Consider the following 114,948-nt stretch of genomic DNA (forward strand, 5'->3'; position numbering starts at 1 on the left):
AGCGCGGGTCGATCGGCTGGCCGCGCATCGCCGCGACGAGGTCGCGGCACAGCACCGGCGACAGGTGGAAGCCGTCGCGCTTGGTCCCGCCGAGTATCCACAGGTCCCGCACGCTGGTTTCGCCGAACAGCGGATACAGGTCGGACGTCGTCGGCCGCCAGCCGACGTTGACGTTGACCAGGTTCGCGCGCGAGAAGCGGGTGTTGATCTGGTCCATCGCGGATTTCAGCAGCGTGTACGCGCTGCCGGCGTGGCCGTGCTCGTGCGGCACCGGGCTGATGTAGTTGCTGGCGCCGACGAGGGTCCGGTCCGGCCCGTACGGCGCCGAATACACGCCGCACGCGAGGCCGCGGTTGGTCGTGCGCACGCAGTGCGTGTGCACGTTCTCGGCGCTCTGCAGCTCGACCGACATGCCGATGCCGTAGAACATCCGCTGCACCGGCAGCTCGGGCAGGCTCGCCTGCAGCACGCGCGTCAGGTTGGCGCCGTTGCTGAGGATGAAGCGGTCGGCGCCGAGCACGCTGCCGTCGGACAGCCGCGCCGCGACGACGCGCCCGCCGGCGGTGTCGAGCCGCTCGACTTCGGCGTCGATGAAGCGCACGTTGCCGACCTGCGCGACGGACGCCGTCAGCGCGTCGAGAAACTGCTTCGGATTGGCCCAGCCTTCACGCTTCAGGAACACCGCCTTCAGCGCGCGATAGCGCGGGTCGGGGTGATAGTTCGGGATGCCTGACGGATCGATCGCCTCGCAGGGCTCCTCGAATTCCCGGCAGAACCGCTGCATCGCCGCGAAGTTCTCGTCGTCGAGCGCGTCGGTCGCCGCGTTGTTCAGCACGAAGGTGCCGAAGCCGTGCGCGACCGCGCGCTCCGGCGTGCAGATTTCGGCGAACACGGCGGGCCACGCCGCCGTCGCCGCGCGGCTCAGTTCGAACTTGAAGCGGTCGATCGGCGTGCCGAGCGAGTCGCCTTCCAGCTCGGTGAAGGAGTTCAGCATCGCCGCCGCCGCGCGCGTCGCCGAGCCGGGCCGATGCGCGTGGCCGACGATGACGAGCTCGACGCCCGGGTCGGCCTGCTGCCATGCGCGGGCCGTCATCAGGCCGAGAATGCCGTTGCCGAGGATTGCGATCTTCATTTGCGTGCGCCTCCGCCTTCGGGGAACGACAGGTAGCAGAGCGACGGATACGCCGCCGCCTTGTGGATCTGGTGCGGGCGATTGCCGAGCAGGTCGCGCAGGTAATGGATGCCTTCGGCCGGCAACTGGCCGCCGCGGGTGAGCTGCCAGAACGCGACGACGCCGCCGGGCACCAGCCGCTCCATCACCGCTTCGAACGCATGCCGGGTCGGCTCGATCACGTTCAGGTCGAACCACGCGAGCGCGACCATCTCGCCGGGATGCGCTTCGTCGAACGCCGCCAGCGTGTCGCGGCAGTCGCCTTCCCACACGCGGTGCTTGTCATGCACGTGCCCCATCGCGTTGTTGCGCTCGTGCAGGTTCAGCAGCTTGCGCAGCAGGTCGGCGTACTCGCCGGACAGCGAGTACGTGCCGTCGGAGAACAGCTTGCGGTCGCGCGCGTCGCTCTCGGCAAAGCCCGTGTAGCCCGTGAACGTATCGAATGCGTGAATGCGGCGCTGGAAGTTCAGCGGCTCGAGAATCGCGCGGAAGTTCTCGCACAGCACGGCGGTCTGCCCGCGCCACGTGCCCATGTCGAGGATCGCGCCCGGCAGCGGCACGATCCGCTGGTACACCTCGAACGTCGCCAGGATGCGCGCGAGCAGCGAGCCGCGCACGAACAGGCCGAGCGAGCGTTCCAGTTCCTCGCGCGTCGCAGGATAGGTCTGCATCAGGTCGAACAGTTCGCGGCGCGCCGCGAGCTGATCGCCGTCTGCGTTGGTGATGATCGCTGATTCGTGCATACACAAGGCTCCAGGCACAAAGGGTGAGACCGGACGAACGCGTGAGCGCTGCGCGGGCATCTGGATGCACGGCCGTCCGCATGTCGCAAGTCGGACATCTTTCTACGATCAAGTCTATCGGCCGCCCGTCAGGATCGAATGTCGGATTAGCGGCCCATTTCACCCCGCATTTCGATGGATGCGCGGTGTTCGGCGAGGATTTCGGCGGGCTTGCAGTCGCGGGAAATGCGACCAATTCCGGCACCTGATCGCCGGATTGGAACGCGCTGCGCGCGGAGAGAATTCGGACACGTCGGGGACTGTCCGTGCGCGGCGCCGCACGTCCGCAAGCCCGTTACCAGCGTGAACAGACCCTAGCAGGACGACAGATCTCATGATGCCCATTTCCCCCGCCACCGCCACGATCGAACACGCGCTGGCGCACCATCAGGCCGACCGCCTCGAAGAGGCCGAGACGCTGTACCGGCAGATCCTCGACACCGATCCCCGGCACGCGGACGCGCTCCACCTCCTCGGCCTGATCGGCCATCAGTACGGGCGCTATCAGGAGGCGTCCAGCCTGATCATGGCGGCGATCGAGGTCAAGCCCGAGGCGATCTACTACTACAACCTCGGCAACGTGATGCAGGCGGACAACCGCCATGCCGCCGCCGCCGAGTGCTTCCGCCTCGCGACCGAGCTGCGGCCCGACTACGTCGACGCGTACAACAACCTCGGCAACGCGCAGCGGCTCGCCGGCGACGCCCGCGCGGCCGTCGATTCGTTCTGCAAGGCCATCTCGCTGAACGCGGACAACGCCAAGGCCTACAACAACCTTGCGAACGCACTGTTCGACGTGAACGAGATTCCGGCCGCGCTCGAGGCATACCGGCACGCGATCGCGCTGCAACCCGAACTGCCGGAGCCGCGCAGCAACCTGCTGTTCGCGAGCCACTACGGCGACGCGTTCGACCATGACGCGTATCTCGCCGAGGCCGCACGCTACGACGAACTCGTCACGCGCCGCGCGAAGCCGTGGACGGACTGGCTCGTCGACCTGACCGCGCGCGTCGGGCGGCCGCTCAAGGTCGGCATCGTGTCGGGCGACCTGAAGTCGCACCCGGTCGGCTATTTCATCGAGAGCATGCTGAAGCATCTCGACGCGAACCGGGTCGAGATGCATGCGTACCCGACGCGCGACGTCGAGGACGACGTCACGGCCCGCATCAAGCCGACTTTCTCGACGTGGACCTGCGTCGCCGGCCTGAGCGACGAGGCGGCGGCCGCGCGGATCCGCGCGGACCGCATCGACGTCCTGCTCGACGCATCGGGCCACACGATCTACAACCGCCTGCCGCTGTTCGCGTGGAAGCCGGCGCCGCTGCAGGCGAGCTGGCCCGGCTACTTCGCGAGCACGGGCGTGCGCGCGATCGACTACGTGATCGGCGATCGCCACGTGCTGCCGCCCGCCGAGGCCGCGCATTTCACCGAGCGGCCGTGGCATCTGCCGGACAGCTATCTGTGCTTCACGCCGCCGGCCGATGCGATCGACGTCGGCGCGTTGCCGATGCTCGCGAACGGCCATCCGACTTTCGGCTATTTCGGCAAGCTCGCGAAGATCACCGATCGCGTCGTCGCGGTCTGGTCGCGCGTGTTGCAGGCGGTCGCGGGCGCGAAGCTGTTCGTGAAGGCGGAGCATCTCGACGATCCGCGCGAACAGCAGGCGCTCGCCGCGCGCTTCGCGGCGCACGGCATCGATGCGTCGCGCCTGATCCTCGAAGGCCGCTCGCCGCGCGCCGAGTACCTGGCCGCGTACCGGCGCGTCGACCTGATGCTGAGCCCGTTCCCGTACCCGGGCGGCACGACGACCGCCGAAGCGCTGTGGATGGGCGTGCCCGTGCTGTGCTGGCGCGGCGACCGGTTCCTGTCGCACATCGCCGAGAGCCTGCTGCATGCGGCGCGGCTGCCCGAGTGGATCGCTGACGACGACGACGCGTACGTCGCGAAGGCCGTCGCGCAGACGGCCAAGCCGGCCGAGCTGGCGGTGCTGCGCACGACGCTGCGCGCGCAGGTGCTCGCGTCGCCGCTGTGCGATGCGCCCCGCTTCGCCCGCAATTTCGAGGACGCGCTGCACGCGATGTGGGCGCGCCACGTCGAAGCCGCGCCGGAAGCGTCCGCGTGAACGGCGCATCGGTCCTGATCACCGGAGGCGCCGGCTTTCTCGGTTCGCATCTGTGCGAGCGCCTCGTGACGGCCGGCGACGACGTGCTGTGCGTCGACAACTTCCACACCGGCAGCAAGCGGAACATCGCACACCTGATCGGCCGCGTGAATTTCGAGGTGATCCGTCACGACGTGTGGCTGCCGCTGTACGTCGAGGCGGACCGCGTGTTCAACATGGCGTGCCCCGCGAGCCCGGTCCATTACCAGAGCGACCCGGTGTCGACGGTGAAGACGGCCGTGCTCGGTGCGATCAACATGCTCGGCCTCGCGAAGCGGTGCGGCGCGCGCATCCTGCAGGCCTCGACGAGCGAGGTCTACGGCGACGCGCAGCAGCATCCGCAGCAGGAGAGCTACTGGGGCAACGTCAATCCCAACGGGCCGCGCGCGTGCTACGACGAAGGCAAGCGCTGCGCGGAAACGCTGTTCATGGACTATCACCGCCAGTACGGCGTCGACATCCGCGTGGTGCGGATCTTCAACACCTACGGCCCGCGCATGCACGCGGCCGACGGCCGCGTCGTGTCGAACTTCGTCACGCAGGCGCTGCGCGGCGAGCCGATCACGCTGTACGGCGACGGCAGGCAGACGCGCTCGTTCTGCTACGTCGACGATCTCGTCGAAGGGCTCGTGCGGATGATGGACCAGGACGACGACACCGGGCCGATGAACCTCGGCAATCCGAGCGAGATCACGATCCGCGAGCTGGCCGAATGCGTGCTGCGCCTGACCGGCTCGAAGAGCCGCATCGAATTCCGGCCGCTGCCGACCGACGATCCGCACCAGCGCAGGCCCGACATCGGCCGCGCGCGCCAGCGGCTCGACTGGCAGCCGGGCGTCCAACTCGAGGACGGCCTGAAGGAAACGATCGCCTACTTCCGCAACCTGGTGAAAGCATGAGTCTCACACTGATCGACGCCGCCTGCCCCGTCTGCGCGCACGCGGTCGCCGCGCCGTTCTTCGATGCCGGCGCCTGCACGCTGGCGACGCTCGCGTGGCCGGATTCTGCCGAAAGCGCGCGCGCGCTGCCGCGCCATGCGCTCGAGTTCGTGCAATGCCCGCGCTGCTCGCACGTGTGGAATCACCGCTTCCGTTACGACGCGATTCCGTACCAGAGCAATCCGAACCGCATGTTCAACAACGGCGGCATCTGGAAGGGGCATCTGGCGGCCACGCGCGACCTGCTGCTCGGCAACCTGTGCGCCGCGCCGACGGTCGTCGAGATCGGCTGCGGCGAAGCGCATTTCGTGCGCGGCCTCGCGCAGGCGAGCGACGGCGGGCGCTTCATCGGCTTCGATCCGAACGCGAGCGTCGGCACCGGCAACGGCATCGAGTTCCACGCGCGCCTGTTCGAACCGCTCGCCGACATGGCGGCGTTCAAGCCCGACGCGATCGTGATCCGCCACGTGCTCGAACACCTGACCGAGCCGGCGAAGCTCGTCGAGCAGCTCGCGTGGGGCGCGGCGAGCCAGCCGAACCCGTGCTGGCTGTTCGCGGAGGTGCCGTGCATCGACCGCGTGTTCGAGACCGAGCGGCTTGCGGATTTCTTCTACGAGCACGTGTCGCAGTTCACGACCGAATCGTTCCGCGCGCTGATGGCGCGCGCCGGCGAGATCGTCACGCTCGCGCACGGCTACGACGGCGAAGTCGTCTACGCGCTGGTCCGGCTCGGCGTGCCGGCGCCCGTGCGCGCGCGCGCCGGCGCGGCGGCGGGCTTCGCGGCCCGCACGGTCGAGCATCGCGCGGGCATCGCGCAACAGCTCGCCGAGCTGGCGACGTCGGGCCGGCGGGTCGCGATCTGGGGCGGCACCGGCAAGGCGGCGGCGTTCATCCATTACTTCGACGCCGACGCGGGCCGCTTCCCGCTCGTCGTCGATTCCGATCCCGACAAGGTCGGCACCTACGTGCCGGGCACCGGGCAGCAGATCGTGTTCCGCGACGCGCTGAAAACCGAGCCGGCCGACGTCATCATCATCCCGACCCAGTGGCGCGCGCGCGACATCGTCGCCGAGATGTCCCGCGAAGGGATCGCGGCGTCGGCCGTGATGATCGAGCACGGCGGCAGCCTGATCGATTTCGGACGCGACCCGCATCCGTATTGAGCCGGGCAGACGAGATGGACGGAACCGCACAGGCATTGCAGGCGGCGCTCGCGCATCATCAGGCGGGGCGCCTCGCCGAAGCGAAGGCGCTGTACGACGCGATTCTCACCGCGCAGCCGGGCCAGCCGGACGCGCTGCATTTCCTCGGGCTGCTCGCGTGCCAGCTCAAGCAGTACGACGCGGGGATCGCGTTGATGCAGCAATCGCTCGTCGAGCGGCCGGACGCGTCGTACTTCAACAACCTCGGCAACATGCTGCGCGAATGCGGCCGGCTCGACGACGCGATCGCGCACTACCGCCGCGCGGTGGCGCTGCGTCCGGACTATCCGGAGGCGCACAACAACCTCGGCAATGCGCTGCGCGATGCGCGCGACCCGGCGGCCGCGATGGCGAGCTGCGCGCGCGCGATCGAGCTGCGTCCCGGCTACGCGCAGGCGTACAACAACCTCGGCAACGCGCTGCATGACCTGGGCGAGCACGCAGCGGCGGCCGCGAGCTACGGCAAGGCGGTCGCGCACGACCCGCAGTACGCGCAGGCGTACAACAATCTCGGCAACGCGCTGCGCGCGCAGGACAAGCTCGACGCGGCGGCCGACGCCTATCGCCGCGCGCTCGCGCTGCAGCCCGGCCTGCACGTCGCGCGTCACGGCCTCGGCCTCGTGCAATGGTCGCAGGGCGCACTGGACGAAGCCGTGAGCACGTTGCGGATCGCGGCCGAAAGCGGCGATGCGAGCGTCCACAACAATCTCGCCGGCCTGCTGCGCGACACCGGCGACCTCGACGGCGCCGCCGCGCACTTTGGCCGGGCGATCGAACTGGACGCGTCGATGGCGGTCGCGCACGCGAACCTCAGCGGCGTGCGCCGCCGGCAGATGCGCTACGCGGAAGCGCTCGCGCACGCGCAGGACGCGATCCGGCTCGCGCCGGACCTCGGCGACGCGCACAACAACGCGGGCAACGCCTATCACGGGCTGGCGCAACTCGACGCGGCGCAGGCCGCCTATCGCACGGCCGTCGCACTGAATCCGGCGGACGCCGGCGCGTGCCACAACCTGTCGGTCGTGCTGCTCAAGCTGAACCGGCTCGACGAGGCGCTCGCGTATTGCCGGCGTGCGCTGGACGCCGGCGCGCCGAGCGCATCGATGTACGTCAATCTCGGCGACATCCTGCGCGCGCAGGGCAACGTCGACGCGGCGGTCCCCGCGTATCGCGACGCGCTTGCACGGATGCGCGACGACGCCGACGACGGCGCGGCCGAAGTGCTGGGCCGGCTGCTGTTCAGCGCGGCGGCGTCCGCGTGCGTGAGCCCCGCCGACTACCTGGACGATGCGCGGCGCTACGGCCGGCACCTGGCCGCGCGTTCGACGCGCTACGTGCACGATCCGCGCGCGCGGGCCGCGCGCGCGCAAGGGCGGCCGCTGCGCGTCGGCTTCGTGTCGGGCGACCTGCGCCAGCACCCGGTCGGCATCTTCCTGGAAAGCGTGCTCGCGCACCTCGATCGCACGCGCATCGACCTGCGCGTCTATGTGACGTCGGACGAGGAGGACGCGATCACCGCGCGGCTGAAGCCGCATGCGGGAGGCTGGCGCTCGATCGCCGGGCGCGCCCCGGACGCGGCCGCGCGGATGATTCACGACGACGGGATCGACGTCCTCGTCGACCTCGCGGGCCACACGCAGGACAGCGGGCTCGCCGTGTTCGGCTGGAAGCCCGCGCCGGTGCAGGCGAGCTGGCTCGGCTTCTTCGCGTCGACCGGCTGCGACGCGATCGACTACTTCATCGGCGATGCCTGCACGCTGCCGGACGCCGAGGCGCATCACTTCGTCGAGAAGCCGTGGCGGCTGCCGGACAGCTGGCTGTGCTTCACGCCGCCGGCGTACGACGTCGCGGTCGGCCCGCTGCCGATGGCGGCGCGCGGCCATCCGACATTCGGCTGCTTCGGCAAGCTCGTGAAGATCGGCGACGACGTCGTGCGCGTGTGGTCGCGGCTGCTCCATGAACTGCCGGCGGCGCGGCTGCTGCTCAAGGCGCAGGAGCTCGACCGCGCGAGCGTGCGCGACGCGACGATCGCGCGCTTCGCGCGGCACGGCATCGACGCGGCCCGGCTCGAATTCGAGGGCGCGACGCCGCGCGCCGACTATTTCGCCGCGTACAACCGCATCGACGTCGCGCTGAGCCCGTTCCCGTACCCGGGCGGCACGACCACGGCCGAAGCGCTGTGGATGGGCGTGCCGGTGCTCGGCGTGAAGGGCAGCCGGTTCGTCACGCACATCTGCGAGAGCGTGCTGCACGCGGCGGGGATGGGCGACTGGATCGCGGACGACGAGGACGCCTATCTCGCGAAGGCGATCGACGCGGTGCGCGACCGCGAGCGGCTCGCGGCGCTGCGCGCCGGGCTGCGCGAACGGCTGCTCGCGTCGCCGCTGTGCGACGCGCGCCGGTTCGCGGCGCATCTCGAAGCGGCGTTCCTCGGCATGTGGCAACGCTATACGGACACGGCTAACGAAGCATGAACGATATTCACGACACTCTGCAGTCCGCGCTCGCGCATCATCAGGCGGGACGTCTCGCGGAAGCGAAGACGCTGTACGACGCGATTCTCACCGCGCAGCCGGGCCAGCCGGACGCGCTGCATTTCCTCGGGCTGCTCGCGTGCCAGCTCAAGCAGTACGACGCGGGGATCGCGTTGATGCAGCAATCGCTCGTCGAGCGGCCGGACGCGTCGTACTTCAACAACCTCGCCAACATGCTGCGCGAATGCGGTCGGCTCGACGACGCGATCGCGCACTACCGCCGCGCGGTGGCGCTGCGTCCGGACTATCCGGAGGCGCACAACAACCTCGGCAACGCGCTGCGCGATGCGCGCGATCCGGCGGCCGCGATGGCGAGCTGCGCGCGCGCGATCGAGCTGCGTCCCGGCTATGCGCAGGCGTACAACAACCTCGGCAATGCGCTGCATGACCTGGGCGAGCACGAAGCGGCGGCCGCGAGCTACGGCAAGGCGGTCGCGCACGACCCGCAGTACGCGCAGGCGTACAACAATCTCGGCAACGCGCTGCGCGCGCAGGACAAGCTCGACGCGGCGGCCGACGCCTATCGCCGCGCGCTCGCGCTGCAGCCCGGATTTCGCGTCGCGCACCAGGGGCTGAGCGCGACGCTGATCGCGGCCGGCGATCCGCACGGGGCGGTCGAGCATGCGCGCGCGGGGCTCGATCCGCACGACGCGGACGCGCACTACGTGCTCGGCAAACTGCTGCGCGGCATGAACGATTTCGACAACGCGCGCAAGCTGTTCGAGCAGGCGGTCGCGATCGACCCGGCGCATGCGCAGGCTTGGGCGCGGCTCGGCGAAGTGCGCGGCCAGCAGGGCGAATACGAGCAGTCGGTGCAGCAGTGCCGGCGCGCGATCGAGCTCGATCCCGAACTGGCCGACGCGTACAACTTCCTCGGCCTCGCGTATCACAACCTCGACCGGATGGCCGCCGCGGAGCTGAGCCACCGGCACGCGATCGACCTGAACCCCGACGATGCCGACGCGCATCACAACCTCGCCGCCGCGCTGTTCCGGCTCGACAAGCTCGACGAGGCGATGAAGCATTACGAGATCGCGCGGGAACTCGGCGTCGATCCCGTGAAGATCCAGCTGACGCTCGGCGACATCCTGTGGGCGAAGCGCGATTTCGCCGGCGCGATGGACGCGTTCCGCGTGGCGATCGAGCACGACCCGTATCGCGCGTACGCGCGGCTGATGTTCAACATGTCGAGCTCGCCGGCGTTCACGCCGGACGAGTGGGTCGCGGAAGCGCGCCGCTACGGCGAATATCTCGCGCGCGACGCCGTCCCGTTCGTGCACGACCGCGCAGCGCGCGTCGCGCAGGCGCGGGGGCGGCCGCTGCGCGTCGGCTTCGTGTCGGGCGACCTGCGCCAGCACCCGGTCGGCATCTTCCTGGAAAGCGTGCTCGCGCGGCTCGACCGGTCGCGCATCGAGCCGCATGCGTACGTGACCTTCGTCGTCGAGGACGAGGTGACCGCGCGGCTCAAGCCCGGCTTCGCGAGCTGGACGAAGCTGACCTGCATGAGCCGCGAGCAGGCCGCGCAGGTGATCCACGACGACGGCATCGACATCCTGATCGACATGGCCGGCCACACCAACTGGAGCGGCGTGCCGATCTTCGGGCACAAGCCCGCGCCGGTGCAGGCGAGCTGGCTCGGCTTCTTCGCGACGACGGGCTGCGGCGCGATCGACTATTTCATCGGCGATGCGCATACGTTGCCGGCTGACGAGGCGCACCACTTCGTCGAGAAGCCGTGGCGGCTGCCGGACAGCTACCTGTGCTTCACGCCGCCGCCGTACGACGTCGAGGTCGGCCCGCTGCCGATGGCGGCGGGCGGCGGCGTCACGTTCGGCTGCTTCGGCAAGCTGACCAAGATCAGCGACGACGTCGTCGCGCTGTGGTCGCGCATCCTGCATGCGCTGCCGGACGCGCGCCTGCTGCTGAAGGCGTTCGAGCTGGGCACCGGCGACCTGAACCAGGCGACGCTCGATCGTTTCGCCCGGCACGGCATCGGCGCGGACCGGCTGATCCTCGAGGGCGGCTCGCCGCGCGCGGAATACTTCGGCGCGTACAACCGCATCGACATCGCGCTCAGCCCGTTCCCGTACCCGGGCGGCACGACCACGGCCGAAGCGCTGTGGATGGGCGTGCCGGTGATCGGGATGAAGGGCAGCCGGTTCGTCACGCACATCTGCGAAAGCCTGCTGCACGCGGCGGGCATGGGCGACTGGATCGCGGCCGACGAAGCGGCGTACCTCGCGAAGGCGGTCGCGTTCGCGCGCGACCGCGACCGGCTGGCGACGCTGCGCGCCACGCTGCGCGAGCGCACGCTGGCGTCGCCACTGTGCGATGCGGCGCGCTTTGCGCGCAACCTCGAGGATGCGCTGCACGGCATGTGGGACGTCTACGCGAAGGGTGAGGCGAGCGCCGGGGACGCGCGATGAGCGACATCGCCCGGCAGCTGGACGCGGCGCTCGCGCATCATCAGGCCGGCCGCCTGGCCGACGCGTGCGCGTTGTACGAAGCGATTCGCCGCAGCGAGCCCGACCAGCCCGACGCGACGCATTTCCTCGGCCTGCTCGCGTGCCAGCTCGGCCAGTTTCCCGCCGGCATCGCATTGATGGAGCGGTCGATCGTGCTGCGCGCCGATCCGGTCTACCTGAACAATTTCGGCAACATGCTGCGCGCGCACGGCCGGCTCGACGACGCGATCGCGTCCTACCGGCGCGCGGTCGCGCTGAAGCCCGACTACGCGGAGGCGCACAGCAACCTCGGCAATGCGCTGCGCGACGCGGGCGATCCGCACGCCGCGATGCTGAGCTGCGCGCAGGCGCTCGCGTTGCGCCCCGATTACGCGCAGGCGTTCAACAACCTCGGCAACGCGCTGCGCGACCAGGACGAGCTCGACGCCGCCGCGCGCGCATACGACAAGGCGATCGCGCTCGAGCCCGCCTATGCGGACGCGCACTACAACCGCGGCAACGTGTTTCGCGCGCAAGGCCGGCTCGACGACGCGGTGCGCTGCTACCGGCGCGCGGTCGAGCTGCAGCCGGACCTGCACCAGGCGCATCTCGGCCTCGGGAGCCTGCTGTTCGAGCGCGACGAACTCGAGCCCGCGATCGAGAGCCTGACGCGCGCGTCGCAGGGCGGCAGCGTCGAAGCCCTTCTCAACCTCGCCGCCGCCTTCGACCGCGCGGGCGATCTCGAGCGCGCCGCGGCGAGCCTGCGGCGCGCGATCGCCGCGGCGCCCGACCGCGCCGAGCTGCATCACCATCTGGCGCAGGTGCTGGTGCGGCAGGGCAAGCGGCCGGAAGCGCTCGAAAGCTGCCGGATCGCGCTCGCGCTGCCGGGCCAGACCGCGCACATGCACGCCGTGTCCGCGGAAATTCTCTGTACGCTGTGGCACTTCGAGGCCGGGCTCGCGAGCTACGATCGCGCGCTCGAGCTCGATCCGTCCTATGCCGGCGCGCACTCGGGCCGCCTGTTCTACCAGGCCAGCATCGAGCGCTGCCCGCCCGCGCAACTGCTCGACCATGCGATGCAATTCGGCGCGCGGATGGCGGAACGGGCGTCACCGCGGCGGCACGCGCCGCGCGCGGCCGGCGGGCGGACGCTGCGCGTCGGCCTCGTGTCCGGCGACCTGCGCTCGCATCCGGTCACGGTGTTCCTGCTCGGCGTGGCGGCGGCGCTCGATCCGTCGAAGGTCGTGCTCGCCGCGTACGCGACGCAGTCGCGCGAGGACGCCACGACGGCCGCGCTGAAGCGGCACTGCGTGGTCTGGCGCGACATCACCGCGCTCGACGACGAGGCCGCGGCGGACCTGATCGCGCGCGACGGCATCGACGTCCTGATCGACCTGAGCGGCCACACGTCGCTGAACCGCCTGCCGCTGTTCGCGTGGAAGCCCGCGCCGGTGCAGGCGACCTGGCTCGGCTATTTCGCGACGACCGGCATCGCCGAGATCGACTACATCATCGGCGACCGCCACGTGCTGCCGGCCGGCGAGGAGGCGCATTTCGTCGAGCGGCCGTGGCGCCTGCCGGACAGCTATCTGTGCTTTACGCCGCCGCAGCAGCCGCTTGCTGTCGGACCGCTGCCGGCTGCCGGCAGCGGGAGCGTGACGTTCGGCAGCCTCAACAACGCGAACAAGCTCGGCGACGCGGTGATCGCGCTGTGGGCCCGCGTGCTGCATGCGGTGCCGGGCTCGCGCCTGCTGCTCAAATCGCCGCAGCTCGACGAGGCGGCGCTGCGCGTGAGCCTGGCCGCACGGTTCGCCGCGCACGGCATCACCGCGGAGCGCCTGCCGATGCGCGGCGGCTCGGCGCGGCTCGCGCACCTGAGCGCGTTCAACGACATCGATATCGCGCTCGACCCGTTCCCGTATCCGGGCGGCACGACGAGCCTGGAAGGGCTGTGGATGGGCGTGCCGCTGGTCACGCGGCGCGGCGAGCGGTTCCTGTCGCACATCGGCGAGAGCATCCTGCATACGCTCGACATGCCGGAATGGATTGCGCAGGACGACGACGATTATGTCGCGAAGGCGGCTGCATTCGCGAGCGACCTGCCGCGGCTCGCGGCGGTGCGCGCGGGGCTGCGCGAGCGCCTGCTGAGTTCGCCGCTGTGCGACGCGGCGCGCTTTGCGCGTCATCTGGAAACGGCGTTCGCGCAGATGGTCGACGCGGCCGTCGAACGCGCGGAGCGGGAGCCGGCGGCGCGCGGGTAAGGGGGCGGTGCGGCGTGCATGGGCGCGCCGCGCCGGCCGTTGCTTCCTGCGATGAACAAAAAAAAGCCGCATTGAAGCGGCTCGACGGTACGGCAACGGCGGTCCGCTCGACTGGCGGCGTCTTGTGGTTCGAAAGGCGCGGCGCACGAGGCGCCGGGCCGGTCACAGCATGCCGGTCGTCTGGTACAGGCTCGCGGCCTTGATCCGGTCGCGGGACTGCGCAAATTCCGCGCTCAGGCGGTTCCGGTCCGCATGGGCCTGCTCCGTGATCGACGCGTCGATCGCCATGATCTGCCGGAGCAGGTCCAGCGCGTCCGGCGTCTGGTCGCTGGACAGGCCCATCAGCAGCGGCGAGCGTTCGTCGGCGAGGGCGGCGACGCGCACCCAGTCGCGCGCGTCGGTCGCCGACTGCATGGCGCGGGTCAGGTCGAGGGCGCGGGACAGGGTGTCGGTCGTCATGGTTCGGCTCCGAGGGGGCGGGGCAGCGGACGCTTACTTGTTGGTGGCGAGCGCGCCGGCACTGTTCGTGCCGCCGAACAGCTGCGTCAGGTACTGCGAGTTGCTGTTCATCGTCGCCATCAGCGTGTTGAGCGCGGTGAATTGCGCGTTGTACTGTTTCGTCAGCTGGGCCGCGTAGTTCGACAGCTGGGTCTGCTGGCTCGTCAGGTTCGCCACGTCCGCGTTGATCGCCTTGGTGCGCTGGTCGATCAGGCCGTTCGCCTGCGTATAGCCGGTGATCAGCGAATTGAGCGTCTTGCCGATGCCGTTGGTCGTGTTGAAGATCGCCGACACCGCCGAGCTGTTCGACGTGAGGGCCGTGGTCAGGGCGGCGGTGTCGACCTTCAGCGAACCGTCGGCGTTCAGGTTGATGCCGACGGAGGCGAGCGAATAGGTCTTGCCGCCCGTCGTGACGCCGCTGCTGAGCGCCGTCGCGAGCGTGTTCTGGATCGAGGTCAGCGTCGAGTCGCCGAGCAGCGGGCCGGCGTTCGACGTCGTCGGATCGTAGGACGACAGCTGTTTCGCGGTGGTCACGAAGCTGCTGTACGCGTTCGCGAAGTTGTTGATCGCGGTCGTCATCGCGGACGTGTCCTGCGACAGCGTGATCGTCTGCGGCGTGTTGAGCGCGAGGGTGCCCGGCGCCAGGGTCAGCGTGACGCCCGTCAGCGCGCCCGACACGCTGTTCGACGCGCTCGTGACCGGCGTGCCGTCGATCGTCAGCTTCGCGTCGGCGGCCGGCGTGGTCGTCGCATAGCCCGACGTCAGTTTCGAATTGACGCCCGTGCCCGTGATCGCGATGGTATTGGCTGCGCCGGTCTGGTTCGACTGCAGCACGAGGTGCTGGCCGTCCGAGCCCGTGACGACCGACGCGGTGACGCCGGGATTGCCCGACGCGGAGTTGATCGACGACGCGATGTCGGACAGCGCCGCGCCGGCCGACACGTTGACGTTGAACGCGGGGTTGCTGCCGTACGTGATGCTCAGCGAGCCGGCCGAGATCGTATCCGACGACGTGAGGCCGGCCGACGTCAGCTTGTTGGCGGTCGCGAACTGCGAGACATTGACCTGGTACGACCCCGCCACGGCGCCGGCGCCGCTCTTGATCGTCGTCGTGATGCCGGTGCCGCTCGCCGTCGCGGCGAGGCTCGAGAGCGTGCTGCCGTTCGACAGGCCGGTGATCGCGGTCTGCAGCGCGGACAGGGCGGACTTCAGCTGGCCGATCGCTGTCAGTTGGGTGTTGTCGGTGGTCAGCTTGCCATTGAGGATGGCCGCTTGTCCTGCCGTCTTCGACTGAACCATCGTCGTCACGAGCGAATTGACGTCGAGCGTCGAATTGGTCGAGCCGCTGATGAGCGATTGCCCGGCCTGGGCCAGGATGCTGCTGATATCCGCGTTGCTGACGGGGGTGGTAGTGGCCATGCCGTTGCTCCGGTCGTCCGCGCAATCTCGCGCGATGCGGCGGATCGCCGCGATTCAATGCAAAGAGGGAGGCGCGCCTCCCTGGAGAATTCGGGTCGGGGGTTTTCCGGCGGCGCCACCGTGCATGTGCATGGCGGCGCCGCCGGACCCGAAGGCGGGCGGGCGCGTGGCCCGCCGCGCGTGCCTGGCTATTAGCCGAGGAGCTTCAGGACTTGCTGCGGCATCGAGTTCGCTTGCGCCAGAACCGAGATGCCTGCTTGCTGCAGCACTTGCGCCTTGCTCAGGTTCGCCGTTTCCGTCGCGAAGTCCGCGTCGGTGATCTGCGAGCGAGCAGCGCTCATGTTGGTTGCCTGGGTCTGCGTCGTCGAGATCGCAGCCTGGAACGTGTTCTGTGCTGCACCCAGCTGTGCCTGGAACGTGTTGACCTGCTTCAGTGCCGCGTCGATCGACGTGAGTGCCGACTGTGCTGCCGTCTGGTCGCTGACGCTCAGGGCGTTCACGTTCATGCCCGAGCTGTTCCACACCGTTGCGCCGAAGTTGACGGCGACGGTCTGGTTCGCTGCCGCGCCGATCTGGAACGTGACGTTGCCGGCCGCGCTCAGGATGGTCTGGCTGTTGAACGTCGTTTGCGTTGCGACACGGTCGATTTCGCCGAGACGCGTCGTCACTTCAGCCTGCAGGTTTGCGCGAGCGCCCGAATCCAGCGAGCCGTCGCCCGATTGCTGTGCCAGCACGCGGATACGCTGCAGGTTGTCGATCGTCGATTGCAGCGCGCCGTTGGCGGTCTGGATCATCGAGATGCCGTTGTTCGCGTTTGCCACGCCTTGCGTCAGCGCGTTGATCGCTGCCGTTTGCGACGTCGAGATCGCGAGGCCTGCTGCGTCGTCTGCCGCGCTGTTGATGCGCTTGCCCGACGACAGGCGGGTGATTGCCTGCGACAGGGCGTTTTGCGTGCCCGACAGGTTCGTCTGCGTCGACAGCGACAGGATGTTGGTATTGATGTTCAGCATTTGCTTCCTCGTTTTGGAAAACGCCTGTGTGAGGCAGGTTTTCAATCTCGGCGTTGCGCTTATCGCGAGTTGCGCTGGCCGCCTTTCCTGGTTGACGGCGGCACCCGGCGAAAACTTTAGAGGGTTCCTCAAGGAAATTCGGGACGGAAAGATCGGGCGGCCCCGCGAATCTCGGTCAACCCTCGGCCAGCACAAGGCCGGCGGGCGCGCCGGACGGTTCCGGCGGCTGGCCCGCAAACCGCCCGTCCGGCCGCGGCCGTCGAGGGACCGCCGCCGGGATCGCGAAAAGGGTGGTTTTGTCTGTGATTCCCTGCTATGATGGCGGGCTGAATTGAGATTTCTGTCAAGCCTCTGCCGTTTTCGGCGCGTCTGCTGGCAGTCAAACGCGGCGCTGCACGCGGCTTGTGAAGCGTACTCGCGGTGCTTTCCGCCTCTCTTTTCCGGCCTCCGAGGCCGTATTTCCGCTCGTTTCGCCTGTTTGTGGGGACGCTCGGATGGCCGGTGCGTGGCGCTTGGCCGCTACGTTTTTGACCGTTTAAGCAATTTAGGAACGACATGACGACGATTCTTCTGAAAGAAAACGAGCCGTTCGAAGTGGCGATTCGCCGCTTTCGCCGTGCTATCGAAAAAAATGGCCTGATCGCTGAACTGCGCGAGCGCCAGTCCTACGAAAAGCCGACCGCAGTCCGCAAGCGCAAGAAGGCAGCAGCCGTCAAGCGCCTGCACAAGCGCCTGCGCAGCCAGATGCTGCCGAAGAAGCTCCACTAAGAGCGTCTGTCGGTTCGCCGCGAAACGGCGGAGCGTGCTTCGAAAGAAGCCGCTCCGCCGTTTTGCTTTTGGGGCGGCGCCCAGGCGGGCGCGGCGCGGGCGCAAGCCCGTGCCGCGCCGCCGCCGTCAGAAGTCGATCCGGGCGCTCAGGCTCACCGTGCGCGGGTCGCCCGGCTTCACGTAGTCCGCGTACTGGTATTCCCAGTAACGACGGTTCAGCACGTTGTCGATCGACGCGCGCAGCGTCACGTCGTGGCGGCCGATCCGCGTCAGGTAACGCGCGCCCGCATTGACGACGAGAAAGCCCGGGGCGTCGAGGCCGCCGGCCGCGCGCAGCGGCGTCGCGCCGGTGAATTTCGCATCGATGCCGAGCGTCAGCCCCGGCACGCCGGGCACCGCATAGCCGATGTCGCCGGCGAGCACGAAACGCGGCGCGCCCGCGACGCGGTTGCCGTTGTTGCCGATCCCGTTCGCGTACCACGCGTCGAGCAGCATCAGGTCGAGCCCCGCGTTCCATTGCCGGCCGAGCTGCGCGGTCGCGCCGAGCTCGAGCCCCTGGAACACCGCTTCGCCATCCTGAACATAGACGTTCGCGGCGTTCGCGTACTCCGCCATGCGCTCGATGCGGAACAACGCGGCCGTCGCGCTCCAGCGCGCGTGCTCGCTCTTGATCCCCAGTTCGTACTGCTTGCTGCGCAGCGGCTTGAGCACCTGGCCGGCGTTCGCGTAGACGTCGTTCACGCGGCTGCCGGGCTCGAGCGATTCGGCGTAGCTCGCGTACGCGGTGGTCGTCGGCGCGAGCTTGAACATCACCGCGAACGTCGGCGTCACTACGCCGTTCTGGGCGTAGCCGGGATTCGTGCCGCCGGTGGGCTTGAACGAGGTCTGCGCGTAGTTCATGTAGCGCACGCCGGCGAGCACCGACCAGCGCGCCGTGAGCTGCACGGTGTCGCTCGCGAACAGCGATTTCTGCACGATCTCGCTCGTGCGGTACTGGACGAAGCCGTGCGGGCTGTCGTAGCGGTACGGGTTCGGCGCATACAGGTTGCCGGCGCCGAGCGGCACGAACACGCTGTTCGCCGAATAGTCGTTCGCCTGCTTCTGCCACGACGCGCCGATCACGATCTGGTGGCTGAACGCTCCCGTGCGTACCTTGCCCTCGACCATCGCGCGCCACTGGCTGAAGCGGTGATCTTCCATCCCGACGTAGCGGCTGTCGGTGTAGTTGCCGGCCGCATCCTGCAGGTACAGCGTGCTTTCGTTGCGGCGGCGCGTCGCCTTGCTGTAGCTGTACGCGACGTCGAGCTGCCAGTCGGGCGCGAGCTGGTACTGCAGCCCGGCCGTATAGAGCTGCAGGTTCGTGTTCAGGTACTGATCCCTGCCGCCGAGGTTCGTCGTGCCGCCGCTGATCGTCGCGGGCAGCACGCCGCCTGGATAGCTGCCGGTGAAGATCGACGGCGTCTGGCCCGTCGTGCGGCGATCCTGGTACAGCGCGCCGACATTCACCGACAGGTCGCGCGTCAGGTTCGCCTGCAGCGCGAGCGATACGCTGTCGCGGCGGATGTTGCCGTCGTTGTACGTCCGGCCTTCCTCGTGCGTCGCGTTCAGCCGCGCGCCGAACCTGCCGTCCGGCCCGAAGCGCTGGCCGAGATCGACGTGCTCGGTCCACACGTTGGTGCTCCGGTAGCCGACGTCGACGCTGCGCACGGGTTCGGCGCCCGGCTGCTTCGTCACGTAGTTGACGACGCCGCCGGGCGTCACGAAGCCGTACAGGAAACCGCCGAGCCCCTTCAGCAGCTCGACGCGATCGAGCTGCTCGTACGGCATCGTGATCCCGTACGTGACGAACGGCAGCCCGTCGATCTTGTAGCCGTTCTGCCAGTCGAGCTGCATGCCGCGCACGGTCATGTAGCTGGCCCACGCGCTGTACGCGCCGCTGTTGTCGGACACCGATGCGTCGTTCGCGAACACGTCGCCGAGCTTGTACGGCTGGCGTGCCTCGAGTTCCTCCGACGTGACGATCGTCGTCGAGAACGGTGTGTCGAGCTGCCGCAGGCTGCCGAGCGCGCCGCCCGAGATTTCGTCGCGCAGGTGCTGCGGCGAGTCGTGCGCGGCCGTGACGTTGACGGCCGGCAGCGTGGCCGCATCGGCGGCCGCCTCCCCGGCATGCGCGTGCGATGCGGCGGCGAACGCGAGGACGGCGGCGAGCCGCAGCGGATGGGATGCGGGACGGGCGCGAGGCAAGGTCATGATGTCGATTTCGTGAATGATAGTGCGAATGATTCGCATTCGTATAAAATGTCGCGAATCGTATCAAATGCGGTCGAGTGCACGTCAAATCCATGCCGAGGAAAAGGGCATTCGCCGTCTCGCCTCGCTGACTTGCCTCGTTGCCCTGCCGCGCGACGCGGGCAGCGTGCCCGACAGCCCGACTTCCACGAAAAACCGATGATCTGCCCGACTCCTTGCCGGCTCGACCGGCGTCCTTTCCGCGCGCCGGCCGCTTTCATCAGCGGGTACGCGCGATGACCGCGTTCCTGCGGCCCTGGCTGGTGCGGCTGCACCGCTGGCTTGGTCTCGCCACCGCGCTGTTCCTGTTCGTCGCGGGGCTGACCGGCGCACTGATCGCGTGGGATCACGAGCTCGACGCGTGGCTGAATCCGGTGTTCTACGACGCGCGCAGCGGCGGCGCGCCGCTTTCGCCGCTTTCGCCGCTCGAACTCGCGAACCGCATCGAGGCCGCCGACCCGCGTGTGCAGGTGACCTATCTGCCGCTCGGCGTCGAGCCGGGGCGCACGCTCGTGGTCGGCGTGCAGCCGCGCATCGACCGCGCGACCGGCCAGCCGTATGCGCTCGAGTTCAGCCAGATCGCCGTCGATCCCGCGACCGGCGCGGTGCAGGGGCGCCGCGAATGGGGCGCGCTGTCGCTTGCGCGGCTCGACCTGATGCCGTTCATCTACCGGCTGCATTACACGCTGCACCTGCCCGTGCGCGGCGGGATCGATCTCGGCACGTGGCTGATGGGGCTCGTCGGGATCGCGTGGTGCGTCGACAGCGTGATCGCGCTGTGGCTCGCGTTCCCCAGCCTGAAAAGCTGGCGCAAGTCGTTCGCGTTCCGCGTGCGGCGCGGCGGTTATCCGCTGGTGTTCGACCTGCACCGCTCGGGCGGCGTGTGGGTGTGGGGGCTGCTCGCCGTCGTGGCCGTCACGTCGGTGTCGATGAACCTCGGCAATGAGGTCGTGAGGCCGCTCGTCACGCGCCTGTCGCCGCTCGCCGAGACGCCGTACACGAATCCCGAACACTTCCCGCCCGCGCCGGCCGGCAGCGCGCCGCTCTCACGCGAGCGGATCGTCGCGATCGCCCGCGACGCGGCGCGCGGCGACGGCATCGCCGCACCGGCCGGCGGGCTGTTCTTCGCGCCGGCGATGAACGTCTATGCAATCGGGTATTTCACGCCCGGCAACGATCACGGCGACGTCGGGCTCGGCAACGCGTGGCTGTGCTGGGATGCGGCCACCGGCCGTCGGGTCGCCGCGGTCGTGCCCGGGCGCGGCTCGGCCGGCGATCTGTTCATGCAGGCGCAGTTTCCGCTGCACTCGGGGCGGATCGCCGGCATGGCGGGGCGCGTGCTCGTCAGCGCACTGGGCGTGATGATCGCGATGCTGAGCGTGACGGGCATCTGCATCTGGGTGAAGAAGCGCATGGCGCGCGCCCGCGCGGCGGGCGGCGGGCGGCGGCTGCGCCGCGTCTCGTGAGGTGAGTGGTGCGGTGAGCGGCGTGGGGGCCGACGCGCTGCCCGTCCGCCAACGGGCGGCGCCCGCCGCTATCCGCCCGCGCGCCTGCGCGCCGGCTGCTTGCCGCCGAGCGCCGCGCATTGTGCGTGGCACGGGCAGCCGATCTCGTGATCGTTGACCATGCCGGTGGCCTGCATCAGCGCATAGCAGATCGTCGAACCGACGAACTTGCAGCCGTACGCCTTCAGCGCCTTGCTGAGCGCGTCGGATTGCTCGGTCGACGCGGGCGCGTCGCGGTACGACTGCCACGCGTTCTGGACCGGCGTGCCGCCGACGAACGACCACAGGAACGCGGCGAGCGACCCGTGCTCTTCCCGGATGCGCTGCACGGCCTGCGCGTTCGCGACCGCGGCCTGCACCTTCGCGCGGTTGCGCACGATGCCCGGATCCTGCAGCAGCTTCTCGATGCGTTGCGGCGTGAAGCGCGCGACGGCATCGACGTCGAAATCCGCAAAGGCGTCGCGATAGCCCGCGCGCTTGTTCAGGATCGTCGACCACGACAGCCCGGCCTGCGCCCCTTCGAGGATCAGCATTTCGAACAGGTGGCGATCGTCGTGCGACGGCACGCCCCACTCGGTATCGTGATAGTGAGCATCCGCTTCAGTCTTTACCCAGTTGCACCGCTGCGACATCGTCTCCCTCGTTTTCAGTGTCGATTCGATCGCGTCAGCATAGCGGAAGCGCTTTTCACGGAACAGCCGGCCGAACGGCAGATGGGCGCGCGGTGTCGATCCGGTTAAGCTTGGCGCCTGTTCGAATCAGCGGGAGGAAGGCATGGCGGCATTACTTTTTGCGATCGGCATCGACGGTGGCGGCACGGGCACGCGCGCGGTGCTGGCCGACCGGCACGGGCGCGAGCTCGCGCAGGGGCGCGGCGGCCCGTCGGGGCTCGGGCTCGGCATCGAGCGCGCGTGGGCATCGATCGGCGCGGCCTGCGCGGACGCGTTCACCCGAGCCGGCCTCGCGTTCGACTGGCCGCAGTGCGCGCTCGGCTGCGGGCTCGCGGGCGTCAACAATGCCGCGTGGCTCGCCGCGTTCCGCGCGCAGGCGCCGCTCGGCGCGCTCGCGGTCGAGAGCGACGCTTATACGACCGTCGTCGGCGCGCACGGCGGCGCGCCGGGGCTCATCGTCGCGCTCGGCACCGGCAGCATCGCGGCGGCGCTCGATGCGGCCGGCGCCTGCCGGATCGCGGGCGGCTTCGGCTTTCCGTCCGGCGACGAGGCGAGCGGTGCATGGCTCGGCGTGCGCGCGCTCGCGTATGCGCAGCAGGCGCTCGACGGCCGCGTGGCGCGCGACGCGCTGGCCGACGCGCTGCTTGCCGAGATCGGCGCAGCGGATCGCGAAGCGCTCGTCCAGTGGTCGTGCGATGCGAACCAGACGATCTACGCGCGGCTTGCGCCGATCGTGTTCGCACATCGCGCGCATCCGTATGCGGCGGCGCTGATCGCGCAGGCGGGCGACGAGATCGGCAAGATGATCGACGCGCTCGATCCGCAGCAGGCGCTGCCGGTCGCGTTGTGCGGCGGGCTGGCGGACGCACTGGCTCCGGCCGTGCCGGCACGCCATGCCGCCCGGCTGCGCGCGCCGCTCGACGATTCGGCGCACGGTGCGCTGCGGCTCGCGCTGAGGTACGCGTCCGGGGTTCGTATTTGAGGCGGCGCGGGGCGGCCGAGCGGCGCCGGCTTGCCGGGGGCGGCGCCCGGCAAGCCGCGCGCGAACCTGACAACTGCCCGACGCGGCCCGGCGCGCGACGCTAGAATAGCGATTCCGCAGAGCCAACCGCGCCTTATCCCGTCCCATGTACAAAGTCATCGCCACCGATCTCGACGGTACCTTGCTGAACAGCGACCACCAGCTCGATCCGTACACGATCGAAACCGTCCGCCGGCTCGACCGCGACGGCCTGCAGTTCGTGATCGCCACCGGGCGCCACTACGCGGACGTCGCAGGCATTCGCGACGTGCTCGGCATCCGGCCGTACCTGATCACGTCGAACGGCGCGCGCGTGCATGCCCCGGACGACACGACGATCCATGCGCAGGACATCGATCCGGCAATCGTCCGCGGCCTCGTGCAGCCGGATATCGTCGGTGCGCACGGCCGCGTGATCGTCAACCTGTTCACCGACCAGGGCTGGCTGATCGACCGCGACGCACCGCACCTGCTCGAATTCCACCAGGACTCGGGCTTCCGCTACGACGTGATCGACATGGCCGCGCACGACGGCACGGATATCGCGAAGGTGCTGTACATCGGCGATCCGGCCGATCTGGCGGTCGTCGCCGAGCAGATGCGCGTGCGCTTCGGCGATGCGCTGTACGTCACGTACTCGCTGCCCGACTGCCTGGAAGTGATGACCGCGAACGTGTCGAAGGGCCGCGCGCTGCGCTCGGTGCTCGCGCGGCTCGGCGTCGACACCGGCCACTGCATCGCGTTCGGCGACAACATGAACGATATCGACCTGCTCGAAACCGCCGGCCACGCGTTCATGATGAACAATGCGAACCCCGACCTGGTCGCGCGGTTGCCGCACATCCCGCGGATCGGCAACAACTTCGACGCGGGCGTCGCCCGCCACCTGCGCACGCTGTTCTCGCTCGAAGGCGACATCGCGGGGCGCTGAATTCCCCGTTTCCGAAGGTCATTCGTGGCGGCCATCGCAAGCCCGTTATTCGCGCGAGCTGGCCCCAATGAAAAACGGGCGCCGACGGCGCCCGTTGAATCTGCCTGCCTCGCTTTTGTTCGACAGCGTGAGGCTCGCTGCTCTGCTCGCTTGACCCCGTAGTGATTTATTCGCTTGTGCGAGCGGATGCCGGCAGCAGGTCGACGGCGTTGTCACGCCCTGCGACCAGCGGGTAGATGATCCCGGCGAGTGCCGCGCCGATGATCGGCGCCACCCAGAACAGCCAGAGCTGGCCGATCGCTTCGCCGCCCACGAACAGCGCGGGGCCGGTCGAGCGGGCCGGGTTCACCGACGTGTTGGTAACCGGAATCGAGATCAGGTGAATCAATGTCAGGCAAAGGCCGATCGCGATCGGCGCGAAGCCGGCCGGTGCGCGCTTGTCGGTGGCGCCCAGGATCACGAACAGGAAGAAGCCCGTCATCACGACTTCGCAGATGAACGCCGCGCCGAGTGCGTAGTGGCCGGGCGAGCGCTCGCCGAAGCCGTTCGTCGCGAAGCCGCTGCCGACGACGTCGAAGCCCGGCTTGCCGGTCGCGATCAGGTACAGCACGAATGCACCGAGCGTCGCGCCGACAACCTGCGCGACGATGTACGGCACGAGATCGCGTGCGGGGAAGCGGCCGGCGACCGTCAGGCCGACGCTCACCGCGGGATTCAGGTGGCAGCCCGAAACATGGCCGATTGCGAATGCCATCGTCAGCACGGTCAGGCCGAAGGCAAGTGCGACGCCGGCAAAGCCGATGCCGAGGCCCGGAAAGGCGGCGGCCAGCACGGCGCTTCCGCACCCGCCGAGCACCAGCCAGAACGTGCCGAATACCTCTGCAGCGAGACGCTGAGAAAGATTCATGCAGGAAATTCCGTTCAAATGGAGTGGGTGACGACGGCGGCGCGCTTGCCGCCGCCGCCCTGATTTGGTCTGGATTATAGGAAACGAAGCGGGGCCAAGAGGGTCAACGATTGTTAAATTTGAATGGCTGACGAATGCCTTTATTAGAATAAGTCCGCATTCTCGATATAGTCGAATCGGTTAAAGATGGCAGCATTAATTTCGAAGGGCAGGGCGGCAGTGCGGATGGCGTAACGGATGCTTTGTGTCTAGGCTGGAATTGCCGGGGCCGCATCATCAAAAGGGAGTCGAAAAATGTCTCAATACGCGAAACTCAAGGCGCAGATCGCGGATCTGCAGGCCCAGGCGGATGACGTGCGCCGCCAGGAAGTGGCGGCGGTGATTGCCGATGTTCAGCGGGTGATCGCCGAATATGGACTGACTGCCCAGGATCTGGGCTTCGCGGAGCGAGCGAAGCGCGGGCGCCCGCCGAAGAAGGCGCCGCTGCCGCCGAAATACCGCGATCCGAAGTCGGGCGCGACCTGGAGCGGGCGCGGCAAGCCGCCGAATTGGATCGTCGGTAAAAACCGCGATCGTTTCCTGATCGGCTGATGCAGAGGACGTAACGAAAAGAGCCGCATCGTCGATGTGGCTCTTTCGCTATTTGCGGTCGATTCGAGACCGATTCTAGACCGATTCCCAGACGATTTCGGCGCGCATTTCCACGCCCGTTTCTCGTCCGTTCTTCGGTCGTTCCTCGCCCGTTTCCGGGCGAATTTGCGCGGCGTCAGCCGCCTGCGACCCGGCGCAGCGCCGGCTGTCTGGTCGCCGCGCAAAGTGTTTCGTAGGTGTCGACGTAGCGCTGCGCCATGGCCTTCGAGCTGAAGCGCGTATCGAAACGTTCGCGGATCGCGGTGCGCGACAGGCTGTCGATCCGGTGCAGCGCGCCGACGGCGCCCTGTACGTCCTCGACGATGAAACCCGTGACGCCGTCCTCGATCACTTCCGGCACCGAGCCGCGGTTGAATGCGACGACCGGCGTGCCGCAGGCCATCGCCTCGATCATCACGAGGCCGAACGGCTCCGGCCAGTCGATCGGGAACAGCAGCGCCTTCGCACCGGACAGGAACGCGGGCTTCTGCGCCTCGTTGATCTCGCCGATGAATTCGACGTGCGCCTCGCCGAGCAGCGGCTCGATCACTTCCTTGAAATAGTCGGCGTCGGCCTTGTCGACCTTGGCGGCGATCTTCAGCGGCAGCCCGCTTTGCGCGGCGATCCGGATCGCGGTGTCGACGCGCTTTTCCGGGCAGATCCGGCCGAGGAACGCGAGGTATTCGGGCTTCACGCCCGGCTGCGGCGTGAGCAGCGTGTCGGGCAGCCCGTGATACACGGTGCCGGCCCACGCGGCCTGCGGCAGCGGCTTGCGCTGGTTGTTCGAGATCGACACGACCGGCGCGTCGGGGAACGCGTCGAACACCGGTTGCAGTTCCGGCAGGTCGAGGCGGCCGTGCAGCGTCGTCACGTACGGCGTGTCGAGGCGCGACATCAGCGGGAACGGCAGGTAGTCGAGGTGGAAGTGCAGCACGTCGAATTCGTGCGCGACCCGGGCGACCTGCTCGAGGAGGCGCATATGGGGTGCCATCGAATCGCGGATCGACGGATCGAGCCGCAGCGCGCGCGGCCAGGCTGCCTCGAGGCGGGCCGACGTGACGGAGTCGCCGCTGGCGAACAGCGTCACGTCGTGGCCGAGTTCGACGAGCGCCTCGGTGAGGTAGGACACGACACGCTCGGTGCCGCCGTAGAGTTTCGGCGGAACGGCTTCGTAAAGCGGCGCGATCTGGGCAATTCGCATGGGTGATCTCCGATATCGACCCGGCTCGGCGTTAGAGTGCCTGCTCGGGCCCCATGTAAAACGGTCGATCGGAGCGTATGCTTCAGCGTCGGACTCCGATCCCGGACTAAGCTGCACCGGGGGCGAAGCGTGCCGACGCACGCGGGTGGCGGCGGGCGGCAGCGCTCCGGACGGCAAGCTGCGGGGCGGGCCGGCACGGCTCGCGCCGCCGCCCATTGGAGTCCATTATCGATATCGCCCTGAGGGGTTCGAGTGTTTTTTCAAACACTTAAGGCTTGTTACACGATGAAATACGCAAAAACCCCGATAAACGGGGCCGGGCGCAGAATGTGAGACGACCAAGTCTATTGTTGCGTCATCGTGAAAAAGCACTATAATTTTTACCGATCCTCGCGCCGACAGCCCCGCCAGCCGGCCTTGCGCGGCAATCTGCCGCGTAAATTCAACAATCCTCCTTTCAATTGCCTTTGTAGGAAAAATTCCTACACGGTTTACAGACAAATCCTGCGTGGCATACGCCACTTCGCTGATACCGGCATAAATGCCGTTTGGCCAAAATCCCGTTGTAAGACCATAAACATGCCGATTGCGCGCCACGAGCCGCCACGTCGGGCAAACGTTTTCATAACACGAATGGCCAAAGAAAGCTCTTTAACGGGGGAATCATGAGCGCTACCAGCGAAATGCTCAGTGAGATCAAAGAGGTCAACCTGTCGTACCTCCTCCTCGCGCAACGCCTGCTGCGGGAAGACAAGGCGATGGGCATGTTCCGCATGGGAATTTCCCAGGAACTGGCCGACGTGCTCGGGAACCTCACGCTCGCACAGACCGTGAAACTCGCCGCGTCCAACCAGATGCTGTGCCGCTTCCGCTTCGATGATCACGCGCTGCTGTCGTCGCTCGCCGACAAGGGCCGCAGCGATGTCGTCGCGCACGCCCACTCGGCCATCCTGATGGCCGGGCAGCAGGTCGAAGGCGTCCGCTGACGCTCCCTGCCCTGCGTTCGTCCCGGCGCGCCGCGCCGGCGGCCGGCGCATGGGCGTCTGATCCGAAGCAACGAGAAGCGGACGGCTAACACTTATGGCAAGCAAAAGCGTCGTGATCGAGGTGAAGGAAATCACCCTCGCCATCGAACTGATCGAACTGGGCGCCCGGCTGCAGTTGCTGGAAGCGGAGACGAGCCTGTCGCGGGATCGTCTGATCAAGCTGTACAAGGAACTGAAGGGCGTGTCGCCGCCGAAGGGGATGCTGCCGTTCTCGACCGACTGGTTCATGACGTGGCAGCCGAACATCCACTCGTCGCTGTTCTACAACATCTACCGGTTCATGCAGGACCACGGCCGCTGCGAGCCGATCCAGTCGATCGTGAAGGCGTACCGGCTCTACCAGGAGCACGTGAACCTGTCCGGCGACGAAGCCGCGCTGAGCCTCACGCGCGCGTGGACGCTCGTGCGTTTCTTCGATTCGGGGATGCTGCAGATGACCCCGTGCACGCGCTGCGGCGGCCACTTCGTCGCGCATGCGCATGATCCGCATCAAGGTTTCGTCTGCGGCCTCTGCCAGCCGCCGTCGCGTGCGGGCAAGACCCGCAAGGCCGCCGCCGCGCAGGCAGGGCAGGCGGCGCTCGCGGTATGAGCCCCTCGGGGCGGGGGCGGCGGGCCGCAGCCGGGTGCCGCGGGCAGGCGCGAGCCGCCGCGGGATGCTGGTAAACACGGCCCGGCCGCCGCCGCGCGGCGGCCAAAGTTTTCCTGCCGACTGCCGTAAACCTATTTAACGGCGGTCTCCCCGCCGGTCATTCGTGAGGGACAGGCAGTGCTGATTATCGTGGGAACACTCGTGACGCTGTTGTCCGTCTTCGGCGGTTATGCGCTGGCAGGCGGGCATCTGGGCGCGTTGATCCAGCCCGTCGAGATCCTGATGATCGTGGGTGCCGGCGTCGGCGCATTCATCCTCGGCAACGGCGGCAAGACCATCAAGGCGACGCTGCGCGTGCTGCCGACGCTCTTCAAGGGCTCGAAATACACGAAGGATGTCTACATGGAGCTGATGGCGCTTCTTTACGTGCTGCTCGCGAAGGCACGCAAGGAAGGCACGCTCACGCTCGAGGCCGACATCGACGATCCGGAAAAGAGCCCGATCTTCACGCAATACCCGAAGATCCTCGCCGATCACCACATCGTCGAATTCCTGACCGACTACCTGCGCCTGATGGTGGGCGGCAACATGAACGCGTTCGAGATCGAGAGCCTGATGGACGAGGAGATCGAGACGCACCACGCGGAAGGCGAAGGCCCCGCGCATGCGCTGATGCGCGTCGGCGACGCGATGCCGGCGTTCGGCATCGTCGCGGCCGTGATGGGCGTCGTGCACACGATGGCCTCGGCCGACAAGCCGCCCGCGGTGCTCGGCGCGATGATCGCGCAGGCGCTGGTCGGCACGTTCCTCGGGATCCTGCTGTCGTACGGGCTGATCGGCCCGCTCGCGAGCCTCGCGGAGCAGCGCGTCGCCGAGTCGACCAAGATGTTCCAGTGCATCAAGGTGACGATCCTCGCGACGCTGAACGGCTATGCGCCGGCAATCGCGGTCGAGTTCGGCCGCAAGGTGCTGTTCTCGACCGAGCGCCCGTCGTTTTCCGAGCTCGAAGAGCACGTGCGCCGCGTGAAGGCAAAGTGACGCGGAGCCCCCGATGAGCAAGAGCAAGGATCGCGCAATCGTCGTCAAGCGGGTGGCCCCGGCGAAGAAGGGCCACCACGGCGGCGCATGGAAGCTCGCGTACGCGGACTTCATGACCGCGATGATGGCGTTTTTCCTGCTGATGTGGCTGCTGAGCTCGGTCACGCCGGTGCAGCTGAAGGGGATCGCCGAATACTTCAACACGCCGCTGAAGGCCGCGCTGTTCGGCAGCGGCGACCGCAGCTCGCAGGATTCCAGCATCATCAACGGCGGCGGCCGCGACCTGTCGAGCGTCGACGCCGGCACGCTGCGCCGCACCGACGGCTCGACCAGCCTCGCGGACCGCGTCGCGAAGAAGAACGACGACGAAGCGCAGGCCCAGGCGCAGGGCTCGCTCGAGCGCCGCGAGCAGACGCGCCTGCACGACCTGCAGATCAAGCTGATGGCCGCGATCGAGGCCAACCCGACGCTGCGCCAGTTCAAGCAGCAGATCCGCATCGACTCCACGCTGATGGGGCTGCGCATCGAGATCGTCGATACGCAGAAGCGGCCGATGTTCGCGATGTCGAGCGACAACGTCGAGCCGTACATGCGCGACATCCTGCGCGAGATCGGCAAGACGCTGAACGACGTGCCGAACCGGATCATCGTCCAGGGCCATACCGACGCCGTGCCGTACGCGGGCGGCGAGGGCGGCTACAGCAACTGGGAACTGTCGGCCGACCGCGCGAACGCGTCGCGCCGCGAGCTGATCTCCGGCGGCATGGACGAGGCGAAGGTGCTGCGGGTGCTCGGCCTCGCGTCGACCCAGAACCTGAACAAGGCCGACCCGCTCGACCCGGAAAACCGCCGGATCAGCGTGATCGTGCTGAACCGCAAATCCGAAGAGGCGCTGATGCGCGACGATGCGACGACCACGACGCTGTCGGCCGACGCGGCCGGCTCGCAGCAGCTCGCGCAGCAGATCGCCCCCCCTGCGACGGTGGGCGTGCGCCCGGCGCTGGCCGGCGCCGCCGCGTCCGCGCCGCGACATTGAGGCTTCCGAGACAGACATGATCCGAACCATTCTCGCCATCGACGACTCCGCGACCATGCGTGCGCTGCTCCAGGCCACGCTGGCGCAGGCCGGCTACGACGTGACGGTGGCGCCGGACGGCGAGGCCGGCTTCGACCTGGCGGCCACCGTGCCGTACGACCTGGTGCTGACCGACCAGAACATGCCGCGCAAGAGCGGGCTCGAAGTGATCGCCGCGCTGCGCAAGCTGACCGCCTATACGGAAACGCCGATCCTCGTGCTGACGACCGAAGGCAGCGACGCATTCAAGGACGCCGCGCGCGACGCGGGCGCGACCGGCTGGATCGAGAAGCCGATCGACCCCGCCGTGCTGGTCGACCTGGTCGCGACGCTGTCCGAGCCGGCCGATTCCTGATTTGACCGCGACGACCTTATCCGGTGACCCGGCATGACTCTCGACATCACTCAGTTCTACCAGACATTTTTCGACGAAGCGGACGAGCTGCTCGCGCAGATGGAGCAGTTGCTGCTGAACCTCGACGTCGGTTCGCCCGATCCCGAGGATCTGGCCGCGATCTTCCGCGCCGCGCATTCGATCAAGGGCGGCGCCGCGACGTTCGGCTTTTCCGCGCTGACCGACACGACGCACATCCTCGAATCGCTGCTCGACCGCGCACGCAACCATGAGCTGACGCTGACCAAGGAAATGGTCGACGCGTTTCTCGAGACCAAGGACGTGTTGTCCGACCAGCTCGTCGACTACCGCGCGAGCGCCGAACCGGACGCGGCCGCCGCCGCGACGATCTGCGCGAAGCTCGAGCGGCTGAAGGCCGGCAGCGGCGCGGGCGAGCCGGCGGCAGCCGCTGCGCCGGCAGCTCCAGCCGTGCCGGCCGCGCCGGCGGCATCGGCGCAGGCCGGCGCGCCCGACCACGTGGTCGAGCAGGCCGTCGCGGCTGCGCATCCGGCCGCCGGTGGGAGCGAGCCCGCCGCGGCTGCGGACGCGGGCGGCCCGCACCTGAAGATCACGCTCGTGGGCGTCGACGCGAAGGACCAGGAGTTGCTGACCGAAGAACTCGGCAACCTCGGCCGGATCGTGGGCCGCGAGCAGGCGGGCGCCGACCTGACGCTGTGGGTCGAATCGGACGTGCCGTCCGACGACATCGTCGCCGTGTGCTGCTTCGTGATCGACGAAAGCCAGATCAAGATCGGCCGCGGCACCGCGCCGGCCGCGTCCGCGTCCGCGGACGCACCGGCAGCCGCCGCGCAGCCCGCCGCAGCCCCGGCCGCACCGGCAGCAGCCGCACCGGCGGCCGCCGCCGCGCCGGCTCCGGCCGCGCAGCCCGCCGCACCGGCGCCGCAGGCTGCCGCCGAGCCGCCCGCTGCGCAGGCCGCTCCGCAGGCCGCTCCGCAGGCCGCCGCGCAGCCGGCGCCCGCTGCGCAGGCGCACCCGCACCACGACGACAAGCGCGCGCGCCCGGCCGCCGCGGCCGCATCGGGCGCCGAAGGCAGCTCGATCCGCGTCGGCGTCGAGAAGGTCGACCAGCTGATCAACCTCGTCGGCGAACTCGTGATCACGCAGGCGATGCTCGCGGAAACCGCGAGCGCGTTCGATCCGGCGCTGCACGACCGCCTGTTCAACGGGATGGCGCAACTGGAACGCAACGCGCGCGACCTGCAGGAAGCGGTGATGTCGATCCGGATGATGCCGATGGACTACGTGTTCAGCCGCTTCCCGCGGCTCGTGCGCGATCTCGCCGGCAAGCTCGGCAAGCAGGTCGAGCTCGTCACGTTCGGCCAGGCGACCGAGCTCGACAAGAGCCTGATCGAACGGATCATCGATCCGCTCACCCACCTCGTGCGCAACAGCCTCGACCACGGGATCGAGACGGTCGACAAGCGCGTCGCCGCCGGCAAGGACGCGGTCGGCCAGCTCGTGCTGTCGGCCGCGCATCACGGCGGCAACATCGTGATCGAGGTGAGCGACGACGGCGCGGGCCTGAACCGCGAACGCATCCTCGCGAAGGCCGCGAAACAGGGCATGCAGGTGTCCGACAACATCAGCGACGACGAAGTCTGGCAATTGATCTTCGCGCCGGGCTTCTCGACCGCCGAGACGGTGACCGACGTGTCGGGCCGCGGCGTCGGGATGGACGTCGTGAAGCGCAACATCCAGTCGATGGGCGGCCACGTCGAGATCACGTCGCAGGCCGGCCGCGGCACGACCACGCGGATCGTGCTGCCGCTCACGCTCGCGATCCTCGACGGGATGTCGGTGAAGGTCGGCAACGAGATCTTCATCCTGCCGCTGAACTTCGTGATGGAGTCGCTTCAGCCGTCGAACGACGACATCTACACGGTCGGCAACGGCGAGCGCGTGGTGCGCGTGCGCGGCGAATACCTGCCGCTCGTCGCGCTGCACGAGGTGTTCTCGGTCGACGACGCGCGCACCGACCCGACCCAGGGGATCGTCACGATCATGGAAACCGAGGGGCGCCGCTTCGCGATGCTGATCGACGAACTGGTCGGCCAGCAGCAGGTGGTCGTGAAGAACCTCGAAACCAACTACCGCAAGGTGCACGGCATCTCGGCGGCGACCATCCTCGGCGACGGCAGCGTCGCGCTGATCGTCGACGTCGCGGCGCTGAACCGCGAAACCCGTGCGACGCACGGCGCCCGTGCCGGCGCCGAGCTCGCGATGATGTTCTGATGTCTCTCGCCATTTCAACCGATTGGGGGCAAACGTGTCTGCTGAAGTCCAAATGATCAATCCGGCCGCGGCGAACGCGGCAACGAGCCGCCGCGACGCGGAACAAGGCGACGCGACGGGCCAGGAATTCCTCGTGTTCACGCTCGGCGACGAGGAATACGGGATCGACATCCTGAAGGTGCAGGAAATCCGCGGCTACGACAGCGTCACGCGCATCGCGAACGCACCGGATTTCATCAAGGGCGTGATCAACCTGCGCGGGATCATCGTGCCGATCGTCGACATGCGGATCAAGTTCCATCTCGGCCGCGTCGAGTACGACCACCAGACGGTCGTGATCATCCTGAACGTCGCGCATCGTGTGGTCGGGATGGTGGTCGACGGCGTGTCGGACGTGCTGACGCTGCAGACCGACCAGATCATGCCGGCGCCGGAATTCGGCGCGACGCTGACGACCGAGTACCTGACGGGCCTCGGCACGGTCGACGGCCGGATGCTGATCCTGATGGACATCGAGAAGCTGATGTCGAGCCGTGAAATGGCGCTGATCGAGACGCTCGGCGGGTAAGCGCGCCGCGCGCGCAGGAATTTCGGGAGAATCTGCAATGTTGCATAACTGGTCGATCCGCACGACGCTCACGGCGGTCGGACTCATCCTCGTGGCGCTGGCCGCAGCCGTCGGCGGGCTCGGCCTGTACGCGCTGAATCAAGCGAGCCGCTCGCTCGACGAGATCGCGCACGTCGACCTGCCGGCGATCCATACGCTCGACGACACGTCGTCGTACCTGCTGCGCGCGCGCGTGTCGCTCGACCGCTTCCGTTCGCTGACGGAAGCCGGCAACACGGCCGACGCGGCCAAGGTGCTCGACCGCGCGCAGGAGCTGTACGCGAAGTCGAACCAGAACTGGCAGGCGTTCCAGGCCACGCCGAAGCTCGGCGTCGAGCAGGCGCTCGTCGACGACCTGACCGCGCGCTACACGACGATCGTGAAGGAAGGCGTCGAGCCCGAGTTCGCGGCCGCGCGCGCGGGCGACATGGCCGCGTACCACGCGGTCGCCGATACCAAGATCAGCCCGATGTTCGTCGCGTACGACCAGGCCGCGTCGGCCGTGGTCGCGTCGCTGCAGAAGCGCGCGGAAGATCGCCAGGCCGCGACGCAATCGCAGATCTCGCTGATGATCGGGCTGATCGCGGCCGGCATCGCGATCGCGTTCGTCGTCGTGATCGCGATCCGCTTCGCGCTGCGCGGGCTGATCGTGCAGCCGCTCGAGGACGCGATCGCGCACTTCGAGCGCATCGCCGGCGGCGACCTCACCGAGCCGGTGAACGTGTTCAGCACCAACGAGATCGGCCGCCTGTTCGGCGGCATCAAGCGGATGCAGGACGCCGTCACGACGATGGTGCAGGCCGTGCATCGCGGCACCGAGTCGATCGACGTCGGCGCGCGCGAGATCGCGACCGGCAACACCGACCTGTCGCAGCGTACCGAGGAGCAGGCCGCGTCGCTGCAGGAAACCGCGTCGAGCATGGAGCAGCTGACGGGCACGGTGCGCCAGAACGCGGAGAACGCGCGTCAGGCCAGCCAGCTCGCGGTGAACGCATCGGACATCGCGACGCAGGGCGGCGACGTGGTCGGCCAGGTCGTGTCGACGATGCAGGACATCGCGGCGAGCTCGGGCAAGGTCGTCGACATCATCGGCACGATCGAAGGCATCGCGTTCCAGACCAACATCCTCGCGCTGAACGCGGCGGTCGAAGCCGCGCGCGCGGGCGAACAGGGCCGCGGCTTCGCGGTGGTGGCGGGCGAGGTGCGCTCGCTCGCGCAACGCAGCGCGAGCGCCGCGAAGGAAATCAAGCAGCTGATCGGCGATTCGGCCGAGAAGGTCGAAAGCGGGTCGGCGCTCGTCGCGCGGGCCGGCTCGACGATGGACGAGATCGTGCAGGCCGTGCGCCGTGTGACCGACATCATGGGCGAGATCAGCGCCGCGTCGGACGAGCAGTCGACCGGCATCGAGCAGGTCAACCGCGCCGTCGGCCAGATGGATTCGGTCACGCAGCAGAACGCGGCGCTCGTCGAGCAGGCGGCCGCCGCGGCCGCGTCGCTCGAGGAGCAGACGCGCCAGATGAAGACGGTCGTCGCCGGCTGGCGCGTCGTCGGCGGCATCGCGCATGCGGCCGCGCCCGTGCGCTCCGCGCCGCCGGCGCTGCCCGCCGCACGCCCGGCGCCGCAGCCGGCCGCCGTGCCGGCGCTGCCGCAGGCAGGACACTCGGCCCACGCCCACACGCATGAACCGCAGCCCGTGAAGCGCGCCGCGCTCGCGGCCGAACCGAAGGCGCCGTCGGGCAGCGCGCCGGCCGCGGGCGGCTATGCGCCGCGCGTCGCGAAGCCGGCCGCCGCCAAGCCCGCCGCGCCGGCCGCGAAGCCCGCGCTCGTGCGCCCGGCGCTGAACGGCGAGAAGCCGGCGCCGGCCACGTCCGGCACGTCCGATGACGACTGGGAGACCTTCTAAGCCATGCTGACTGCGCGCGCTCCGCTTCGTGCCGAATCTCAGGACGCTTCGACCCGGGCCGGTGAGGCCGGGCGCGACTTCGCGTTCACGGGCGCGGATTTCGCACGCATTCGCGCGCTGATCCATCAACGCGCGGGGATCTCGCTGTCCGAGCACAAGCGCGACATGGCGTACAGCCGTCTCGCGCGCCGCTTGCGGGCGCGCGGCCTCGACACGTTCCGCGACTACCTCGACCTGCTCGAGCAGGAAGACGATCCGCTCGAGTGGGAAGCGTTCACCAATGCGCTGACGACGAACCTGACCGCGTTCTTCCGCGAGTCGCACCATTTCCCGATCCTGTCGGATTTCGTGAAGGGCCGCGACGCGCCGGTGTCGGTCTGGTGTTCGGCGGCGTCGACCGGCGAGGAGCCTTACTCGATCGCGATCACGCTGATCGAGGCGCTCGGCGAATCGGCCGCGCGCGGCGCGTCGATCCTCGCGACCGACCTCGACACGCAGGTGCTCGCGAAGGCGGAGGCCGGCATCTACACGTATGACCAGGTCAAGCACCTGGCGCCGGAGCGGCTGAAGCGCTTCTTCCTGAAGGGCACGGGCGCGCAGGCCGGCCGCGTGAAGGTGCGGCCCGAGCTGCGCGCGATGATCCGCTTCGAGCAGCTGAACCTGACCGATGCGGATTACGGGATCGCGAAGCCGTTCGACGCGATCTTCTGCCGCAACGTGATGATCTATTTCGACAAGCCGACGCAGGGGCAGGTGCTGTCGCGCTTCGAGCCGCTCGTGAAGCCGGGCGGGCTGCTGTTCGCCGGCCATTCGGAAAACTTCACGTACGTCACGCAGGCGTTCCGGCTGCGCGGGCAGACGGTCTATGAACTGACGCGCGACGCGTCGCGCGCGGCCGCGTCCGGCGGCGGCGCGCCGCGCGCGCGCATGGGCGGGGCCGCGACGCCGGCCGCCGGGGAACGCCGATGAGCGCACTGCCGATCGCGACCAATCTCTACTTCGACAACCACTTCGGGCTTCCCGGCGTGAAGCTGCTGCCGAACGAGTTCTACACGACGTCCGAGGACATGGTGCTGATGACCGTGCTCGGCTCGTGCGTCGCCGCGTGCATTCACGATCCGTACGCGGGCATCGGCGGGATGAATCACTTCATGCTGCCCGACGACGGCGCCGATGCGGGCGCGGCCGCGTCCGACTCGATGCGCTACGGCGCGTACGCGATGGAAGTGCTGATCAACGAGCTGATCAAGGCCGGCGGGCGCCGCGAGCGCTTCGAGGCGAAGGTGTTCGGCGGCGCGGCCGTGCTGGCCGGGATGACGACGATCAACATCGGCGATCGCAACGCCGATTTCGTGCGCCGCTATCTGGCGCTGGAACGCATCCGCATCACCGCCGAGGACTTGCAGGACGTCCATCCGCGCAAGGTCGCGTTCATGCCGCGCACGGGCCGCGCGATGGTGAAGAAGCTGCGGCTGCAGGTGCCGGGCGTGACCGAGCGCGAAGCCGCGCTCGCGCGCGAGGCCGACCGCCTGCGCGCCGCACGGCCGCGTCCGCACGTCGAGCTGTTCAGCACGCCGGCGACGCGGCCCGCGCCGGGCCAGCCCGGCGCGAACCCGCTCGCGAAGCAGCCGGGCGCGGCTCAGCCGGCGCGCCCGCGCATCGAGCTGTTCGGCGCGCGCGGCGGTGCGGGGGCGGGCGGCCCGGCCGCCGGAAGCCCGTACGCCGGCGGCCGCTACGCCCAGACGATATCGAAATAGCAGGAGGCATGACCGCAGTGCAGAAGATCAAAGTATTGTGCGTCGACGATTCGGCGCTGATCCGCAGCCTGATGACCGAGATCATCAACAGCCAGCCCGACATGACGGTGTGCGCGACCGCGCCCGATCCGCTCGTCGCGCGCGAGCTCATCAAGCAGCACAACCCCGACGTGCTCACGCTCGACGTCGAAATGCCGCGCATGGACGGGCTCGACTTCCTCGAGAAGCTGATGCGCCTGCGGCCGATGCCGGTCGTGATGGTGTCGTCGCTGACCGAGCGCGGCTCGGAAATCACGCTGCGCGCGCTCGAACTCGGTGCGGTCGATTTCGTGACGAAGCCGCGCGTCGGGATTCGCGACGGGATGCTCGACTACGCGGAAAAGCTCGCCGACAAGATCCGCGCGGCGTCGCGTGCGCGCGTGCGCCAGGCGCCGCAGCCGCAGGCCGTCGCGCGCGCGGCGGACAGCCACGCGGCCGCGCCGATGATCAACAACCCGCTCGTCAGTACCGAGAAGCTGATCATCATCGGCGCATCGACGGGCGGCACCGAGGCGATCCGCGAAGTGCTGACGCCGCTGCCGCCGGATGCGCCGGCCGTGCTGATCGCGCAGCACATGCCGCCGGGCTTCACGAAATCGTTCGCGCAGCGGCTGAACGGCCTGTGCCGGATCGCGGTGAAGGAAGCCGAGCACGGCGAGCGCGTGCTGCCGGGCCATGCGTATATCGCGCCGGGCCATGCGCACCTGTTGCTCGCGAGGAGCGGGGCGAACTATATTGCGCAACTGTCGGACGAGCCGCCGGTCAACCGGCACCGCCCGTCGGTCGACGTGCTGTTCCGCTCGGCGGCGACGCACGCGGGCAAGAACGCGATCGGGGTGATCCTGACCGGGATGGGCCGCGACGGCGCGGCCGGCCTGCTGGAAATGAAACGCGCGGGCGCCCACACGTTCGCGCAGGACGAAGCAAGCTGCATCGTGTTCGGGATGCCGCGCGAGGCGATCGCGCTCGGCGGCGCGGACGAGATCGCGCCGCTCGCCGACATGAGCCGCCGCGTGATGGCGCGCCTGGCGACGATGGGCGACCGCGTGCAGCGCGTTTGAATGGAATGTCACGGGGCGCGTGCCACGATACGCGTCCCGACGGGAAACGAATCTGGAAAGGAACGACGATGGACAAGAGCATGAAAATCCTGGTGGTGGACGATTTCCCGACGATGCGCCGGATCGTCCGCAACCTGCTCAAGGAACTGGGCTACTCGAACGTCGACGAGGCCGAGGACGGCCTCGCCGGCCTCGCGCGGCTGCGCGGCGGCGGCTACGACTTCGTGATCTCGGACTGGAACATGCCGAACCTCGACGGCCTCGCGATGCTGAAGGAGATCCGCGCGGACGCGACGCTCACGCACCTGCCGGTGCTGATGGTCACGGCCGAGTCGAAGAAGGAGAACATCATCGCGGCGGCGCAGGCCGGCGCGAGCGGCTACGTCGTGAAACCGTTTACGGCCGCGACGCTCGACGAGAAGCTGAACAAGATCATCGACAAGATGGCGAAGGCCGGGAGCTGACGTGAACGAGCCGATCCATGCCGCGCTGACGGGCGCCGGGTTCAGCGCCGACGGCCAGGCCGAAGGTGCCGATTTCGCGAGCGACCGCATCCTCGCGCGCATCGGCCATGTCACTCGCACGCTGCGCGATTCGATGCGCGAGCTCGGGCTCGACAAGCATGTCGAGCGGGCGGCCGAAGCCGTGCCGGATGCGCGCGACCGGCTGCGCTACGTCGCGACGATGACCGAGCAGGCGGCCGAGCGCGTGCTGAATGCGATCGAGGTGGCCAAGCCGATGCAGGCGCGCCTCCAGAACGAAGCCGAAGCGCTCGACGCGCGCTGGGCGCAGTGGTACGCGGCGCCGATCGAGCACGCGGAAGTGCGCGAGCTGATGGACGATACGCGCACGTTCCTGCGCACGCTGCCCGAATCGACGTCGGCGACCAGCGCGCAACTGCTCGAGATCATGCTCGCGCAGGATTTCCAGGACCTGACCGGGCAGGTGATCAAGAAGATCATGGACATGGTCTACCTGATCGAGCAGCAGCTCCTCACGGTGCTGGTCGAGAACATCGCGCCCGAGCGGCGCGAGCAGTTCGCGGCCACCGCGGCCGCGCTCGCCGCCGAGCAGATGAGCTCGACCGGCAGCCCCGAGTCGCTGCTGAACGGCCCGCAGATCGCACCGGAAGGCAAATCCGACGTGGTCCAGGACCAGGGGCAGGTCGACGACCTGCTCGCCAGCCTGGGCTTCTGACGATCCCGCGGGCGCGGCGCGACGTCCGGCGACGCCGCGCCTGCGTGCCCGCCCGGCCCCGGGCGAATCCTCATACGCGCCGTTGACACTTCGTTACACTCCGCAGGCATACTACGCTTCAAGCTGTATCAGAATCACCGTTCGTCGGTTCGTCTGACATGACGCGACGGCGTCGCGGTTCGCACCGCGCTCGCCGTCGACAACGAGGCAATTCCCTGGGGGGGAAAGTGAAGCTGAAACGCTTGGGCTGGGCCGTCGCGCGCGCGACGGCTGCAATGGGTGTGCTGTGGAGCGTCCACGCACATGCGGAACTGGGCGGCGCGCCGATGTCGCCGCCCGCGGACGATCAGGCCGCAAGCGTGCGCGCATTGCAGCGCGCGATGCGCGCGGCCGACGGCTCGTCGGCGGGCGCGCCCGCCTACACGGTGCGCGAGCTTTCGCTGGCGTCAGGCACCGTGATCCATGAATACACGTCGGCCGCCGGCAGCGTGTTCGGCCTTGCGTGGCGCGGCCCGTCGATGCCCGATCTCGGGCAGGTGTTCGGCAGCTATTTCCCGCAGTACACCGCCGGCGTGCAGGCGGCGCACAAGGCGCGCGGCTGGCGCGCGCCGGTGTCCGTCGACACGAGCGGCCTCGTGATCCGGACGGGCGGCCACATGGGCGCCTTCTCGGGCCAGGCCTGGCTGCCGGCGGCGCTGCCTGCCGGCGTGGCCGGCACCGACATCCAGTGACAGCGGGAGAGCGATCTTGAGAATTTCTCATACATTCAAGCGCTGGCTCCGCGTGCTGGGCCTCGCGGCGGCGACGGCCGTCCTCGTGACGGCATGCGGTGGCGGCGACGGCGGCGGCTCCCCGCCACCGCCCGCGCCCACCGCGTCAAACACCGCGGTCATCACCGTCGGCCGGGGCGTGGCGAACGTGATCAACATCCCGACCATCAGCGTGAAGGTCTGCGCGCCGGGCACGTCGAACTGCCAGGTGGTCAACAACGTGCTCGTCGATACCGCGTCCTACGGGCTGCGGCTCGTCAGCGACGCGGTGCCGGGTGTGCTGGGCGGCCTGCCCGTGACGACCGTGAACGGCGCGCCGCTCGCCGAGTGCGGCAAGTTCGTGTCGAGCTATACGTGGGGTTCGGTGCGCACGGTCGACCTGAAGATCGGCGGCGAAACGGCCAGCGCGCTGCCGGTGCAGGTTCTCGGCGACCTCGGTGCCACCAACGTCCCGACCTCGTGCACCAACAACGGCACGGCCGCCAACTCGGCGAACGCGCTCGGCGCGAACGGGATTCTCGGCATCGGGCCGGCGCCGGTCGACTGCGGCACGACCTGCGCGACGTCGACGTCGTCGAGCAACAACTACTACGCGTGCCCGAACGGCAATGCGAGCTGCAACGTGACGCTCGTGCCGGTGGCGCAGCAGGTGGCCAACCCGGTTCATCGTTTCGCGAGCGACAACAATGGCGTGATCGTGCAGATGTCGGGCATCTCGGCCAACGGCCAGGCGAGCGCGACGGGGCTGCTGACGTTCGGCATCGGCACGCAGGCCAACAATGCATTGGGCGCGTCGAACGTGCTGCCGTCCACGACGACGGGCGACGTCACCGCGTCGTTCCTCGGCCGCACGTTGTCGCCGGCGGCCGGTGGCGGCGCGTTCTTCGATACGGGCTCGAACGCGTATTTCTTCGACGACTCGCAGACGATTTGCACGCGCAATTCATCGTTTTACTGTCCGTCGGGGACCGTGAACTATTCGGCGACGCTCACGGGCCAGAACGGTGCGCAGGCGACGGTGACGATGCCGGTCGCGAACGCCGATTCGCTGTTCTCGAACCCGTCGACGTACGCGTTCAACGACATCGGGGGGCCTTTCGGTAAAACGCCGGTCTCGAACCCGGCGCCATGGCTCGACATCGGCATGCCGCACTTCTACGGCAAGACGATCTACTTCGGGATGGACCTGCGCGGCAGCGGCGGCGCCGCGCCCTACGTCGCATTCTGAGCCGCGGCGGGCGAAGCGCATGACAAAGGGGGCGAGAGATCGCCCCCTTTTTCATTGATCCGGCTTTCGATTTTTTCGATTATCGGATGCGGCCAGGATTTATCTGCGTGTGATTAATTAAAAATAACGCTCGTGCGAAAGTGCCGGCGCCCGGCAGCTGTCCGCCGTCCCCGAAAAAATCGGAATAATCCGAAAAATCCTACCTATACTCGTCGCGTGACTCCGGAGGTGTTGATAACAACAGGGGGTGAACGAAATGAACTTCACGGATGCCATTCGTTCAGCGGTTGATCAATATCCAGGATTCGAGGGCCGTGTGCACCGTGCGCGCCGTGCGCAAAGCCCGCTGATCGCCTTCATTACGCACGTCGGCCCGACGGCGCCGCTCACGCAGCGGCGCGCGCACCGCGCCGACCATCCCGGCCGCTTCGGCCCCGATCCGCTCGTCGCCGGCTGACCGGCGCGGGCCCGGCGCGCCCGTCCGCGCGCCGCCGGCCGTCCGCGCGCCGTCGTCCGCCCGATTCCCCGAAATACCCCCCTTTCCCGGCTTTGCTCGACCGATCGGCGTTTGACGCCTCCATGAATAATCGGTGTCACTGGAAAGCGGCATTCCGCCGTACCCGACTGGAGGCCCCGTGGCAGACGAGAGCGATCTCGACAAGACCGAAGCCGCCACTCCCAGGCGCCGCGAGAAGGCGCGCGAGGAGGGGCAGGTCGCGCGTTCGCGCGAACTGGCTTCGTTCGCGCTGCTCGCGGCCGGGTTCTACGGCGCCTGGCTGCTCGCGGGCCCGTCGGGCGGGCATCTGCAGGCGATGCTGCGCGGCGCGTTCAGGTTCGATCGCGCGACCGCGTTCGACACGAACCGGATGCTGTCGGCGGCCGGCAGCGCGAGCCTCGAAGGCTTCGCCGCGCTGCTGCCGCTGCTCGCGCTCACCGGCGTCGCCGCGCTGCTCGCGCCGATGGCGCTCGGCGGCTGGCTGATCTCGCAGAAGACGTTCGAGCTGAAGTTCGACCGCCTGAACCCGATCTCGGGCCTTGGCCGGATCTTCTCGATCCAGGGGCCGATCCAGCTCGGGATGTCGCTCGCGAAGACGCTGGTCGTCGGCGGTATCGGCGGCGTCGCGATCTGGCGCAGCAAGGACGAGCTGCTCGGCCTCGCGACGCAGCCGCTCGGCGTGGCGCTGCCCGATGCGCTGCACCTGGTCGCCGTGTGCTGCGGCACGACGGTCGCCGGGATGCTGGTGGTCGCCGCGCTCGACGTGCCTTACCAACTCTGGCAGTACAACAAGAAGTTGCGCATGACGAAGGAAGAAGTGAAGCGCGAGCATCGCGAGAACGAAGGCGATCCGCACGTGAAGGGGCGGATCCGCCAGCAGCAGCGCGCGATCGCGCGGCGCCGGATGATGGCGGCCGTGCCGAAGGCCGACGTGGTCGTGACGAACCCGACGCACTTCGCGGTCGCGCTGCAGTATACGGACGGCGAGATGCGCGCGCCGAAGGTCGTCGCGAAGGGCGTGAACCTCGTCGCCGCGCGCATCCGCGAACTCGCGGCCGAACACAACGTGCCGCTGCTCGAAGCGCCGCCGCTCGCGCGCGCGCTGTATCACAACGTCGAACTCGAACGCGAGATTCCCGGCTCGCTGTACTCGGCCGTCGCCGAAGTGCTCGCGTGGGTCTACCAGCTCAAGCGCTTCCGTTCGGAAGGCGGGGCGTTCCCGGCGGCGCCGGTCGACCTGGACGTGCCGGCCGACCTCGACAAGGGCGCGTCGGTTTCCGCCGACGACGAACGCGAGGAAGCCGAAGACACGCTCGGTAACGGAGGCGCGGCATGAGCACCCCGACCGGCCTGTTCTCGAAGCGCCAGAATCCGTTCGCGGGCACCAACCTGCGCGCGCTCGCGGGCCCGATCCTCATCTGCATGATTTTGGGGATGATGATCCTGCCGCTGCCGCCGATGCTGCTGGATCTGCTGTTCACCTTCAACATCGCGCTGTCGGTGATGGTGCTGCTCGTCAGCATGTACACGATGAAGCCGCTCGACTTCGCGGCGTTCCCGAGCGTGCTGCTGTTCTCGACGCTGCTGCGCCTGTCGCTGAACGTCGCGTCGACGCGCGTCGTGCTGCTCGAGGGCCACACCGGGCCGGACGCGGCCGGCCAGGTGATCGAGGCGTTCGGCCACTTCCTCGTCGGCGGCAACTTCGCGGTCGGCATCGTCGTGTTCGTGATCCTGATGATCATCAACTTCATGGTGATCACGAAGGGCGCGGGGCGGATCGCCGAAGTGTCCGCGCGCTTCACGCTCGACGCGATGCCCGGCAAGCAGATGGCGATCGACGCCGACCTGAACGCGGGTCTCATCAACGAAGAGCAGGCGCGCAAGCGCCGCCTGGCGGTCTCGCAGGAAGCCGAGTTCTACGGGTCGATGGACGGCGCGTCGAAGTTCGTGCGCGGCGACGCGATCGCCGGCCTGATCATCATGGCGATCAACGTGATCGGCGGGCTGATCGTCGGGATGGTCCAGCACGACATGACGTTCGCCGCGGCCGGCACGAACTACACGCTGCTGACGATCGGCGACGGCCTCGTCGCGCAGATCCCCTCGCTCGTGATCTCGACCGCGGCCGGCGTGATCGTGTCGCGCGTCGCGACCGACGAGGACATCGGCACGCAGATCACCGGCCAGCTGTTCACGAACCCGCGCGTGCTGACCATCACCGGCGCGATCATCGTGCTGATGGGGCTGATCCCGGGCATGCCGCACTTCGCGTTCCTCGCGCTCGGCGGCGGCGCGATCTGGCTGGCCCGCACGCAGACGAAGCGCGCGGCGGCCCGCAAGGCGGCCGGCGACCTGACCGACATCGCGCCGCCCGCCGTGCTGCCGTCCGACAGCCACGAGGCGACCTGGGACGACGTGCAGCTGATCGACCCGCTCGGCCTCGAAGTCGGCTACCGGCTGATCCCGCTCGTCGACAAGAACAGCGACGGCGAACTGCTCAAGCGCATCAAGAGCATCCGCAAGAAATTCGCGCAGGAAATCGGCTTCCTGCCGCCCGTGATCCATATCCGCGACAACCTCGAACTGCGGCCGAACGCCTACCGGATCGCGCTGAAGGGCGTCGAGATCGGCGTCGGCGAAGTGTTCCCGGGCCAGTGGCTCGCGATCAACCCCGGCCAGGTGACGGCCGCGTTGCCGGGCGCCGTCACGCAGGATCCCGCGTTCGGGCTGCCGGCCGTGTGGATCGATGTCGCGATGCGCGAGCAGGCGCAGGTGTACGGCTACACGGTGGTCGACGCGAGCACGGTCGTCGCGACGCACCTGAACCATCTGGTCGTCCAGCACGCGGCCGAGCTGCTCGGCCGCCAGGAAGTGCAGGCGCTCGTCGAGCGCACCGGCAAGGACGCGCCGTCGCTCGTCGAGGACCTCGTGCCGAAGACGATCTCGCTGACGACGCTGCAGAAGGTGCTGCAGAACCTGCTCGAGGAAGGCGTGCCGATCCGCGACATGCGCACGATCCTCGAGGCCGTGTCCGAGCACGCGGGCCGCGGCGACGCGTTCGAGATCACGGCCGCGGTGCGGCTCGCGCTCGGCCGCGCGATCACGCAGCAGTGGTATCCGGGCGCGGGCGAGATGCAGGTGATGGGCCTCGACTCGAATCTCGAGCGCGTGCTGTCGCAGGCGCTCGCCACCGGCGCGAACCCGGGCCTCGAACCCGGCCTCGCGCACAACCTTCTGACCGGTACGCAGCAGGCGATGCTGCGTCAACAGAATCTCGGGCTGCCGCCCGTGCTGCTCGTGCAGCACGCGCTGCGCGCGATGCTCGCGCGCTTCCTGCGCCGCAGCCTGCCGCAATTGAAAGTGCTGTCGTACGCCGAAGTGCCGGACACACGCACGATCAAAGTCGTTAACGTCATCGGGGGTTCCGCTTGAACATTCGCAAATTCACCGGCGCAACGAGCCGCGACGCACTTCGTCTCGTGCGCGAGGCGCTCGGCGCCGACGCGGTCGTGCTGTCGAACCGCACGCTCGATGACGGCAGCGTGGAAATCGTCGCCCTCGCCGACGCCGAACTGTCGGCGATCACGCCGCCGGGCGCGGCCGACGCCGTCGCGCTGCCCGGCGCGGCGCTCCGGGCCGGCGCGCCGGCGCCCGCGGGCACGGCGCCGCGGGCGGCCGTCAATCCGTATGCGGCAGGCGAAGGCGGGTTGCCGGACGTGTTCTCGTCGGTGTTCGGCGCAAGCGCCGAGACGACCGACGCGCCTGCGGCGCCGGTGGCGGGCTCTGCCGCCGCCGCTGCGCCCGCCGCGGGATCGTTCGCCGCACGCGTGCCTGCCGCGGGATCGCCCGCCGCAGGATGGCCTGCCCCGGGATCGCCCGCCGCCCCTTCCGAACCCGCGCCGTGGCTGGTCGAGCACGCGAAGCGCCTGACGCAGCAGCGCGATGCGCTGATGGCGCGCGCGCAGGCGACGCCGGCGCAGGAAGTTGCGCCGCGCGCCGCGCACGAAGCGACGCCGCCCGGCTGGGCGCGCGACATCGTGCGCAACGTCGCGCGCCGCGTGCCGGCGGACGACGTTGCGCCGCGCCGCGGCGCCGACGCGCCCGCGCCGAAGGCGGCGGACCGCGCGCGCATGCCTGAAGACACCGCCGCCGCGGTGGCCGATGCGGTGAAGTCGCGCCTCGAGCGGATCGTCAACGATACGGTGATGCAGGAGCTCGGCGAGCTGCGCGGGATGATGGAAGAGCAGTTCGACAGCCTGATGTGGCACGACCGCCAGCGCCGCAGCGCCGTGCATGGCGCGCTGACGAAGCACCTGTTCGCGGCCGGTTTCTCCGCGCAGCTCGTGAGGATGCTGGTCGACAACATGCCGTCCGGCGACGGCGCGCAGAGCTTCGAACAGGCGGCCGAATGGGCGCAGTCGGTGCTCGCGGCGAACCTGCCGGTGCTCGACAGCGAGGACGCGCTGATGGAGCGCGGCGGCGTGTTCGCGCTGATGGGGCCGACGGGCGTCGGCAAGACGACCACCACCGCGAAGCTGGCCGCGCGCTGCGTGATGCGCTTCGGCGCGAGCAAGGTCGCGCTGCTGACCACCGACAGCTACCGGATCGGCGGCCACGAACAGCTGCGCATCTTCGGCAAGATCCTCGGCGTGCCCGTGCACGCGGTGAAGGATGCGGGCGATCTCGCGCTCGCGCTGTCCGAGCTGCGCAACAAGCACATCGTGCTGATCGACACGATCGGCATGAGCCAGCGCGACCGCGCGGTATCCGACCAGATCGCGATGCTGCACGGCGCGAACGCGCCGGTGCAGCGCCTGCTGCTGCTCAACGCGACGAGCCACGGCGACACGCTCAACGAAGTCGTGCAGGCGTACCGCAGCGCGGGCGAGCATCCGGACCTCGCCGGCTGCATCCTCACGAAGCTCGACGAGGCGACCCACCTCGGCGGCGTGCTCGACACGGTGATCCGCTACAAGCTGCCGATCCACTACGTGTCGACCGGCCAGAAGGTGCCGGAGAACCTGTACGTCGCGTCGACCCGATTCCTGCTGAAGAGCGCGTTCTGTGTGCCGCGCGACGGCTCGCCCTTCGTGCCGCAAGACGAGGACATGCCGACGCTGCTTTCCGCACTGACCGCACGTTCCACCGCCGAGCTGCACGAGGTGCGATTTGGATAAGCGAATCATCGACCAGGCCGAAGGGCTGCGGCGCCTGCTGGCCGGGCGCGCGTCGCGCATCGTCGCGGTGACGGGCGGGCCGGCGGGTGTCGGCTGCACGTCCACCGTCGTGAACCTCGCGGCGGCGCTCGCGTCGCTCGGCAAGGACGTGCTCGTCGTCGACGAGCGCGCCGACGTGCATTCGGCCAGCGCGACGCTTGCCGGCGCGTGGCTGCGCGACGGCGAGCGCACGCGGGTCGCGGCCGGCTTCGGCCTGTGCGCCGCCGCGCGGCTCGCGCGCGCCGGCTACACCGACGCGCAGCTCAGCGATTTCATCGACGGGCCGGCCGACATCGTCCTCGTCGACGCGCAGCTCGGCGCCGACGGCGCATTCTCGGCGCTCGCCCGCGAAGCGCACGACGTGCTGGTCGTGACGCGGGTCGCCGCGCAGGCGATCACCGAGGCATACGCGTGCATGAAGCGGCTGCATTTCGCGCATGCGTTCGCGCAGTTCCGCGTGCTGGCCAATCACGTCGGCAGCCACGCGGACGCGAAGGTCGCGTTCGACAACCTCGCGGGCGTCGCGAGCCGCTACCTGACGGTGTCGATCGCCGACGCGGGCTGCGTGAGCGCCGATCCGCTCGTCGAGCATGCACGCGAGCTGACGCGCGCCGCGGTCGACGCGTTCCCGTCGTCGGCTGCCGCGCGCGACTACCGGCAGATTGCCGCCGACCTGCTGTACTGGCCGATGCGCCCGCGTTCGGGTGCGGGCCGCGCCGTGCACGCGGGCGGCAAGCCGTCGTATGAGGCGGGCGCGGCACACGCCGCGTGAGCGCCACCGGAAGGAGAGAGCCATGATGTACAACGCTCAAGGAAAGATGTCCCAGGCCGACGTGCTCGCGCAATATGCGCCGCTCGTGCGTCGCCTCGGGCTGCAGCTCGTCGCGAAGATGCCGGCGAGCGTCGACCTCGACGACCTGATCCAGGCCGGCATGATCGGCCTGATGGACGCGGCCGGCCGCTACAAGGAGGACCAGGGCGCGCAGTTCGAGACCTACGCGACGCAGCGCATCCGCGGCGCGATGCTCGACGAGCTGCGCAGCAACGACTGGCTGCCGCGCAGCCTGCGCAAGACGTCGCGCGAGGTCGAGCACGCGGTGCACCAGGTCGAGCAGCATCTCGGCCGCTCGGCGAGCGAGACCGAGATCGCGCAGCACCTGAACATGCCGCTCGACGAATACCAGGGCATGCTGCAGGACCTGCACGGCAGCCAGCTGATCTATTACGAGGATTTCGACCGCGCGGCCGACGACGAGCCGTTCCTCGACCGCTACCGCGTCGACCACGCGGATCCGCTGTCGGCGCTGCTCGACGAGCACCTGCGCGAAGCGCTCGTCGAGGCGATCGAGCGGCTGCCGGAGCGCGAGAAGCTGCTGATGTCGCTGTACTACGAACGGGGTCTGAATCTGCGCGAGATCGGCGCGGTGCTCGAAGTGAGCGAATCGCGCGTATGCCAGCTGCACAGCCAGGCCGTCGCGCGCCTGCGCGCGCGGCTGCGCGAACAGGCGTGGGTCGGCGCGGAATCCTGACCCTTTGCCGTTCCTGACGGCCGCGCGCATCGGCGCGGCGCGTTTGGCACCCGTGTGCGCATTCTGCGCGCCGATTTGCTACAATCCCCTCCGTTTTCCGAGGAGCGTTGCGACGGACCATCCTGCGTCCGCCAGGCTCGGAAGGCTTCACCAAGCAGCCGTGCGGCAAAACCGCATCGGCCCCGCTTCCTGAACGGCGCTCACGTCACCAATCTAGAAACTTTTTAGAAAGGAGGGCGTGATGAACGCCATTATCGATTCCAAAGCTTCCAACGATTTCGTCGTCGCCGACATGGCGCTGGCCGGCTGGGGCCGCAAGGAACTGAACATCGCCGAGACCGAAATGCCGGGCCTCGTGCAGATCCGCGACGAATACAAGGCGCAGCAGCCGCTGAAGGGCGCGCGCATCGCCGGTTCGCTGCACATGACGATCCAGACCGGCGTGCTGATCGAGACGCTGAAGGCGCTCGGCGCGGACGTCCGCTGGGCGTCGTGCAACATCTTCTCGACGCAGGACCACGCGGCTGCCGCGATCGTCGAAGCCGGCACGCCGGTGTTCGCGTTCAAGGGCGAATCGCTCGACGAATACTGGGAGTTCTCGCACCGCATCTTCGAATGGCCGAACGGCGAATTCGCGAACATGATCCTGGACGACGGCGGCGACGCAACGCTGCTGCTGATCCTCGGCGCGAAGGCCGAGAAGGACCGTTCCGTGATCGCGAAGCCGACCAACGAGGAAGAAGTCGCGCTGTACAAGTCGATCGCGAAGCACCTCGACGCGGACCCGACCTGGTACTCGACGCGCCTCGCGCACATCAAGGGCGTGACCGAGGAAACCACGACCGGCGTGCACCGCCTGTACCAGATGGAAAAGGACGGCCGCCTGCCGTTCCCGGCGTTCAACGTGAACGATTCGGTCACGAAGTCGAAGTTCGACAACCTGTACGGCTGCCGTGAATCGCTGGTCGACGGCATCAAGCGCGCGACCGACGTGATGATCGCGGGCAAGGTCGCGGTCGTCGCAGGCTACGGCGACGTGGGCAAGGGTTGCGCGCAGTCGCTGCGCGGCCTGGGCGCGACCGTGTGGGTCACCGAAATCGATCCGATCTGCGCGCTGCAGGCGGCGATGGAAGGCTACCGCGTCGTGACGATGGAATACGCGGCCGACAAGGCCGACATCTTCGTGACGGCCACCGGCAACTATCACGTGATCAACCACGATCACATGAAGGCGATGCGCCACAACGCGATCGTCTGCAACATCGGTCACTTCGACTCGGAAATCGACGTCGCGTCGACCCGCCAGTACCAGTGGGAAAACATCAAGCCGCAGGTCGACCACATCATCTTCCCGGACGGCAAGCGCGTGATCCTGCTGGCGGAAGGCCGCCTCGTGAACCTGGGCTGCGCGACCGGCCACCCGTCGTTCGTGATGTCGAACTCGTTCGCGAACCAGACGCTCGCGCAGATCGAGCTGTTCGTGCGCGGCAACGAGTACGAGAACAAGGTGTACGTGCTGCCGAAGCACCTCGATGAAAAGGTCGCGCGCCTGCACCTCGCGCGCATCGGCGCGAACCTGTCCGTGCTGTCGGACGAACAGGCTTCGTACATCGGCGTGCAGAAGGACGGCCCGTTCAAGCCGAACCACTACCGCTACTGATGCGGCAAGCCGCCGCCCGCCGGCGGCGGGGCGCGCCGCGAAGCGTTTTCGTTTTCGCGTGCGCGTCTCGCAACCGGCGCGGCGGCGCCGCCGTTCCGTCCGAGCGTCCACCGAACCGGAGCACTCCATGAGCGTCATCCTCACCTGGGTCATCAACGCGCTCGCGCTGCTGATCATCACGTACCTCGTGCCGTCGATCCACATCAAGAGCTTCGGCACGGCGCTGATCATCGCGGTCGTGCTCGGCCTGATCAACACGGTGATCCGCCCGGTGCTGATCCTGCTGACGCTGCCCGTCACGATCGTCACGCTCGGGGTGTTCATCCTCGTCGTGAACGCGTTGTGCTTCTGGTTCGCGTCGTCGCTGCTGAAGGGCTTCGAGGTGTCGGGGTTCTGGTCGGCGTTCTTCGGTTCGATCCTGTACAGCATCGTGTCGTGGCTGCTGTCCGCACTGATCTTCGGTCAGCGCGACATCGGCTGAGGCCTGAGCCTGTTCCCACCGAATCATGAAACCGATCGAACTCTCGTTTGAATTCTTCCCGCCGAAGACGGCGGAAGGCGTCGAGAAGCTGCGCGCCACGCGTGCGCAACTGATGCCGCTGAAGCCGAAATTCGTCTCCGTGACGTTCGGCGCCGGCGGCTCGACGCAGCAGGGCACGCTCGATACCGTGCTCGACATGCAGAAGGACGGCCTCGAAGCCGCGCCGCACCTGTCGTGCATCGGCTCGTCGCGCGACAGCCTGCGCGCGATCCTCGACCAGTACCGCTCGTACGGCATCCGGCACATCGTCGCGCTGCGCGGCGACCTGCCGTCCGGGATGGGCGCGGTCGGCGAGCTGCGCTATGCGTCCGAGCTCGTCAGCTTCATCCGCGCCGAGCATGGCGACTGGTTCCACATCGAGGTCGCCGGCTACCCGGAGTACCACCCGCAATCGCGCTCGCCGAAGGCCGATCTCGAGAATTTCGCGCGCAAGGTGAAAGCCGGCGCGAATTCGGCGATCACGCAGTACTTCTTCAACGCCGACGCGTATTTCCGCTTCGTCGACGATGCGCGCAAGCTGGGCGTGGACGTGCCGATCGTGCCGGGCATCATGCCGATCACGAACTTCTCGCAGCTGATGCGCTTCTCCGAGATGTGCGGCGCCGAAGTGCCGCGCTGGGTGGCGCGCCGGCTCGAGAGTTTCGGCGACGATCGCGAGTCGATCCGCGCGTTCGGCGCGGACGTCGTCACGGGCCTGTGCCAGCGTCTGGTCGACGCGGGCGTGCCCGGGCTGCATTTCTATACGCTGAACACGGCGGCCGCGACGCGGACGATCTGCGAACGGCTCGACGTGTAAGCGCCGCGCGGCTGCGCAGACTGCGACGAAGCCCTGCCGGCGTTGCCGGCGGGGCTTCGTCGTTTGGGGATACGGGCGACCGGCAGCGGGCGACCGGCAGCGGGCGCCGGGCGACCGGCCACAGCCTACGGGCGGCGGGCTATCGGCGCGCCGCCGCGCGCATCACCCCCGCGCCTGCATCAGCGGCGGGCGGCGGTCGAACCACGGCCGCGCCTGTTCGAGCTGCCGGGCGAGCCTGAGCAGCAGCGCGTCGTCGGTGTGGCGCGCGGCGAACTGCACGCCGATCGGCAGCCCGCGCGCGTTCCAGTAGAGCGGCACCGACATCGCCGGCTGGCCGGTCAGGTTGAACAGCTCGGTGCAGCCGGCCCACGTGAACGCCTTTTCCGACGACTTCGCGAGCATTTCCTTCAGCAGCGGCTTCACCGGCAGCGCGGCGAGCACCTTCATCTGCGCCGATTCGAACGGCGTCGGCTGCAATTCGCCGATCTTCACCGGCGGCCCCGCGAGCGACGCGCACAAAATCGCGTCGTAGCGCGACACGAGGCCGGCGACCTGCACGGTGAGCTGGCGCTGCCATTCGAGCACGTCCGGCAGGCGGGTGCGCGCGAGGCGCCGGCCGACCACGGCCATCGCCCACGTCGCCGCTTCGAATTCGCCGCGCTTCGGCGTGCGGCCGGTCAGCGCGCGTGCGCCGAGCACCATCTCCTCGGCGATCGTCGCCCACAGCGTGAGGAAGGTTTCGGCCGCGCGCGCGTAGTCGATGTGCAGCGTCGCCGGCTCGACGTGGTGGCCGAGCGATTCGAGCAGCGCGGCCGCGTCGTCGAGCGCCGCGCGGGTGTCGTCGGCGAGCGCCGGCGCGAGCATCGGGTCGAGCACGAGGCCGATCCGCAGCGGGCCGGGCGGCGTGTCGAGCTCGCCGAGGAACGTGCCGGGCGCGCCGGCCGGCAAGGTCTGGCCGGTCGTCACGTCGAGCAGCAGCGCGCTGTCGCGCACGCTGCGCGTGACCGCATGCTGGACGACCAGCTCGCCGTTCGACGGCAGGTCGACGAGGACCGGATTGCGGCTCGGCTTCAGGCCGAACAGCCCGCAGCACGACGCCGGAATGCGGATCGAGCCGCCGCCGTCGGACGCATGCGCGAGCGGCACGATGCCGGCCGCGACGGCCGCGGCCGCGCCGCCGCTCGAGCCGCCGGGCGTGTGGTCGAGATTCCACGGATTGCGGCATGCGCCGAACAGTTCGGGTTCCGTGTACGGCATCTGGCCGATTTCCGACGTGTTGGTCTTGCCGAACACGTTGAGGCCGGCCGCGCGGCTGCGCGCGATCACCGGCGAATCGTCGTCAGGCACGAAATACCGGTAGTGCCGGCTGCCCATCGACAGCGGCAGCCCGGCCACCGCCGCGCCGAGATCCTTGACCAGATACGGCACGCCGGCGAACGGGCCGCCGGATTCGCACAGCGCGGCGGCGCGCTCGCGCGCGGTGTCATAATCCTGCAGCACGATCGCGTTGATCGCGCTGTTGACCGCTTCGGCCTGGCCGATCGCGGCGTCGAGCAGTTCGCGCGGGCTCGCCTTGCGTTCGCGTACCAGTGCGGCGAGGCCGATCGCGTCGTGCGCGAGATAGTCCGAGTGCATCGCAGTCACCCCCGTTGTGACGTATGGCGATGGAAGCCGGCGGGGCGGGCGGGCCGCACCGCCGTGCCGCTTACAGTTGTTCGGCGAGGAAGGTCAGCGTGCGGCCGTGCGCGAGCGCTGCTGCGCGCTGGTTGTACGACGCGCGATCCGTGCAGTTGAAGCCGTGCTCGGCGCCCGGATACACGTGGAACGACGCATGGCCGTGGCCGGCGAACGCGGCCTTCACCTGGTCGACGGCCGTGAGCGGGATGCCGTGGTCGTTTTCAGCGTAGTGGAACAGGATCGGCTGCGTGACCTGGCCGGCGAGGTCGAGCGCGTTCTGGATGCCGCCGCCGTAGTAGGCCACGGCCGTGTCGATCTTGCCGGCCGCGGCCGCGCGGTACGCAAGCTGGCCGCCGAAGCAGTAGCCGATCGCGGCGACCTTGCCGTCGGTTTCGGGCCGCGTGCGCAGCAGGTCGGCGGCCGCGCCGATGTCCGCGACCGCGAGGCCCACGTCGGTCTTTTTCATCAGCTCGATGCCCTTGTCGCGATCCGCGCCTTCATAGGTCAGCTCGACGCGCGGCTGCGTGCGCCAGAACACGTCCGGCGCGAGCGCGACGAAGCCGTCCGACGCGTACTGGTCGGCGACCGCGCGGATGTGCGAGTTCACGCCGAAGATCTCCTGGATGATGATGACGGCAGGGCCGGTGCCGCGCCTGGGCAGCGCGAGATAGCCGCCGAAGCTGTCGTTACCGGTCGGGATGTCGATCCATTGGGCAGTCACGTCGTACTCCTGGCAAGCGAGGCCGCGCCGCGCGCGCCTCTCGGAATTGAAAAAAGGGACGGTCTAGTGTGCCACCGATCGGCGAGAAGCGGTGGCCGTGCGCGCCGTTCGCTTCTCGCGCAGCGATCGTTTCGATCTCGATTATTCATTTTTCGGTGGTGCGGCGCTTCGGTAGAGTCGAACGCATCGACCCATTACAACGCGCTTTCGCGCGCCACCGAAGGATCCGCTCATGTCAGCCCGCTCCCTGTCCACGCCCTTTTCCGAACGCTTCGGCCTGCGCCTGCCGCTCGTGCAGGCGCCGATGGTCGGCGCGACCACGGCCGAGATGGTCGCCGCCGCATCGAATGCCGGCGCGCTCGGCAGTCTCGGCGCCGCCGCGTTCGCGCCCGAGCGCCTCGCGGCCGAAGTCGACGCCATCCGCGCGGCGACCGCCCGCCCGTTCGCGGTCAACCTGTTCGTGCTGCCGGACGCGGCGCCCGACGCGGCGACCGTCGCGCGCGCGCTGGCCGCGATCGACCCGCTGAACGCGGCGCTCGGATTGCCGCCGGGCACCGCGCCCGCGCGCTACGCGCCGGATTTCCGTGCGCAACTCGATGCGCTGGTGGCGCTGCGCGTGCCCGTTGCAAGCTTCACGTTCGGCGTGCTCGACGCGGCCGACGTCGCGCGCCTGAAGGCCGCCGGCACCTACGTGATCGGCACGGCGACGCACGTGGCCGAGGGGCTCGCATGGCAGGCGGCCGGCGCCGACGCGTTGTCCGCGCAGGGCGCCGAGGCGGGCGGCCATCGCGGCACGTTCATCGGTTCCGCCGACGACGCGCTGATCGGCACGTTCGCGCTCGTGCCGCAACTGGTCGACGCGACGGGCCTGCCCGTGCTCGCCGCGGGCGGCATCATGGACGGCCGCGGGATCGCGGCCGCGCTTGCGCTCGGCGCACAGGGCGCGCAGCTCGGCACCGCGTTCCTCACCTGTGCGGAAAGCGCGATCGCGGCGGACTGGAAGGCGCGCCTGCTCGCGAGCACCGATACGTCGACGCAGGTCACGCGCGCGATCACCGGCCGCCACGCGCGCGGGCTGCGCAATACGCTGATGGCGCGGCTCGGCGAACGCGTGGCCGACGTCGCGCCGTACCCGGTGCAGAACGCGCTGACGCAGCCGTTGCGCCAGGCCGCCGCGCGCGCGAACGACGGCGACTACCTGTCGCTGTGGGCCGGGCAGGGCGCGCCGCTCGCACGGCGGCGCGGCGATGCGCTGACGACGTCGCAGCTCGTTGCGGCGCTCGATGCCGAATGGCGTGCGGCGGCGCGCTGAGCGCGCGTCCCGCGTCGCGATCCAATGCCTAAAATGATGATTGGGAATGTTGCGCGAGCGCCTTGTAAAAGCCTTTCAATAAGGTGTCAGAACTAGCGGAAACCCTTATCCGGCGGGCGTTGCGGCGAGGCGCGAGGGTGGCCTGATACATGCTTGCATCGGTAGTGTTACCACTACCCCAAAAAAGTCCCACAAATTAATTTGATCACCTACACTTGCGCGCAAGTACGGGCGGGCGGCTGCTAAAAGCGGCGGTCTTCACGTGCTTGAGGCCAAGTGCATGAACGATGCATCCGGCGAATCGTCCAGTGATTGCAAACACAGGGATGGCAGCGGGGCACCGGGCGATGGCGTTTATTGGGACCGAACTGGAGACTTACATGAATATCAAGATGCAAAAGCTGTTGCCGATCACCGCCGCAGCGATGCTGTGCGCTGCAGCTGCAAGCAACGCGTCAGCCGATCAAGTCGTCAAGATCGGCCACGTCGCGCCGTTGACGGGCGGCATTGCACACCTGGGCAAGGACAACGAAAACGGCGCGCGTCTCGCAGTCGAGGAGATCAACGCGAAGGGTCTCACGATCGGCGGCCAGAAGATCACGCTGCAACTCGATGCGCAGGATGACGCGGCCGACCCGCGCCAGGCCACGCAGGTTGCGCAGAAGCTCGTCGACGACAAGGTCGTCGCGGTGGTCGGCCACCTGAACTCGGGCACGTCGATCCCGGCCTCGAAGATCTACAGCGATGCGGGCATCGTGCAGATCTCGCCGTCGGCCACGAACCCGGCCTACACGCAGCAGGGCTTCAAGACCACGTACCGCGTGGTGGCCACCGATGCGCAGCAGGGCCCGGCGCTCGCGAACTACGCGCATTCGAAGGGCATCAAGAGCGTGGCGGTGGTCGACGATTCGACCGCCTACGGCCAGGGCCTCGCGAACGAGTTCGAGAAGAAGGCCAAGGCGCTCGGCCTGAAGGTGATGTCGCACGACGCGACGAACGACAAGGCGGTCGACTTCCGCGCGATTCTGACCAAGATCAAGGGCGAGAACCCGGACGCGATCATGTACGGCGGCATGGACGCCACCGGCGGCCCGTTCGCGAAACAGGCGAAGCAGCTCGGCCTGCGCGCGAAGATCTTCGCCGGCGACGGCGTGTGCACGGAAAAGCTGGCCGACCTGGCCGGCGACGCGACCGACAACGTGGTGTGCTCGGAAGCCGGTGCCTCGCTCGAGAAGATGGCGGGCGGCGCGGCGTTCAAGGCGAAGTACGAGAAGCGCTTCGGCCAGCCGATCCAGATCTACGCACCGTTCACGTATGACGCCGTGTACATCATCGCCGATGCGATGAAGCGCGCGAACTCGACGGATCCGGCGAAGATCCTCGCCGCGATGCCGGCGACGAACTACTCGGGCGTGATCGGCACGACGACCTTCGACTCGAAGGGCGACCTGCAGCACGGCGTGATCTCGCTGTACAACTACAAGAACGGCAAGAAGTCGCTGCTCGACGAAGTGAAGATGTAACGCAACAGGCGGTCAACAGAAGGGGTGAAAACGCGCATGCGGCCACGCATGCGCGTTTTCTTTTGGGCCGGCGCCAGCCGCGCCGTCAGATCTTCAGCCGCGCGAGCACTTTCGGCGCGACGGCCGCGACGAGCGCCGCGCACAGCGCGACGACGGACAGGCCGATCGTCAGGTTCGCGGCCTGCGCGACCGCGCCGATCGCGACCGGACCGAACAGCATGCCGAAATACGCGAGCCCGGCCACGTGCGCGAGCCCTTCGGCCGCGTGGATGCCTTCCACGCGCGCGGCCGCCGCGAACAGCACCGGCATCATGTTCGCGAGGCCGAGGCCCATCAGCGTGAAGCCGGTCAGCACCGCGGCCGGATACGGCAGCAACAGCGCACCGATCATTCCCGCACAGGCGAGCGACGCGCTCGCGAACACGAGCTGCGGCGCGCCGAAGCGGGCGCGCACGGCGTCGCCCGCGAAGCGCGCGATGGCCATCCCGCCGGAGAACGCGGCGTAGGCGGTGCTCGCGAGCGCGGGGCTCGCCGCGACGACGTCGCGCATGTAGACCGTCGCCCAGTCGTACATCGCGCCTTCGGCGATCAGCGCGACGAGCGCGATGCCGCCGAGCATCCACAGGGCGGGCGAGCGCCAGCGGTTGCCGCCGCCGTGCGCGTGTTCGTGGTGCGGCACATGCGGCAGCACCGACGGGCACGCGGCGACGAGCACTGCGGCGCTGACCGCCGCCGCGAGCGCGAGATGCACGGCCGGCGCCATGCCGGCCGACAGCAGCGCGCCGCCGGCGGCCGCGCCCGCCATCCCGCCGATGCTGAACATGCCGTGCAGCGACGACATGATCGGTTTGCCGATCGCGATCTCGACCGCGCTGGCCTCGGCGTTCATCGCGACGTCGAGCGTGGCCATCGAGAAGCCGAACAGCGCGAGCACGGCCAGCAGCATCCAGTAGTCGGGCACGACGAGAATCAGTGCCGCGCAGGCCGACATCACGAGCCCGCCCGCGAGGCACGCGGTGCGCGAGCCGACGCGCGCGATCCAGCGCGCGATGGTCAGCATCGCGGCGATCGAGCCGACGGCGACCGCGAACAGCGCGATCGACAGCAGCCCGGGGCTCAGCGCGAACTTGTCGCGCACGGTCGGCACATGCACGCCCCAGGACGCGAACATCATGCCGGCGACGAAGAACAGCGCCATCGACGCGGTGCGTGCGCGCTGGCGAACGGGGAGCGAAAGGGCGCGGTGCGCGGCGGGCGCGGCCGCGAGGTCGGGGGAGGATTCGGACACGTCAAGCTCTGCAGAGGAAAAATGATCGAACGCCCGAGACGTCGATCGGGATTCGTCCGATTCTATCGAACCGCTTACGATTTCGCTGGCGCGGTGCTTGTCACGAGTAACATCGATCCACCGCGGCGCGCACGATGCGCCGCTTTTCGACCGCAGGAGTCCTCTTGAACATCGATCCCGCTCTCGCCCTGCATCTGCTGCACCGCTGCGCGCTCGGCACGCTCGCCACCCATGCGCGCGATCCGCAGGGCTTCCCGTATCCGACGGTCGTTCCGTTTGCACCCGATGCAAGCCATCGTCCGGTGATCCTCGTGAGCAGCCTCGCGGAGCACACGCGCAACCTGGCCGCCGATCCGCGCGCGGGCTTCCTCGTCGTCGACGCCCCCGGCGGCGACGTGCTGAACGCCGAGCGCGCGACGCTGCTCGGCCGGTTCGTGCCGCTCGGCGACGATCCGCACGTCACCGCGCGCTACTTGCGCTACGAGCCGGACGCCGCACGCTTTCTGGCGCTCGGCGATTTCACGTTCTGGGCGCTCGACATCGAGCGGCTGCGCTACATCGGCGGTTTCGGGCGCATGGGCTGGGTCGACGGCACGGCGCTCGACCCGCGGGCGCCGCTCGCCTTCGACGAGGAACAGGCGTTATGGGACGCGTACGACGCCGCCGACGTGCGTCGCGCCGGGCTCGAATTGCTCGGCGTCGATCGTCACGGCGCCGACTGGCGGCACGACGGCCGGCGGATCCGCACCGCGTTCGACGCGCCGCAGACGGACACCGGCGCGCTGCGCACGCAACTGGTTGCATGCGCGCAACGTGTGGCGTGACGTCGCGGGCGTCGATTGTTTATTCCGTTGACTATACAAGTCGATTTTTCCGATCCTGTCGTCCGATGAAAGCTTCTATTTTTCTGAATGCAGGGTAATTGCGTATGCTGAAAGTCTTAATAGTCGCCAGCTTTTGTCCTAATCTCGCTGTAAGGACATGGAAAATTGAGAAATGGCCGCGACGACGCAAAATGACCCGGCCGAATGGCAATTCAACTCGGGATTTTCATTGAGTCCGCTTCATTCAATTCCGTTTTGTGTTAATCTCTGCCTTCGAAAATCCGAGGCACATATATTTCATGAATGGTGAGCTGGCTGCAGACCGGCGCCATTGGTCAGATAGAAAGGGAAACTATGTCTTCTTACAAGGACCTGCTGGCCCAGCGGGAGAAGCTGGAGAAGCAAATCGAAGAAGCGAAGTCGCGTGAATACGCTGAAGTGCTGAATGACGTGAAGCAGAAAATTGCCGACTACGGCTTTTCGCTCGCCGAACTCGGTCTCAGCCGCGCGAAGGCAGGCAAGGTCGGCCGTCCGCGCGCCGGCGTCGCCGCGAAATACCGCGATCCGGAAACGGGCGCGACGTGGTCGGGCCGCGGCAAGCCGCCGCGCTGGATCGCGGGCAAGAACCGCGAGCAGTTTGCAATCTGAGCGCCTGTTCGACAGCCTCGCGCTGAAAGGCCGCGTGTCCTTGACTGGAGCGCGGCCTTTTGTTTTGGCTGCCGCCGGCGCCCGCCGGCTGTCACGAAAATGTCACGATCGGTGTGAATGGAAATACGACCTGTTCGCATAAGCGATTGATTTAAATAAGAAATTTGGGGTTATCGGAATGGCGTGCAACGCGCCTTGGTAGAATCCGATATCACATCTCGTTATCTCATATTTCATGTCCACGTTTTCCGGCGACGCGCAGAGCGCAGATAAGCACGCGGTTGCACGCAAGAGCACGTTCGTCAGTATTGTGCTGAATGTCGTGCTCGCAACATTTCAGATCGTCGTCGGCGCGATTGCGCATTCGCAAGCATTGATTGCCGACGGGGTGCATTCGATTTCCGATTTGATCTCGGATTTTGTCGTGCTGGTTGCGAATCGGCATAGCGGCGCATCGCCGGACGCCGACCACAATTACGGGCACAGCCGCTACGAGACCGTCGCGTCGCTGTTTCTCGGCGCAATCCTGATTGCAGTCGGCGTCGGCATGCTGTGGCGGGCCGGCGACCGTCTCGTGCATCTCGAGGACATTCCGCCCGTGCATTTCAGTGCGCTGGTCGTCGCGCTGACGGTGCTCGTGTCGAAAGAGGCGCTGTTTCGCTACATGCTGCGCGAAGCACGGCGCGTGCGCTCGGCGATGCTCGTCGCGAATGCATGGCATGCGCGTTCGGATGCGGCCTCGTCGCTCGTCGTCGCGATCGGCATCGTCGGCAGCCTGGCCGGTGTGCGGCTGCTCGATCCGATCGCGGCGGCGATCGTCGGCTTCATGGTCGCGCGCATGGGCTGGACGTTCGGCTATGACGCGTTGCAGGACCTGTCGGATCGCGCACTCGACACCACCGACACGGCCGAGATTCGCGCGCTGCTCGCCGCGACGCCGGGCGTGCGTGACGTGCACGACCTGCGCACGCGCAAGATGGGCGACGCGGCGCTCGTCGACGCGCACATCCTCGTCGATCCGATGATCTCCGTCTCCGAAGGGCATTACATCGCGGAAACCGCACGTGCACGCGTGCTGCGCGACCCGCGCGTGCTCGACGCGCTGATCCACGTCGACCCCGAGAACGATGCGGCGCGCCGTCCGGCACTCGCGCTGCCGCCGCGCGGCGAGATCGCGGCGCGGCTCGAGGCCGCGCTCGCGCAGCGCGGCCTGCGCGCCGACACGGTGAATCTCCACTACCTGAGCACGGGGCTCGAGATCGACGTGACGCTCGCGGCCGATCCGCACGCAAGCGCCGATGCCGACGCGGCGCTTGCCGAGCGGCTCGACGTCGGCGCGCTGGCGCGCCAGTTCGGCGCGCGCCGGATCGGCTTCACGCGGGCGGTGCCGGAGCGTCCATGACGGGGAGCGGTTCGCGCTTAGAGCGGCAACTGCGTGTCGAACTTGATCTCGCGCAGCACGACACTCGTGCGCACTTGCGACACGGCGGGGATCTTGAAGATGCGCTCGTGCAGGAACACGTCGTAGGCCTTGATGTCCGGCGCGACGATCTTGAGGATGTAATCGGCCTCGCCGGTCGTGCTGTAGCACTCGGTGACTTCCGGGCAGGTCGCGATCTCGCGCTCGAACTGCTCGACGCCGCCTTCGTTGTGGCGCGTCAGGTGCACGTGCGCGAGCGCGCACACGTGCAGGCCGAGTTTCTCGCGATCGAGCAGCGCCGTGTAGCGCTGGATCACGCCCGACTGTTCCATGTCCTTGATGCGGCGCCAGCACGGCGTGCTCGACAGGCCGACCTGGTCGGAAATTTCCTGAACGGAACGGCGCGCGTCGAGCTGCAACAGGCGAAGGATTTTTTGCGAAAAGGAATCGAGCGTCACCTGCGCCTCCATGCGGCAGCAACAACATGCTGAATGTTAGAGGGCCGGGAAAGGAAAGGCAATCTGGCGTCGCGTTGCTGAGCGAGATTCGCTAATTTGCTCGTGGATCCGTGGGGTTTTGTCCCGCCCCCGCGTTTTCCGACCGATCGGTGTCCGACACCGCGAGGCCCGCGAGCGCGGCCTGCTGGCGGCGCAGGTCGGCGAGCATGTTGCAGAACAGCGCGCCTTGCTCGATCGCGTCGTCGAGCGCGACGTGCGTGTGCGGATGGTCGTCGAACCAGTGCTTCGGAAAGCGCGGCTTGATCGCCTTGCGGTACGGCAGGCCCGTCATCGCGAACGCGAGCGTCTTGATGTCGAGCGCGGACCACGAGAACGGGCAGCGCCCGGCGAAGCGCATCATGTACCAGAACATGAACGTGAAGTCGAAGCCGGCCGGCATCGCGACGAACACCGGCTTGCCGGGCAGCGCCTCGACCCAGTCGACGTACGCGACGAGCGCCGCCTCGGGCGCCTGCAGGTCGCGGCGGCACGCGGCCCATGCTTCGGGCTCGGTCTTCCACCATGCTTCCTGAACCGGGTGCGCGTGCGCGCCCGGCAGCGTCTCGAGGTTGGCCGAGAAGGTTGCGATCAGCTGCTTGTCCTCGGTATAGGCGGCCGACGCGAAGCTCAGCATCGAGTGCGGGCCGGGAATCGGGCCGTCGGCCTCGACGTCGGTGCTGACGTAGATTTCCGGGATGGCGGTCTGGTTCATCCGAATGCCTTGTCGGACACGAACGGGTTCGTGCGGCGCTCGTCGCCGAACGTCGACACCGGGCCGTGGCCCGGCACGAACGTCACGTCGTCGCCGAGCGGCCACAGCTTCTCCTTGATCGAGCGGACGAGATCCTCGTGATTGCCGCGCGGGAAATCGGTGCGGCCGATCGAGCCGGCGAACAGCACGTCGCCGACGATCGCGACGCGATGCGCGCGGCTGAAGAACACGACGTGGCCCGGCGTGTGGCCCGGGCAGTGATAGACCTCGAGCGTCTCGTCGCCGAACTGCACGGTGTCGCCGTCGTTCAGCCAGTGATCCGGCTCGAAGGTTTCGGCAGCCGGAAAGCCGAAGCGCTCGCTCTGCATCGGCAGCTTCTCGATCCAGAAGCGTTCTTCTTCCTGCGGCCCCTCGATCGGCACGCCGTAGTGCGTCGCGAGCGTCTTCGCGCCCGCGCAGTGATCGATGTGCCCGTGCGTGAGCAGCACCTTCTCGACCTGCACGTTCTGCCGCGCGACTTCCTGCTGGATCCGGTCGAGGTCGCCGCCCGGATCGACGACGGCGGCGCGGCCCGTTTTCTCGCAGACGAGCAGCGAGCAGTTCTGCTGGAACGGCGTGACCGGAATGAGCGTGACTTTCATGGAGGCACCGGCGGGTTGAAAGGTCCGATTGTACCGGGCGAACACGCGGCCGGTCGGCCGCGCCGCGTAGGCCGTGCGATGCGCTCGCGGGCATGCCGATTGTTACGGCCATGGCGAGAATCGATGGTGCGCCGACGGCGGTTTTCGAGACACGTTTTTGAATTCTGTATAATGGCGCGCATCCTGCGTGAAATTTACGCAATCCGCTGGTGTTCGAACCCCGATTGACACGGGGTCATGAGCACCGTCAAGCATCAGCCGCCGGGGAGTCCGGCGGTGTATCCAGCACCGAGCATTCGGTGCTCACGTCTTGTCCGGCCGGGCGCTGCGCGCCCGCCTGCGGCCCTGCTGCCGCGCCGCCGGATGAGGCCTGTGCCGCCGTTCCTGTGCGTCGGTCGTTTCGACGCGCGCGAACGTGAAAGCCATGTTCGATGGCGGCATGTGGGGTCTGGTCAGGCTGTTGGGGACAGGTTGCGCCAGACGTGAAAGCTAATCAGGACGGTTGCGGCATAGACGAAAGCCGCGCCCATGCTAGCCGCCTGCTCGCATCCGAGCGGGGCGTGCACGCATTTGCCGTCCGGGCCGTATAGCAATGTCGTGAAGACGCGGCCCGAACCAGAAGGCGACACGTCGATGAAATTTCGATTTCCGAGCCGATTCGGAACTTTGGCTGTATTTTTCGCGTTGACGGGCTGTGCGGTGCCACCCAGCCAGACCACCGGGAGCGCGAACCAGAAGAACGCGGTCAGGACGACCGCCGCCGCAGGCGCGGACAACAGCGTGCAACTGAATTTCGATTCCGCACTGGCGTCGATGCCGGCCGCCGACAGCAAGGAAGCCAAGGGCGCGTCGCTCGCCGATGCGCAGCCGATCGACGGCGCCGACGTATCCGACTTCCGCCAGACGGGCCGCGCGTCGTGGTACGGGCGCGATTTCCACGGCCGCCGCACCGCGAACGGCGAACGCTTCAACATGAACGCGCTCACCGCCGCGCACCGCACGCTGCCGCTGTCGTCGTACATCAAGGTGACGAATGCGTCGTCCGGCAAGTGGGTCGTCGTGAAGGTCAACGATCGCGGGCCGTTCAAGCGCGGCCGCGTGCTAGACCTGTCGTATGCCGCCGCGAAGATGATCGGCCTCGTGCACGCCGGCACGGGCCGCGTGAAGATCGAAGGGCTGTCGCCGCAGGAAGCGCGCGAGGCACGCGACGAAATGTTCGCGTCGGTCTCGACGAAGTAACGCGACGGCTCCCGCTGCCGCCAGCGGGCCAAACGACAAAGGGCTGCCATCGGCAGCCCTTTGTCGTTTCCGCGGCGCCGCCGCTCAACCGTCCTTCAGCGCGAGCGCACGCGCATACAGCGCGTTGCGCGACGCGCCCGTCAGCGCGGCCGCGAGCTTCGCCGCACTCTTCACCGGCACCTCTTCCAGCAGCAGCCTGAGCAGCGCGTCGTGCGCGGTGTCGTCGGCTTCGCCGCTCGTCGCCGGTGCGCCTTCGACGACCAGCACGAATTCGCCGCGCTGCCGGTTCGCATCGCCGGCGAGCCAGGTCTGTCCTTCGGCCAGGGTGCCCTGGAACAGCTGCTCGTGTAGCTTGGTGAGTTCGCGCGCGATCAGCAGCCGGCGCGCGGGGCCGAATGCATCGGCGAGCGCGGCGACGGTTTCGGCGATCCGGTGGGGTGCCTCGTAGAACACCAGCGCATACGGGTGCGCGGCGAGCGCCTGGAGCGCGGTCGCGCGCTGCCTGGCCTTCGGCGGCAGGAAGCCCGCGAACGTGAACGCGCCGGCCCAGTCGCCGGCCACGCTCAGCGCGGTCACCGCCGCGCTCGCGCCCGGCAGCGGGATCACGGCGAAGCCGGCGGCGCGCACCGCGTCGACGAGCCGCGCGCCGGGGTCCGAGATGCCGGGCGTGCCGGCGTCCGATACGTAGGCCACGCGTTCGCCGCCGCGCAGCAGTTCGATCACGCGCTGCGCGGCTTCGCGTTCGTTGTGCTCGTGCACGGCGACGAGCGGCTTCGACATCCCGTAGCGGGCGAGCAGCTGGCCCGTGTTGCGGGTGTCTTCGGCCGCGATGCGGTCGGCGAGGCCGAGCACGTGCAGCGCGCGCAGCGTGATGTCGGCGGTGTTGCCGATCGGCGTGGCGACCACGTAGAGCGCGGCTTCCGGGTAGTGCTGCGTTTGCGCGAGTTCGAGGAGGGCAGTCATGGCAGGCAATGCGCGCAATCGCGGCGCAAGCGGAACAAGGACGGCATTGTGCCACGCGGCGCCGGCGCGGCCGGGCGACGGGCGCGGTTTGCCGCGTGCGGGCGACAACTTTTCCGGCGCGGCGCGATCCAAGCCGGTCGGCGCGGCGTTCGAGCAGCGGGCACGGCAGTTTCTCGAACGCCGTGGCCTCGTGTTCGTCGCGGCGAACGTGACGATGCGCGGCGGCGAGCTCGATCTCGTGATGCGCGAGGCCGACGGCATGCTCGTGTTCGTCGAGGTGCGCGCGCGGCGCAGCGTCCGGCATGGCGGCGCGGCCGCGAGTGTCGGCTGGCGCAAGCGGCGGCGCCTGGTGGCGGCCGCGCTGCAGTTCTGGGCGCGGCACGGCGCCGGTGCCGCGTGCCGCTTCGACGTCGTCGCGTTCGAGGCCGGGCGGCTCGTATGGCTGCGCGACGCATTTCGTGCCGACGAGGCGTAGCCGCGAGCTGTGACGAGATGTAAAGAGTTCTTGCCGGACCCCCGGAGACCATGCCGGAGTACGGTAAACTCGCCGCACCCACGATGTCGCGCGATGCGTGCCGCGCGCCCAGTTCACCAGGAATCGATGTCAGTCGAACGTATTCAGCAACATTTCCACGACAGCGCCGCGCTTCACGCCGAAGCGGCCGACGCGCTGTCGCTGCCGATCGCAGCCGCGGTCGATGCGATGTTCGCCGCGCTGGCGAACGGCAACAAGATCGTCGCGTGCGGTGACGGCCCGTCGGCCGCTGCCGCGCACTACCTCGCCGTGTCGCTCGTCGGCGGCTTCGAGCGCGAGCGTCCGGGCCTGCCCGCGATCGCGCTGGCCACCGACGCGTCGCAGGGCGGCCTCGCGGGCGCGGTGTCCGCCGAGCAACTGTTCGCCCAGCAGGTGCGCGTACTCGGCCAGACCGGCGACATCCTGCTGGTGCTCGATCCGGGCGGCGCGTCGCCGCGCGTGCTGGCGGCGATCGACGAAGCGCACGAACGCGAGATGACCGTCGTCGCGCTCACCGGCGGCAGCAGCCTTGCGCTGGCGGCCGTGCTGTCCGACACCGATATTCCGATCAGCGTGCCCGCCGTTCGCGCGGCGCGCATCCACGAAGTCCATCTGCTGACCATCCACTGCCTGTGCGACGGCATCGACGCGATGCTGCTGGGTGAGGATTGAACGAAGGAGAGCCGTCGATGAATCAAAGCCGCGTCAAACAGACGCTCGTCAGAACCACGCTGCTCGCCGCGCTGACGGCGGGCCTCGTCGTGTCGCTGCAGGGTTGTGTGCTCGGGATCGTCGGCGCAGCGGCCGGCGGCGGCGCGCTGGTCGCGACCGACCGCCGTACGCTCGGCGCGCAGACGGAGGACCGGGAGATCCAGGTCAAGTCGCTCACGCAGATCAACAACGGGCTGCCCGACCAGTCGCATGTGAACGTCACGGTATTCAACCGCCGCGTACTGCTGACCGGCGAAGTGCCGAACGATGCATCGAAGCAGCGTGCCGAAGAAATCGTGCGCGGCATCAACAACGTGAACGGCATCGTCAACGAGCTGTCGGTCGAGCCGGCGTCGTCGCTGTCGTCGCGCGCGAACGACTCGTACCTCGAAGGGCGCGTGAAGTCCGAGCTGATCGCGACGAAGGGCATCTCGGCGAACTACTACAAGGTGGTCAGCGAACGCGGCAACCTTTACCTGATGGGGCTCGTGACGGTCGACGAGGGCAATCGCGGCGCGGAAGCCGCCAGCCAGGTGCCCGGCGTCGAGAAGGTCGTGAAGGTGTTCCAGTACGTGAAGCCGCAGGACGCGCAGGCGCTGCAGGCGGCGTCGCCCGCGAGCGGCGCGTCCGCGGCGTCGGCTGACGGCGCGACGGTGGGCGCCGTGCCCGACGCGTCGGTGCAGTCCACGCCGCTGCAACCGCCCGCGCCGATCTCGAATTCGTCGAACGTGCACCCGGGCAACCCGAAGGCGGCACCGCAATGAAGCTGAAGCAGTGGATTCAAGGCGCCGCAGCCGCGGCGCTCGTGGCGGGCACGCTGGGCGCCGCGCACGCGGATGTCGGCGACGGCCTGAAGGTGGCGCGCGGCAATGCGTGCATGGGCTGCCACGCGGTCGACCGCAAGCTCGTCGGCCCGTCGTTCAAGGAAATCGCCGCCCGCTACAAGGCCGATCCGCAGGCCGTGGCAAAGCTGTCGAAGAAGGTGAAGGAAGGTGGCTCCGGTGTCTGGGGTGCGATTCCGATGCCGGCGCATCCGCGCATGAGCGACGCCGACGCGCGTTCGGTGGTCGAATGGGTGCTGGCCGGCGCGCCGTCAAAGTAATTTGACACTATTGCCACGCGCGCGAAAGTGTGTGTATGATGTTTGCTTGTTGGGGCGGTAGCTCAGCTGGGAGAGCGTCGCGTTCGCAATGCGAAGGTCGGGAGTTCGATCCTCCTCCGCTCCACCACATTCAAGTCTGGAGACATCCAGCGAAGGCCGGAAAGTCCTTGTTGCACAAGGCTTCCGGCCTTTTTTACGTCCATGACGCCAGGCCGACCGGGAAGAATTATCGCCTGTTCGACGGTGGCGGCCTTTATCTCGAAATTGCTCCCGCCGCTACTTCTGCGGGTGTCTCGACCATATGCGGGCCGGGTTCGCCGGTGTGCGCGATCGTGCTGATTGCGACGAATGGCCTAGCGGGCGCCAGCCTCGCCGAGAAAGGCAACGAGCGTTACCAGCAAGAGCTTCGGGAATTCATGAAATGGCCGATTCGGTAAGCGCACGCGAGCGCCGCAACTGCTGGCTGGTCATGTCGGACCTGTTCGTCGACAACGAAGTCGATTACAAGGCCGTGGCCGAAGCCCTGGTCCGCGACTGTCCGAACATGGACCGCGCCGAGTTGAAGCGCACGTTGTTCGAGGAGGTGGCGCCCGTGCTGGGCACCAACGGACTGACGCCGGCCCCCAGCGTATGGATGGGATTCGATGGCGATGCCGTCATGCGTGACGTCGCCGAGCGGCTGACGCAACAGCACCTGTCGTTCTATCGCCGTGTCACGGGCGGCATTTGGAGCACCATGTGCCGCTTCCTCTTCCGCTCCTGGTGGGCTGAACTCGAGCGCGAGCTCAAGACGCTCGGTAAGGCTTAGCGCTATGCCCACACGGCTTCGTCGGGACGTGCGCGTTCCACGTCGTCAGGCGCCCCGCACAAAGCTCGGCCTTTTCGGATCGTAACTCCATCCCGGCACGAGATACCGCATCGCGACCGCGTCGTCGCGCGCCGTCCCGCCGACCGCCTTGTACAACGCATTGGCGGCCTCGACCTGCGTCATGTCGAGCTCGATCCCGAGCCCCGGCCGTTCCGGCACGGCCACCTTGCCGCCGACGATCGCGAGCGGCTCGCGCGTGAGCCGCGCGTCGCCTTCCTGCCAGATCCAGTGCGTGTCGATCGCGGTGATCGTGCCGGGCGCGGCGGCCGCCGCATGCGTGAACATCGAGAGCGACACGTCGAAGTGGTTGTTCGAGTGCGAGCCCCACGTGAGCCCCCAGTCGCGGCACAGCTGCGCGAGCCGCACCGAGCCCTGCATCGTCCAGAAATGCGGATCGGCGAGCGGGATGTCGACGGCCTGCAGCCGCACCGCGTGATCCATCTGCCGCCAGTCGGTCGCGATCATGTTGGTCGCGGTCGGAATTCCCGTTGCGCGGCGGAATTCGGCCATCACCTCGCGGCCCGAATAGCCGCCTTCCGGCCCGCACGGATCCTCCGCATACGCGAGCAGGTGTCCTTGCCCTCGGCACAGCGCGACGGCCTCGTCGAGCGACCACGCGCCGTTCGGGTCGAGCGTCGCGCGCGCGTCGGGGAAGCGCGCCTTGATCGCGGCGATCGCTGCCATCTCGTCGGCGCCGGCCATCACGCCGCCCTTCAGCTTGAAATCGACGAAGCCGTAGCGCTCGACGGCGGCTTCCGCCTGTTGCGCGATCGCGGCCGGCGTGAGCGCCTCCTCGTTGCGCAGCCGGAACCACGCGCTCGGCGCATGCGTTTCGTCACGATACGGCAGATCGGTGCGCCGTCGGTCGCCGACGTAGAACAGATAAGCGAGCATCGGCACCGCGTCGCGCTGCTGCCCTTCGCCGAGCAGCGCGGCGACGGGCACGTCGAGATGCTGCCCGAGCAGGTCGAGCAGCGCCGCCTCGATCGCGGTGATCACGTTGTCGAGCCGCAGGTTGATCTCGTGCGGCTGGCGCAGCACCGCCGCCTCGCCGGCCGACGTCACCTCGTGCCGGATCGTGCGGCCCGCACCCGGGCCCGCGCCGGACAGCGCCGCGCGCACCGCGTTGAGGGTGGCCTGATAGCGCCCGATCGACTGGCCGACCACGAGATCCGTCATGCGCTCGAGCGCGTGGCGGATGCCTTCGCCGCCCGGCACTTCGCCGACGCCCGCATGTCCGCTGCTGTCGTCGAGGATCACGAGGTTGCGCGTGAAGTATGGCGCGTGCGCGCCGCACAGGTTGAGCAGCATGCTGTCGCGGCCGGCGACGGGAATCACCTGCATGCGGGTCACCAGCGGGGTGTCCGGCGTCGGGCCGGCGCTGCGGGGTTCGGACATTGCTTGGCTCCTGGTCTTGATCGATGCAGATTTTGAATCGTCGCGCTATGCCCGTTCGTGCGCGCCGGCCACGTGCCGCACGAGGAACTCGACGGCGGCGCGCACGCCGGGCAACTGGCCGCGCCGATGCGGCATCAGCAGCGTCGTGGTCACCTGCCCGGCGTGCCACGCGGGCAGCACGCGCGCGAGCGCGCCCGACGCGAGCGCGGCCCCGGCGATCCAGTCGGGCAGGCACGCGATGCCGAGGCCGGCCGTGGCGGCTTGCAGCAGCAGCGTCGATTCGTCAGCATGCAGGCGGGGGCGCGGCGCAATCTCGACGCTGTCGTCGCTGTCGCCCCTGCGGCCAATGCGCCACGGGGCGGATTGCAGGCCCGGATACAGGCCGTCGTGCTGCGCGAGCGCGGCCGGCTCGGCCGGTTCGCCGCACCGCGCGAGATAGGCCGGTGACGCGACGGCGATGATCGGCGCCGTCGCGAGCGGCCGCTGCACGAGCGCGGAATCGGGGAGCGGGGCGAAATGGCTGCGCACCGCGATGTCGAAACCTTCCTGCGCGATGTCGACGAGGCGGTCGCTCGCATGAATCTGCAGCAGCAGTTTCGGGTGCGCGACGGCCAGCGCCGGCAGGCAGGGCGCGAGGATGTGCTGCGCCACCGGCACCGAGCTCGTGATCCGCACGATGCCGGCCGGTTCGGCGGCCTGCCGCAGTACCGCGTCGCGCGCGCTTTCGGCTTCGATCACCGCCGCGCGCGCATGCTCGAAGAATTCGGCACCGACCGGCGTCAGCCGGAAGCTGCGCGACGTGCGGTGCACGAGCCGCGCGCCGAGCGTGTGCTCGAGCTCGGCCACGCGCTTGCTGACCGTCGATTTCGGCAGGTCGAGCCGGCGCGCGGCCGCCGACATGCTGCCTGCGTCGACCGCCTGCACGAAGAGGTAGAGATCGTTCAGATTCACAGTCAGCGTCCACCAGAAGAAACGACGGGTTTCGATTTTAGCGGCTACTGCGGCAGCGTTCGAAATGAGAGCATTCGAACTCGTTCAATCACCCGGATATGTCCGATGTCTCCGATCCTTCTCTACGGTATTCCCGCCGGCTGTTCGTTCGGCTCGATCGTCGCGCTCGAATGGGTCGGCCAGCCGTACCGGCTGTCGCGCATCACGATGCCGGGCCTCGTGACGAGCGACGCGTTTCTCGCGCTGAACGCCGCGGCCGAGACGCCGGCGTTCATCACCGAGGCCGGCAACGTGCTGACCGAGAGCATGGCGATCCTCAACCATATCGGCGCGCAGGCGTCCGGCGCCGGTCTCGCGTTCCGGCAGGGCACGCACGATTTCGACCAGCTGAACCGGATGCTGGCGTGGCTGAACACGACGTTCTTCAACGCATTCGGCGCGCTCTGGTACGTCTACGAGCACGCCGCCGAAGGCACGGAAAAGGAGGTTCTGCAGGCGTACGGCCGCAACCGCGTGATGCGCGCGCACCGTCAGCTCGAGGCGATGCTCGGCGACGGCCCGTGGCTGCTCGGCCGGCAGCGCACGCTGGCCGATGCGTATTTCGCGGGGATCGCCCGCTGGGCCGACTATCACGCGGTGTTCGAGCGCGACGCGTTCCCGCGCATCGCGGAATTGCGCGCGCGGCTCGGCGACGACCCCGGCGTGCAGTTTGCCCACGCGATCGAGGACGAGCGGGCGCTGCCGGCCTCGACGGCGTTCGAAGGGCACGTCGCGCTCGATGCCGCGCTCCCGCTCGCCCGGCTCGCGCCGGCGTCCGCGCCGGCCTGACGGCGGCAGCCGTCACTGCGCGCGCAGCGCGTCGACGATCTTCAGCCGCGCGGCGCGCATCGCCGGCAGGAACCCGCCGACGAGCCCCATCACGAGCGAGAACAGCAGCGTCTTCACGACGATCGCGGGCGTCAGCACGAAGCGGAACGACAGGTCCGCGAAGGTCTGGAAGTTGGTCGTCGAGAACGACGCGAACTGCATCAGCGACGCGCACGCGAGCCCCGCGACGCCGCCGACGAAGCCGAGCAGCAGCGCTTCCAGCAGGAACGCGGCGAGCACGTTCGTGCGCTTGAAGCCGAGCGCGCGCAGCGTGCCGATCTCGGCGACGCGGTTCGCGACCGACGCGTACATCGTGATCATCGCGCCGATCATCGCGGCGATCGAGAAGATCGTCGACAGCGTGATGCCGAGGATGTTGATGAAGGTCGACAGCGCCTTCGACTGGTCGCCGTAGAAGGTCTGCTCGCGTTTCGCCTCGTCGGTCAGCCGCGGGTCGACGTCGATGTCGGCCTTGAAGCGCGCGAACGCAGCCGTCGGCGCTCGGGATGCGCAGCACCATCGACGAATAGCTGGTGCGCCGGAACGACTGCATCAGCTGGTCGACGTCGCCCCAGATCTCCGAATCGAAGCCGCTGCCGCCCGCGTCGAAGATGCCGACGATGGTCCAGTCGCGCTGCGCGAAATGCAGGCGGTCGCCGAGCTGCGTGCCGCTGAAGCCTTTCGCGATCGCGCTGCCGACGATGATTTCCGACGAGCCGGGCGCGAACATGCGGCCGGCCGCGAGCCGCACGCGGGGGCGCAGCCCGATCCCCGCCGGCGACACGCCGCGGATCACGACGTTCGACGGCTTGCCCGACGACGTCTTCACCAGCGAGATCAGCACGACCGCTTCCTTCGACACGAGCGGCCGGCCGTCGGGGCCGAGCGCGACGGCCGGGTGCATCTCGAGCGCATTGGCCTGCTGATGGTCGATCGAGCTCTGGATCTCGGTTTCGGCGCCCTTGCGGATCACTACCGCGTTGTCGGGTTCGCCGGTCGACACGAGCGTTTTCGTGAGCCCCGCGTCGAGCATCTGCACCGTCGCGAACACGAAGATCACGAGCGCCATCCCGCCGGCGGTCAGCGCGGTGGTGAGCCGCCGGGTCCACAGGTTGCGCGCGACGTAGGCGAACGGAATGGCCATCGCGGCGCCTAGCCGATCGCCCGCAGGCCCTCGACCACACGCACGCGCGCCGCCTGCCACGCCGGCACGATCGCGGCCGCGAAGCCGACCGCGACCGAGCACGCGGCCTGCAGCGCGATCGTCTGCGCGGACACGTTGAAGACCGGGAACACGCCGCCGGTCGCCTGCTTGAACAGATGCGCCGCCGGCGGCATCGCGAGCATGCCGAGGCTGCCGCCGATCGCGGCAATCACGACCGATTCGCCGAACACGATCAGCGCGAGGAACCCGGGGCCGAAGCCGAGCGCCTTCAGCGTCGCGTATTCGGCCGTGCGTTCGCGCGCGCTCATCGCCATCGCATTGGCCATCACCGCCATGATGATCAGGATCACCACGTACGACACCAGGCGGATCGCCGCGATGATCTGGTTCGACATCGCGACGAAGCCGAGCTGGAACGCCTGTTCGGTTTCGGTCAGCGTCTCGGCGAGCGAGTTCCTGAACACCGCGTCGACGTTGCGGGAGATCGCGGCGGCATCGTCCGGGGCGGCGATCCCGAACACGTACACGCCGACCTGGTCGGCCTGCCGCGGCGTCGTCTTGCGCACGCGCTCGTTCAGGTATTCCCAGTGAAACACCAGCTGGCGCGTGATCGTCGAATCGTCGCGGCCGTCGAGAATCCCGCGCACGACGAAGTCCCACGTGCCCGGATAGATCGTGCCCTTCAGCGGGATCACGTCGCCGACCTTGAAGCCGAACTGATCGGCGAGCTGGCGCCCGACCAGGCAGCCGCGCCGGTCGCGGTTGTAGTCGGCGCGCTGCTGCTCGGGCACGATGAATTCGGGGTACAGGTCGAGGTAGTTGTCCGACACCGCGAAGCTCGCGAAGAAGTTCTTCGGGTCGCGGTAGATGCCGCCGAACCAGTTCGAGCGGACCACGGCCGTCACGCCTTCGGCGCCGCGGATCCGGTTCTCGTAGCTGACGGGCAGCGGAAACACGAGCGAGATCGCGTTGCGCGTGACGAGCCGCCCGCTGGACGCGGCGGCCGCGCCCGCGTACCACGCGTCGACCACCGTATGCAGCAGCCCGAACGCGAGCACCGCGATCGTGAGCCCGAGCACGGTCAGCAGCGTGCGCAGCCGGTGCCGCAGCGCATTGCGCGCGATCAGCTTCAGCACGTACATCGCATGCGCTCCCGCAGCCGGTCAACCGGCGTGCCCATCGATCAGCTCCCCTTTTTCCAGGTGCACGAGCGAGCGCGCGGCGCCGGCCGCGTGCGCGTCGTGGGTCACCATGATGATCGTCTTGCCGAGCTCGGCGTTCATCCGCTGCAGCATCGCGAGCACGTCGGTGGCCGACGCGCGGTCGAGGTCACCGGTCGGCTCGTCGGCGACGATCAGCACGGGGTCGGTGATCAGTGCGCGCGCGATCGCGACGCGCTGCTGCTGGCCGCCCGACAGCTCGGACGGGTAGTGGCTCGTGCGGTCGCCGAGGTTCACCATGTCGAGCACGAGCTCGACGCGCTCGCGCCGCTCGCGGCGCGACAGGTGCGTGAGCATCAGCGGCAGCTCGACGTTCTCGAACGCGGTGAGCACCGGCATCAGGTTGTAGAACTGGAAGATGAAGCCGACGTTCGCCGCGCGCCATTCGGCCAGTTGCGCCTCCGCGAGTTGCGAGATGTCGAGCCCGCCCACGCGCAGCTCGCCGCCGTCGGGCCGGTCGATGCCGGCCACGAGGTTCAGCAGCGTGCTCTTGCCGGAGCCGGACGGCCCCATCAGCGCGACGAAGTCGCCTTCGCCGATGTCGAGCGTGATGTCGGTCAGCACGGGCACGATCTGGTTGCCGCGCCGGTACGATTTCGCGACGTGGCTGAGCTCGACGAGGGGCGGCGGGGCGTGGTTCACGCGTACGCTACTTCTTCGCGACGGTCACTTTCGCGCCGTCCTTGAGCTTCGTGCCCGGTGCGAGCACGACCGTGTCGCCGGGTTTCACGCCGCGGATCGCGACGAGCTCGCCGATCCGCATGCCGGCGGTCACGGCCGTCGCGTGCACGATGTCGTCCTTCACGACGAACACGACCGGCCGGCCGTCGCGCTCGACCACGGCGCTCGCCTGCACGGCCGTCACGGGCTGCCGGTCCTGCGCCGACACCGGCTTCGACAGGAACGCGATCTTCGCGCTCATGTCGGGCAGCACGCGCTCGTCGCGGTCGACGAAGCGCACCTTCACGAGCACGGTGGCCTTCGAGCGGTCGACGGTCGGCACGATGCGCGACACGCGGCCCGCGAAGCGCATGTCGGGCAGCGCGTCGAGCTGGATCTCGCACGGCTGCTCGGCGCGGATCTTCGCGATGTTCGATTCGGCGACGTCGGCCTCGACCTCGAGCGTGTCCATGTCGGCGATCGTCACGACCGCCCCCTTGCTGTCCGACGCGGACGAGAACGGCGTGATGTTGTCGCCGACGTTCGCGTGCTTCGCGAGCACGATGCCGTCGAACGGCGCGCGGATCACCGTCTGGTCGACCGCGACCTGCGCGGCCTGCGCGTTGGCGTCGGCCGACGCGATCGCGGCCCGGCTGCTGTTGACGGAGGCCCGCGCCTTGTTGACGCGCGCGAGATCGGTGTCGTACTGCGCCGCCGGCACCGCACCCTTCGGCGCGAGGATTTCGGTGCGATGGAACGCGATTTCGGCGTCCTTCAACTCGGCCTGCTGCAGCGCCAGGTTGGCTTGCGCGACCTTGACCTGCGCCAGCGCCTGCCCGAGCGCGGCCGCGACGTCGCGGCTTTCGAGTCGCGCGATGATCTCGTCCTTCTTCACGCGCGTGCCTTCCAGCACGCCGAGCCATTCGACGCGCCCCTGGCCCTTCGACGCGACCGCGGCCTTGCGCTGCGGCACGACGTAGCCGGTCGCATTCAGCTGCGTGTCGTTCTGGTACGGATAGGCGGACGTGACGGTGGTGGTGTCGACGGCCGGCCGGCCGGTCAGCGCGAACCCCGCGCCGATGGCGACGGCGACGACGAGCGCGATGGCCGCATGGCGGCGCCACGGGTGCCGTCGCTGCGCGGCCGCGGTGAGCGGCGGCCGGTCGATTTTCAGTTTGTCCAGATTGTGATCGGGCAATTGGGAGCGCCTCGTGGCGGTCGCGGGCCGGTTTCGGGGAAGGGACGCAAGCCTGGCCAAGTATAGCGTCGTATCGGCGGCCGGCGACGGGCGCTTCTTGCGCGGCGGTGCGGTGCGTCAGGGAAAGCCCGGATGCTGCGGGCGACCTGTCAACTCGCCGCGACGACGGGGCGTTATGCAGCCAGTGCGTCAGCATTCGAAGGCCGTCCCGGCCAGCACGGCTGGCGTTCCGATGCGAATGCCTCGCATCTTTACTTACCGGTACGTTTGATTTTTTCTCCGCCAAAGGAAGAACAATGAAGAAGACGCTCGCTTCGATCATCGCTGCAGCATTCGCGCTCGCATCGGTTTCGGCATTCGCACAGGCTTCGGCGCCGGCTGCCGAAGCGCCGGCCGCCGCATCGGCGCCGATGAAGAAGGATCACAGCAAGCCGAAGCACCAGCTGAAGCACCACGGTTCGAAGAAGGGCCAGGCGAAGGCTGCAGCCGCATCGGCCGCCGGCACGAACGACAAGGGCATGCAAAACTAAGTCGCGCGCTCGAGGCCGGGCTTCCGGCCGCCAATTGCAGACCCGGCAACTCCGGCAACCCCGCATGCTCCGGCATGCGGGGTTTTGTTTTTTTCAGGCCCCGGGCGCGACAGCGCGCATCGCGTCGACCACCGTGCGCATGCGCCGCCAGTGCGAGCCTTCCCAGAACACGCGCCGGCACACGTCGCACGCGGCGAAGCGCCGGTGCCGCTGCCGGACGCCGGCCGGCACGCGCAGGGCCGCGTCTTCGGCGCTCAGCGGATGCAGCGGTGCATTGCAGCGCAGGCACAGCCGGAACGGGTGCATGTGCGGCGCGAGATCGAGCCGCTCGAACAGTTCGCGCAACTGGTCGGCCGGCTGCAGCGCGTGCAGGTAGCAGCCGCGCTCGACCGCGCGCCGCTTGAGCAGCTCGCGGTCGCGGGTCAGCACGATCCGGCCCTCGCGCGCGGCGAGCGCCGCGAGCTCGTCGTCGCGGTAGTGGTTGTCGTAGCAGGTGTCGAAGCCCGCGAGGCGCAGCAGTTGCGCGAGGCCGCCGAGATGGGCGTCGGCGACGAAGCGCCAGTCCGGCGGCGCCGGCGCGCGGGCGCCGTCCGCGGGTTGCGGCGCGCGTTCCGGGTAGACGTCGACGCGGTCGCCGTCCGCGAGCCGCCGGTCGAACGGCGCCGGCGCGCCGTTCACGCACAGCCGGCCGATTTCGGTATGCGGGACGCCGAGCGCCTCGACCATGTGCTTGACGCTCGCCGCGCTGCCGCACGCGCGGGCGAACGCGCGGTCGCGCTGCGCGCGCGGGAGAAAGGCGTTCAGTTCGCCGTGGAAGCGGAAGGTCGCGGTCGCCATGCGCGCAGTATCGCATCGTGCGAGCGGCGGCGCTGCCTGCAGGCTGCACGCGATTGTGTTTAACTCGCGGCTTCACTTGTCGAAGGAGCGTGCGATGGATCTCGGGTTTATCGGGCTGGGCGAAATGGGGCAGGCGATCGCGACGAACCTGCTGAAGGCCGGACACACGGTGCGGGTCTGGAACCGGTCGCGCGAGCGCGCCGAGCCGCTGGCCGCGGTCGGCGCGCAGATCGTCGACACGCCGGCCGACGCGTTTCGCGGCGACGCGGTGTTCTCGATGCTGGCCGACGATGCCGCCGCGCGCGAGGTCTTCGACGATGCGCTGCTCGCGCAGGCGCCGCGCGGCCTGATCCACGTCAACATGGCGACGGTGTCGGTCGCGCTGGCCGAATCGCTCGCGCACGCGCATGCGTCGCGCGGCATCCATTACGTCGCCGCGCCGGTGATGGGACGGCCCGATGTCGCGGCCGCCGCGCGCCTGACGATCATGGCGGGCGGCCCGGCCGAGGCGATCGACCGCGTGCAGCCGCTGTTCGACGCGATCGGCCAGAAGACCTGGCGGTTCGGTTCGCTGCCGCAGCACGCGAACGTCGCGAAGATCGCCGCGAACTTCACGCTCGCGTCGGCGATCGAGACGCTCGGCGAGGCGTCCGCGCTGCTGGGCGCGCATGGCGTCGCGATGCGCGACTTCCTCGACGTGATCACCGGCAGCGTGTTTCCGGGGCCCGTCTACGAGGGTTACGGCTCGATGATCGCCGAGCGGCGCTACGAGCCTGCGCGCTTCAAGGCGCGCCTCGGGCTGAAGGACGTTCGCCTGGCGCTGGAAGCCGGCGACGCCGTGTCGGTGCCGCTGCCGGTGGCGAGCGTCGTGCGCGACAACCTGCTCGACGCGCTTGCGCACGGCGGCGGCGACCAGGATTTCGCGGTGCTCGGCGAAGTCGCACTGCGCCGCGCGGGCCGCTGAAGCGGGCGGGCGGCGCGGGACAAATCCGCGCCGCAGCCGGCATAATCGTCCTTTCGTTTTCCTTCGCGCAGAGGTGGCAATGAGCTTGCATACGTGGTGGCTTTTCGTGGCGACGGTGTTCGTCGTGTCGGCGATTCCGGGCCCGAACATGCTGCTGGTGATGACGCACGGCGCGCGGCATGGCCTGCGGCGCTCGTCGGCGACGATGGCAGGCTGCCTCTCCGCGCTGGTGCTGATGCTGTCGGTGTCGGCGGCGGGCCTCGGGGCCGTGCTCGAGGCGTGGCCGGCGATGTTCAACACGTTGCGCTTCGCGGGCGCGGCCTACCTGATCTACCTCGGCGTGAAGGCGTGGCGCGCACGCGTCGAGGCCGACGCGCCGGGCGCCGACGTCGAAACCGTGCCGCGCCAGGCCGCGCCGGCATCGCGCGGGGTGCTGTTCCGCAACGGTTTCCTGGTCGCGGGCAGCAACCCGAAGGCGATCCTGTTCGCGGCCGCGCTGCTGCCGCAGTTCATCAACGCGGCCGAGCCGACGCTGCCGCAATTCGGCATTCTCGTCGTCACGTTCGCGGTGATCGAGGTGAGCTGGTATCTCGTCTACGCGTCGTTCGGCACGCGCATCGGCGCGACGCTGAAGAGCCAGAGCGTCGCGAAGATCTTCAACCGGCTGACGGGCGGGCTGTTCGTCGGCTTCGGCGCGATGATGGCGCTGGTTCGTCACTGATCCCGGCGGTTGCCGGCTGCTTCGGCCCCACGCCCCGTCCTCGTCCGAGGGCGGGGCGTTCGTCTTTCAGGGGCGTGCGCCGGGCACGGCCGCCGTGCCGGGACGGCGCTCGGCCAGGCGCCCGAACGCGCCGGCGGCGCCGGTGAACGCCAGCGCGACGCCGCACACCGCGCTCCACCCGCGCCACGCCCACGCACTGCCTGCGAGCGCCGCGCCGAGCGCGCCGCCGATGAAGAACAGCCCGACGAACAGCCCGTTCAGGCGGCCGCGTGCGGCCGGGTTCAGCAGGTTGATCGCGCGGCGGCCGATCGTCTGGTCGACGATGACACCCGCGTCGAGCAGCGCCGCGCCGCCGGCCAGCAGCGCGAGCGCGAGGCCGCGATGCGCGTGCGCGTCGAAGCCGAACCAGCCGGCGCCTGCGACGCCGATCGCGACGAGCGCCGTCAGCATCGAGAAGTGCGCGAGCCGCAGCGCGGCGGCGCCGTGGCCGCGATCACCGGCCCGGCCGGCGAATGGGGTTGCGATCGCGCCGCTCGCGCCGGCGAACGCGAACAGCGCGATCCCGTGCAGGTCGAGGCCGAACGGCGGCTGCGCGAGCCGCAGCCCGACCGCGGTCCAGAATGCGCTGAACGCGGCCATCGCGAGCGCGGCCGACAGCGCATGCCGGCGCAGCACCGGCTCGTCGGCCAGCAGGCGCCCCATCGACGCGAGCAGCGCGCGATAGCCGGCCGTCGCATGCGGCCGGCGCGCGGGCAGCCGCAACGCGAGCACGGCGGCGATGGACGCGTCCGCGGCCGCGGCGATGCCGTAGAACGCACGCCAGCCGGCCGAGCCCGCGATCAGGCTCGCGAGCGGCCGCGACAGCAGGATGCCGATCATCAGCCCGCTCATCACGTTGCCGACCGCGCGGCCGCGCTGCGTCTCGGGCGCCATCGACGCGGCCATCGGCACGAGCATCTGGATCACGCTCGACGCGGCACCGGCCACGAGGGTGGCCAGCAGGAACACGGTGCCCGACCGCGTGAACGCGGGCAGCGCGAGCATCGCCGCGCACACGGCGAGCGTCGTCACGATCACCCGGCGATTCTCCAGCAGGTCGACGAGCGGCACGAGCAGCACGAGCCCGGCCGCGTAGCCGAGCTGCGGCAACATCGCGACGAGCCCGGCAAGGCCGGGCGGCAGGTGGAGATCGGCGCTGATCGGGCCCGTCAGCGGCTGCGCGGCGAACAGGTCGATCACGATCACGCCGACCGTCGCGGCGAAGAACAGCGTCATGCCCGCGCTCAACGCGGGCGTTGCGCCGCCGGATGCGCGCGGCGCGGCGGCAGGGGCAGGGCAGAGATCGGCGGGGCGGGTCATCGCGGGCCTGTCGGAGAGTGGAAAGCCCCATCGTAGGCGGCGGATGTTTATGCGACAATTGAAATATCTCTAACATGATTATGCGAGTTTGTTTTGAATACGCGTGATCTCCAGGCGTTCGTCGCGGTGGTCGACAGCGGGTCGATGGTCGCGGCGGCGGCGAAGCTTCACCTGACGCAGCCGGGCCTGACGCGGCGCGTGCAGAATCTCGAAACGCTGCTCGGCATGCCGCTGCTCGAACGGCAAAGCAAGCCGCTGAAGCCGACTGCCGCCGGGCGCGACGTCTACGCGCTCGCGCGCAACGTGCTGGGCGCGGTCGACGAGCTGATGGCGGCGGGTTCGCCGGACAGCGAGCCGTCCGGCGAGCTGCGCATCGGCGTGCCGCCGTTCCTGTCCGAGCTGGCGCTCGAGCAGCCGATCGACCGGCTGCGCGACGCGTTTGCGCGCCTCACGCTGCGGGTGACGGCCGGCTGGTCGCCGGCGCTCGTGGCGGGCCTCGAACGGGGCGCGCTCGACGCGGCGGCGGTGATGATGCCGGCGAGCGCGGTGTTGCCTGATGCGCTGACGACGACGCTGCTCGGCACGCAACCGGTCGTGCTGGTCGCGGCGCGCGATTTCCCGCTGCCGGACGGCCCGCTGTCGCTCGACACGCTGTCGCGTTTTCCGTGGGTGCTGAGCCAGGACGGCTGCGGGATGCGCTCGGCGCTGAGCCGCACGCTCGGCGCGGCCGGGCTGCCGTTCGACGTCGCGGTCGAGGCGTTCGGCTCGGAGCTGCAGCTGTCGCTCGTCGCGCGCGGCGCGGGCATCGGCATCGCCGCGCCGAACGCGCTGGCGCGCAGCGCGCACCGCGATGGGCTGCGGGTAGTCCGCACCTCCGGGCTGGAGACGCGAATCAACGTGTGGATCGTGCACGGCGCGCTGCCGGGCCGGCTGGTGCGGCCCGTCGCGCTGCTGCGCGATGCGCTGGGCGAGGTGCTGGCGCAGGAAAACGAGGTAGGGTCAGAAGTGCTGACTGTTTAGAGTCGGCATTCGAGGGAAAATCCTGATTTTCTCTACGGAAATGTTGCATTGCGGAAACCGATTCGCTAGAATTGCACCTGTCTCCTCCATGTCTCCTCTGATATGGATTCAGCCCGCCTCTTAGGCGGGCTTTTTTTCGTCCGTACTTTTCCGATCAGTCTCAGAACTTGTACGTCATCCCGACGTAGCTGATGATCGGGTCGGCCTTCAGGTCCGATTTCGATTCGGCGAGCACCGAGCCGTCCGCCGCCTTGATCGTCACCGTCGACGTCGTCTTCAGCGGAATGTAGGTCACCGACGCGACCAGCCCGAAGTGTTCCGTCATGTTGTACTGCAGGCCCGCGTTGAACACCGGCTGCCAGGACGACGACGCCTTCGCCTCCACCGAGGTCGTACCCGGCTTGCCCGCGCCTGCCGCGAGGATCGCGCCGAGGTTGTCCTGCGTCTGCTTGATGAAGTTCGTGTTGAGCTGCAGGTCGCTGAACCAGTTGTACGACACGCCGAGCCCGAGGAACGGCCGGAATTTCGCGTTCGCCGCCCCGAAGTAGTACTGCAGGATCGCCGCCGGGCTCCACTGCCGCACGCTCTTCACGATCGGGTTGACCGAGGCCAGCCCGATGTTCTGCGTACCGAGCGCGCCGGCCGGGCCCGGCGGCTTGATCGTGCCCTGGCCCGACACCTTGAACACCGGCGGCACGCCGGCCACCGACGTGACCGCGATATGGTCGGTCAGGAAGTGGCTGACCGTCAGGCCGACGGTGTCGGCGCCGCTCGTGTGCAGCCCGGTGCCCGGCGACGTGAACGACGGCGGCAGCCGCAGCGGGGTGTTGATCGGTGTCGGGGCGACGTTGGTCGTCATCGGCGTGCTGCTCTGCTGCGGCATCACGTGGAACCAGCCCAGCGTGACGACGTTGCTGCCGGCGCTCTGCGCGTGCGCCGCGAGCGGCGCCACGGCGGCGGCGCCGGCCGCCGCGCAGAGAAGGGTTTTCTTCATCACGGCATTTCCCTCCGCTTACTGGACGAATGCGCCGATCGTGAAATACGGCGTCGATCCCGCGTTGTCGAGGAAACCGAACACGCCGCCCGAGAAGATGAACTTGCCGGTCGGCGACGTGCTGCCCGAACCCGTGTGGATCGTCGTGACCGTGCCCGGCACCTTCTGCGTGTAGTCCAGGTCGAGCGCGGTCGCGAGCGATGCCTGCGACGGCTGGAACGGGTCGAGCAGCGTGGCCTGCTTGTCGATCAGCGCGGTGGTCCGGTAATCGAACTGGCTGTCGACGCCGATGTATTCACCGTTCTGCGAACCGGCCGCGATGGCCGTCTGCGGCGCGAGGATCGAGATGCTCGATTCGTCGTCGGCGGTCAGGCCCGGCACGCCGTTGCTGTCCGGCGTCGGGTTCGGGTTCGCGACACCCGTGCGCACGAGGATCGGCACGAGCTGGTTGCGCAGCTTGCCGACGATCATGAAGCCCTTGCCCTGCGGGGTGGCCGACAACGTCGGCTTCAACTGGCTCGCGTAGTTGTTGGACTGGAACGCGCCGCTGCCGTCGGCCGACTGCACGAAGTTCGTGCCCTGCTGCACGCATGCGCCGCCGGCGAACTGCCCGGTCGTGTCGCACTTGGTCCACGTGCCGTCCGCGTTGATCGTCACCTTCGCGTCGATCGACGCCGGCGCGAATTTCTGCGACGGCACTTCGCCGAAGCCGGTGTGGCTGTACGTGCCCGCGACCTTCGTGATGTCGGTTTCGATCGACGAGAAGCCGATGAACGGGTAGTACGGGAATTTCGTGTCGGGCACCGCGGCCTGGCCGAGCACGCCGTCGAACTGGATCTCCTTGCCGGGAATCGTGCCGCCCGCGACGCCGAAGCCGACGAAGATGCGCGCCGGACGCGACGCGTCGAGGCTCGCGCCGTTCAGGCGGAATGCGCACTGGTTCAGCTTGTTGGTCGGCAGCAGGGTTTCCTGCGTGAGCGTGCCGCTGTCGACGGTGCCCGCGCGGGTCGGCGTGACGGTGCCGGTCTTTTGCGGCACCGCCGATTCGACATAGGTGACCTGCCAGGTCATCTTGGTCGTGTCGAGCTGGACCTTCGCGAGTTCGCCGCTGCCCGCGCCGCCCGTATACACGGTGTTGTAGTCGAGCGTGGCAGGGCAAAGCCGCTCTTCGACGAGCGGGGGCGGGTTGTCGCCGCCGCTGCCGCCGCAGGCGGAAAGAAGGGGGGCGGCAAGGGCCGCCGCCAGAATGAGGTTGCGCTTCATGTTGCTCCTCCAGATTTGTCTTGTGCGGCGGCCAGCTCCCTGTCGGCCGCTTCCTGTATGTGTATTGCACTGCCGGCGCCGTGCCGGGCGCCTCTCGGTCGTAGCCGCGGCGGCGCGCGTTACTTGCTGATCTGCGCGCCCACGCCGAAGTACGGTGTCGACGACGTCGTCGAATTCGCCGACGTCGACGTGACGCCGCCGTTCACCGTGCCCTGGATCAGCGCCGCGTACAGCCCGCCCGTCGCGATCAGTAGTCCGGAACTTGCCGCGTAGCCCGAATTGGCCGGCGGGATCGTCTGCAGGTTCAGCAGGCCCGGCGTCGCCTGGCCGTAGTCGAGCGTGAAGCCGTCTTCCTCGGCCTGCGTGCTCGGGTTGATGAACGACGCGTTGCTGCCGCGGATCAGGGCCGCCGTGTACTTGAAGTTCGAGTCCGCGCCGGCGTAGCCGCCGTCGATCGCACCCGACGAGAGGGCCGTCGCCGCGCCGAGCACCGCGATGCCCGATTCGTCGTCGACCTGCGCGTCGGTGTGCAGCGGCGCCGTGCCGAGGTTCACGTAGCCCGTCCGCACGATCACCGGCACCGTCGCACCGTTGAGCTGGCCGATCACCATGTGCGCGGTGGCCGACTTGCCGGTCGCGCCGACGAGCGGCAACTGCGTTTGCGGCAGCGTCTGCGGCGCCTTCGTGCTGTCGAAATAGCCGCCGTTCGCGGTGTTCACGGTCCACGGGTTGCCGGTCGTCTGGCAGCCGCCCGCGCTCGTCGACGTGCACGCGCCGTTCGCGTCGAACGTCTCGCTCGAGTTCGTGCCCTTCGTCGCGTAGTTGCCCGACGGCACGAGGTGGTAGATCAGTGCGTTGTACGTGCCCGGCAGCTTCGAGATATCCGTCGTCGTGTTCGCGAAGCCGAGGAACGGGTAGAAATCGAAGTGACGGTTCGGGACCTGGCCGACGTTCTGCAGCACGCCCGGGATGATCGTCAGCCCGTCGTACTGCACCGTCGCCCCCGGAATGCCGCCGCCCGCGACGCCCATGCCGACCAGCAGCATCGGCGGGTTCGCCTGGTTGAAGTCGGCGGCCGTCGAGTACGTGGCGCCGCTCGGCGCCTTGCCCGTGCCCGGCGTCAGGATGAACGCGCAGCGCGTCTGCTCGGCGGTCGGCAGCGTGCCGGCCGGCGGGTGCATGACCGCACCGGTGATCGTCGTGCCGGCGCGGCTCGGCGTGACCGTGCCGGTCGCGAGCGGAATCGGCGATTCGAGCCACTTGAGCGTGTAGGTCATCGCCACGGCGTCGATGTTGACGCTGACGATCTCGCCGCTACCGGCGCCGCCGAGGTACGTGCTCTTCACGATGTCCGCGTTGGCCGGGCACAGCGCGCCGTTGATGGGCTGCGAAGGCGGCGGCCCTTGCGTGCCGCAGCTCGATCCGGAACATTGGGGCGCATTGATCGGCGCGGGTGCGCCGCCGTCCCCCCCACCACATGCAACCAGGAAAGGGGCAATGGCAAAGGCCGTTGCCACCCCCTTCGATAAGGTGTGCGACATGCCGCTGTCTCCAATCGTTTAATTGTGCGAGCTAATGTCGCCGCCTGGATTTTTGCTGTCAATTGATGAACCCGTCTAAAAAAGGCGATTGAAACGGGCATCGTGTTTTGAATCCTTGCCCGGCACGGCATTCAGTAAGAATTAAAACGTGCGACAGGATGCCGGAAGCTGCCGGAGTGGGGGATGTGCGACGCCGGACAGGCCGGCGAAGAGCCTTCGCGGGTATAACGGCCGCGTTTAAAGCAGTCGGTATCCGGTTTATCCCTATTCGGGATTGACTGGATAACGAGGGGTGGGGTTAATTCACTGGTAATCGCGCAATCGAAAGCTTGTAAATATTTGTAAATGCGCGATCGGTAATTTTTTATATATTGCCTGATACCGGTAAATAAAAAGCCGGCCAGTGGCCGGCTTTGCATTGCATGCGATGTTGAATCAGCGTTTGAGACCGGCGTCCTCGGCCGCGCCGATGTTCAGGTTCATGCACTGGATCGCGGCGCCCGATGCGCCCTTGCCGAGGTTGTCGAGGCGCGCAACCGTGACGAAGCGCTCTTCGTTGCCGAACACGAACAGGTCGACACGGTTCGTGTCGTTGTTCGCCTGCACGTCGAAGAAGCCGCCGTCGAGGTTCGCGGCCGCGTCGAACGGCGCGACGCGCACGAAGGCTTCGTCCGCGTAGTACTCGGCGAACACGCGCTGCACGTCCTGCGGCGTCGCGCGCTTCGCGAGCTGTTCGGGCGTGAAGTAGGTCGTCACCGCGAGGCCCTTCAGGAACGGGCCGACGATCGGCGTGAAGATCGGCGGGTTCGCGAGGCCCGTGTGCGCGGCCATTTCCGGCAGGTGCTTGTGCGTGAGGCCGAGCGCGTACGGGCGCGGGCTGCTCGCGAGCTTGCCGCCCGGCGCCGCGCTTTCGTAGTCGGCGATCATCGACTTGCCGCCGCCGCTGTAGCCGGTGATCGAGTAGCTGTGCGCGGCGAACGTCGGGGCGACGATGCCCGCATCGACGAGCGGACGCATCGCGAGCACGAAGGCCGATGCATGGCAGCCCGGCACCGCGATGCGCTTCGACGTGCGAATCTTCTCGCGCTGCGCGCGGGTCAGTTCCGGCAGGCCGTAGGCCCAGTCGGCGCTGGTGCGGAACGCGGTGCTCGCGTCGATCAGCGTCGTGTTCGGGTTCTCGACGAGCGATGCCGATTCGCGCGAGGCGACGTCCGGCAGGCACAGGAACGTGACGTCCGACGCGTTGATCAGGCGGCGGCGCTCTTCGACGTCCTTGCGCTTCGCTTCATCGATGCGCAGGATCTCGATGTCGCTGCGTGCCGACAGGTATTCGAAGATCTTGAGGCCGGTCGTGCCTTCCTGGCCGTCGACAAAAACTTTGGTGCTCATTTCGCTCTCACTGAAACGGGGCCGCGGCGCTTGCACGCCGGAAAACCGCCATTTTAAGACGTCATCCGGCGGGCCTGCATCGCGCGGGTCGAAAAAAAGACGGCCGGCGGGCCGTCTTGTGTCCCTTTATCGGGGCAGGCCGCTTCAGCGGCCGCCCGCGAGCCAGCGGGCGGTCGCTTCGGCGACCCGCCGGCCGAAGGCCTTCCCGGTTTCGAGGTCGCCCGGCAGCGGGCCTTCATCGGGCGTCGCATCGGCCGGCGACTGCGCGAGCAGGCCCGTCGAGCCGCCCAGGTAGTTGATGTCGTTGCGCGTGGCCGCCTTCGAGTTGGCCGGCATCAGGCTCGTGCCGACCCACACCATCCCATGCTGCATCGACAGCGTGACGAAATATTGAATCGTCGAGAACTTGTCGCCGTTCATGGTCGCGGAGTTCGTGAAGCCCGCGGCGATCTTGTCCTTCCATTTCTGCGTGAACCACGCTTTCGACGTTGCATCGGCGAATTGCTTGAACTGCGCCGACGGGCCGCCCATGTAGGTCGGCGCCCCGAAGACGATCGCGTCGGCCGCGTCGAGCGCGGCCCAGCCCGCGTCGTCGACGTCGCCGACGGCGACGAGGCGCACCTGCGCCCCCGTGTCCTGCGCCCCCGCGTGAACGGCCTCGGCCAGTTTCTGCGTGTGACCGTAGCCGCTGTGATAGACGATGACGATGTTCGACATGAGGCGTTCTCCGGATGAGGACGAAAGGGGCGCCGACGCGCGGCGGTGCGCCGCGATCGGTCACGGCGAGTCTAGCAATACGAAATGACGCAAAAAACCGCGATCGGGCAAGACGGAATGTCGCGGGCGTCGGCAATCGGCCGCGCACTGCCGCGCCGGCTTACTGTCCGTAATGCACGACGAGCGTCGCGGTGCCGATCGCCAGCGTGCCGATCTCGTGCTCGAACATCGGTGCGGGGCGCCCCTGCGCAACGCGCAGGTCGTCGCCCTTCAGCGCGTAGACGGTGATCACGTAGCGGTGCGGCTTGCCGGGTGGCGGGCACGGGCCGCCGTAGCCGTCGATTCCGAAGTCGTTGCGCGCTTCGCTCGCGCCGATGCGCCGCAGGAAGCCGGATGCGCTCGCGTCGGCGGGCAGGCTCGTGACGGTGAGCGGCAGGCTCGCGACGGCCCAGTGCCACCAGCCGTGCCCCGGCGCGTCGGGATCGAAGATCGTGACCGCGTAGCCGCGCGTGCCGGGCGGCGGGTTGTGCCACGCGAGCTGCGGCGAGTGGTTGCCGCCCTTGCAGTCGCCGCGGTCGAACACGTTCGCTGCACGGACGCGCCCGCCCGGCGTCAGGTCGTCGCTCGTCACGGTGAACGCGGAGGAGTCCGCATGCGACGGCATGCAGGCGAAGGCGGCGGCGCAGAGGAAGGCAAGGGCGAGCGGAGACGGGCCGTTCGATGGCGCAGGCGGAGTGATCCGGCGATCCACACGCATATGGCGCTTCTCCCGTCACGTGGGCCGGGCGGATGAGCCCGGCCTCGTTTGTTGTCGCGAAGGTGATTGCGGCGATGGATCAAGTCTAGCATTAGGGTTCGATGAGCGACGCATGTCGTGACAGATCGCCGCGATGGACCCGGCGCGCGGCGCGAAAAAAAAGCCGCCCGCCGTGAGGCGAGCGGCTCGTGCCGCGATGGCGCCGGCTGTCCGCCGGCGCGGCATCACTCCTGGGCGCCGGTCGCGCCGCCGTGCGCCGCCGACCACTCGGCCGGTGCGTGCAGGAATTTCTCGACTTCGTCGAGCGTCTTCGTCTCGAAGTAGCCCGAGGCCTTCGCGACGCGCAGCACGTCCCACCACGTGGCGAGCGCGTGCAGGTCGACGTCGATGTCCTTCAGGACCGACACGCTTTCCTTGAAGATGTCGTAGTGGAACAGCACGAAGCAGTGGTTCACCGTCGCGCCCGCGGTGCGCAGCGCGTTGACGAAGTTGATCTTGCTGCGGCTGTCGGTCGTCAGGTCTTCCACGAGCAGCACGCGCGAGCCTTCTTCCAGATGGCCTTCGATCTGCGCGTTGCGGCCGAAGCCCTTCGGCTTCTTGCGCACGTACTGCATCGGCACCATCATCCGGTCCGCGATCCATGCCGCGAACGGGATGCCGGCCGTCTCGCCGCCCGCCACCGCGTCGATCTGCTCGAAGCCGATGTCGCGCGTGATCGTCGTTTCGGCCATTTCCATCAGCGCGCGGCGCACGCGCGGATACGAAATCAGCTTGCGGCAGTCGATATAGACGGGGCTTGCCCAGCCGGACGTGAAGATGAACGGTTTTTCTGCGTTGAAGTGCACTGCCTGCACTTCGAGCAGGATTTTGGCGGTCGTATCCGAGATCGACTGACGATCGTAGCCTGTCATGGGCATTCCTTGGGTGATGAGCGAAGAGCGGGCGCGGGCCCGGTGGCGCAGCAAGGGGAACCTGCCCTGGGGGCCGGGGCGCGATCGGAGGGCCAATCGCATCGCTGCGCGCGTAGCCCGCTATTTTACCCGATTCGGGCTGGTTTCGATGGACTTTGCGCGCGCTTGCCGCTGTGTACGGAACGGTCCGGAATAAACGGGGCTTGATCGGCGGGCCGCTGCGGGGCCCACGATGCCGCGCCGCAGCAACGTTCGTCATGCGCGGGGGTGTACACTAGGCGACCCTTAGAAATCGTTCAGTACTTTGTACTTTCCTCTTGCCATCCGCCAAGGTTCGATGGCGTGCCGACCCGGCGTGCAACGGCCGTCGCAGTCGAATACCCCCTCGATCCACGCATCCGCGGCTCAAGGTGCTGCGTACTGAGCACTCGCATTTCTCTTTCGCATGTCTCTCGCAGGTCAATCATGGACGAACAACTGAAGCAGGCGGCACTCGCCTATCACCAGAACCCGAAACCCGGCAAGATTTCGGTCACCCCGACCAAGCCGCTGTCGAACCAGCTCGACCTGTCGCTCGCGTATTCGCCGGGCGTCGCCGCTGCGTGCGAAGCGATCCACGCCGATCCGCTCGATGCGCAGAAGTACACGTCGCGCGGCAACCTCGTCGGCGTCATCACGAACGGTACGGCCGTGCTGGGCCTCGGCAACATCGGCCCGCTGGCCGCGAAGCCGGTGATGGAAGGCAAGGGCTGCCTCTTCAAGAAATTCGCGGGCATCGACGTGTTCGACATCGAACTGTCGGAATCCGACCCCGACAAGCTCGTCGAGGCGATCGCGATGCTCGAGCCGACGCTCGGCGGCATCAACCTCGAGGACATCAAGGCGCCGGAATGCTTCTACATCGAGCAGAAGCTGCGCGAGCGCATGAAGATCCCGGTCTTCCACGACGATCAGCACGGCACCGCGATCATCGCGTCGGCCGCGATCCTGAACGGCCTGAAGGTGGTCGGCAAGAAGCTCGCCGAAGTGAAGCTCGTGTGCTCGGGCGCGGGCGCCGCGGCCATCGCGTGCCTGGACCTGCTGGTGAACCTCGGCCTGACCAGGTCGAACATCCTCGTCGCCGATTCGAAGGGCGTGATCTACGAAGGGCGCGGCAATCTCGATCCGTCGAAGCAGCGCTATGCGGCGACCACCGACGCACGCACGCTCGCCGACGCGATCGTCGGCGCGGACGTGTTCCTCGGCTGCTCGAGCGCGGGCGTGCTGAAGCAGGACATGGTCAAGACGATGGGCGACAAGCCGCTGATCCTGGCGCTCGCGAACCCGGAACCGGAAATCCGCCCGGAAGACGCGAAGGCCGTGCGCCCGGACGCGATCGTCGCGACCGGCCGTTCGGACTACCCGAACCAGGTCAACAACGTGCTGTGCTTCCCGTTCATCTTCCGCGGCGCGCTCGACGTCGGCGCGACGACGATCACGGAAGAAATGAAGCTCGCGTGCGTGCGCGCGATCGCCGAACTGGCGGAAGAAACCGACCAGAGCGAAGAAGTCGCGAAGGCGTATGAGGGCCACTCGCTCGAGTTCGGGCCGGACTACCTGATTCCGAAGCCGTTCGATCCGCGCCTGATCATCAAGATCGCACCGGCCGTCGCGCAAGCCGCGATGGATTCGGGCGTCGCCACGCGTCCGATCCAGGACATGGACGCCTACCGCGAGCAGCTCGGCGCGACCGTCTACCGCACCGGCATGGTGATGCGCCCGGTGTTCGCGACCGCGAAGCAGAAGCAGGCGCGCATCGTGTTCGCCGAGGGCGAGGACGAGCGCGTGCTGCGCGCCGCGCAGTTCGTGCTGCAGGAGAAGATCGCGAAGCCGATCATCGTCGGCCGTCCGTCGGTCGTCGACATGCGCCTGCAGAAGATCGGCTCGAAGCTCAAGGCCGGCACCGATTTCGAAATCGTCGATCCGGAAGACGATGCGCGCTACCACCGCTACTGGCAGGCGTATCAGGAAATCGGCGCGCGCGACGGCGTGACGCCGGAAGTCGCGAAGGCGGCGATGCGCAAGTTCAACACGCTGATCGGCGCGATGCTCGTGCACCTGGGCGACGCGGACGGGATGATCTGCGGGATGATCGACACGTTCCACAGCCATCTGAAGTTCATCGAGCAGGTGCTGGGCCGCGCGAAGGGCGCCGAGCACTTCGCCGCGATGAACCTGCTGATGCTGCCGGGCCGCAACCTGTTCGTGTGCGACACGTACGTGAACGAGCTGCCGAGCGCCGAACAGCTCGCCGACATGACGATCCAGGCCGCGGCGGAGATCGAGCGCTTCGGCATCGCGCCGAAGGCCGCGCTGCTGTCGAACTCGAACTTCGGCAGCGCGCCGTCGGCGTCGTCGCGCCGGATGGGCGAGGCCCGCAAGCTGATCGTCGAACGTGCGCCGAACCTGGAAGTCGACGGCGAAATGCACGGCGACGCGGCGCTGTCGGAAATGATCCGCAAGCAGGCGTTCCCCGGCACGACGCTGTCGGGCGAAGCGAACCTGCTGATCATGCCGAACGTCGAAGCGGCGAACATCGCGTACAACCTTCTGAAGATGGTCGGCGGCGAAGGCGTGACGGTCGGTCCGTTCCTGCTCGGCGCGGCGAAGCCGGTCCACATCCTGACGCCGGCTGCGACCGTGCGCCGGATCATCAACATGACGGCCGTTGCCGCCGCGAACGTGAACACGCAGTAAGTTCGCGCGAGCGGTCGCGCCGCGCTTCGCGCGCGGCGCAAAACAAAACGCCACGGAAGCCGGGTTCCGTGGCGTTTTTTTGTGTGAAATCGGACATGTCCCACGATCGCATATGGTTTTCGTGCCAGTTTGGAGTCCGTCCCATTGTCGATACCGACCCGCTTCGCTAGATTCTTGTCCGACATGAAACAGGGCAAGCGGGGCGCACGCCGTCAGGCGATGCACGGCCGTATATGAAGCATGGTGAACGGAACGGACAAGACAGGCCGGCGCACGGAAGCCGCGGCAAAGGCACGAATGAAGCGAAGCGCGGGCGGCACGGGCGTCGCGACGGCCGCGCTGATGTTGACTGCGCCGTATCTGGGTTCGTGCGCGCCGGACGATTCCGATACGACGCAGATACACCCGCCGGCGTCGCTCGCATCGCCGGTGCCTGCGTCGCCGACGAGCGCGGCAACGGGTGCGCGGCCTGTTGCGGAACTGGCCGGTCCGCCGGTGCGGTCGCCCTTCGACGTGGAGAAGAAGGTGGCTTCCCGCCCGGGCCGGCCCGCGTTTCGCGCGCCGTCGTTCGCGCCGGCCCGGCGTTCGGCCATCGCCGTCCTGCTTGACGACCGGCTGCTCGGCGGGCCGTCGCCGGTCGGGCTGGCCGACCGGCCGCCGCTGCCGAGCGGGCCGTTGCCGGACGAGGGCTTCGATCCATTCCAGCCGCATCTCGACGGCCCGGTGCTCAGCTATGCAGGAACCGCCGCGTCATTGCGTGCGCGCACGACCGACTGTGCGCGGTTTGCCTGCATCGCGGCTCCGGCGTTGCCGCCGCTGCCGGGCGGCACCGTCGTCGTCCAGCGGGCCGGGCCGGCGGATTCCCCGTTCTATGCCGATCAGGTGGCCGACGCGCTCGCGCGCCATCCCGCATTCGGCGGCACGCCGGCGCCGGGCGAGGCCGGCGACGCGTCGGGCTCCGCATTGGCCGGCGTGCCGTTTTACGCGGATCAGATCGCGGAAGCGCGCATGCGCCCGCCGTCCGGCGACGCGTCGCCGCGGCCCATGGCCATGGCTGCCGACGTCGTCGCGTCGCTCGTTTCCCGGGTCCCGTTCGACGTTCCCGATCCCAAGCCGGTCGCGTCGCCGAGCATCGCGTTGTCCACGCTGGGCGGTGAGACCGGCTATCACGCGTTGCTCGAGCGACGTGCCGCGTTCACCGAGCCGCGGGTGCTGGCGGGCTTGCTTGACGCGCTGAAGCCGACGCTGACCGCGTCGCCGTTGCCGCCGATGCGGGTTGCCAGGCTGGCGGCGTCGCTCGATGGCCGGTTGCCCGTCGGGCCGCAGATGTCGGCGAGCGCTGACGAGCTTGCGGCGCAGGTCGCCAGCATCGGCGGCCGTCCGGCTCCGGTTGTGGCCGATGCGCGTGCGGAAGGCGGGATGGGGCTCGCTGTGCCTGGGTGGCGCGTTACGATGCGCGCACGCACGGACGCGGTGTCCGGTGCCGGTGCGGGCGAGCGAAGCCGGTTCGGCCGTGGCGCGCGCGCCAAGACGATCGGCCGCGGCGCCGAGGGGCTTCCAACGATCGTTGCCGACATGCGGACCACGTCGCCGGCGTATGATGCGCGCGCGACGGCGCGGCCGGCCGCCGTCTCCGGTTTGCCGAGCGCGGTCGAAATCGCCGCGGCCCTGGTCCAGTCAGAGGGGAGCGGACGTTCGCCCGCAGCGAAGCGCAAGCCGAACCGGACGACGCGCGACGCGGCGATGTATTCCGTCGATGCCGGGCGCGACACGGGCTGGCGCGCGGCGACCGCGACGACAGTGGCTGACGAACGATACCGCCGCCCGCGCTGGGGCGGCGTGGTCTACGACAACATCATGGCCTCGGTTGCAGCTACGGCGCCGGTCGCGCGGGGCCGCACCGTCAACGTCGACATGCCGCGGCGCGGCGCATATGGCGACGTCGCGATGAGTGTGGCGGCCCTCGCGTCGAACAGGCCGTCCTAGGGCGACGCCGACCCGAAGCGTGCCGCGGATCGGCTGCGCGTCCTGATGTGCGCAGCGAACTCGTGCGGCCGCTCCCGGCCGCACGAACCGCTTCCGCCTTGCGCGGCTACGCGACGTGCCGTGTCGTGCCGTCCTGCGGTGCGCGCCAGCGCGCGACGAGGTCGCGCCACTTGATGCGCACGGCCTGCAGGTTGCGCTCCTTCACGTGGCCGTAGCCGCGGATGCCGTCCGGCAGCGCCGCGAGCTCGAGCGCGAGCGGGCGGTTGGCCGCGTTCAGCTTGGCCAGCACTTCGCCGATCAGCGCTTCGTACTCGCCGATCAGCGCGCGCTCGGAGCGGCGTTCCTCGGTGCGGCCGAACGGGTCGAGCCCCGTGCCGCGCAGGAACTTCGCCTTCGCGAGCCAGCGGAAGGCCGTCATCATCCACGGGCCGTACGCCTTCTTCACCAGGTGGCCGTGTGCGTCCGTCTTCGCGAACAGCGGCGGCGCGAGGTGGAATTTCAGCTTCCAGTCGCCTTCGAACTGCGCGGACAGGCGCGCGAGGAACGCGGGATCGGACTGCAGCCGCGCGACCTCGTATTCGTCCTTGTACGCCATCAGCTTGAACAGGTTGCGGGCGACCGCTTCGGTCAGCGGCTCCTGCACCACCGTGTCGCCGTCCGCCAGTGCGCGCTCGGCCGCGCGCACCTTGTCGACGAACGCCGCATAGCGCGCCGCATACGCGGCGTTCTGGTACGCGGTGAGGAATTCCACGCGCTTCGCGATCAGTGCGTCGACCGCCTTCTTCGTGTGCAGCGCGATCACCGTGGCGCCTTGCGCGGGACGCGCGTCGCCGGCCGCGGCCTGCTTCACGCTCGCCAGGTCGTACGCGGCGCGGCGGCCCCAGTCGAATGCCGCACGGTTCTTCTCGACCGATACCGCATTCAGCTCGATCGCGCGGACGAGCGACGCGAGCGTGAGCGGCAGCCAGCCTTTCTGCCATGCGTAGCCGAGCACGAACGGGTTCGTGTAGATCGCGTCGCCGAGCAGCGCGACCGCGAAGCGGTTCGCGTCGATGAAATCGACGGCTTCGCCCGCCGCCGCGCGGATGTCGTTTTCGGCGGACAGGCCCGGGAACGCCCAGTTCGGGTTCTTGATGAATTCGGCGGTCGGCGTCTGCGCACTGTTGACGACCACGCGCGTCGTGTCGTGCCGCATCCGCGACGTGCACTCGTCGCCGGCCGTGACGATCGCGTCGCAGCCGATCACGAGGTCGGCTTCGCCCATCGCGATCCGGGTCGCGTGGATGTCGGTCGGCGCGTGCGAGATCTGCACGTGGCTCATCACGGCGCCGCCCTTCTGCGCGAGGCCGGTGACGTCGAGTACGGTCACGCCCTTGTTTTCGAGGTGCGCGGCCATCCCGAGCAGCGCGCCGATCGTGACGACGCCCGTGCCGCCGACGCCCGTGACGAGCACGCCGTATGCGCGGTCGATGTCCGGCAGCGTCGGTTCGGGAATGGGCGGCAGCGCGTCGCCGTCGACCGACACGGCCTTCGGCTTCTTCAACTGGCCGCCCTCGACCGTGACGAAGCTCGGGCAGAAGCCCTTCACGCACGAGAAATCCTTGTTGCAGCTCGACTGGTTGATCTGGCGCTTCGTGCCGAATTCGGTTTCGAGCGGCTCGACCGACAGGCAGTTCGACTGCACCGAGCAGTCGCCGCAGCCTTCGCACACCGCGTCGTTGATCACCACGCGCTTCGCCGGGTCCGGATACGTGCCGCGCTTGCGGCGGCGGCGCTTCTCGGTCGCGCAGGTCTGGTCGTAGATCAGGATCGTCGTGCCTTCGATCTCGCGCAGCTCGCGCTGCACGTCGTCGAGCTGGTCGCGGTGATGAATCGGCACGCCCGGCGCGAGCAGCGCCTTCTGGCTGTCGTACTTCTCCGGCTCGTCGGTGACGATCACGATCTTCTTCGCGCCTTCGGACGCGAGCTGGTGCGTGATCTGCGGCACCGTCAGCACGCCGTCGACCGGCTGCCCGCCCGTCATCGCGACGGCGTCGTTGTAGAGGATCTTGTAGGTGATGTTCGCTTTCGACGAGATCGCCGCGCGCACGGCCAGCAGGCCCGAGTGGAAATAGGTGCCGTCGCCGAGGTTCGCGAACACGTGCTTCTCGTCCGTGAACGGTGCCTGGCCGATCCACGGCACGCCTTCGCCGCCCATCTGGCTGAAGGTGCTCGTGCTGCGGTCCATCCACACGGTCATGTAGTGGCAGCCGATGCCGGCGATCGCGCGCGAGCCTTCCGGCACGTTGGTCGACGTGTTGTGCGGGCAGCCGGAGCAGAACCACGGCTTGCGCTCGGTCTGCACGTGCGGCTTCGCGAGCGCCATTTCCTTCGCGTTGATCACCGCGAGCCGCGCGGCGATGCGCGCGCGCACGTCGGACGGCAGCTCGAATTTCTCGAGGCGCGTCGCGATCGCCTTCGCGATGATCGCGGGCGACAGTTCGTAGTGTGCGGGCAGCAGCCAGTTGCCCATCGGCACCGACCATTCGCCGCCGGCGCCGTCCTTTTCGTCGAACTTGCCGAACACGCGCGGCCGCTGGCCGTCGGGCCAGTTGTACAGCTCTTCCTTGATCGCGTATTCGAGGATCTGGCGCTTTTCCTCGACGACGAGGATTTCGTCGAGGCCGCGCGCGAACGCCTGGGCGCCCTGCGCCTCGAGCGGCCACACGCAGCCGACCTTGTAGAGCCGGATGCCGATCCGCGCGCAGGTTTCGTCGTCGAGGCCGAGGTCGGTCAGCGCCTGGCGCACGTCGAGGTATGCCTTGCCGCCCGTCATGATCCCGAAGCGCGCGTTCGGCGAATCGATCTCGATGCGGTCCAGCTTGTTCGCGCGCACATAGGCGAGCGCCGCGTACCACTTGTAGTCGAGCAGCCGCGCTTCCTGCACGAGCGGCGGGTCGGGCCAGCGGATGTTCAGGCCGCCTTCCGGCAGGATGAAGTCGGTCGGCAGCACGATTTCGGTGCGATGCGGGTCGATGTCGACCGATGCCGACGATTCGACCACGTCCGTCACGCACTTGAGCGCGACCCACAGGCCCGAGTAGCGGCTCATTGCCCAGCCGTGCAGGCCGAAATCGAGATATTCCTGCACGTTGGACGGGAACAGCACCGGCAGCCCGCACGCCTTGAAGATGTGTTCGGACTGGTGCGCGAGCGTCGACGATTTCGCCGCGTGGTCGTCGCCGGCGAGCACCAGCACGCCGCCGTGCTGCGACGAGCCGGCCGAGTTCGCGTGCTTGAATACGTCGCCGGTGCGGTCGACGCCCGGGCCCTTGCCGTACCACATGCCGAACACGCCGTCGTGCTTCGCGCCGGGGTACAGGTTCACCTGCTGCGAGCCCCACACGGCGGTGGCGGCGAGATCTTCGTTGAGGCCGGGCTGGAAGACGATCTGGTGGGCCGCGAGGTGCTGCTTGGCCTTCCAGAGCGAGAGGTCGAGGCCGCCGAGCGGCGAACCGCGGTAGCCGGAGATGAAGCCGGCCGTATTGAGGCCGGCGGCGCGATCGCGTTCCTGCTGGAGCATCGGCAGGCGCACGAGGGCCTGGATGCCGCTCATGTACGCGCGACCGCGCTCCAGTGTGTATTTGTCGTCAAGCGTGACGGACTTCAGCGCGGCTTCTAGCGACGCGCGTTGGTCTGCGTCTAGCGGGGCATTCATTAACTGTCTCCTCCACCCAGTCTGGGATCACCAAAACTTCGGTTGCGTCGGCATCTTTTGGACGCGTCGGCAGTGGCCGGCATGTTCGCCGGTTTTAAGCGATGGTAGCACTGGGGCAAACCCGCCGCTCGTCGTCAAAATTGCCGTGTCGGCCCGGCTGCGAGCACGTTTTACGCGTTACATCATGTAAAAGCATGTAAAGCCGCGCACATCGTCCGGCACTTGCCGTTAATCTTGTCGGCCTGCCGGAGGTGCCCGCCGGCGTCGATTGTCATGACGAAAGCGGGGAGGCGCCGGCAGTTTTACAGGAGGTGCAATGAACACACGTCATATCCAGAGTTTCCTGATCGTGTCCGCCGCGTTTTTCTCGATGACCGGCCCGGTGCACGCGCGAGGCGCGAGCGCACTGGCGGCAGCCGGCGCGCAGATGAGCCGGATCGCGCCCGCGCGGCACGCCGATGTGCAGCCGTCGGGCGTGCGCCTGGTCGTGCCGGGAGCGAATGCGCATTGATCCGGCCGGGCGGCCGCACCGGCCGCGCCGATGAACGTCGATGAAAAAAGGGCGGGAATCCTCGGATTCCCGCCCTTTCTATTTGCGCCGACGCCCGCCCGCTGCCGCCGGGCGTGCCGCGCCGCGCGCGTCAGGCCTTGTCCTGCACGACGCCGCGGCGGATCTGGTCGAGCTCGATCGATTCGAACAGCGCCTTGAAGTTGCCTTCGCCGAAGCCCTGGTTGCCCTTGCGCTGGATGATCTCGAAGAAGATCGGCCCGATCTGGTTCTCGGTGAAGATCTGCAGCAGCAGGTCGTCGCGCGCGCCGTCGATCAGGATCTTGCGCTTCTTCAGTTCTTCCAGCGATTCGCCGTGGTTCGGCACGCGGCGGTCGACCAGTTCGTAATACGTGTCGATCGTGTCGAGCAGCTTTACTTCCTTGCTGCGCAGGCCGTCGACCGCCTGGTAGATGTCGCTGGCGCCGAGCGCGATGTGCTGGATGCCTTCGCCGTGGTATGCGTCGAGGTATTCCTGGATCTGGCCGGCCGTATCCGAGCCTTCCTCGTTGATCGGGATGCGGATCTTGCCGCACGGCGACGTCATCGCCTTCGACTTCACGCCCGTCACCTTGCCTTCGATGTCGAAGTAGCGCACTTCGCGGAAGTTGAACAGGCGCTCGTAGAACTCGGCCCATTCCTGCATGCGGCCGCGATGCACGTTGTGCGTCAGGTGGTCGATATAGGTGAGGCCGTGGCCGACCGGGTTCGGGTTCGCGCCGGCGATCGGTTCGAAGTCGACGTCGTAGATGCTGATGTCGCCGATTGCGCCCGGCTGCGCGCCGTTCTTGCCGCGCCAGCGGTCGACGAAGTAGATCAGCGAATCGCCGATACCCTTGATCGCCGGGATGTTCAGCTCCATCGGGCCGGTCTTGTTGTCGAAGCCCCATGCGCCGAGTTCGAGCGCGCGCTTGTACGCCTTCGCGGCGTCCTGCACGCGGAACGCGATCGCGCAGATCGACGGGCCGTGCAGGCGCGCGAAGCGTTGTGCGAACGAATCGGGTTCGGCGTTGATGATGAAGTTGATGTCGCCCTGGCGGTACACCGTCACGTCCTTGTGGCGGTGGCGCGCGATCGCGGTGAAACCCATCCGTTCGAACAGTTGTCCGAGCGCTTTCGGGTCCGGTGCCGTGTATTCGATGAATTCGAAGCCGTCGGTGCCGACGGGGTTGTCCCAGTTCGGGATCTGCATGCTTGTCTCCGGAGGCGCGCCGCGACGCGCGTGTTGAATCGATGTGTGCGACAAAGTGTAGCGGGCGAGGGGAGGCGGAAACTTGCGAATTTGAGCGCGGCTGACTACAGTGGCGCAATTTACAGTCTTGAATTCATGCTTGGGGGGCAGAAGATGGCGCAAGCCGAATTGGATGCCATCGACCGGCGGATTCTCGCGATTCTGCAGGAGAACGGGCGCCTGTCGAACCAGGAGATCGCCGAGCGTGTGAACCTGTCGCCGAGCCCGTGCCTGCGGCGGATCCGGCGGCTCGAGGAGATCGGCGTGATCACCGGTTATGTCGCGCTGCTGAATCCGCAGAAGCTCGGGCTCGACCTGCTCGCGTACGTGAGCGTGCGGCTCGAGAAACGCGGCGGCCTGGCACCGGTGCGGGTCGACGAAACGTCGGCGCGCGCGGGCGCGACCCATGCGGAGCTGTTTCGCGCGGCCGTGCAGACCTGGCCGGAAGTGGTCGCGTGCCACGCGATGACGGGGGACATGGATTACCTGCTGCGCGTGCAGGTCGAGGACATGGCGCATTTCTCCCGCTTCGTGCAGGAGCATCTGCTGCATCACCCGTCGGTGATCGACGTGAAGACGAGCTTTTCGCTCGAATGCTTCAAGGAGACGACGGCGTTGCCGATTCGTTCGGTGCGCTAGTGCGCGGCGGGGGGGAGAGAGGGGCCGGGCGCGCGGAGGGCGCGGCCCGGCTGGCCGACGTTACGCCGTCAGGGCGGCGGGCATCAGCGATTCGATGAACTTCGTGGTGCGGCGCGCCTGGCGCTTCATCGCATAGTCGAACACCGCGGCCTGCTCCTGCAGCATCTCGGCGATGATCGTCGAGTGATCGGCCGGCGGCAGCGACAGGTACGCATCGGCTTCGCCGTATGCATACTCGATCCGCATCCCGGATTTCTTCGCGATGTGCATCATCGTCGCGTTACGCGACAGGCAATGCATGTACAGCATCGTCACGTGCGTGTTGCGGCTGCGGATCGCCGCGCGCTCGAACAGCTTCGAGCCGACACCGCGGCCGCGTGCGCTTTCGAGCACCGACACGCCGAATTCGGCCGTGCGCTTGTCGCCCTCGGCCGGCAGGTAGGCCAGGTGGCCGACGCCGATCAGTTCGAGGTCGTGGTCGAACACGCCGAACACGGTGTCGCGACCGAAGTCGATCGTGCGGACATAGTTCTCGATCACGTGGTCGGGCACCATCTGGCCGAAGCGCAGCAGGCGGTCCTCTTCGTCGAGCGAGAGAAAGTGGGTGAGCATTTGCTCACGGTCTTTGGAAGCCAGTTCCCTGACGAGAACCGGCGCAGTACCGACCGTGCCGACGACTTCGGCAGGGTTGAATTGCGTGTTCATCGTGGGTTCCTCAGTGTGTGGCTGCACAAGCGGGTTGTGCAATGCAACAGCATTTTACCCGACCGCCAGCCCTCGGATTGGGGAAAACCCGTATTTGACGATGTTTGATCTGGAGGATGAATTCTAAATCCGCTTAGTTAATTCTCTATCTATTTGATTATAAACGTATTTAAAATTCATCATATGAAATGCGCGGCGAGTGGTCACAGTGTGCCCGTCGCGCAACGCTTGCTGCTGCGCGGCAATCAGGTGGCCGTCGACAGCCCGCGTTCGATCAGGTCGATCACCTGCTCGGCGAAGTCGCGGTAGCCGAGGCGGCCGCCGGGCTTCAGCCACGTGAACGTCCAGTTGATCATCCCGAACACCATCATCGTCACGGAAGTCTGGTTTTCCTTCGAGATGCGGTCCGGGTACGCGCGCGCCAGCTGGCGCGTGAATGCCGCGACGATGTCGCGCTGGCGGTCGAGCACGATTTCGCGCTGCGCGTCCTCGAGATACTTCACGTCGTTGAGCAACGCGACGTGGCGGCTGTGCGATGTCTCGTATTCGGCGAGGAACGCGCGCACGAGCTCCGCGAACGCGTCGCGCTCGCTGAGGCCGCGCCGCTGGCTCGCCCCTTCGACCTCGGCGATGATCAGCATCAGCCGTTTCGTGTAGCGGTCGAGCAGGTCGAACAGGATCGCTTCCTTGCTCTCGTAGTAGTGGTAGAGGCGTGCCTTCGACGTGCCGCTCGCGGTCGCGAGATCGGACATCGACGTGCTCGGGTAGCTCGTCTGCGCGAATTTGTCGGCGGCCAGATCGAGGATCTGCTCGCGCTGGGATTCGTGGTCGGGCGCTCGGGTACGGGCCATGGTCGAATGCGGAAGATTAGCGGTGCGCGGCGGCCGCGCGGGCCGCGCGCACCTGCGTGGAAGAGAGGGCGTCGGGCGAGTCGTTCTGCAGCTCGAGCCGGCCGGCCGCCGCGAGTTCGCGGCAGCGCCACCAGGCGATCGAGTCGCTGACGAACAGCCCGCCGCGATCGGCGTCGGCCATGATGCTGCCGACGAGGCGCCGCGCGGGCACCCAGTCGGTTTCCGCGCGCGCGACGATCAGCGCGTCGAGTTCTTCATAGTGGCCGCTCTTGATCGTGTTGCTGACCCAGTAGCGCAGTTCGGCGTTCTGGTGTTTCGCCTCCTGCCATTCGAGCGCGAGGCGGCCGATGCGCAGCACCGAGATCGGCGCGGCCACCGGCCGCTTGCGCGCCAGTTCGGCGGGCGAGAACATGCCGGTCGCGCACGCCTGGTCGGTGCGCGACAGCGACGCGCGCTGCGCCGAATCGAGGTCGGCGGCCGACAGCCGCACTTCGTTCAGGCGTTGCGGGACATTGCGCAGGTGATAGGCGACGCGCCGCAGCAGCAGCTTGTCGCCGACGCTCGGCGCATGCCACACCACCACCTGGCCCGTCTCCGTCGCCAGCTGGTCGAGGCGTGCGAACTCGGCTTCGATCTCTGCGTTCCAGTCGGGAATCTGGTCGCCGAGCACGCGCTGCCAGAAGGCTGCGCGCGTGTCGGGCGTCTCGTCGGCGCTCTTGAGCGGCCCGACGCCGAGATCGTCGAGCAATCCGACGACGTGCTCGTCGCGCCCGGCTTGCGCGAGTGCCTCGCGCAGCGACGCGGCGGCGGTGCCGCCCTGAATCACATGAATGGTACTCATCGGCCTGTCGTCAACAAAAGAAAACCGCCGGCCGGGCGGACGTTGCGATGTCCAGCCGGCCGGCGGCTCCTAGTGTAAGCGAGATGTGTGACGGCGAGAAACCGTCCGGCGCCGCGACGCGACGTCGCTCAACGCTCGTCGAAGCTCACGACGACCTTGTCGCTGATCGGGTGGCACTGGCACGTGAGCACGAAGCCGTCCTTCACTTCATGCGCCTCGAGCGTGTAGTTCTTCTCCATCCGCACTTCGCCCTCGAGCACCTTCGCGCGGCACGTGCAGCACACGCCGCCCTTGCACGCGTACGGCAGCGCGAGGCCCGCACGCAGGCCGATATCGAGCAGGCTCACGCCTTCGTACGGCAGCCGCAGCTTGCGCTTCTTGCCGTCGAGCACGATTTCGAGGTCGGCGGCCGGCGTCTGGTCGGTGATTTCGACGACCGGCGCGCCGGCCTGCGGCAGCGGCGTGCCGAAGCGCTCGACGTGCACCTTCGCCTGCGGCACGCCGGCTGCCTTCAGCGCGGCTTCGGCCGCATCCATCATCGGCGCGGGGCCGCAGATGAACGCCTCGTCGATCGCGTCGGCCGGCGTCAGCGTGCCGAGGAATTCCGCGCATTTCGCCTGGTCGAGCACGCCGTTGAACAGCTCGACGTCCTGCTGGTCGTCCGACAGCACGTGATAGAGGACGAAGCGGTTCATGTAGCGGTTCTTCAGGTCCTCGAGCTCCTCCGCGAACATGATCGCGTCGACGCTGCGGTTGCCGTAGATCAGCGTGAACGTGCTGCGGGGCTCCAGTTCGAGCGTCGTCTTCACGATCGCGAGTACCGGCGTGATCCCGGAGCCGCCGGAGAACGCGACGTACTGCTTGCCGTGGTCGGCGTTCAGGTGCGTGAAGAAGCGGCCGTCCGGCGTCATCACGTCGATCGTGTGGCCGGGCTTCAGCGAGTCGAACGCGAAGTTCGAGAAGCGGCCGCCGCGCACGCGCTTGATGCCGATGCGCAGTTCGCCGTCACGGTCGTAGTCCGTCGTGCCGACGCAGATCGAATACGAGCGGCGCGTTTCCTCGCCGTCGATGTGGGTCTTCAGCGTGACGAACTGGCCCTGCGTGAAGCGGTACGCGTCGCGCAGCTCGGGCGGCACGTCGAAGGAGACGGTCACGGCGTCGGCGGTCTCGGGCCGCACGTCGCGGATACGCAGCGGATGAAATTGCGGGGTCGCCATATCGATTAATAGGGTTTGAAGTAGTCGAAGGGTTCGCGGCAGTCGACGCAGCGATACAGCGCCTTGCAGGCCGTGGACGCGAATTGCGCGAGACGCTCGGTGCGGGCCGAGCCGCAGCGCGGGCATGCGGGCGCCGCGACCGGCCGCGGCACGAAGCGCACGACGTTTTCCCGCGGCGCGGCGGTGCCGCACTGGCCGACCGGCGGCGCGATGCCGTACGCACGCAGCTTGTCGCGCGCTTCCTGCGTGATCCAGTCGGTCGTCCACGCGGGCGCGAGCACCGTCTCGATCCGGTGCGGCGGCAGGTCGGCGGCCTGCAGCGCGGCGGCGATGTCTTCGGCGATCTGCGACATGGCCGGGCAGCCCGAGTAGGTCGGCGTGATCACGACCTCGAGCTGGCCGTCGTCCGCGCGGCGGACGTCGCGCAGGATGCCGAGTTCGCGGATCGACACGACGGGGATCTCGGGGTCGGGCACGGCTTCGAGCACGTCCCACGCGCGGGCGAGCAGCGGATCGGCGTGGTGCGGGGCGGGTGAGGCGGCGAAGGCGGATGAGGCGGACATCGCGGGGCTCCGTTTGACGTGCGCGTTACCAGGTCGCGCCGGGGTGCTGGCGTGCGAGGCTTTGCAGTTCCGCGAGCAGGTAGCCCATGTGTTCCGAATGCTCGCCCTGCTTGCCGGTCGTCACGTGCTGCACGGGGGCCGGCAGCGTGAGCGTCGCCTCCGCGAGCGCGTTATCCACGTCCGCGCGCCACGCCGCTTCGAGCGCGGCCGGTGCCGGGGCGATGCGCCGCGCGGCGATCGCGTCGTCCACCTGGTCCGCCGCGAAGAATTCGCGCGTATACGGCGTCAGGTAGTCGAGTGCGTCCTGCGCGCGACGGTGCGACTCGTCGGTGCCGTCGCCGAGGCGCACGAGCCACTCGCGGGCGTGCTGCACGTGATAGCGGGTTTCCTTCACCGATTTCGCGGCGATGGCGGCCAGCGTCGCGTCTTCCGACGTTTCGAGCGCGCTCCACGTGTGCAGCATCAGCGCCGAGTACAGGAAGTTGCGCACGATCGTCACCGCGTAGTCCTTGTCGGCGTGCGCGGTGCCTGCGATCGGGCCGTAATGCGGCAGTTCGGCGAGCGTGAAGTTCGCGAACTCGCGCTCGGTGCGGAAGTACGCGTAGTCGTCCTCGGTCTTCGTCGCGCCGGTGAGCTGGCGTTCGAGTTCGGCCGCATGCGTATACAGCATGCGCGCCTGGCCGATGAGGTCGAGGCTCATGTTGGTGAGCGCGATGTCTTCCTCGAGGATCGGGCCGTGGCCGCACCATTCGGCATTGCGCTGACCGAGGATCAGCGTGTTGTCCGCGAGGCGCAGCACGTAGGAGAGGTGTTCGGGCGTGATCGTCATGGCGCGGGGCGTTACATGTGGTTGACTTCGTCGGGCAGCGTGTAGAACGTCGGGTGACGATAGATCTTGTCGCCCGCCGGCTCGAACAGCTCGGCCTTTTCGTTCGGATCCGACGCGGTGATCGCCGACGACGGCACCACCCAGATGCTCACGCCTTCCTGGCGGCGCGTGTAGACGTCGCGCGCCATGCGCAGCGCCATCGACGCGTCGGCGGCGTGCAGGCTGCCGCAATGCTTGTGGTCGAGCCCTTGCTTGCTGCGCACGAACACTTCCCAGATCGGCCATTCCTTGTTCATCACTTTCTCCTGAATCCCTGAATTCGATGGTGGTGCCGCTCAGGCGGCGTGCTGTTCGGCCCGCGCGCGGCGCTTTGCTTCGTGGGCGAGGGCGGCTTCGCGCACCCATGCGCCGTCCTCGTGCGCTTTCACGCGGGTCGCGAGGCGTTCCTTGTTGCACGGGCCGTCGCCGTTGACCACGCGCCAGAATTCGTCCCAGTCGATCGTGCCGAAGTCGTGGTGGCCGCGCGCCTCGTTCCACTTCAGGTCGGGATCGGGCAGCGTCACGCCGAGCACCTTCGCCTGGTCGACCGTCGCGTCGACGAACTTCTGCCGCAGGTCGTCGTTCGTGATCCGCTTGATGCCCCATTTCGCGGACTGGTTGCTGTGGACCGAATCGGCGTCGCTCGGGCCGAACATCATCAGCACCGGCCACCACCAGCGGTTCACGGCCTGCTGGACCATCGCGCGTTGCGCGTCGCTGCCCTTCATCATCGACAGCAGCGCGTCGAAGCCTTGGCGCTGGTGGAACGATTCTTCCTTGCACACGCGGATCATCGCGCGCGCGTAGGGGCCGTACGTGCAGCGGCACAGCGGGATCTGGTTCATGATCGCGGCGCCGTCGACCAGCCAGCCGATCACGCCGACGTCGGCCCAGGTCGGCGTCGGGTAGTTGAAGATGCTCGAGTATTTGGCCTTGCCGGCGTGCAGCGCGTCGATCAGCGAATCGCGCGATACGCCGAGCGTTTCGGCCGCGCTATAAAGATAGAGGCCGTGGCCGGCTTCGTCCTGGACCTTCGCGAGCAGGATCGCCTTGCGCTTCAGGCTCGGCGCGCGCGAGATCCAGTTGCCTTCGGGCAGCATGCCGACGACTTCCGAGTGCGCGTGCTGCGAGATCTGGCGAACCAGCGTCTTGCGATAGGCGTCGGGCATCCAGTCCTGCGGTTCGATCTTGCCGTCGGCGGCCATGACCGCATCGAACCGCGCCTGCTCGGGCGACTCGGCTGCGGCGTCGAGCGGCGCGACGTTGCCGGGGATGTCGAGGGATTGCGTGTACATGGCGAGGCTCTCGTCCGGTTGAATGTGTGCGAAGTATAAACCAACCGACCGGTCGGTTAATAAATTATTTGGGCGATAGCGCGTGTGATGCGGGTAAACGACAGGACGGGGGCGAAGTCGTGCCGATGGGGAACGAGTGGCGGCGCGCGGTGCCGAACCGCATCTGCGGCACAATGCCCGCTTTCCGACGAGGATTTTGCCGATGTCATTTCGCAGCAGTCTTGCCGCGGTCGCGCTGGGCGCGTCCGTTCTCCTGTCGCCGCTGGCCGCCGGCGCTGCGCAGGCGGGGTGGGTTGCCGCGTGGGCGACCGCGTTGCAGCCGATTCCCGACCTTGCCGCACCGCCGCCGCTTTATCGCGCGCCCGACGTGGCGGGCCGGACGGTCCGGCAGATCGTCTACCCGACGGTGACGGGCCGGGCGGCGCGGATTCGGCTGAGCAATGTGTACGGTAGTGCGCCGTTGGTCGTCGAATCGGCGAGTCTGGCGCGGGCCGGCGACGGCGCGGCGTTGGCGGACGGTGTGCCCGTTGCGGTGCGGTTCGGCGGGCGGGCGTCGGTGACGCTGGCGCCGGGCCAGGAACTCGAAAGCGATCCGGTGGGGATCGACGTGGCAACCGGTCGGCCTTATGCGGTCAGCCTGTATATGGGAGCGCGCCAGCGGATGACGGTCTGGCACCGCGTGTCGAACCAGGTCAATTACGTATCGGGGCCTGGAGATCACACGAAGGACGCCGGCGCCGGTGCGTTCCGCACCCGCTTTACTCAATTCGCGTGGGTGACCGAACTCGCGGTCGAGACCGGTTCCGCGCGCGCCAGCGTAGCCGCGATCGGCGATTCGATCACCGACGGGCTGCGCTCGAGCGTGAACCGGAACCGTCGCTGGCCGGACGCACTGGCGCGTCGGCTGGCGGAGTCGGACGCGGTCGGTGTGGTGAATCTGGGCATCAGCGGGAACCGGCTGCTCAGCGATTCGGCGTGCTACGGCACGTCGCTGCAATCCCGCTTCGAGCGCGATGCGTTGTCGCGCGCGGGCGTCAAGGCGGCAATCGTGCTGATCGGGATCAACGACATCAACTTTGCGGCGATGCCGCCGCGCGCGGGGCTCGATTGCGACCACCCGCATACGCAGGTCACGGCTGCGTCGCTGATCGACGGTTACCGCCGGCTGATTGATGCGGCGCACCGTCAGGGCGTGAAGGTCTTCGGCGCGACGTTGACGCCGGCCGGGCTGCCGGCGGGGCGCGAGGCGATCCGGCTCGAGGTGAACTGGTGGATCCGGAGCGGTGGCGGGTTCGACGGTGTGGTGGACTTCGACGCGGTGCTGCGCGATCCGGCGCGCCCGAGCGTGCTGCAGCGCCGGTTCGATAGCGGCGACGGCATTCATCCGAGCGATGCGGGATACACGGCGATGGCCGACGCGGTGTCGGTCGAGCAACTGCAGGCCGCGGTTGCTGGGAAGTGAGGGGCTCGGGAGCGGCGCACTTTTCTTGCTATATATAAGAGGGCACGGCTGAGCGTCATCCATCGCGTCCCGATTCATCGGCGTAAAAGCCCCCGTGCGCGGCAGCGCACGGGGGCTTTTGAATTTATTTCGCGAACCCCCTTGCGCTTGGCGCGGGAGGTGCTTAGAATCACGCCTCTTTCGCGCTAACGGAAACGCGGCGTGGAAGAGGGAAGGAAGTTGAACCCCGCAGTCGCAACGATGTAGTGAAAAAAGTTGTTGACGCGCTGCGAAACACGGTTCATAATCTCGCTTCTCTGCTGCTGAAAACGCAGCGCTGCTGAGAAAGACGGTTTTCTCGCGGACACGTTCTTTAAAAATTAACAGCCGATAAGTGTGGGCGCTTGATGACAGCGAGCCGATCGTCAGATCGGATTAGCAAAAGTATCAAGAGTCTCACACTAAAGTAAGTCAGGTTTATGAAGCAATTCATATTCCTGTCAGCTTTGAGTGAGCGACCGGTTCTACGGAACCGAAAACAGTAACAGGTTTGAACTGAAGAGTTTGATCCTGGCTCAGATTGAACGCTGGCGGCATGCCTTACACATGCAAGTCGAACGGCAGCACGGGCTTCGGCCTGGTGGCGAGTGGCGAACGGGTGAGTAATACATCGGAACATGTCCTGTAGTGGGGGATAGCCCGGCGAAAGCCGGATTAATACCGCATACGATCCACGGATGAAAGCGGGGGACCTTCGGGCCTCGCGCTATAGGGTTGGCCGATGGCTGATTAGCTAGTTGGTGGGGTAAAGGCCTACCAAGGCGACGATCAGTAGCTGGTCTGAGAGGACGACCAGCCACACTGGGACTGAGACACGGCCCAGACTCCTACGGGAGGCAGCAGTGGGGAATTTTGGACAATGGGGGCAACCCTGATCCAGCAATGCCGCGTGTGTGAAGAAGGCCTTCGGGTTGTAAAGCACTTTTGTCCGGAAAGAAATCCCTGGTCCTAATACGATCGGGGGATGACGGTACCGGAAGAATAAGCACCGGCTAACTACGTGCCAGCAGCCGCGGTAATACGTAGGGTGCGAGCGTTAATCGGAATTACTGGGCGTAAAGCGTGCGCAGGCGGTTCGCTAAGACCGATGTGAAATCCCCGGGCTCAACCTGGGAACTGCATTGGTGACTGGCGGGCTAGAGTATGGCAGAGGGGGGTAGAATTCCACGTGTAGCAGTGAAATGCGTAGAGATGTGGAGGAATACCGATGGCGAAGGCAGCCCCCTGGGCCAATACTGACGCTCATGCACGAAAGCGTGGGGAGCAAACAGGATTAGATACCCTGGTAGTCCACGCCCTAAACGATGTCAACTAGTTGTTGGGGATTCATTTCCTTAGTAACGTAGCTAACGCGTGAAGTTGACCGCCTGGGGAGTACGGTCGCAAGATTAAAACTCAAAGGAATTGACGGGGACCCGCACAAGCGGTGGATGATGTGGATTAATTCGATGCAACGCGAAAAACCTTACCTACCCTTGACATGGTCGGAATCCTGAAGAGATTCGGGAGTGCTCGAAAGAGAACCGGCGCACAGGTGCTGCATGGCTGTCGTCAGCTCGTGTCGTGAGATGTTGGGTTAAGTCCCGCAACGAGCGCAACCCTTGTCCTTAGTTGCTACGCAAGAGCACTCTAAGGAGACTGCCGGTGACAAACCGGAGGAAGGTGGGGATGACGTCAAGTCCTCATGGCCCTTATGGGTAGGGCTTCACACGTCATACAATGGTCGGAACAGAGGGTCGCCAACCCGCGAGGGGGAGCTAATCCCAGAAAACCGATCGTAGTCCGGATTGCACTCTGCAACTCGAGTGCATGAAGCTGGAATCGCTAGTAATCGCGGATCAGCATGCCGCGGTGAATACGTTCCCGGGTCTTGTACACACCGCCCGTCACACCATGGGAGTGGGTTTTACCAGAAGTGGCTAGTCTAACCGCAAGGAGGACGGTCACCACGGTAGGATTCATGACTGGGGTGAAGTCGTAACAAGGTAGCCGTATCGGAAGGTGCGGCTGGATCACCTCCTTTCCAGAGCTATCTCGCACAAGTTGAGCGCTCACGCTTATCGGCTGTAAATTAGGACAGACTCAGGGGTCTGTAGCTCAGTCGGTTAGAGCACCGTCTTGATAAGGCGGGGGTCGTTGGTTCGAATCCAACCAGACCCACCATTGTCTGACGTGGAAACCTGAGAGTCTCTGTACACATGGGGGCATAGCTCAGCTGGGAGAGCACCTGCTTTGCAAGCAGGGGGTCGTCGGTTCGATCCCGTCTGCCTCCACCACAATCTTCAATGCGAAGTGCTTGGTTCGAAAGCGAACCGAGGATTTGGCATTGGCGATTGAGCCAGTCAGAGTGATGCAGGTAACTGTATCGGCTGTCGTTCTTTAACAATCTGGAAGAAGTAAGTAATTTGGATAGCGCAAGCGTCTTTGAGATGGACGTGGAAACTATCCGGGTTGTGATTGTATCGATGTATCTCAAGATGATTCGAACTTCATGTTCGGCTCAATTGGAATACGGCACAACGCGAGAACTCAACCTGTAACGAGACAGACTCGTTATAGGGTCAAGCGAACAAGTGCATGTGGTGGATGCCTTGGCGATCACAGGCGATGAAGGACGCGGTAGCCTGCGAAAAGCTACGGGGAGCTGGCAAACAAGCTTTGATCCGTAGATATCCGAATGGGGAAACCCACTCCGTATGGAGTATCCATGGCTGAATACATAGGCCATGCGAAGCGAACGCGGTGAACTGAAACATCTAAGTAACCGCAGGAAAAGAAATCAACCGAGATTCCCAAAGTAGTGGCGAGCGAAATGGGATGAGCCTTGTACTCTTTATTTGTATTGTTAGCCGAACGCTCTGGAAAGTGCGGCCATAGCAGGTGATAGCCCTGTAGGCGAAAACAGTATGAAAGAACTAGGTGTACGACAAGTAGGGCGGGACACGTGAAATCCTGTCTGAAGATGGGGGGACCATCCTCCAAGGCTAAATACTCGTGATCGACCGATAGTGAACCAGTACCGTGAGGGAAAGGCGAAAAGAACCCCGGGAGGGGAGTGAAATAGATCCTGAAACCGCATGCATACAAACAGTCGGAGCCTCGTAAGGGGTGACGGCGTACCTTTTGTATAATGGGTCAGCGACTTACGTTCAGTAGCAAGCTTAACCGTATAGGGCAGGCGTAGCGAAAGCGAGTCCGAATAGGGCGTTCAGTTGCTGGGCGTAGACCCGAAACCAGGTGATCTATCCATGGCCAGGATGAAGGTGCGGTAACACGTACTGGAGGTCCGAACCCACTAACGTTGAAAAGTTAGGGGATGAGCTGTGGATAGGGGTGAAAGGCTAAACAAACCTGGAAATAGCTGGTTCTCTCCGAAAACTATTTAGGTAGTGCCTCGTGTCTCACCTTCGGGGGTAGAGCACTGTCATGGTTGGGGGGTCTATTGCAGATTACCCCGCCATAGCAAACTCCGAATACCGAAGAGTGCAATCACGGGAGACAGACATCGGGTGCTAACGTCCGGTGTCAAGAGGGAAACAACCCAGACCGCCAGCTAAGGTCCCCAAATATGGCTAAGTGGGAAACGAAGTGGGAAGGCTAAAACAGTCAGGAGGTTGGCTTAGAAGCAGCCACCCTTTAAAGAAAGCGTAATAGCTCACTGATCGAGTCGTCCTGCGCGGAAGATGTAACGGGGCTAAGCCATATACCGAAGCTGCGGATGCGTGCACTCCTTCAAGTGCACCGAGCTTGTCGCCACGCAGTGGCGACAAAGCACCCAACAATGATCGTTGCGGTGTGATGAGCGGTGGATTTGAAGGAGTGTACGCATGGTAGGAGAGCGTTCCGTAAGCCTGCGAAGGTGCCTTGTAAAGGGTGCTGGAGGTATCGGAAGTGCGAATGCTGACATGAGTAGCGATAAAGGGGGTGAAAGGCCCCCTCGCCGTAAGCCCAAGGTTTCCTACGCAACGTTCATCGGCGTAGGGTGAGTCGGCCCCTAAGGCGAGGCAGAAATGCGTAGCTGATGGGAAGCAGGTCAATATTCCTGCACCGTCGTTAGATGCGATGGGGGGACGGATCGCGGAAGGTTGTCCGGGTGTTGGAAGTCCCGGTCGCTGCATTGGAGAAGGCGCTTAGGCAAATCCGGGCGCAGGATTCAAGGGTGTGGCGCGAGCGCTCTAGGGCGCGAAGCAATTGGAAGTGGTTCCAAGAAAAGCCTCTAAGCTTCAGTCTAACGATGACCGTACCGCAAACCGACACAGGTGGGCGAGATGAGTATTCTAAGGCGCTTGAGAGAACTCGGGAGAAGGAACTCGGCAAATTGGTACCGTAACTTCGGGATAAGGTACGCCCTTGTAGCTTGACTGGCCTGCGCCAGGAGGGTGAAGGGGTTGCAATAAACTGGTGGCTGCGACTGTTTAATAAAAACACAGCACTCTGCAAACACGAAAGTGGACGTATAGGGTGTGACGCCTGCCCGGTGCCGGAAGATTAAATGATGGGGTGCAAGCTCTTGATTGAAGTCCCGGTAAACGGCGGCCGTAACTATAACGGTCCTAAGGTAGCGAAATTCCTTGTCGGGTAAGTTCCGACCTGCACGAATGGCGTAACGATGGCCACACTGTCTCCTCCCGAGACTCAGCGAAGTTGAAGTGTTTGTGATGATGCAATCTACCCGCGGCTAGACGGAAAGACCCCATGAACCTTTACTGTAGCTTTGCATTGGACTTTGAACCGATCTGTGTAGGATAGGTGGGAGGCTATGAAACCGGAACGCTAGTTTCGGTGGAGCCGTCCTTGAAATACCACCCTGGTTTGTTTGAGGTTCTAACCTTGGCCCGTGATCCGGGTCGGGGACAGTGCATGGTAGGCAGTTTGACTGGGGCGGTCTCCTCCCAAAGCGTAACGGAGGAGTACGAAGGTACGCTAGGTACGGTCGGAAATCGTGCTGATAGTGCAATGGCATAAGCGTGCTTAACTGCGAGACCGACAAGTCGAGCAGGTGCGAAAGCAGGTCATAGTGATCCGGTGGTTCTGTATGGAAGGGCCATCGCTCAACGGATAAAAGGTACTCTGGGGATAACAGGCTGATACCGCCCAAGAGTTCATATCGACGGCGGTGTTTGGCACCTCGATGTCGGCTCATCTCATCCTGGGGCTGTAGCCGGTCCCAAGGGTATGGCTGTTCGCCATTTAAAGAGGTACGTGAGCTGGGTTTAAAACGTCGTGAGACAGTTTGGTCCCTATCTGCCGTGGGCGTTGGATATTTGAAGGGGGCTGCTCCTAGTACGAGAGGACCGGAGTGGACGAACCTCTGGTGTACCGGTTGTGACGCCAGTCGCATCGCCGGGTAGCTATGTTCGGAAGAGATAACCGCTGAAAGCATCTAAGCGGGAAACTCGCCTTAAGATGAGATATCCCTGGGGACTTGATCCCCTTGAAGGGTCGTTCGAGACCAGGACGTTGATAGGTCAGGTGTGTAAGCGCAGTAATGCGTTCAGCTAACTGATACTAATTGCCCGTAAGGCTTGATCCTATAACAAGGCTGTCTCGATAGCCGTTAGCGCTTCAGCGCTTACGGATATCGAGCGTCGAGTGCGAGGCACTCGACGTACTGCGGTTGAAGTGCCGCGTATGTGTGAGATACAGCTCACAACCTCAATTACTGCTTCTTCCCAGATTGGTTCTGTTGGCCCAGCCAGCAGAACAACCCTCTTTGCCTGATGACCATAGCGAGTCGGTCCCACCCCTTCCCATCCCGAACAGGACCGTGAAACGACTCTACGCCGATGATAGTGCGGATTCCCGTGTGAAAGTAGGTAATCGTCAGGCTCCCTCAAGCCAGAAACCCCCGCCCAACCGGCGGGGGTTTTTGCATTTCCAGCGACGGAAATGGCACCGGGCGCGCCGGCGCACGAAAATGTTACCCATCACTCTGCTCAGGCGCCCTAGATTGCCGATGCAGATCGGCGCTACGCATGGTCCCGGTCCACCATTGCACATGTGTCACTTCCGGCAACCGGCCAACCGCAAGGCTGGCACTCACGGCAGTGTGCGAGGTGCGAGCAAAAGCGCGCGAACGCCGCGCCAAGGCAAGAGCACGCCTTCGCCCCGACAGTTTCTCTCGGCCTCCGAATACGCATTGAACGCGGCAAAGAGTCCTTCCTTCCTGGGCGAAAGCAGGAGTGACCACTTCCAATCCGCCATCTTCTTCGCGCCCTGGTTGCGACATCGCGAGTCGTCACATTCAAAGCTTCGGAATGCTTGGTCAATGCATTCCTTGTCGTTGCGCTCGTCCGCAGCACGTCTTAGCGCGAGCGACACTACATCGTTCCCTTTCGTGAAGTCGAAGGTTTCGGCTCCGGCAGCCGGAAAGCGAACCGTGCGAGTCCAGTCAAGGGGCTTGCCGGTGGCGAGATCGTAGGTCGTGGTATTCCAGCCGCTTGACGGGTGAGCTGCGCCTGGCCAATCCCAGTAGCATGTCGCGTCGACCGTGAACAAGCGGGTATTGGCGAATGCCACCGTCGGCGTGCAGCTCGAGTCGCCTTTCGGCCGGGCCATGAGTGCCAGGCCGACCGTTTCCCGAAACACCCGATCGAGGTCGGCGTTGATGGTTCGCACTGCGTCCGCTGACGGTCCGCTCGTCAGCTGCGGAGCGGATGCGCCACTTCGCTTTTCGGTGATGAATCGCCAGGTGACGGCGCGATCGGCTGACGTTCCCTTGCGTGCGGAAATCTCCGTCGGCCCTTCCACCCGCAAGCAATCGTAACCGCGTTCGGTTGCCGACGATCCGTGAAAGTTCGCGTCGCAGGTGGCGCTCGTGCGCTCCAGTCGGATCGGCAGGGTGGCCACCGCCCCTGCGCTTTTCCTCCACGTCCCGGATGCCGATCCGGATGCGAACGAGAGGGACCAGACGCCGGTCGGTTCGGCGCAGGCGATTGGTTCGTCGCCGCCGCCGGAAAGGGAACACTCGATGAATTCCCCCGCGTTGACGGTCGGGACCAGACCGATGTCGATGCCTTGCGAGCGATAGAAGTAACGGCCGATCGCCTGCTTGTCGTTCTGGTAGAAGCGTAGAACGATAGACGACTTGCCGATCGTGCCGCGGTAGAGGCTTTCGTCCGGAGCGGCATGCGCGATGTCCGTGACGAGTGAGGCGGCGAACAGCAGCGCACATGAGAGGCGCATGGAAGCTCCTGGTGTCGGGTTCGAATCGTGCGCCCGGCGTTCCCTTGGCGTCACAGACTGCGCATTTGGTTCCGGACCCTACACAGACTAACGTGGCGCAACGAGGGGCGCCAGTCGGTGCTGAGTCGCAGCACTCGAGCATCGGGAGCGAACGAATAGCCGCGCATAGGCATGCGCGTCCATGCGGTCGGGCGACACGGCGGACTGCTGTTGCCGCTACGCGAGGAGATTGGCGACGCCGGCCTGAGGAAAATGTGCTGGATCTGCGCGTGCATCCCGGTTGTGGATGCGAGCAGGGCGCTTCGATCGTAAAGGCGTCTCGGGTGCGCAAAAGACCGGCAGATCAAGTTCGGCACGAAATTTGCGGTTTTTTGCGTTTACCCGCTTGGCTTTATCGTGCGAAGGTCGTATGATGGCGGTCTTCCG

At 67.5% G+C, this 114,948-nt stretch carries 99 protein-coding genes, 3 tRNA genes, 3 rRNA genes, 1 pseudogene and 1 riboswitch (1 of these 107 cut by a window edge); of the genes and pseudogenes, 64 read left to right on the top strand and 42 right to left on the bottom strand.

Annotated elements, in window-relative coordinates; all coding sequences use genetic code 11:
- A protein-coding gene (locus WT26_RS04305; RefSeq protein WP_069269787.1) for an NAD(P)/FAD-dependent oxidoreductase crosses the window boundary here: on the bottom strand, positions 1–1,132 show its 5' portion. It extends 254 nt beyond the left edge of the window; only the first 1,132 of its 1,386 coding nucleotides appear in the window; it begins with the start codon at positions 1,130–1,132; its stop codon lies off the left edge, out of view.
- A complete protein-coding gene (locus WT26_RS04310) occupies positions 1,129–1,914 on the bottom strand; it encodes a TylF/MycF/NovP-related O-methyltransferase (protein WP_059807347.1) in 786 nt (261 codons plus the stop codon). Before WT26_RS04310 ends, WT26_RS04305 begins: the two co-directional genes overlap by 4 nt.
- An 80-nt stretch (positions 1,915–1,994) precedes the next feature.
- Between WT26_RS04310 and WT26_RS37085 the strand changes: the two genes are divergently transcribed.
- The 7 genes from WT26_RS37085 (at position 1,995) to WT26_RS04340 (ending at position 13,493) form a co-directional block, all read left to right on the top strand.
- Complete coding sequence (locus WT26_RS37085; RefSeq protein WP_155123059.1) at positions 1,995–2,162, top strand: hypothetical protein; 168 nt, start codon at positions 1,995–1,997, stop codon at positions 2,160–2,162.
- A gap of 125 nt (positions 2,163–2,287) precedes the next feature.
- A complete protein-coding gene (locus WT26_RS04315) occupies positions 2,288–4,075 on the top strand; it encodes a tetratricopeptide repeat protein (protein WP_069269788.1) in 1,788 nt (595 codons plus the stop codon).
- Positions 4,072–5,013, top strand: a complete 942-nt coding sequence (locus WT26_RS04320) for a UDP-glucuronic acid decarboxylase family protein (protein ID WP_196774782.1) — start codon at positions 4,072–4,074, stop codon at positions 5,011–5,013. The genes WT26_RS04315 and WT26_RS04320 overlap by 4 nt, the downstream gene beginning before the upstream one ends.
- The gene (locus tag WT26_RS04325; RefSeq protein WP_069269789.1) at positions 5,010–6,215 is read left to right on the top strand and encodes a class I SAM-dependent methyltransferase; all 1,206 of its coding nucleotides are present in this window, start codon (positions 5,010–5,012) and stop codon (positions 6,213–6,215) included. Before WT26_RS04320 ends, WT26_RS04325 begins: the two co-directional genes overlap by 4 nt.
- A gap of 14 nt (positions 6,216–6,229) precedes the next feature.
- Positions 6,230–8,728, top strand: a complete 2,499-nt coding sequence (locus WT26_RS04330; protein WP_069269790.1) for a tetratricopeptide repeat protein — start codon at positions 6,230–6,232, stop codon at positions 8,726–8,728.
- Positions 8,725–11,214: a tetratricopeptide repeat protein gene (locus tag WT26_RS04335; RefSeq protein ID WP_069269791.1), complete on the top strand. Its 2,490-nt coding sequence runs from the start codon at positions 8,725–8,727 to the stop codon at positions 11,212–11,214. The genes WT26_RS04330 and WT26_RS04335 overlap by 4 nt, the downstream gene beginning before the upstream one ends.
- Positions 11,211–13,493, top strand: a complete 2,283-nt coding sequence (locus WT26_RS04340) for a tetratricopeptide repeat protein (protein ID WP_069269792.1) — start codon at positions 11,211–11,213, stop codon at positions 13,491–13,493. The genes WT26_RS04335 and WT26_RS04340 overlap by 4 nt, the downstream gene beginning before the upstream one ends.
- Before the next feature lie 162 nt (positions 13,494–13,655).
- On the opposite strand, the gene WT26_RS04345 is transcribed toward WT26_RS04340, so the two are convergent.
- The 3 genes from WT26_RS04345 to WT26_RS04355 all read right to left on the bottom strand — a co-directional run bounded on the left by WT26_RS04345 (position 13,656) and on the right by WT26_RS04355 (position 16,420).
- Positions 13,656–13,952 carry a flagellar protein FliT gene (locus WT26_RS04345; RefSeq protein ID WP_042586769.1) on the bottom strand — a complete coding sequence of 99 codons (297 nt, stop codon included), beginning with the start codon at positions 13,950–13,952 and terminating at the stop codon, positions 13,656–13,658.
- Positions 13,953–13,985: 33 nt separating this feature from the next.
- Positions 13,986–15,410 (bottom strand): flagellar filament capping protein FliD, encoded by a 1,425-nt coding sequence (gene fliD / locus WT26_RS04350; RefSeq protein ID WP_069272252.1) that lies wholly within the window; start codon positions 15,408–15,410, stop codon positions 13,986–13,988.
- 191 nt (positions 15,411–15,601) lie between these two features.
- Positions 15,602–16,420, bottom strand: a complete 819-nt coding sequence (locus WT26_RS04355) for a flagellin domain-containing protein (RefSeq protein WP_069272253.1) — start codon at positions 16,418–16,420, stop codon at positions 15,602–15,604.
- A gap of 555 nt (positions 16,421–16,975) precedes the next feature.
- On the opposite strand from WT26_RS04355, the gene rpsU reads away from it, so the two are divergent.
- Positions 16,976–17,188, top strand: coding sequence for a 30S ribosomal protein S21 (gene rpsU / locus WT26_RS04360; protein ID WP_006401410.1), 213 nt, complete (start codon positions 16,976–16,978; stop codon positions 17,186–17,188).
- Positions 17,189–17,314: 126 nt separating this feature from the next.
- Here the strand turns inward: rpsU and WT26_RS04365 are convergent, their stop codons facing one another.
- Entirely contained in the window at positions 17,315–19,438 is a 2,124-nt protein-coding gene (locus tag WT26_RS04365; RefSeq protein ID WP_069273689.1) for a TonB-dependent siderophore receptor, read from the bottom strand.
- Between the two features lie 275 nt (positions 19,439–19,713).
- Here WT26_RS04365 and WT26_RS04370 point away from each other — a divergent pair, with 275 nt between their 5' ends.
- Positions 19,714–20,943: a PepSY-associated TM helix domain-containing protein gene (locus tag WT26_RS04370; protein WP_069272254.1), complete on the top strand. Its 1,230-nt coding sequence runs from the start codon at positions 19,714–19,716 to the stop codon at positions 20,941–20,943.
- A gap of 68 nt (positions 20,944–21,011) precedes the next feature.
- Here WT26_RS04370 and WT26_RS04375 read toward each other — a convergent pair whose 3' ends face one another.
- The gene (locus WT26_RS04375; RefSeq protein WP_069272255.1) at positions 21,012–21,614 is read right to left on the bottom strand and encodes a DNA-3-methyladenine glycosylase I; all 603 of its coding nucleotides are present in this window, start codon (positions 21,612–21,614) and stop codon (positions 21,012–21,014) included.
- 142 nt (positions 21,615–21,756) lie between these two features.
- On the opposite strand from WT26_RS04375, the gene WT26_RS04380 reads away from it, so the two are divergent.
- Together WT26_RS04380 and WT26_RS04385 are read left to right on the top strand one after the other, a co-directional pair.
- Positions 21,757–22,635, top strand: a complete 879-nt coding sequence (locus WT26_RS04380) for a BadF/BadG/BcrA/BcrD ATPase family protein (RefSeq protein ID WP_069272256.1) — start codon at positions 21,757–21,759, stop codon at positions 22,633–22,635.
- 145 nt (positions 22,636–22,780) lie between these two features.
- Positions 22,781–23,605 (top strand): Cof-type HAD-IIB family hydrolase, encoded by an 825-nt coding sequence (locus tag WT26_RS04385; protein ID WP_069272257.1) that lies wholly within the window; start codon positions 22,781–22,783, stop codon positions 23,603–23,605.
- 166 nt (positions 23,606–23,771) lie between these two features.
- On the opposite strand, the gene aqpZ is transcribed toward WT26_RS04385, so the two are convergent.
- Positions 23,772–24,512 carry an aquaporin Z gene (gene aqpZ, locus WT26_RS04390; protein ID WP_059667685.1) on the bottom strand — a complete coding sequence of 247 codons (741 nt, stop codon included), beginning with the start codon at positions 24,510–24,512 and terminating at the stop codon, positions 23,772–23,774.
- 294 nt (positions 24,513–24,806) lie between these two features.
- Between aqpZ and WT26_RS04395 the strand changes: the two genes are divergently transcribed.
- Positions 24,807–25,103: an H-NS histone family protein gene (locus tag WT26_RS04395; RefSeq protein WP_069272258.1), complete on the top strand. Its 297-nt coding sequence runs from the start codon at positions 24,807–24,809 to the stop codon at positions 25,101–25,103.
- Positions 25,104–25,278: 175 nt separating this feature from the next.
- Here the strand turns inward: WT26_RS04395 and WT26_RS04400 are convergent, their stop codons facing one another.
- Complete coding sequence (locus tag WT26_RS04400; protein ID WP_069272259.1) at positions 25,279–26,343, bottom strand: glycosyltransferase family 4 protein; 1,065 nt, start codon at positions 26,341–26,343, stop codon at positions 25,279–25,281.
- Positions 26,344–27,008: 665 nt separating this feature from the next.
- On the opposite strand from WT26_RS04400, the gene flhD reads away from it, so the two are divergent.
- The 24 genes from flhD to metF all read left to right on the top strand — a co-directional run bounded on the left by flhD (position 27,009) and on the right by metF (position 51,538).
- Positions 27,009–27,329, top strand: a complete 321-nt coding sequence (gene flhD / locus WT26_RS04405; protein WP_027788649.1) for a flagellar transcriptional regulator FlhD — start codon at positions 27,009–27,011, stop codon at positions 27,327–27,329.
- Between the two features lie 94 nt (positions 27,330–27,423).
- Entirely contained in the window at positions 27,424–27,978 is a 555-nt protein-coding gene (gene flhC / locus WT26_RS04410) for a flagellar transcriptional regulator FlhC (RefSeq protein WP_069272260.1), read from the top strand.
- Positions 27,979–28,155: 177 nt separating this feature from the next.
- On the top strand, positions 28,156–29,016 hold the full coding sequence (gene motA, locus WT26_RS04415) for a flagellar motor stator protein MotA (RefSeq protein WP_011350592.1): 861 nt from the start codon (positions 28,156–28,158) through the stop codon (positions 29,014–29,016).
- 13 nt (positions 29,017–29,029) lie between these two features.
- Positions 29,030–30,052, top strand: a complete 1,023-nt coding sequence (gene motB, locus WT26_RS04420) for a flagellar motor protein MotB (RefSeq protein WP_069272261.1) — start codon at positions 29,030–29,032, stop codon at positions 30,050–30,052.
- A 16-nt stretch (positions 30,053–30,068) separates the two neighbouring features.
- Complete coding sequence (locus WT26_RS04425) at positions 30,069–30,446, top strand: response regulator (protein WP_069272262.1); 378 nt, start codon at positions 30,069–30,071, stop codon at positions 30,444–30,446.
- A gap of 33 nt (positions 30,447–30,479) precedes the next feature.
- On the top strand, positions 30,480–32,738 hold the full coding sequence (cheA, locus tag WT26_RS04430; protein ID WP_069272263.1) for a chemotaxis protein CheA: 2,259 nt from the start codon (positions 30,480–30,482) through the stop codon (positions 32,736–32,738).
- Between the two features lie 52 nt (positions 32,739–32,790).
- Entirely contained in the window at positions 32,791–33,306 is a 516-nt protein-coding gene (gene cheW / locus WT26_RS04435; protein WP_021164320.1) for a chemotaxis protein CheW, read from the top strand.
- A gap of 37 nt (positions 33,307–33,343) precedes the next feature.
- On the top strand, positions 33,344–35,248 hold the full coding sequence (locus WT26_RS04440) for a methyl-accepting chemotaxis protein (RefSeq protein WP_069272264.1): 1,905 nt from the start codon (positions 33,344–33,346) through the stop codon (positions 35,246–35,248).
- A 3-nt stretch (positions 35,249–35,251) separates the two neighbouring features.
- Positions 35,252–36,217: a CheR family methyltransferase gene (locus tag WT26_RS04445; RefSeq protein WP_069272265.1), complete on the top strand. Its 966-nt coding sequence runs from the start codon at positions 35,252–35,254 to the stop codon at positions 36,215–36,217.
- The gene (gene cheD, locus WT26_RS04450) at positions 36,214–37,005 is read left to right on the top strand and encodes a chemoreceptor glutamine deamidase CheD (protein WP_069272266.1); all 792 of its coding nucleotides are present in this window, start codon (positions 36,214–36,216) and stop codon (positions 37,003–37,005) included. Before WT26_RS04445 ends, cheD begins: the two co-directional genes overlap by 4 nt.
- Positions 37,006–37,013: 8 nt before the next feature.
- The gene (locus WT26_RS04455; RefSeq protein WP_059667679.1) at positions 37,014–38,105 is read left to right on the top strand and encodes a protein-glutamate methylesterase/protein-glutamine glutaminase; all 1,092 of its coding nucleotides are present in this window, start codon (positions 37,014–37,016) and stop codon (positions 38,103–38,105) included.
- Between the two features lie 68 nt (positions 38,106–38,173).
- Complete coding sequence (gene cheY, locus WT26_RS04460; RefSeq protein ID WP_006485893.1) at positions 38,174–38,569, top strand: chemotaxis response regulator CheY; 396 nt, start codon at positions 38,174–38,176, stop codon at positions 38,567–38,569.
- A gap of 1 nt (position 38,570) precedes the next feature.
- On the top strand, positions 38,571–39,302 hold the full coding sequence (cheZ, locus tag WT26_RS04465; protein WP_059528184.1) for a protein phosphatase CheZ: 732 nt from the start codon (positions 38,571–38,573) through the stop codon (positions 39,300–39,302).
- A gap of 227 nt (positions 39,303–39,529) precedes the next feature.
- Complete coding sequence (locus tag WT26_RS04470) at positions 39,530–40,033, top strand: DUF2844 domain-containing protein (RefSeq protein ID WP_069272267.1); 504 nt, start codon at positions 39,530–39,532, stop codon at positions 40,031–40,033.
- A gap of 16 nt (positions 40,034–40,049) precedes the next feature.
- On the top strand, positions 40,050–41,300 hold the full coding sequence (locus WT26_RS04475) for a DUF3443 domain-containing protein (RefSeq protein WP_069272268.1): 1,251 nt from the start codon (positions 40,050–40,052) through the stop codon (positions 41,298–41,300).
- A 316-nt stretch (positions 41,301–41,616) separates the two neighbouring features.
- A complete protein-coding gene (locus WT26_RS37090) occupies positions 41,617–41,757 on the top strand; it encodes a hypothetical protein (RefSeq protein WP_155774632.1) in 141 nt (46 codons plus the stop codon).
- 178 nt (positions 41,758–41,935) lie between these two features.
- Positions 41,936–43,132: a flagellar biosynthesis protein FlhB gene (gene flhB, locus WT26_RS04480; RefSeq protein WP_059528202.1), complete on the top strand. Its 1,197-nt coding sequence runs from the start codon at positions 41,936–41,938 to the stop codon at positions 43,130–43,132.
- A complete protein-coding gene (gene flhA / locus WT26_RS04485; protein ID WP_059528204.1) occupies positions 43,129–45,228 on the top strand; it encodes a flagellar biosynthesis protein FlhA in 2,100 nt (699 codons plus the stop codon). The genes flhB and flhA overlap by 4 nt, the downstream gene beginning before the upstream one ends.
- Positions 45,225–46,973 (top strand): flagellar biosynthesis protein FlhF, encoded by a 1,749-nt coding sequence (gene flhF, locus WT26_RS04490; RefSeq protein ID WP_069272269.1) that lies wholly within the window; start codon positions 45,225–45,227, stop codon positions 46,971–46,973. The genes flhA and flhF overlap by 4 nt, the downstream gene beginning before the upstream one ends.
- Positions 46,966–47,784 carry a flagellar biosynthesis protein FlhG gene (locus tag WT26_RS04495; protein WP_059528210.1) on the top strand — a complete coding sequence of 273 codons (819 nt, stop codon included), beginning with the start codon at positions 46,966–46,968 and terminating at the stop codon, positions 47,782–47,784. The genes flhF and WT26_RS04495 overlap by 8 nt, the downstream gene beginning before the upstream one ends.
- Before the next feature lie 22 nt (positions 47,785–47,806).
- Positions 47,807–48,541 (top strand): RNA polymerase sigma factor FliA, encoded by a 735-nt coding sequence (locus WT26_RS04500; RefSeq protein ID WP_006484033.1) that lies wholly within the window; start codon positions 47,807–47,809, stop codon positions 48,539–48,541.
- 93 nt (positions 48,542–48,634) lie between these two features.
- Positions 48,635–48,750: riboswitch (S-adenosyl-L-homocysteine riboswitch) on the top strand.
- Between the two features lie 32 nt (positions 48,751–48,782).
- The gene (gene ahcY, locus WT26_RS04505) at positions 48,783–50,201 is read left to right on the top strand and encodes an adenosylhomocysteinase (protein ID WP_027788633.1); all 1,419 of its coding nucleotides are present in this window, start codon (positions 48,783–48,785) and stop codon (positions 50,199–50,201) included.
- A 127-nt stretch (positions 50,202–50,328) separates the two neighbouring features.
- Positions 50,329–50,682, top strand: coding sequence for a phage holin family protein (locus WT26_RS04510; RefSeq protein WP_006477367.1), 354 nt, complete (start codon positions 50,329–50,331; stop codon positions 50,680–50,682).
- A gap of 25 nt (positions 50,683–50,707) precedes the next feature.
- Positions 50,708–51,538: a methylenetetrahydrofolate reductase [NAD(P)H] gene (gene metF / locus WT26_RS04515; RefSeq protein ID WP_021164275.1), complete on the top strand. Its 831-nt coding sequence runs from the start codon at positions 50,708–50,710 to the stop codon at positions 51,536–51,538.
- A gap of 162 nt (positions 51,539–51,700) precedes the next feature.
- On the opposite strand, the gene WT26_RS04520 is transcribed toward metF, so the two are convergent.
- Positions 51,701–53,173: an amidase gene (locus WT26_RS04520; RefSeq protein WP_069272270.1), complete on the bottom strand. Its 1,473-nt coding sequence runs from the start codon at positions 53,171–53,173 to the stop codon at positions 51,701–51,703.
- Positions 53,174–53,243: 70 nt separating this feature from the next.
- On the bottom strand, positions 53,244–53,936 hold the full coding sequence (locus WT26_RS04525; RefSeq protein WP_069272271.1) for a dienelactone hydrolase family protein: 693 nt from the start codon (positions 53,934–53,936) through the stop codon (positions 53,244–53,246).
- A gap of 232 nt (positions 53,937–54,168) precedes the next feature.
- On the opposite strand from WT26_RS04525, the gene WT26_RS04530 reads away from it, so the two are divergent.
- Together WT26_RS04530 and WT26_RS04535 are read left to right on the top strand one after the other, a co-directional pair.
- Positions 54,169–55,248 (top strand): NAD(P)H-dependent flavin oxidoreductase, encoded by a 1,080-nt coding sequence (locus tag WT26_RS04530; RefSeq protein WP_069272272.1) that lies wholly within the window; start codon positions 54,169–54,171, stop codon positions 55,246–55,248.
- Between the two features lie 380 nt (positions 55,249–55,628).
- On the top strand, positions 55,629–56,771 hold the full coding sequence (locus WT26_RS04535) for a branched-chain amino acid ABC transporter substrate-binding protein (RefSeq protein WP_069272273.1): 1,143 nt from the start codon (positions 55,629–55,631) through the stop codon (positions 56,769–56,771).
- An 85-nt stretch (positions 56,772–56,856) separates the two neighbouring features.
- On the opposite strand, the gene WT26_RS04540 is transcribed toward WT26_RS04535, so the two are convergent.
- Positions 56,857–58,059 (bottom strand): MFS transporter, encoded by a 1,203-nt coding sequence (locus WT26_RS04540; protein ID WP_069272274.1) that lies wholly within the window; start codon positions 58,057–58,059, stop codon positions 56,857–56,859.
- A gap of 164 nt (positions 58,060–58,223) precedes the next feature.
- On the opposite strand from WT26_RS04540, the gene WT26_RS04545 reads away from it, so the two are divergent.
- The 3 genes from WT26_RS04545 (at position 58,224) to WT26_RS04555 (ending at position 60,933) form a co-directional block, all read left to right on the top strand.
- On the top strand, positions 58,224–58,883 hold the full coding sequence (locus WT26_RS04545) for a HugZ family protein (protein ID WP_069272275.1): 660 nt from the start codon (positions 58,224–58,226) through the stop codon (positions 58,881–58,883).
- A 354-nt stretch (positions 58,884–59,237) separates the two neighbouring features.
- Complete coding sequence (locus WT26_RS04550; protein WP_006491875.1) at positions 59,238–59,531, top strand: H-NS family nucleoid-associated regulatory protein; 294 nt, start codon at positions 59,238–59,240, stop codon at positions 59,529–59,531.
- 235 nt (positions 59,532–59,766) lie between these two features.
- A complete protein-coding gene (locus WT26_RS04555; protein ID WP_069272276.1) occupies positions 59,767–60,933 on the top strand; it encodes a cation diffusion facilitator family transporter in 1,167 nt (388 codons plus the stop codon).
- A 17-nt stretch (positions 60,934–60,950) separates the two neighbouring features.
- On the opposite strand, the gene WT26_RS04560 is transcribed toward WT26_RS04555, so the two are convergent.
- The 3 genes from WT26_RS04560 to WT26_RS04570 all read right to left on the bottom strand — a co-directional run bounded on the left by WT26_RS04560 (position 60,951) and on the right by WT26_RS04570 (position 62,801).
- Positions 60,951–61,421 (bottom strand): Lrp/AsnC family transcriptional regulator, encoded by a 471-nt coding sequence (locus WT26_RS04560; protein ID WP_006477376.1) that lies wholly within the window; start codon positions 61,419–61,421, stop codon positions 60,951–60,953.
- Between the two features lie 79 nt (positions 61,422–61,500).
- Positions 61,501–62,160, bottom strand: coding sequence for a hypothetical protein (locus tag WT26_RS04565; protein WP_059528234.1), 660 nt, complete (start codon positions 62,158–62,160; stop codon positions 61,501–61,503).
- Complete coding sequence (locus WT26_RS04570) at positions 62,157–62,801, bottom strand: MBL fold metallo-hydrolase (RefSeq protein ID WP_027788624.1); 645 nt, start codon at positions 62,799–62,801, stop codon at positions 62,157–62,159. Before WT26_RS04570 ends, WT26_RS04565 begins: the two co-directional genes overlap by 4 nt.
- A 633-nt stretch (positions 62,802–63,434) precedes the next feature.
- Here WT26_RS04570 and WT26_RS04575 point away from each other — a divergent pair.
- Positions 63,435–64,040 (top strand): septal ring lytic transglycosylase RlpA family protein, encoded by a 606-nt coding sequence (locus tag WT26_RS04575; protein WP_069273690.1) that lies wholly within the window; start codon positions 63,435–63,437, stop codon positions 64,038–64,040.
- A gap of 84 nt (positions 64,041–64,124) precedes the next feature.
- Here WT26_RS04575 and rsmI read toward each other — a convergent pair whose 3' ends face one another.
- Positions 64,125–65,003 (bottom strand): 16S rRNA (cytidine(1402)-2'-O)-methyltransferase, encoded by an 879-nt coding sequence (gene rsmI / locus WT26_RS04580; RefSeq protein ID WP_069272277.1) that lies wholly within the window; start codon positions 65,001–65,003, stop codon positions 64,125–64,127.
- 46 nt (positions 65,004–65,049) lie between these two features.
- Here rsmI and WT26_RS04585 point away from each other — a divergent pair, with 46 nt between their 5' ends.
- The 7 genes from WT26_RS04585 to WT26_RS04615 all read left to right on the top strand — a co-directional run bounded on the left by WT26_RS04585 (position 65,050) and on the right by WT26_RS04615 (position 68,138).
- Positions 65,050–65,478: a YraN family protein gene (locus WT26_RS04585; protein WP_196774793.1), complete on the top strand. Its 429-nt coding sequence runs from the start codon at positions 65,050–65,052 to the stop codon at positions 65,476–65,478.
- Positions 65,479–65,604: 126 nt separating this feature from the next.
- Entirely contained in the window at positions 65,605–66,189 is a 585-nt protein-coding gene (locus WT26_RS04590) for an SIS domain-containing protein (protein WP_069272278.1), read from the top strand.
- A 17-nt stretch (positions 66,190–66,206) separates the two neighbouring features.
- Entirely contained in the window at positions 66,207–66,992 is a 786-nt protein-coding gene (locus WT26_RS04595; RefSeq protein WP_069273691.1) for a BON domain-containing protein, read from the top strand.
- Positions 66,989–67,330, top strand: a complete 342-nt coding sequence (locus WT26_RS04600) for a c-type cytochrome (protein ID WP_069272279.1) — start codon at positions 66,989–66,991, stop codon at positions 67,328–67,330. Before WT26_RS04595 ends, WT26_RS04600 begins: the two co-directional genes overlap by 4 nt.
- 51 nt (positions 67,331–67,381) lie before the next feature.
- Positions 67,382–67,457: transfer RNA gene (locus WT26_RS04605), tRNA-Ala, on the top strand.
- A 40-nt stretch (positions 67,458–67,497) separates the two neighbouring features.
- Entirely contained in the window at positions 67,498–67,767 is a 270-nt protein-coding gene (locus WT26_RS04610) for a hypothetical protein (RefSeq protein ID WP_059947287.1), read from the top strand.
- Complete coding sequence (locus tag WT26_RS04615; RefSeq protein ID WP_060227895.1) at positions 67,752–68,138, top strand: DUF7079 family protein; 387 nt, start codon at positions 67,752–67,754, stop codon at positions 68,136–68,138. Before WT26_RS04610 ends, WT26_RS04615 begins: the two co-directional genes overlap by 16 nt.
- A 45-nt stretch (positions 68,139–68,183) precedes the next feature.
- Here WT26_RS04615 and WT26_RS04620 read toward each other — a convergent pair whose 3' ends face one another.
- Both WT26_RS04620 and WT26_RS04625 read right to left on the bottom strand, forming a co-directional pair.
- Entirely contained in the window at positions 68,184–69,596 is a 1,413-nt protein-coding gene (locus WT26_RS04620; protein WP_069272280.1) for an enolase C-terminal domain-like protein, read from the bottom strand.
- 45 nt (positions 69,597–69,641) lie between these two features.
- Positions 69,642–70,613 (bottom strand): LysR substrate-binding domain-containing protein, encoded by a 972-nt coding sequence (locus WT26_RS04625; RefSeq protein WP_069272281.1) that lies wholly within the window; start codon positions 70,611–70,613, stop codon positions 69,642–69,644.
- A 39-nt stretch (positions 70,614–70,652) separates the two neighbouring features.
- Between WT26_RS04625 and WT26_RS04630 the strand changes: the two genes are divergently transcribed.
- A complete protein-coding gene (locus WT26_RS04630; RefSeq protein WP_069272282.1) occupies positions 70,653–71,375 on the top strand; it encodes a glutathione S-transferase family protein in 723 nt (240 codons plus the stop codon).
- A gap of 12 nt (positions 71,376–71,387) precedes the next feature.
- On the opposite strand, the pseudogene WT26_RS04635 reads toward WT26_RS04630, so the two are convergent.
- The 4 genes and pseudogenes from WT26_RS04635 to WT26_RS04650 form a co-directional block, all read right to left on the bottom strand.
- Positions 71,388–72,558: pseudogene (locus WT26_RS04635) on the bottom strand (ABC transporter permease).
- 8 nt (positions 72,559–72,566) lie between these two features.
- Positions 72,567–73,721 (bottom strand): ABC transporter permease, encoded by a 1,155-nt coding sequence (locus WT26_RS04640; RefSeq protein ID WP_069272283.1) that lies wholly within the window; start codon positions 73,719–73,721, stop codon positions 72,567–72,569.
- A gap of 21 nt (positions 73,722–73,742) precedes the next feature.
- Complete coding sequence (locus WT26_RS04645; protein ID WP_059901145.1) at positions 73,743–74,441, bottom strand: ABC transporter ATP-binding protein; 699 nt, start codon at positions 74,439–74,441, stop codon at positions 73,743–73,745.
- Between the two features lie 7 nt (positions 74,442–74,448).
- Complete coding sequence (locus WT26_RS04650) at positions 74,449–75,657, bottom strand: efflux RND transporter periplasmic adaptor subunit (RefSeq protein ID WP_069272284.1); 1,209 nt, start codon at positions 75,655–75,657, stop codon at positions 74,449–74,451.
- A gap of 296 nt (positions 75,658–75,953) precedes the next feature.
- On the opposite strand from WT26_RS04650, the gene WT26_RS04655 reads away from it, so the two are divergent.
- Positions 75,954–76,187, top strand: a complete 234-nt coding sequence (locus WT26_RS04655) for a hypothetical protein (RefSeq protein WP_069272285.1) — start codon at positions 75,954–75,956, stop codon at positions 76,185–76,187.
- 93 nt (positions 76,188–76,280) lie between these two features.
- On the opposite strand, the gene WT26_RS04660 is transcribed toward WT26_RS04655, so the two are convergent.
- Positions 76,281–77,024, bottom strand: coding sequence for a Mut7-C RNAse domain-containing protein (locus WT26_RS04660; protein WP_069272286.1), 744 nt, complete (start codon positions 77,022–77,024; stop codon positions 76,281–76,283).
- Between the two features lie 94 nt (positions 77,025–77,118).
- Between WT26_RS04660 and WT26_RS04665 the strand changes: the two genes are divergently transcribed.
- Positions 77,119–77,988 carry an NAD(P)-dependent oxidoreductase gene (locus WT26_RS04665; RefSeq protein WP_059528270.1) on the top strand — a complete coding sequence of 290 codons (870 nt, stop codon included), beginning with the start codon at positions 77,119–77,121 and terminating at the stop codon, positions 77,986–77,988.
- A 79-nt stretch (positions 77,989–78,067) separates the two neighbouring features.
- Positions 78,068–78,709 (top strand): LysE family translocator, encoded by a 642-nt coding sequence (locus WT26_RS04670; RefSeq protein WP_069272287.1) that lies wholly within the window; start codon positions 78,068–78,070, stop codon positions 78,707–78,709.
- A gap of 66 nt (positions 78,710–78,775) precedes the next feature.
- On the opposite strand, the gene WT26_RS04675 is transcribed toward WT26_RS04670, so the two are convergent.
- Entirely contained in the window at positions 78,776–80,068 is a 1,293-nt protein-coding gene (locus WT26_RS04675) for an MFS transporter (RefSeq protein ID WP_069272288.1), read from the bottom strand.
- Between the two features lie 93 nt (positions 80,069–80,161).
- Between WT26_RS04675 and WT26_RS04680 the strand changes: the two genes are divergently transcribed.
- Positions 80,162–81,088 carry a LysR family transcriptional regulator gene (locus WT26_RS04680; RefSeq protein WP_069272289.1) on the top strand — a complete coding sequence of 309 codons (927 nt, stop codon included), beginning with the start codon at positions 80,162–80,164 and terminating at the stop codon, positions 81,086–81,088.
- A 160-nt stretch (positions 81,089–81,248) separates the two neighbouring features.
- Here the strand turns inward: WT26_RS04680 and WT26_RS04685 are convergent, their stop codons facing one another.
- The 7 genes from WT26_RS04685 to WT26_RS04715 form a co-directional block, all read right to left on the bottom strand.
- Positions 81,249–82,082: an OmpW/AlkL family protein gene (locus tag WT26_RS04685; protein WP_059528277.1), complete on the bottom strand. Its 834-nt coding sequence runs from the start codon at positions 82,080–82,082 to the stop codon at positions 81,249–81,251.
- Positions 82,083–82,100: 18 nt separating this feature from the next.
- Positions 82,101–83,345: a DUF2957 domain-containing protein gene (locus WT26_RS04690; RefSeq protein ID WP_059528279.1), complete on the bottom strand. Its 1,245-nt coding sequence runs from the start codon at positions 83,343–83,345 to the stop codon at positions 82,101–82,103.
- Positions 83,346–83,464: 119 nt separating this feature from the next.
- Positions 83,465–84,886, bottom strand: coding sequence for a DUF2957 domain-containing protein (locus WT26_RS04695; RefSeq protein ID WP_069272290.1), 1,422 nt, complete (start codon positions 84,884–84,886; stop codon positions 83,465–83,467).
- Positions 84,887–85,321: 435 nt separating this feature from the next.
- Positions 85,322–86,275: an N-acetyl-gamma-glutamyl-phosphate reductase gene (gene argC, locus WT26_RS04700; protein WP_069272291.1), complete on the bottom strand. Its 954-nt coding sequence runs from the start codon at positions 86,273–86,275 to the stop codon at positions 85,322–85,324.
- Positions 86,276–86,419: 144 nt separating this feature from the next.
- Entirely contained in the window at positions 86,420–86,992 is a 573-nt protein-coding gene (locus tag WT26_RS04705) for a flavodoxin family protein (protein ID WP_069272292.1), read from the bottom strand.
- A gap of 160 nt (positions 86,993–87,152) precedes the next feature.
- Complete coding sequence (locus tag WT26_RS04710) at positions 87,153–87,749, bottom strand: YbhB/YbcL family Raf kinase inhibitor-like protein (protein ID WP_069272293.1); 597 nt, start codon at positions 87,747–87,749, stop codon at positions 87,153–87,155.
- Between the two features lie 224 nt (positions 87,750–87,973).
- A complete protein-coding gene (locus WT26_RS04715) occupies positions 87,974–88,660 on the bottom strand; it encodes an orotate phosphoribosyltransferase (protein WP_034183954.1) in 687 nt (228 codons plus the stop codon).
- A 465-nt stretch (positions 88,661–89,125) separates the two neighbouring features.
- Here WT26_RS04715 and WT26_RS04720 point away from each other — a divergent pair, with 465 nt between their 5' ends.
- Positions 89,126–91,396 carry an NADP-dependent malic enzyme gene (locus WT26_RS04720; protein ID WP_059528285.1) on the top strand — a complete coding sequence of 757 codons (2,271 nt, stop codon included), beginning with the start codon at positions 89,126–89,128 and terminating at the stop codon, positions 91,394–91,396.
- 675 nt (positions 91,397–92,071) lie between these two features.
- The gene (locus WT26_RS04725; protein WP_196222139.1) at positions 92,072–93,382 is read left to right on the top strand and encodes a hypothetical protein; all 1,311 of its coding nucleotides are present in this window, start codon (positions 92,072–92,074) and stop codon (positions 93,380–93,382) included.
- A 106-nt stretch (positions 93,383–93,488) separates the two neighbouring features.
- Here WT26_RS04725 and WT26_RS04730 read toward each other — a convergent pair whose 3' ends face one another.
- Positions 93,489–97,079 (bottom strand): indolepyruvate ferredoxin oxidoreductase family protein, encoded by a 3,591-nt coding sequence (locus tag WT26_RS04730; protein ID WP_069272294.1) that lies wholly within the window; start codon positions 97,077–97,079, stop codon positions 93,489–93,491.
- Positions 97,080–97,395: 316 nt separating this feature from the next.
- Between WT26_RS04730 and WT26_RS04735 the strand changes: the two genes are divergently transcribed.
- Positions 97,396–97,590 (top strand): hypothetical protein, encoded by a 195-nt coding sequence (locus tag WT26_RS04735; RefSeq protein WP_069272295.1) that lies wholly within the window; start codon positions 97,396–97,398, stop codon positions 97,588–97,590.
- A gap of 130 nt (positions 97,591–97,720) precedes the next feature.
- Here WT26_RS04735 and hppD read toward each other — a convergent pair whose 3' ends face one another.
- The gene (hppD, locus tag WT26_RS04740; RefSeq protein WP_059528292.1) at positions 97,721–98,818 is read right to left on the bottom strand and encodes a 4-hydroxyphenylpyruvate dioxygenase; all 1,098 of its coding nucleotides are present in this window, start codon (positions 98,816–98,818) and stop codon (positions 97,721–97,723) included.
- A 153-nt stretch (positions 98,819–98,971) separates the two neighbouring features.
- Between hppD and WT26_RS04745 the strand changes: the two genes are divergently transcribed.
- A complete protein-coding gene (locus WT26_RS04745) occupies positions 98,972–99,496 on the top strand; it encodes an Lrp/AsnC family transcriptional regulator (RefSeq protein WP_059528294.1) in 525 nt (174 codons plus the stop codon).
- A gap of 60 nt (positions 99,497–99,556) precedes the next feature.
- On the opposite strand, the gene WT26_RS04750 is transcribed toward WT26_RS04745, so the two are convergent.
- The 8 genes from WT26_RS04750 to paaA all read right to left on the bottom strand — a co-directional run bounded on the left by WT26_RS04750 (position 99,557) and on the right by paaA (position 105,836).
- A complete protein-coding gene (locus WT26_RS04750) occupies positions 99,557–100,201 on the bottom strand; it encodes a GNAT family N-acetyltransferase (RefSeq protein WP_069272296.1) in 645 nt (214 codons plus the stop codon).
- Positions 100,202–100,446: 245 nt separating this feature from the next.
- Complete coding sequence (locus tag WT26_RS04755) at positions 100,447–101,052, bottom strand: TetR/AcrR family transcriptional regulator (protein WP_069272297.1); 606 nt, start codon at positions 101,050–101,052, stop codon at positions 100,447–100,449.
- 16 nt (positions 101,053–101,068) lie between these two features.
- Positions 101,069–101,893, bottom strand: coding sequence for a DUF1835 domain-containing protein (locus tag WT26_RS04760; protein ID WP_069272298.1), 825 nt, complete (start codon positions 101,891–101,893; stop codon positions 101,069–101,071).
- A gap of 128 nt (positions 101,894–102,021) precedes the next feature.
- Positions 102,022–103,110: a 1,2-phenylacetyl-CoA epoxidase subunit PaaE gene (paaE, locus tag WT26_RS04765; protein WP_059667660.1), complete on the bottom strand. Its 1,089-nt coding sequence runs from the start codon at positions 103,108–103,110 to the stop codon at positions 102,022–102,024.
- A gap of 5 nt (positions 103,111–103,115) precedes the next feature.
- Entirely contained in the window at positions 103,116–103,673 is a 558-nt protein-coding gene (paaD, locus tag WT26_RS04770) for a 1,2-phenylacetyl-CoA epoxidase subunit PaaD (protein ID WP_069272299.1), read from the bottom strand.
- A 25-nt stretch (positions 103,674–103,698) separates the two neighbouring features.
- Positions 103,699–104,502 (bottom strand): 1,2-phenylacetyl-CoA epoxidase subunit PaaC, encoded by an 804-nt coding sequence (gene paaC, locus WT26_RS04775; RefSeq protein ID WP_069272300.1) that lies wholly within the window; start codon positions 104,500–104,502, stop codon positions 103,699–103,701.
- Positions 104,503–104,513: 11 nt separating this feature from the next.
- A complete protein-coding gene (gene paaB, locus WT26_RS04780; protein WP_010092957.1) occupies positions 104,514–104,798 on the bottom strand; it encodes a 1,2-phenylacetyl-CoA epoxidase subunit PaaB in 285 nt (94 codons plus the stop codon).
- A 39-nt stretch (positions 104,799–104,837) separates the two neighbouring features.
- Positions 104,838–105,836, bottom strand: a complete 999-nt coding sequence (gene paaA, locus WT26_RS04785; protein ID WP_059528306.1) for a 1,2-phenylacetyl-CoA epoxidase subunit PaaA — start codon at positions 105,834–105,836, stop codon at positions 104,838–104,840.
- A gap of 202 nt (positions 105,837–106,038) precedes the next feature.
- Between paaA and WT26_RS04790 the strand changes: the two genes are divergently transcribed.
- The 6 genes from WT26_RS04790 (at position 106,039) to rrf (ending at position 113,166) form a co-directional block, all read left to right on the top strand.
- Positions 106,039–107,298 (top strand): SGNH/GDSL hydrolase family protein, encoded by a 1,260-nt coding sequence (locus tag WT26_RS04790; RefSeq protein ID WP_069272301.1) that lies wholly within the window; start codon positions 106,039–106,041, stop codon positions 107,296–107,298.
- 531 nt (positions 107,299–107,829) lie between these two features.
- Positions 107,830–109,360, top strand: a 16S ribosomal RNA gene (locus WT26_RS04795).
- Positions 109,361–109,423: 63 nt separating this feature from the next.
- Positions 109,424–109,500: transfer RNA gene (locus WT26_RS04800), tRNA-Ile, on the top strand.
- A gap of 37 nt (positions 109,501–109,537) precedes the next feature.
- Positions 109,538–109,613: transfer RNA gene (locus WT26_RS04805), tRNA-Ala, on the top strand.
- 283 nt (positions 109,614–109,896) lie between these two features.
- Positions 109,897–112,870 (top strand): 23S ribosomal RNA (locus WT26_RS04810).
- A 183-nt stretch (positions 112,871–113,053) separates the two neighbouring features.
- Positions 113,054–113,166: ribosomal RNA gene (rrf, locus tag WT26_RS04815) — 5S ribosomal RNA — on the top strand.
- The 16S, 23S and 5S rRNA genes sit together here with 2 tRNA genes alongside, the layout of an rRNA operon.
- Before the next feature lie 210 nt (positions 113,167–113,376).
- Here rrf and WT26_RS04820 read toward each other — a convergent pair.
- The gene (locus tag WT26_RS04820) at positions 113,377–114,522 is read right to left on the bottom strand and encodes a hypothetical protein (RefSeq protein WP_059909153.1); all 1,146 of its coding nucleotides are present in this window, start codon (positions 114,520–114,522) and stop codon (positions 113,377–113,379) included.
- Positions 114,523–114,948: the final 426 nt, after the last annotated feature.

Origin of the sequence: Burkholderia cepacia (genome assembly GCF_001718835.1) — a bacterium.
In the GTDB taxonomy this organism is placed as follows: Bacteria; Pseudomonadota; Gammaproteobacteria; order Burkholderiales; family Burkholderiaceae; genus Burkholderia; species Burkholderia cepacia_F.

Excerpts from the sequence above, each read along its gene's own strand:
- cheD (WP_069272266.1), top strand. The coding sequence starts at position 36,214 with ATGAGCGCACTGCCGATCGCGACCAATCTCTACTTCGACAACCACTTC.
- WT26_RS04330 (WP_069269790.1), top strand. The coding sequence starts at position 6,230 with ATGGACGGAACCGCACAGGCATTGCAGGCGGCGCTCGCGCATCATCAG.
- WT26_RS04720 (WP_059528285.1), top strand. The coding sequence starts at position 89,126 with ATGGACGAACAACTGAAGCAGGCGGCACTCGCCTATCACCAGAACCCG.
- WT26_RS04690 (WP_059528279.1), bottom strand. The coding sequence starts at position 83,345 with ATGAAGCGCAACCTCATTCTGGCGGCGGCCCTTGCCGCCCCCCTTCTT.
- WT26_RS04735 (WP_069272295.1), top strand. The coding sequence starts at position 97,396 with ATGAACACACGTCATATCCAGAGTTTCCTGATCGTGTCCGCCGCGTTT.
- WT26_RS04600 (WP_069272279.1), top strand. The coding sequence starts at position 66,989 with ATGAAGCTGAAGCAGTGGATTCAAGGCGCCGCAGCCGCGGCGCTCGTG.
- WT26_RS04445 (WP_069272265.1), top strand. The coding sequence starts at position 35,252 with ATGCTGACTGCGCGCGCTCCGCTTCGTGCCGAATCTCAGGACGCTTCG.
- rsmI (WP_069272277.1), bottom strand. The coding sequence starts at position 65,003 with ATGACTGCCCTCCTCGAACTCGCGCAAACGCAGCACTACCCGGAAGCC.
- WT26_RS04660 (WP_069272286.1), bottom strand. The coding sequence starts at position 77,024 with ATGGCGACCGCGACCTTCCGCTTCCACGGCGAACTGAACGCCTTTCTC.
- WT26_RS04695 (WP_069272290.1), bottom strand. The coding sequence starts at position 84,886 with ATGTCGCACACCTTATCGAAGGGGGTGGCAACGGCCTTTGCCATTGCC.
- flhC (WP_069272260.1), top strand. The coding sequence starts at position 27,424 with ATGGCAAGCAAAAGCGTCGTGATCGAGGTGAAGGAAATCACCCTCGCC.
- WT26_RS04570 (WP_027788624.1), bottom strand. The coding sequence starts at position 62,801 with ATGAAAGTCACGCTCATTCCGGTCACGCCGTTCCAGCAGAACTGCTCG.
- WT26_RS04365 (WP_069273689.1), bottom strand. The coding sequence starts at position 19,438 with ATGACCTTGCCTCGCGCCCGTCCCGCATCCCATCCGCTGCGGCTCGCC.
- flhA (WP_059528204.1), top strand. The coding sequence starts at position 43,129 with ATGAGCACCCCGACCGGCCTGTTCTCGAAGCGCCAGAATCCGTTCGCG.
- WT26_RS04760 (WP_069272298.1), bottom strand. The coding sequence starts at position 101,893 with ATGAGTACCATTCATGTGATTCAGGGCGGCACCGCCGCCGCGTCGCTG.
- WT26_RS04730 (WP_069272294.1), bottom strand. The coding sequence starts at position 97,079 with ATGAATGCCCCGCTAGACGCAGACCAACGCGCGTCGCTAGAAGCCGCG.
- WT26_RS04555 (WP_069272276.1), top strand. The coding sequence starts at position 59,767 with ATGTCCACGTTTTCCGGCGACGCGCAGAGCGCAGATAAGCACGCGGTT.
- WT26_RS04630 (WP_069272282.1), top strand. The coding sequence starts at position 70,653 with ATGTCTCCGATCCTTCTCTACGGTATTCCCGCCGGCTGTTCGTTCGGC.
- WT26_RS04790 (WP_069272301.1), top strand. The coding sequence starts at position 106,039 with ATGTCATTTCGCAGCAGTCTTGCCGCGGTCGCGCTGGGCGCGTCCGTT.
- WT26_RS04550 (WP_006491875.1), top strand. The coding sequence starts at position 59,238 with ATGTCTTCTTACAAGGACCTGCTGGCCCAGCGGGAGAAGCTGGAGAAG.
- WT26_RS04355 (WP_069272253.1), bottom strand. The coding sequence starts at position 16,420 with ATGCTGAACATCAATACCAACATCCTGTCGCTGTCGACGCAGACGAAC.
- WT26_RS04640 (WP_069272283.1), bottom strand. The coding sequence starts at position 73,721 with ATGTACGTGCTGAAGCTGATCGCGCGCAATGCGCTGCGGCACCGGCTG.
- WT26_RS04560 (WP_006477376.1), bottom strand. The coding sequence starts at position 61,421 with ATGGAGGCGCAGGTGACGCTCGATTCCTTTTCGCAAAAAATCCTTCGC.
- flhD (WP_027788649.1), top strand. The coding sequence starts at position 27,009 with ATGAGCGCTACCAGCGAAATGCTCAGTGAGATCAAAGAGGTCAACCTG.
- WT26_RS04385 (WP_069272257.1), top strand. The coding sequence starts at position 22,781 with ATGTACAAAGTCATCGCCACCGATCTCGACGGTACCTTGCTGAACAGC.
- WT26_RS04335 (WP_069269791.1), top strand. The coding sequence starts at position 8,725 with ATGAACGATATTCACGACACTCTGCAGTCCGCGCTCGCGCATCATCAG.
- WT26_RS04535 (WP_069272273.1), top strand. The coding sequence starts at position 55,629 with ATGAATATCAAGATGCAAAAGCTGTTGCCGATCACCGCCGCAGCGATG.
- WT26_RS04710 (WP_069272293.1), bottom strand. The coding sequence starts at position 87,749 with ATGCGTGTGGATCGCCGGATCACTCCGCCTGCGCCATCGAACGGCCCG.
- WT26_RS04325 (WP_069269789.1), top strand. The coding sequence starts at position 5,010 with ATGAGTCTCACACTGATCGACGCCGCCTGCCCCGTCTGCGCGCACGCG.
- argC (WP_069272291.1), bottom strand. The coding sequence starts at position 86,275 with ATGAGCACCAAAGTTTTTGTCGACGGCCAGGAAGGCACGACCGGCCTC.
- cheY (WP_006485893.1), top strand. The coding sequence starts at position 38,174 with ATGGACAAGAGCATGAAAATCCTGGTGGTGGACGATTTCCCGACGATG.
- paaD (WP_069272299.1), bottom strand. The coding sequence starts at position 103,673 with ATGTCCGCCTCATCCGCCTTCGCCGCCTCACCCGCCCCGCACCACGCC.
- WT26_RS04400 (WP_069272259.1), bottom strand. The coding sequence starts at position 26,343 with ATGCGAATTGCCCAGATCGCGCCGCTTTACGAAGCCGTTCCGCCGAAA.
- WT26_RS04455 (WP_059667679.1), top strand. The coding sequence starts at position 37,014 with ATGACCGCAGTGCAGAAGATCAAAGTATTGTGCGTCGACGATTCGGCG.
- WT26_RS04655 (WP_069272285.1), top strand. The coding sequence starts at position 75,954 with ATGAAGAAGACGCTCGCTTCGATCATCGCTGCAGCATTCGCGCTCGCA.
- WT26_RS04715 (WP_034183954.1), bottom strand. The coding sequence starts at position 88,660 with ATGACAGGCTACGATCGTCAGTCGATCTCGGATACGACCGCCAAAATC.
- WT26_RS04620 (WP_069272280.1), bottom strand. The coding sequence starts at position 69,596 with ATGTCCGAACCCCGCAGCGCCGGCCCGACGCCGGACACCCCGCTGGTG.
- WT26_RS04565 (WP_059528234.1), bottom strand. The coding sequence starts at position 62,160 with ATGAACCAGACCGCCATCCCGGAAATCTACGTCAGCACCGACGTCGAG.
- WT26_RS04685 (WP_059528277.1), bottom strand. The coding sequence starts at position 82,082 with ATGAAGAAAACCCTTCTCTGCGCGGCGGCCGGCGCCGCCGCCGTGGCG.
- WT26_RS04820 (WP_059909153.1), bottom strand. The coding sequence starts at position 114,522 with ATGCGCCTCTCATGTGCGCTGCTGTTCGCCGCCTCACTCGTCACGGAC.
- aqpZ (WP_059667685.1), bottom strand. The coding sequence starts at position 24,512 with ATGAATCTTTCTCAGCGTCTCGCTGCAGAGGTATTCGGCACGTTCTGG.
- rpsU (WP_006401410.1), top strand. The coding sequence starts at position 16,976 with ATGACGACGATTCTTCTGAAAGAAAACGAGCCGTTCGAAGTGGCGATT.
- WT26_RS04380 (WP_069272256.1), top strand. The coding sequence starts at position 21,757 with ATGGCGGCATTACTTTTTGCGATCGGCATCGACGGTGGCGGCACGGGC.
- WT26_RS04705 (WP_069272292.1), bottom strand. The coding sequence starts at position 86,992 with ATGTCGAACATCGTCATCGTCTATCACAGCGGCTACGGTCACACGCAG.
- paaA (WP_059528306.1), bottom strand. The coding sequence starts at position 105,836 with ATGTACACGCAATCCCTCGACATCCCCGGCAACGTCGCGCCGCTCGAC.
- fliD (WP_069272252.1), bottom strand. The coding sequence starts at position 15,410 with ATGGCCACTACCACCCCCGTCAGCAACGCGGATATCAGCAGCATCCTG.
- WT26_RS04500 (WP_006484033.1), top strand. The coding sequence starts at position 47,807 with ATGATGTACAACGCTCAAGGAAAGATGTCCCAGGCCGACGTGCTCGCG.
- paaE (WP_059667660.1), bottom strand. The coding sequence starts at position 103,110 with ATGGCGACCCCGCAATTTCATCCGCTGCGTATCCGCGACGTGCGGCCC.
- WT26_RS04675 (WP_069272288.1), bottom strand. The coding sequence starts at position 80,068 with ATGACCCGCCCCGCCGATCTCTGCCCTGCCCCTGCCGCCGCGCCGCGC.
- WT26_RS04745 (WP_059528294.1), top strand. The coding sequence starts at position 98,972 with ATGGCGCAAGCCGAATTGGATGCCATCGACCGGCGGATTCTCGCGATT.
- WT26_RS04755 (WP_069272297.1), bottom strand. The coding sequence starts at position 101,052 with ATGGCCCGTACCCGAGCGCCCGACCACGAATCCCAGCGCGAGCAGATC.
- hppD (WP_059528292.1), bottom strand. The coding sequence starts at position 98,818 with ATGCAGATCCCGAACTGGGACAACCCCGTCGGCACCGACGGCTTCGAA.
- WT26_RS37085 (WP_155123059.1), top strand. The coding sequence starts at position 1,995 with ATGTCGCAAGTCGGACATCTTTCTACGATCAAGTCTATCGGCCGCCCG.
- WT26_RS04370 (WP_069272254.1), top strand. The coding sequence starts at position 19,714 with ATGACCGCGTTCCTGCGGCCCTGGCTGGTGCGGCTGCACCGCTGGCTT.
- WT26_RS04575 (WP_069273690.1), top strand. The coding sequence starts at position 63,435 with ATGAAATTTCGATTTCCGAGCCGATTCGGAACTTTGGCTGTATTTTTC.
- WT26_RS04315 (WP_069269788.1), top strand. The coding sequence starts at position 2,288 with ATGATGCCCATTTCCCCCGCCACCGCCACGATCGAACACGCGCTGGCG.
- metF (WP_021164275.1), top strand. The coding sequence starts at position 50,708 with ATGAAACCGATCGAACTCTCGTTTGAATTCTTCCCGCCGAAGACGGCG.
- WT26_RS04520 (WP_069272270.1), bottom strand. The coding sequence starts at position 53,173 with ATGCACTCGGACTATCTCGCGCACGACGCGATCGGCCTCGCCGCACTG.
- ahcY (WP_027788633.1), top strand. The coding sequence starts at position 48,783 with ATGAACGCCATTATCGATTCCAAAGCTTCCAACGATTTCGTCGTCGCC.
- WT26_RS04510 (WP_006477367.1), top strand. The coding sequence starts at position 50,329 with ATGAGCGTCATCCTCACCTGGGTCATCAACGCGCTCGCGCTGCTGATC.
- paaB (WP_010092957.1), bottom strand. The coding sequence starts at position 104,798 with ATGAACAAGGAATGGCCGATCTGGGAAGTGTTCGTGCGCAGCAAGCAA.
- WT26_RS04425 (WP_069272262.1), top strand. The coding sequence starts at position 30,069 with ATGATCCGAACCATTCTCGCCATCGACGACTCCGCGACCATGCGTGCG.
- cheA (WP_069272263.1), top strand. The coding sequence starts at position 30,480 with ATGACTCTCGACATCACTCAGTTCTACCAGACATTTTTCGACGAAGCG.
- cheW (WP_021164320.1), top strand. The coding sequence starts at position 32,791 with ATGATCAATCCGGCCGCGGCGAACGCGGCAACGAGCCGCCGCGACGCG.
- WT26_RS04395 (WP_069272258.1), top strand. The coding sequence starts at position 24,807 with ATGTCTCAATACGCGAAACTCAAGGCGCAGATCGCGGATCTGCAGGCC.
- WT26_RS04310 (WP_059807347.1), bottom strand. The coding sequence starts at position 1,914 with ATGCACGAATCAGCGATCATCACCAACGCAGACGGCGATCAGCTCGCG.
- WT26_RS04615 (WP_060227895.1), top strand. The coding sequence starts at position 67,752 with ATGGCCGATTCGGTAAGCGCACGCGAGCGCCGCAACTGCTGGCTGGTC.
- paaC (WP_069272300.1), bottom strand. The coding sequence starts at position 104,502 with ATGACGATCACGCCCGAACACCTCTCCTACGTGCTGCGCCTCGCGGAC.
- WT26_RS04375 (WP_069272255.1), bottom strand. The coding sequence starts at position 21,614 with ATGTCGCAGCGGTGCAACTGGGTAAAGACTGAAGCGGATGCTCACTAT.
- WT26_RS04595 (WP_069273691.1), top strand. The coding sequence starts at position 66,207 with ATGAATCAAAGCCGCGTCAAACAGACGCTCGTCAGAACCACGCTGCTC.
- WT26_RS04750 (WP_069272296.1), bottom strand. The coding sequence starts at position 100,201 with ATGAACACGCAATTCAACCCTGCCGAAGTCGTCGGCACGGTCGGTACT.
- WT26_RS04340 (WP_069269792.1), top strand. The coding sequence starts at position 11,211 with ATGAGCGACATCGCCCGGCAGCTGGACGCGGCGCTCGCGCATCATCAG.
- WT26_RS04345 (WP_042586769.1), bottom strand. The coding sequence starts at position 13,952 with ATGACGACCGACACCCTGTCCCGCGCCCTCGACCTGACCCGCGCCATG.
- WT26_RS04440 (WP_069272264.1), top strand. The coding sequence starts at position 33,344 with ATGTTGCATAACTGGTCGATCCGCACGACGCTCACGGCGGTCGGACTC.
- WT26_RS04670 (WP_069272287.1), top strand. The coding sequence starts at position 78,068 with ATGAGCTTGCATACGTGGTGGCTTTTCGTGGCGACGGTGTTCGTCGTG.
- WT26_RS04665 (WP_059528270.1), top strand. The coding sequence starts at position 77,119 with ATGGATCTCGGGTTTATCGGGCTGGGCGAAATGGGGCAGGCGATCGCG.
- motB (WP_069272261.1), top strand. The coding sequence starts at position 29,030 with ATGAGCAAGAGCAAGGATCGCGCAATCGTCGTCAAGCGGGTGGCCCCG.
- WT26_RS04590 (WP_069272278.1), top strand. The coding sequence starts at position 65,605 with ATGTCAGTCGAACGTATTCAGCAACATTTCCACGACAGCGCCGCGCTT.
- WT26_RS04530 (WP_069272272.1), top strand. The coding sequence starts at position 54,169 with ATGTCAGCCCGCTCCCTGTCCACGCCCTTTTCCGAACGCTTCGGCCTG.